The 111777-nt window shown below is 54.1% G+C and carries 111 protein-coding genes and 2 pseudogenes (1 of these 113 only partly in view); 54 read left to right on the forward strand and 59 right to left on the reverse strand.

The genetic code is table 11. The annotated features are described in order from the left end of the window. Positions 1-122: hypothetical protein (locus tag ACRCWW_RS11835; protein ID WP_233432058.1), on the forward strand; the 122-nt coding region annotated here is incomplete at its 5' end. Between the two features lie 161 nt (positions 123-283). Further along, entirely contained in the window at positions 284-2374 is a 2091-nt protein-coding gene (locus tag ACRCWW_RS11840; protein ID WP_438682698.1) for a TonB-dependent receptor, read from the forward strand. A 36-nt stretch (positions 2375-2410) separates the two neighbouring features. Here ACRCWW_RS11840 and ACRCWW_RS11845 read toward each other — a convergent pair whose 3' ends face one another. Beyond that, positions 2411-3670: a sensor histidine kinase gene (locus ACRCWW_RS11845; RefSeq protein WP_438682589.1), complete on the reverse strand. Its 1260-nt coding sequence runs from the start codon at positions 3668-3670 to the stop codon at positions 2411-2413. Then, the gene (locus ACRCWW_RS11850) at positions 3657-4349 is read right to left on the reverse strand and encodes a response regulator (RefSeq protein ID WP_438682590.1); all 693 of its coding nucleotides are present in this window, start codon (positions 4347-4349) and stop codon (positions 3657-3659) included. Before ACRCWW_RS11850 ends, ACRCWW_RS11845 begins: the two co-directional genes overlap by 14 nt. Positions 4350-4491: 142 nt before the next feature. On the opposite strand from ACRCWW_RS11850, the gene ACRCWW_RS11855 reads away from it, so the two are divergent. From ACRCWW_RS11855 to ACRCWW_RS11865, 3 genes are read left to right on the forward strand one after another with little or no spacing between them, the layout of a single operon-like run. Continuing rightward, positions 4492-5403 (forward strand): ABC transporter substrate-binding protein, encoded by a 912-nt coding sequence (locus ACRCWW_RS11855; RefSeq protein ID WP_438682591.1) that lies wholly within the window; start codon positions 4492-4494, stop codon positions 5401-5403. Next, complete coding sequence (locus tag ACRCWW_RS11860) at positions 5400-6440, forward strand: FecCD family ABC transporter permease (RefSeq protein WP_438682592.1); 1041 nt, start codon at positions 5400-5402, stop codon at positions 6438-6440. Before ACRCWW_RS11855 ends, ACRCWW_RS11860 begins: the two co-directional genes overlap by 4 nt. A gap of 14 nt (positions 6441-6454) precedes the next feature. Beyond that, positions 6455-7216 carry a heme ABC transporter ATP-binding protein gene (locus tag ACRCWW_RS11865; protein ID WP_438682593.1) on the forward strand — a complete coding sequence of 254 codons (762 nt, stop codon included), beginning with the start codon at positions 6455-6457 and terminating at the stop codon, positions 7214-7216. A 39-nt stretch (positions 7217-7255) separates the two neighbouring features. On the opposite strand, the gene ACRCWW_RS11870 is transcribed toward ACRCWW_RS11865, so the two are convergent. Continuing rightward, the gene (locus ACRCWW_RS11870; RefSeq protein ID WP_438682594.1) at positions 7256-7972 is read right to left on the reverse strand and encodes an outer membrane protein; all 717 of its coding nucleotides are present in this window, start codon (positions 7970-7972) and stop codon (positions 7256-7258) included. Between the two features lie 358 nt (positions 7973-8330). On the opposite strand from ACRCWW_RS11870, the gene ACRCWW_RS11875 reads away from it, so the two are divergent. From ACRCWW_RS11875 to ACRCWW_RS11900, 6 genes are all read left to right on the forward strand, one after another. Next, a complete protein-coding gene (locus ACRCWW_RS11875; RefSeq protein ID WP_438682595.1) occupies positions 8331-9011 on the forward strand; it encodes a helix-turn-helix domain-containing protein in 681 nt (226 codons plus the stop codon). Between the two features lie 164 nt (positions 9012-9175). After that, positions 9176-9730, forward strand: a complete 555-nt coding sequence (locus ACRCWW_RS11880; RefSeq protein WP_438682596.1) for a fimbrial protein — start codon at positions 9176-9178, stop codon at positions 9728-9730. Between the two features lie 50 nt (positions 9731-9780). Continuing rightward, positions 9781-10464: a fimbria/pilus periplasmic chaperone gene (locus ACRCWW_RS11885; protein ID WP_438682597.1), complete on the forward strand. Its 684-nt coding sequence runs from the start codon at positions 9781-9783 to the stop codon at positions 10462-10464. Positions 10465-10470: 6 nt separating this feature from the next. After that, positions 10471-12930, forward strand: a complete 2460-nt coding sequence (locus ACRCWW_RS11890) for a fimbria/pilus outer membrane usher protein (protein WP_438682598.1) — start codon at positions 10471-10473, stop codon at positions 12928-12930. A gap of 15 nt (positions 12931-12945) precedes the next feature. Further along, the gene (locus ACRCWW_RS11895) at positions 12946-13485 is read left to right on the forward strand and encodes a fimbrial protein (protein WP_438682599.1); all 540 of its coding nucleotides are present in this window, start codon (positions 12946-12948) and stop codon (positions 13483-13485) included. Positions 13486-13503: 18 nt separating this feature from the next. Continuing rightward, positions 13504-14544, forward strand: coding sequence for a type 1 fimbrial protein (locus ACRCWW_RS11900; protein ID WP_438682600.1), 1041 nt, complete (start codon positions 13504-13506; stop codon positions 14542-14544). 73 nt (positions 14545-14617) lie between these two features. Here ACRCWW_RS11900 and cfa read toward each other — a convergent pair whose 3' ends face one another. Next, on the reverse strand, positions 14618-15766 hold the full coding sequence (gene cfa / locus ACRCWW_RS11905) for a cyclopropane fatty acyl phospholipid synthase (protein WP_438682601.1): 1149 nt from the start codon (positions 15764-15766) through the stop codon (positions 14618-14620). Between the two features lie 300 nt (positions 15767-16066). Next, positions 16067-17257, reverse strand: a complete 1191-nt coding sequence (gene punC / locus ACRCWW_RS11910) for a purine nucleoside transporter PunC (protein ID WP_438682602.1) — start codon at positions 17255-17257, stop codon at positions 16067-16069. Between the two features lie 113 nt (positions 17258-17370). Between punC and punR the strand changes: the two genes are divergently transcribed. Continuing rightward, positions 17371-18282, forward strand: a complete 912-nt coding sequence (gene punR, locus ACRCWW_RS11915) for a DNA-binding transcriptional activator PunR (protein ID WP_438682603.1) — start codon at positions 17371-17373, stop codon at positions 18280-18282. Between the two features lie 14 nt (positions 18283-18296). Here punR and purR read toward each other — a convergent pair whose 3' ends face one another. Continuing rightward, positions 18297-19322: an HTH-type transcriptional repressor PurR gene (gene purR / locus ACRCWW_RS11920; RefSeq protein WP_438682604.1), complete on the reverse strand. Its 1026-nt coding sequence runs from the start codon at positions 19320-19322 to the stop codon at positions 18297-18299. Between the two features lie 293 nt (positions 19323-19615). On the opposite strand from purR, the gene ACRCWW_RS11925 reads away from it, so the two are divergent. Next, complete coding sequence (locus tag ACRCWW_RS11925; RefSeq protein ID WP_330982620.1) at positions 19616-19705, forward strand: cytochrome bd-I oxidase subunit CydH; 90 nt, start codon at positions 19616-19618, stop codon at positions 19703-19705. Between the two features lie 170 nt (positions 19706-19875). Continuing rightward, entirely contained in the window at positions 19876-21042 is a 1167-nt protein-coding gene (locus ACRCWW_RS11930; RefSeq protein ID WP_438682605.1) for an MFS transporter, read from the forward strand. Positions 21043-21078: 36 nt separating this feature from the next. On the opposite strand, the gene sodB is transcribed toward ACRCWW_RS11930, so the two are convergent. Together sodB and ACRCWW_RS11940 are read right to left on the reverse strand one after the other, a co-directional pair. Further along, positions 21079-21660, reverse strand: a complete 582-nt coding sequence (gene sodB / locus ACRCWW_RS11935; RefSeq protein ID WP_438682606.1) for a superoxide dismutase [Fe] — start codon at positions 21658-21660, stop codon at positions 21079-21081. A 123-nt stretch (positions 21661-21783) separates the two neighbouring features. Further along, positions 21784-22602 carry a C40 family peptidase gene (locus tag ACRCWW_RS11940; RefSeq protein ID WP_438682607.1) on the reverse strand — a complete coding sequence of 273 codons (819 nt, stop codon included), beginning with the start codon at positions 22600-22602 and terminating at the stop codon, positions 21784-21786. A 342-nt stretch (positions 22603-22944) separates the two neighbouring features. Between ACRCWW_RS11940 and ACRCWW_RS11945 the strand changes: the two genes are divergently transcribed. Then, positions 22945-23292, forward strand: coding sequence for a Grx4 family monothiol glutaredoxin (locus ACRCWW_RS11945; protein WP_438682608.1), 348 nt, complete (start codon positions 22945-22947; stop codon positions 23290-23292). A 41-nt stretch (positions 23293-23333) separates the two neighbouring features. On the opposite strand, the gene rnt is transcribed toward ACRCWW_RS11945, so the two are convergent. The 4 genes from rnt to ACRCWW_RS11965 all read right to left on the reverse strand — a co-directional run bounded on the left by rnt (position 23334) and on the right by ACRCWW_RS11965 (position 26327). Continuing rightward, positions 23334-23984, reverse strand: coding sequence for a ribonuclease T (gene rnt / locus ACRCWW_RS11950; RefSeq protein ID WP_404656436.1), 651 nt, complete (start codon positions 23982-23984; stop codon positions 23334-23336). Between the two features lie 104 nt (positions 23985-24088). Next, on the reverse strand, positions 24089-24496 hold the full coding sequence (gene gloA, locus ACRCWW_RS11955; RefSeq protein WP_330982610.1) for a lactoylglutathione lyase: 408 nt from the start codon (positions 24494-24496) through the stop codon (positions 24089-24091). Positions 24497-24575: 79 nt separating this feature from the next. Beyond that, a complete protein-coding gene (locus ACRCWW_RS11960) occupies positions 24576-25673 on the reverse strand; it encodes an alkene reductase (RefSeq protein ID WP_438682609.1) in 1098 nt (365 codons plus the stop codon). Positions 25674-25727: 54 nt separating this feature from the next. After that, positions 25728-26327, reverse strand: a complete 600-nt coding sequence (locus ACRCWW_RS11965; RefSeq protein ID WP_438682610.1) for a TetR/AcrR family transcriptional regulator — start codon at positions 26325-26327, stop codon at positions 25728-25730. Between the two features lie 109 nt (positions 26328-26436). Here ACRCWW_RS11965 and ACRCWW_RS11970 point away from each other — a divergent pair, with 109 nt between their 5' ends. The 3 genes from ACRCWW_RS11970 to sodC all read left to right on the forward strand — a co-directional run bounded on the left by ACRCWW_RS11970 (position 26437) and on the right by sodC (position 28215). After that, the gene (locus tag ACRCWW_RS11970; protein WP_438682611.1) at positions 26437-26676 is read left to right on the forward strand and encodes a DUF1289 domain-containing protein; all 240 of its coding nucleotides are present in this window, start codon (positions 26437-26439) and stop codon (positions 26674-26676) included. A 49-nt stretch (positions 26677-26725) separates the two neighbouring features. After that, a complete protein-coding gene (locus tag ACRCWW_RS11975) occupies positions 26726-27622 on the forward strand; it encodes an aldo/keto reductase (protein ID WP_438682612.1) in 897 nt (298 codons plus the stop codon). Between the two features lie 71 nt (positions 27623-27693). After that, positions 27694-28215: a superoxide dismutase [Cu-Zn] SodC gene (gene sodC, locus ACRCWW_RS11980; RefSeq protein ID WP_438682613.1), complete on the forward strand. Its 522-nt coding sequence runs from the start codon at positions 27694-27696 to the stop codon at positions 28213-28215. Here the strand turns inward: sodC and ACRCWW_RS11985 are convergent. The 3 genes from ACRCWW_RS11985 to ACRCWW_RS11995 are packed head-to-tail and all read right to left on the reverse strand — an operon-like array spanning position 28208 to position 31416. Continuing rightward, positions 28208-30232, reverse strand: a complete 2025-nt coding sequence (locus tag ACRCWW_RS11985) for an FUSC family protein (RefSeq protein ID WP_438682614.1) — start codon at positions 30230-30232, stop codon at positions 28208-28210. The genes sodC and ACRCWW_RS11985 overlap by 8 nt on opposite strands. Before the next feature lie 2 nt (positions 30233-30234). Beyond that, positions 30235-31170, reverse strand: coding sequence for an efflux RND transporter periplasmic adaptor subunit (locus ACRCWW_RS11990; RefSeq protein WP_438682615.1), 936 nt, complete (start codon positions 31168-31170; stop codon positions 30235-30237). A gap of 9 nt (positions 31171-31179) precedes the next feature. After that, positions 31180-31416, reverse strand: a complete 237-nt coding sequence (locus ACRCWW_RS11995; protein WP_404656430.1) for a DUF1656 domain-containing protein — start codon at positions 31414-31416, stop codon at positions 31180-31182. Positions 31417-31598: 182 nt separating this feature from the next. On the opposite strand from ACRCWW_RS11995, the gene slyA reads away from it, so the two are divergent. Further along, positions 31599-32039: a transcriptional regulator SlyA gene (slyA, locus tag ACRCWW_RS12000; RefSeq protein WP_330982602.1), complete on the forward strand. Its 441-nt coding sequence runs from the start codon at positions 31599-31601 to the stop codon at positions 32037-32039. A 42-nt stretch (positions 32040-32081) separates the two neighbouring features. Here the strand turns inward: slyA and ACRCWW_RS12005 are convergent, their stop codons facing one another. Then, the gene (locus ACRCWW_RS12005; RefSeq protein WP_438682616.1) at positions 32082-33446 is read right to left on the reverse strand and encodes a sensor domain-containing diguanylate cyclase; all 1365 of its coding nucleotides are present in this window, start codon (positions 33444-33446) and stop codon (positions 32082-32084) included. 242 nt (positions 33447-33688) lie between these two features. Then, on the reverse strand, positions 33689-34156 hold the full coding sequence (gene slyB / locus ACRCWW_RS12010; protein WP_404656427.1) for an outer membrane lipoprotein SlyB: 468 nt from the start codon (positions 34154-34156) through the stop codon (positions 33689-33691). A 274-nt stretch (positions 34157-34430) separates the two neighbouring features. Between slyB and anmK the strand changes: the two genes are divergently transcribed. From anmK to tyrS, 4 genes are all read left to right on the forward strand, one after another. Beyond that, positions 34431-35555, forward strand: coding sequence for an anhydro-N-acetylmuramic acid kinase (gene anmK / locus ACRCWW_RS12015; RefSeq protein WP_438682617.1), 1125 nt, complete (start codon positions 34431-34433; stop codon positions 35553-35555). 91 nt (positions 35556-35646) lie between these two features. Then, on the forward strand, positions 35647-35970 hold the full coding sequence (gene mliC, locus ACRCWW_RS12020) for a C-type lysozyme inhibitor (RefSeq protein ID WP_438682618.1): 324 nt from the start codon (positions 35647-35649) through the stop codon (positions 35968-35970). A 57-nt stretch (positions 35971-36027) separates the two neighbouring features. Then, on the forward strand, positions 36028-36684 hold the full coding sequence (gene pdxH / locus ACRCWW_RS12025; protein WP_438682619.1) for a pyridoxamine 5'-phosphate oxidase: 657 nt from the start codon (positions 36028-36030) through the stop codon (positions 36682-36684). Between the two features lie 126 nt (positions 36685-36810). Continuing rightward, positions 36811-38085 carry a tyrosine--tRNA ligase gene (gene tyrS, locus ACRCWW_RS12030; protein WP_438682620.1) on the forward strand — a complete coding sequence of 425 codons (1275 nt, stop codon included), beginning with the start codon at positions 36811-36813 and terminating at the stop codon, positions 38083-38085. Positions 38086-38151: 66 nt separating this feature from the next. Here the strand turns inward: tyrS and gstA are convergent, their stop codons facing one another. The 13 genes from gstA to blr form a co-directional block, all read right to left on the reverse strand. Next, positions 38152-38757 carry a glutathione transferase GstA gene (gstA, locus tag ACRCWW_RS12035; protein ID WP_404656422.1) on the reverse strand — a complete coding sequence of 202 codons (606 nt, stop codon included), beginning with the start codon at positions 38755-38757 and terminating at the stop codon, positions 38152-38154. A 107-nt stretch (positions 38758-38864) separates the two neighbouring features. Beyond that, complete coding sequence (dtpA, locus tag ACRCWW_RS12040; protein WP_438682621.1) at positions 38865-40370, reverse strand: dipeptide/tripeptide permease DtpA; 1506 nt, start codon at positions 40368-40370, stop codon at positions 38865-38867. A 576-nt stretch (positions 40371-40946) separates the two neighbouring features. Next, on the reverse strand, positions 40947-41582 hold the full coding sequence (gene nth, locus ACRCWW_RS12045) for an endonuclease III (RefSeq protein ID WP_404656420.1): 636 nt from the start codon (positions 41580-41582) through the stop codon (positions 40947-40949). Continuing rightward, positions 41582-42286 (reverse strand): electron transport complex subunit E, encoded by a 705-nt coding sequence (locus ACRCWW_RS12050; protein WP_438682622.1) that lies wholly within the window; start codon positions 42284-42286, stop codon positions 41582-41584. Before ACRCWW_RS12050 ends, nth begins: the two co-directional genes overlap by 1 nt. 3 nt (positions 42287-42289) lie before the next feature. After that, complete coding sequence (rsxG, locus tag ACRCWW_RS12055) at positions 42290-42910, reverse strand: electron transport complex subunit RsxG (RefSeq protein ID WP_438682623.1); 621 nt, start codon at positions 42908-42910, stop codon at positions 42290-42292. Positions 42911-42918: 8 nt separating this feature from the next. Beyond that, positions 42919-43971, reverse strand: a complete 1053-nt coding sequence (rsxD, locus tag ACRCWW_RS12060) for an electron transport complex subunit RsxD (RefSeq protein WP_438682624.1) — start codon at positions 43969-43971, stop codon at positions 42919-42921. Beyond that, positions 43972-46107 (reverse strand): electron transport complex subunit RsxC, encoded by a 2136-nt coding sequence (rsxC, locus tag ACRCWW_RS12065; RefSeq protein ID WP_438682625.1) that lies wholly within the window; start codon positions 46105-46107, stop codon positions 43972-43974. Next, a complete protein-coding gene (gene rsxB / locus ACRCWW_RS12070; RefSeq protein ID WP_438682626.1) occupies positions 46100-46678 on the reverse strand; it encodes an electron transport complex subunit RsxB in 579 nt (192 codons plus the stop codon). The genes rsxC and rsxB overlap by 8 nt, the downstream gene beginning before the upstream one ends. Continuing rightward, positions 46678-47259 carry an electron transport complex subunit RsxA gene (gene rsxA, locus ACRCWW_RS12075; RefSeq protein ID WP_110508395.1) on the reverse strand — a complete coding sequence of 194 codons (582 nt, stop codon included), beginning with the start codon at positions 47257-47259 and terminating at the stop codon, positions 46678-46680. The genes rsxB and rsxA overlap by 1 nt, the downstream gene beginning before the upstream one ends. A gap of 77 nt (positions 47260-47336) precedes the next feature. Further along, positions 47337-47777: a DUF2569 domain-containing protein gene (locus ACRCWW_RS12080; protein ID WP_438682627.1), complete on the reverse strand. Its 441-nt coding sequence runs from the start codon at positions 47775-47777 to the stop codon at positions 47337-47339. Between the two features lie 73 nt (positions 47778-47850). Further along, on the reverse strand, positions 47851-48066 hold the full coding sequence (gene ydgT / locus ACRCWW_RS12085) for a transcription modulator YdgT (RefSeq protein ID WP_404656414.1): 216 nt from the start codon (positions 48064-48066) through the stop codon (positions 47851-47853). 223 nt (positions 48067-48289) lie between these two features. After that, the gene (locus ACRCWW_RS12090) at positions 48290-49690 is read right to left on the reverse strand and encodes a GH1 family beta-glucosidase (RefSeq protein ID WP_438682628.1); all 1401 of its coding nucleotides are present in this window, start codon (positions 49688-49690) and stop codon (positions 48290-48292) included. Between the two features lie 113 nt (positions 49691-49803). Beyond that, positions 49804-49944, reverse strand: coding sequence for a division septum protein Blr (gene blr / locus ACRCWW_RS12095; protein ID WP_438682629.1), 141 nt, complete (start codon positions 49942-49944; stop codon positions 49804-49806). Positions 49945-50156: 212 nt separating this feature from the next. Here blr and ACRCWW_RS12100 point away from each other — a divergent pair, with 212 nt between their 5' ends. Further along, the gene (locus tag ACRCWW_RS12100) at positions 50157-51197 is read left to right on the forward strand and encodes an oxidoreductase (RefSeq protein WP_438682630.1); all 1041 of its coding nucleotides are present in this window, start codon (positions 50157-50159) and stop codon (positions 51195-51197) included. Between the two features lie 80 nt (positions 51198-51277). On the opposite strand, the gene add is transcribed toward ACRCWW_RS12100, so the two are convergent. The 3 genes from add to malX form a co-directional block, all read right to left on the reverse strand. Next, positions 51278-52276 carry an adenosine deaminase gene (add, locus tag ACRCWW_RS12105; RefSeq protein WP_438682631.1) on the reverse strand — a complete coding sequence of 333 codons (999 nt, stop codon included), beginning with the start codon at positions 52274-52276 and terminating at the stop codon, positions 51278-51280. A 98-nt stretch (positions 52277-52374) separates the two neighbouring features. Continuing rightward, positions 52375-53547, reverse strand: a complete 1173-nt coding sequence (locus ACRCWW_RS12110; RefSeq protein ID WP_438682632.1) for a MalY/PatB family protein — start codon at positions 53545-53547, stop codon at positions 52375-52377. Positions 53548-53618: 71 nt separating this feature from the next. Further along, positions 53619-55211 (reverse strand): maltose/glucose-specific PTS transporter subunit IIBC, encoded by a 1593-nt coding sequence (gene malX, locus ACRCWW_RS12115; RefSeq protein WP_438682633.1) that lies wholly within the window; start codon positions 55209-55211, stop codon positions 53619-53621. 182 nt (positions 55212-55393) lie between these two features. Between malX and ACRCWW_RS12120 the strand changes: the two genes are divergently transcribed. After that, on the forward strand, positions 55394-56422 hold the full coding sequence (locus ACRCWW_RS12120; protein WP_438682634.1) for a Mal regulon transcriptional regulator MalI: 1029 nt from the start codon (positions 55394-55396) through the stop codon (positions 56420-56422). 30 nt (positions 56423-56452) lie between these two features. Here ACRCWW_RS12120 and ACRCWW_RS12125 read toward each other — a convergent pair whose 3' ends face one another. Then, complete coding sequence (locus tag ACRCWW_RS12125; protein WP_438682635.1) at positions 56453-58051, reverse strand: YdgA family protein; 1599 nt, start codon at positions 58049-58051, stop codon at positions 56453-56455. 111 nt (positions 58052-58162) lie between these two features. Beyond that, the gene (gene manA, locus ACRCWW_RS12130; protein ID WP_438682636.1) at positions 58163-59341 is read right to left on the reverse strand and encodes a mannose-6-phosphate isomerase; all 1179 of its coding nucleotides are present in this window, start codon (positions 59339-59341) and stop codon (positions 58163-58165) included. Positions 59342-59539: 198 nt separating this feature from the next. Between manA and fumA the strand changes: the two genes are divergently transcribed. Both fumA and fumC read left to right on the forward strand, forming a co-directional pair. After that, positions 59540-61186 (forward strand): class I fumarate hydratase FumA, encoded by a 1647-nt coding sequence (fumA, locus tag ACRCWW_RS12135; protein WP_438682637.1) that lies wholly within the window; start codon positions 59540-59542, stop codon positions 61184-61186. A 190-nt stretch (positions 61187-61376) separates the two neighbouring features. Next, positions 61377-62780: a class II fumarate hydratase gene (gene fumC / locus ACRCWW_RS12140; RefSeq protein ID WP_438682638.1), complete on the forward strand. Its 1404-nt coding sequence runs from the start codon at positions 61377-61379 to the stop codon at positions 62778-62780. Here fumC and tus read toward each other — a convergent pair. The 3 genes from tus to rstA form a co-directional block, all read right to left on the reverse strand. After that, entirely contained in the window at positions 62770-63702 is a 933-nt protein-coding gene (gene tus, locus ACRCWW_RS12145; protein WP_438682639.1) for a DNA replication terminus site-binding protein, read from the reverse strand. The genes fumC and tus overlap by 11 nt on opposite strands. A 74-nt stretch (positions 63703-63776) precedes the next feature. Beyond that, entirely contained in the window at positions 63777-65078 is a 1302-nt protein-coding gene (gene rstB / locus ACRCWW_RS12150; protein WP_438682640.1) for a two-component system sensor histidine kinase RstB, read from the reverse strand. Between the two features lie 24 nt (positions 65079-65102). Continuing rightward, entirely contained in the window at positions 65103-65822 is a 720-nt protein-coding gene (gene rstA, locus ACRCWW_RS12155) for a two-component system response regulator RstA (RefSeq protein WP_438682641.1), read from the reverse strand. A gap of 125 nt (positions 65823-65947) precedes the next feature. On the opposite strand from rstA, the gene ACRCWW_RS12160 reads away from it, so the two are divergent. Then, entirely contained in the window at positions 65948-66283 is a 336-nt protein-coding gene (locus ACRCWW_RS12160) for a GlpM family protein (protein WP_438682642.1), read from the forward strand. Here the strand turns inward: ACRCWW_RS12160 and folM are convergent. The 3 genes from folM to ydgH all read right to left on the reverse strand — a co-directional run bounded on the left by folM (position 66280) and on the right by ydgH (position 69548). Further along, positions 66280-67002 (reverse strand): dihydromonapterin reductase, encoded by a 723-nt coding sequence (gene folM, locus ACRCWW_RS12165; RefSeq protein ID WP_438682643.1) that lies wholly within the window; start codon positions 67000-67002, stop codon positions 66280-66282. The genes ACRCWW_RS12160 and folM overlap by 4 nt on opposite strands. Before the next feature lie 35 nt (positions 67003-67037). Beyond that, complete coding sequence (locus tag ACRCWW_RS12170) at positions 67038-68420, reverse strand: amino acid permease (RefSeq protein ID WP_438682644.1); 1383 nt, start codon at positions 68418-68420, stop codon at positions 67038-67040. A gap of 177 nt (positions 68421-68597) precedes the next feature. Further along, on the reverse strand, positions 68598-69548 hold the full coding sequence (gene ydgH / locus ACRCWW_RS12175; RefSeq protein WP_438682645.1) for a DUF1471 family protein YdgH: 951 nt from the start codon (positions 69546-69548) through the stop codon (positions 68598-68600). Positions 69549-70072: 524 nt separating this feature from the next. Here ydgH and pntA point away from each other — a divergent pair. The 6 genes from pntA to ACRCWW_RS12205 all read left to right on the forward strand — a co-directional run bounded on the left by pntA (position 70073) and on the right by ACRCWW_RS12205 (position 77452). Next, the gene (pntA, locus tag ACRCWW_RS12180; protein ID WP_438682646.1) at positions 70073-71602 is read left to right on the forward strand and encodes a Re/Si-specific NAD(P)(+) transhydrogenase subunit alpha; all 1530 of its coding nucleotides are present in this window, start codon (positions 70073-70075) and stop codon (positions 71600-71602) included. Positions 71603-71612: 10 nt separating this feature from the next. Further along, positions 71613-73001, forward strand: coding sequence for a Re/Si-specific NAD(P)(+) transhydrogenase subunit beta (gene pntB, locus ACRCWW_RS12185; RefSeq protein ID WP_438682647.1), 1389 nt, complete (start codon positions 71613-71615; stop codon positions 72999-73001). A 108-nt stretch (positions 73002-73109) separates the two neighbouring features. Then, positions 73110-73748, forward strand: a complete 639-nt coding sequence (leuE, locus tag ACRCWW_RS12190; protein ID WP_438682648.1) for a leucine efflux protein LeuE — start codon at positions 73110-73112, stop codon at positions 73746-73748. A gap of 438 nt (positions 73749-74186) precedes the next feature. Further along, on the forward strand, positions 74187-74462 hold the full coding sequence (locus tag ACRCWW_RS12195; protein WP_438682649.1) for a metal/formaldehyde-sensitive transcriptional repressor: 276 nt from the start codon (positions 74187-74189) through the stop codon (positions 74460-74462). A 25-nt stretch (positions 74463-74487) separates the two neighbouring features. Beyond that, positions 74488-75606: an S-(hydroxymethyl)glutathione dehydrogenase/class III alcohol dehydrogenase gene (locus ACRCWW_RS12200; protein WP_438682650.1), complete on the forward strand. Its 1119-nt coding sequence runs from the start codon at positions 74488-74490 to the stop codon at positions 75604-75606. 154 nt (positions 75607-75760) lie between these two features. Further along, entirely contained in the window at positions 75761-77452 is a 1692-nt protein-coding gene (locus tag ACRCWW_RS12205; protein ID WP_438682651.1) for a methyl-accepting chemotaxis protein, read from the forward strand. Positions 77453-77498: 46 nt separating this feature from the next. Here the strand turns inward: ACRCWW_RS12205 and ACRCWW_RS12210 are convergent, their stop codons facing one another. Next, the gene (locus ACRCWW_RS12210; RefSeq protein WP_438682652.1) at positions 77499-79871 is read right to left on the reverse strand and encodes a glucose/quinate/shikimate family membrane-bound PQQ-dependent dehydrogenase; all 2373 of its coding nucleotides are present in this window, start codon (positions 79869-79871) and stop codon (positions 77499-77501) included. Positions 79872-80254: 383 nt separating this feature from the next. Between ACRCWW_RS12210 and ACRCWW_RS12215 the strand changes: the two genes are divergently transcribed. Together ACRCWW_RS12215 and ACRCWW_RS12220 are read left to right on the forward strand one after the other, a co-directional pair. Continuing rightward, positions 80255-81574, forward strand: coding sequence for an MFS transporter (locus ACRCWW_RS12215; RefSeq protein ID WP_438682653.1), 1320 nt, complete (start codon positions 80255-80257; stop codon positions 81572-81574). A 91-nt stretch (positions 81575-81665) separates the two neighbouring features. Then, positions 81666-81854 carry a YdiH family protein gene (locus ACRCWW_RS12220; protein WP_404656386.1) on the forward strand — a complete coding sequence of 63 codons (189 nt, stop codon included), beginning with the start codon at positions 81666-81668 and terminating at the stop codon, positions 81852-81854. A 63-nt stretch (positions 81855-81917) separates the two neighbouring features. Here the strand turns inward: ACRCWW_RS12220 and uspE are convergent, their stop codons facing one another. The 3 genes from uspE to ogt all read right to left on the reverse strand — a co-directional run bounded on the left by uspE (position 81918) and on the right by ogt (position 84467). Next, entirely contained in the window at positions 81918-82868 is a 951-nt protein-coding gene (gene uspE, locus ACRCWW_RS12225; protein ID WP_438682654.1) for a universal stress protein UspE, read from the reverse strand. 137 nt (positions 82869-83005) lie between these two features. Next, positions 83006-83758 carry a fumarate/nitrate reduction transcriptional regulator Fnr gene (fnr, locus tag ACRCWW_RS12230; protein WP_138097328.1) on the reverse strand — a complete coding sequence of 251 codons (753 nt, stop codon included), beginning with the start codon at positions 83756-83758 and terminating at the stop codon, positions 83006-83008. A gap of 193 nt (positions 83759-83951) precedes the next feature. Continuing rightward, positions 83952-84467, reverse strand: coding sequence for a methylated-DNA--[protein]-cysteine S-methyltransferase (gene ogt, locus ACRCWW_RS12235; RefSeq protein ID WP_438682655.1), 516 nt, complete (start codon positions 84465-84467; stop codon positions 83952-83954). Positions 84468-85358: 891 nt separating this feature from the next. Between ogt and smrA the strand changes: the two genes are divergently transcribed. Beyond that, the gene (gene smrA / locus ACRCWW_RS12240; protein ID WP_438682656.1) at positions 85359-85922 is read left to right on the forward strand and encodes a DNA endonuclease SmrA; all 564 of its coding nucleotides are present in this window, start codon (positions 85359-85361) and stop codon (positions 85920-85922) included. Here the strand turns inward: smrA and ACRCWW_RS12245 are convergent. Continuing rightward, the gene (locus ACRCWW_RS12245; RefSeq protein WP_438682657.1) at positions 85919-86725 is read right to left on the reverse strand and encodes an IclR family transcriptional regulator domain-containing protein; all 807 of its coding nucleotides are present in this window, start codon (positions 86723-86725) and stop codon (positions 85919-85921) included. The genes smrA and ACRCWW_RS12245 overlap by 4 nt on opposite strands. A gap of 157 nt (positions 86726-86882) precedes the next feature. Here ACRCWW_RS12245 and ACRCWW_RS12250 point away from each other — a divergent pair, with 157 nt between their 5' ends. From ACRCWW_RS12250 to pcaC, 6 genes are read left to right on the forward strand one after another with little or no spacing between them, the layout of a single operon-like run. Continuing rightward, positions 86883-87569: a 3-oxoacid CoA-transferase subunit A gene (locus ACRCWW_RS12250; RefSeq protein WP_438682658.1), complete on the forward strand. Its 687-nt coding sequence runs from the start codon at positions 86883-86885 to the stop codon at positions 87567-87569. A 10-nt stretch (positions 87570-87579) separates the two neighbouring features. Beyond that, entirely contained in the window at positions 87580-88236 is a 657-nt protein-coding gene (locus ACRCWW_RS12255; protein ID WP_438682659.1) for a 3-oxoacid CoA-transferase subunit B, read from the forward strand. 9 nt (positions 88237-88245) lie between these two features. Next, positions 88246-89448, forward strand: coding sequence for a 3-oxoadipyl-CoA thiolase (gene pcaF, locus ACRCWW_RS12260; RefSeq protein ID WP_438682660.1), 1203 nt, complete (start codon positions 88246-88248; stop codon positions 89446-89448). A 9-nt stretch (positions 89449-89457) separates the two neighbouring features. Then, a complete protein-coding gene (locus tag ACRCWW_RS12265; RefSeq protein WP_438682661.1) occupies positions 89458-90822 on the forward strand; it encodes a 3-carboxy-cis,cis-muconate cycloisomerase in 1365 nt (454 codons plus the stop codon). After that, complete coding sequence (pcaD, locus tag ACRCWW_RS12270; protein WP_438682662.1) at positions 90800-91555, forward strand: 3-oxoadipate enol-lactonase; 756 nt, start codon at positions 90800-90802, stop codon at positions 91553-91555. Before ACRCWW_RS12265 ends, pcaD begins: the two co-directional genes overlap by 23 nt. After that, on the forward strand, positions 91556-91936 hold the full coding sequence (gene pcaC, locus ACRCWW_RS12275) for a 4-carboxymuconolactone decarboxylase (RefSeq protein ID WP_404656377.1): 381 nt from the start codon (positions 91556-91558) through the stop codon (positions 91934-91936). It abuts the gene before it with no gap. Positions 91937-92016: 80 nt separating this feature from the next. Here the strand turns inward: pcaC and map are convergent, their stop codons facing one another. The 4 genes and pseudogenes from map to ACRCWW_RS12295 all read right to left on the reverse strand — a co-directional run. Then, on the reverse strand, positions 92017-92796 hold the full coding sequence (map, locus tag ACRCWW_RS12280) for a type I methionyl aminopeptidase (RefSeq protein WP_438682663.1): 780 nt from the start codon (positions 92794-92796) through the stop codon (positions 92017-92019). Positions 92797-92862: 66 nt separating this feature from the next. Continuing rightward, positions 92863-94020 (reverse strand): annotated as a pseudogene (gene umuC / locus ACRCWW_RS12285) (translesion error-prone DNA polymerase V subunit UmuC); the annotation flags it as partial. A 340-nt stretch (positions 94021-94360) separates the two neighbouring features. Further along, positions 94361-94612 (reverse strand): DUF1471 domain-containing protein, encoded by a 252-nt coding sequence (locus ACRCWW_RS12290; protein WP_438682664.1) that lies wholly within the window; start codon positions 94610-94612, stop codon positions 94361-94363. Positions 94613-94754: 142 nt separating this feature from the next. After that, positions 94755-94892 (reverse strand): annotated as a pseudogene (locus tag ACRCWW_RS12295) (SDR family oxidoreductase); the annotation flags it as partial. A 224-nt stretch (positions 94893-95116) separates the two neighbouring features. On the opposite strand from ACRCWW_RS12295, the gene ACRCWW_RS12300 reads away from it, so the two are divergent. Next, positions 95117-96010, forward strand: a complete 894-nt coding sequence (locus tag ACRCWW_RS12300) for a LysR family transcriptional regulator (protein ID WP_438682665.1) — start codon at positions 95117-95119, stop codon at positions 96008-96010. Between the two features lie 34 nt (positions 96011-96044). Here ACRCWW_RS12300 and ACRCWW_RS12305 read toward each other — a convergent pair whose 3' ends face one another. The 3 genes from ACRCWW_RS12305 to ACRCWW_RS12315 all read right to left on the reverse strand — a co-directional run bounded on the left by ACRCWW_RS12305 (position 96045) and on the right by ACRCWW_RS12315 (position 98516). Beyond that, positions 96045-97034 (reverse strand): aldo/keto reductase, encoded by a 990-nt coding sequence (locus ACRCWW_RS12305; RefSeq protein WP_438682666.1) that lies wholly within the window; start codon positions 97032-97034, stop codon positions 96045-96047. A gap of 26 nt (positions 97035-97060) precedes the next feature. Further along, the gene (locus tag ACRCWW_RS12310; protein ID WP_438682667.1) at positions 97061-97912 is read right to left on the reverse strand and encodes an aldo/keto reductase; all 852 of its coding nucleotides are present in this window, start codon (positions 97910-97912) and stop codon (positions 97061-97063) included. Positions 97913-98105: 193 nt separating this feature from the next. Further along, the gene (locus ACRCWW_RS12315; RefSeq protein WP_438682668.1) at positions 98106-98516 is read right to left on the reverse strand and encodes a hypothetical protein; all 411 of its coding nucleotides are present in this window, start codon (positions 98514-98516) and stop codon (positions 98106-98108) included. A 130-nt stretch (positions 98517-98646) separates the two neighbouring features. Here ACRCWW_RS12315 and ACRCWW_RS12320 point away from each other — a divergent pair, with 130 nt between their 5' ends. Then, positions 98647-99411, forward strand: coding sequence for a DeoR/GlpR family DNA-binding transcription regulator (locus ACRCWW_RS12320; protein ID WP_438682669.1), 765 nt, complete (start codon positions 98647-98649; stop codon positions 99409-99411). Positions 99412-99459: 48 nt separating this feature from the next. Here ACRCWW_RS12320 and ACRCWW_RS12325 read toward each other — a convergent pair whose 3' ends face one another. Beyond that, positions 99460-100260 (reverse strand): Cof-type HAD-IIB family hydrolase, encoded by an 801-nt coding sequence (locus ACRCWW_RS12325; RefSeq protein WP_438682670.1) that lies wholly within the window; start codon positions 100258-100260, stop codon positions 99460-99462. 252 nt (positions 100261-100512) lie between these two features. Continuing rightward, entirely contained in the window at positions 100513-101424 is a 912-nt protein-coding gene (locus ACRCWW_RS12330; RefSeq protein ID WP_438682671.1) for a LysR family transcriptional regulator, read from the reverse strand. Between the two features lie 178 nt (positions 101425-101602). Between ACRCWW_RS12330 and ACRCWW_RS12335 the strand changes: the two genes are divergently transcribed. The 6 genes from ACRCWW_RS12335 (at position 101603) to ACRCWW_RS12360 (ending at position 106642) form a co-directional block, all read left to right on the forward strand. Then, positions 101603-102061, forward strand: coding sequence for a (R)-mandelonitrile lyase (locus tag ACRCWW_RS12335; RefSeq protein WP_438682672.1), 459 nt, complete (start codon positions 101603-101605; stop codon positions 102059-102061). A 12-nt stretch (positions 102062-102073) separates the two neighbouring features. Continuing rightward, complete coding sequence (locus ACRCWW_RS12340) at positions 102074-102850, forward strand: carboxymuconolactone decarboxylase family protein (protein WP_100730048.1); 777 nt, start codon at positions 102074-102076, stop codon at positions 102848-102850. Between the two features lie 22 nt (positions 102851-102872). Beyond that, on the forward strand, positions 102873-103610 hold the full coding sequence (locus ACRCWW_RS12345; protein WP_136086370.1) for an SDR family oxidoreductase: 738 nt from the start codon (positions 102873-102875) through the stop codon (positions 103608-103610). 198 nt (positions 103611-103808) lie between these two features. Further along, on the forward strand, positions 103809-105017 hold the full coding sequence (locus ACRCWW_RS12350; protein WP_438682673.1) for an MFS transporter: 1209 nt from the start codon (positions 103809-103811) through the stop codon (positions 105015-105017). An 85-nt stretch (positions 105018-105102) separates the two neighbouring features. Continuing rightward, the gene (locus ACRCWW_RS12355; RefSeq protein ID WP_438682674.1) at positions 105103-106146 is read left to right on the forward strand and encodes an alpha/beta hydrolase; all 1044 of its coding nucleotides are present in this window, start codon (positions 105103-105105) and stop codon (positions 106144-106146) included. A gap of 67 nt (positions 106147-106213) precedes the next feature. Beyond that, positions 106214-106642 (forward strand): cyclophilin-like fold protein, encoded by a 429-nt coding sequence (locus ACRCWW_RS12360; RefSeq protein WP_438682675.1) that lies wholly within the window; start codon positions 106214-106216, stop codon positions 106640-106642. Positions 106643-106814: 172 nt separating this feature from the next. Here ACRCWW_RS12360 and ACRCWW_RS12365 read toward each other — a convergent pair whose 3' ends face one another. Further along, the gene (locus tag ACRCWW_RS12365; protein WP_438682699.1) at positions 106815-107357 is read right to left on the reverse strand and encodes an NAD(P)H-dependent oxidoreductase; all 543 of its coding nucleotides are present in this window, start codon (positions 107355-107357) and stop codon (positions 106815-106817) included. Here ACRCWW_RS12365 and ACRCWW_RS12370 point away from each other — a divergent pair. Continuing rightward, positions 107289-107504 (forward strand): hypothetical protein, encoded by a 216-nt coding sequence (locus tag ACRCWW_RS12370; protein WP_438682701.1) that lies wholly within the window; start codon positions 107289-107291, stop codon positions 107502-107504. The two genes, ACRCWW_RS12365 and ACRCWW_RS12370, sit on opposite strands and share 69 nt — an antisense overlap. Positions 107505-107546: 42 nt before the next feature. On the opposite strand, the gene ACRCWW_RS12375 is transcribed toward ACRCWW_RS12370, so the two are convergent. From ACRCWW_RS12375 to ACRCWW_RS12385, 3 genes are read right to left on the reverse strand one after another with little or no spacing between them, the layout of a single operon-like run. Then, on the reverse strand, positions 107547-108566 hold the full coding sequence (locus ACRCWW_RS12375; RefSeq protein WP_438682676.1) for an aldo/keto reductase: 1020 nt from the start codon (positions 108564-108566) through the stop codon (positions 107547-107549). Between the two features lie 18 nt (positions 108567-108584). Further along, positions 108585-109142 carry an NAD(P)H-dependent oxidoreductase gene (locus ACRCWW_RS12380; protein WP_090085111.1) on the reverse strand — a complete coding sequence of 186 codons (558 nt, stop codon included), beginning with the start codon at positions 109140-109142 and terminating at the stop codon, positions 108585-108587. Positions 109143-109144: 2 nt separating this feature from the next. Then, on the reverse strand, positions 109145-109459 hold the full coding sequence (locus ACRCWW_RS12385; RefSeq protein ID WP_438682677.1) for a superoxide dismutase: 315 nt from the start codon (positions 109457-109459) through the stop codon (positions 109145-109147). Positions 109460-109596: 137 nt separating this feature from the next. Here ACRCWW_RS12385 and ACRCWW_RS12390 point away from each other — a divergent pair, with 137 nt between their 5' ends. Both ACRCWW_RS12390 and ACRCWW_RS12395 read left to right on the forward strand, forming a co-directional pair. Next, on the forward strand, positions 109597-110493 hold the full coding sequence (locus ACRCWW_RS12390) for a LysR substrate-binding domain-containing protein (protein WP_438682678.1): 897 nt from the start codon (positions 109597-109599) through the stop codon (positions 110491-110493). A gap of 243 nt (positions 110494-110736) precedes the next feature. Continuing rightward, positions 110737-111777 carry the 5' portion of an NAD(P)-dependent alcohol dehydrogenase gene (locus tag ACRCWW_RS12395; RefSeq protein WP_438682679.1) on the forward strand. 9 nt of this gene lie beyond the right edge of the window, so only the first 1041 of its 1050 coding nucleotides appear in the window; it begins with the start codon at positions 110737-110739; the stop codon falls past the right edge of the window.

A 111777-nucleotide genomic window follows, 5' to 3' on the forward strand; every position in this document is an offset into this window, starting at 1 on the left:
TTGCAAGTATGGGACAACTAGTGAAATTACCGACAAGAAGGGAAAGGGCCTTCCCGAGAGTGGTAAAGGAGAGGCCCTGGAAATACCCCACAGCCCCGAAAAAGAGCCAGTCAGTTGCTTAACTGACTGGCATTAGAGCCCTGGCTCCCGTTTTTTGTCTTTCGGAATTGCACCCGATTTTGGTTATTGTCCTTAAAAGTACATTATAACGATAATCATTCTCATGAGCAGGATCCTCCTTTATCGTAATGCCTTTGCAAATAACGACAAAGGATGTTCGATGATGAAGCGTATTAACCCCACGGTTTCTGTTCTGTTGTCTGCCGCAGGATTTGCCAGCGTGCCGGCCCTGGCTGAGGATGTGATGGTCGTCACGGCCTCCGGCTATGAGAAGAAAATCACCAATGCTGCCGCCAGCATTTCGGTGATTTCGCAGCAGGATCTGCAGGCCAATAAGTACAACGATCTCGGCGAAGCCTTGCGCGCGGTGGAAGGCGTCGATGTGGAGAGCAGCACGGGAAAAACCGGCGGTCTGGAGATCAGCATTCGCGGCATGCCCGCGAGCTATACGCTGATCCTCATTGATGGCGTACGCCAGAACGGCAGCAGCGATGTCACGCCGAACGGTTTTTCGGCGATGAACACCAGCTTTATGCCGCCGCTCTCTGCCATTGACCATATTGAAGTGATCCGCGGGCCGATGTCGACGCTGTACGGCTCCGACGCGATTGGTGGGGTAGTGAACATCATCACCAAAAAAAGCACGGATAAATGGAGCACGGCGATCGATACCGGCGTTAACCTGCAGGAGAGCAACAAGTGGGGCAACAGCACCACCGCGAATTTCTGGTCCAGCGGCCCAGTTATTCCCGGTAGTCTGGATATGCAGGTTCGCGGCAGCACCAACCTGCGTCAGGGCTCCAGCGTGACCTCGCTGAGCGACACGGCCTCCACGCGGGTGCCTTATCCGACGGAAGCGGAAAACTACACTATCGGCACTCGGTTCGACTGGAAAACCAGTGTGGACAATACCCTGTGGCTGGATTTGGACACGGCAAAGCAACGTTATGATAACGCAGACGGGCAACTGGGCAACCTGACAGGAGGCTACGATAAAACGCTGCGCTACGAGCGAACCAAAGCCACGCTGGGTCACGATACCTCGCTGACGATCGGCACCTGGAAATCCACACTGAGCTGGAATGAGACCCAGAACAAGGGCCGTCAGCTGGTCTCTTCCGCGCTTTCTCCGGCTAACGCGGGGCTGGCGGGCAGTCCGCGTGAACTGAAAAACAGCAACGTCATTCTCAATAGCCTCCTGCTGGCGCCGCTCGGTGAGGATCATCTGCTCACCCTCGGTGGCGAATACTGGGATGCCCGTCTGAAGGACGGCGTGGTGATAGCCAGTTCAGGCGAAACGTTCCATCAGCAAACCTGGGCTGCCTGGGCGGAAGACGAATGGCACATTGTCGACTCGCTGGCGCTGACGGCGGGGAGCCGCTATGAGCACAACGACGTGTTCGGCGGTCATCTCAGCCCGCGCGCTTACCTGGTGTGGAACGCCACGGATCAATGGACGCTGAAAGGCGGCGTGACCACAGGCTATAAAGCGCCGTCGCTGAGTCAGTTGCACAACGGCATCAGCGGCGTTTCCGGGCAGGGGACGATCAACACCGTCGGCAATCCTGATCTGAAGCCTGAGGAGAGTACCAGCTATGAAACCGGGCTTTACTATGAGAATGATGAGGGTGTGAACGCCAACATCACCGGCTTTTATACGGAGTACCGCAATAAAATCGTCTCTTACGCCATTGACGATAACACCCGCAGCTTCACCAACAGTGGTAAAGCCAGAACGGATGGGATTGAATTCGCCACGGCCTTCCCACTGTGGACCGATGTGCTGAGCTTATCGCTCAACTACACCTGGACCGAGAGCAAACAAAAAGATGGCGACAACCAGGGGGCGCCGCTGAGCTACACCCCGGAGCACATGGCCAATGCCCGTCTGAACTGGCAGGCGACAGAAAATCTGAGCGCCTGGCTTAGCGCTCGCTACCGTGGAAAAGCGCCGCGCTTCACCCAGAACTATGAGAATCTCAGCGCGGTACAGAAAAAAGTCTACGACGATAAAGGGCCAGATCTGAAAGCCTGGACCGTGCTGGATCTTGGGGTTTCCTATAGTCTGAGCAGTCAATTGAAGCTAAACGCAGCGGTGAATAACGTGCTGAATAAAGATTACAGCGATGTGCGTCTGTATCAGGCCGGTCGCTCGACGACCTATGCCGGTGACTACTATCAGACGGCGCAGTCAACCACCGGCTACGTCAACCCGGATCGTAACTACTGGCTCTCTTTGAATTATCAGTTTTGAGGACAGGTTGCAAAGCGGGAGCCTCGGCTCCCGTTTTTACGCTGAAGCCACCACGGGTAACACGATCTGCAGCGTGCAGGTTGGGGTGGAGAGAAAGCGGATTTCGCCGTGATAGCGTCGGACGATTTCACGTGCAATGGAAAGCCCAAGCCCGCATCCCCGGGTCTGCGCCGAAAGTTTACGAAAGCGGTCAAAAACGATTTCCCGTGCTCCCGGCGGTGGACCACTGCCTTCGTCGCGTATCAGTATCAGCAAGCGTTTTCCACTGAGGGAGACCTTCAGAGTGATCGTCCCTTGCCCATGAAGAAGTGCGTTATCGATTCCAGTTTTCAGCAGTTCACTACAGGCCAGTTCATCGATCTCAGCCTCAATCCCGTCGTCAATCTCCACGTCGAGACGGCGATCCTGGGCTTCGATCAGCGGCAGCATCATGGCAGCTACCTGGCGGCAAACGCGCGAGACTTTTAGCCGTAGCGAGGGCTGATCCTTACTGGCTGCCAGCATATCGCAGCGGGCTAGCAGCAACAGCCTGTCGACCAGATGGCGCAGGTCATGCATCTCTGCTTCAATGCCTTCGACGTCGGGTAACGACTGGCGATGGTGCTGTAGCCGTAGCCACAGTGCCGCCAGCGGTGTTCTGAGCGCATGCGAGGTATCCGCCACAAAACGGCTTTGCGCCAGGTTTGCCTCGGTCAGCCGATCGAGAACGCCATTGATAGCCTGCGCTAAAGGACGGATTTCCGCAGGCAGAGTTTGCACAGCAAGCCGGGGCGTGCTGTGCTCCGGGCCAATGCTTTCCGCCAGCTGCGCGGCGCGCCTGACCGGGATCAGCGCCCAGTGAATGAGCAACCCAATAATGAGAAACGAGAGCACTGAGAGCTGAGCCCACCAGCCGATACCGCGCCACAGACGTTTATCCATCAACCCGTCAATCAGCTGCTGCTCATGGGGATCGGCGCGCAGGGTCAGGGTTCTGCTGCCATCAGGATGGACGGTTTGCACGGCGGCAAACTGCTCATTTGACAGCAGGCGGACTTCCGTCGAGCAACTGATGTTGTCCAACGCGCTTTCAGGCGGTGGTGTACCGAGGGTTTGCAAAAGCTTACCGTCTTTGCTGCAAAGCTGCTGGATTGCGCCTTCCGGCAGGGCAGAGGGCTGGCTGATGGCGGAAGAGAGCATCAGGCTTCTCAGCTCGTCGCGAATATCGTCCAGGTGTGAAGCGAACCCGGCAAAACCCAGCAGAAAAGCCACCCCCATAGCCAGCGCCAGCCGGTTACGCAAACTAAGGTTTCGCATTCACATCACCTTCGCTCAGCTGATAGCCAATCCCACGCAGCGTTCTGATAGTGACGTCTGCCCCGGCTTCCGCCAGATGGCGGCGCAGGCGGGAGACGACCGCTTCCAGCGCATTGGGCGTCACCGGTTCATTGAAGCCATAAATTCGCTCCTCCAGCACTTCCTTAACCGATGCATGCTTTCCGGCCAGCAGCAGGGCTTCCAGCAGCAGCCTCTCCTTACGAGGCAGGGTCAGCGGCCTGTCGTTGACGGTCAGCGTTTTGCGGCTTAAATCGAGGCGCAGAGCGCCCAGCTCGAGCACTTCGCCCAGCAGGCCGCTGGCGTGGCGTCGGGATACGGCACGCAGTCGCGCTTCCAGCTCCTGAGGTTCAAAGGGTTTCACCAGATAGTCATCGGCACCGAGATTCAGGCCGTTCAGACGGTCGCTAAGGGTATCCCTTGCGGTGACGATCAGCACCGGAAGGGCGGACTGGCGCTCCCTCAGTGATTTCAGCAGCGTGAGCCCCTCGCCATCCGGTAGCCCGAGGTCGAGCACCACTGCATCCGGTAGCGTCAGGCGCAGAAGATGCATGGCTTCGGCAAGGGTGGAGGCTTTATCCACCTGATGACCCGAGCGGGTAAGGTGCAGGGCGGTCATCTCCCGCAGCGTGGGGTGATCTTCAACCAGCAGTATTTTCACGACTTTGCCTCCCTGTTTTTTAGCCTATTTAAACCGCCTTTTCTGACATGTTGCTGACAGCACAAATAAAACGTGCGTCAGCACCCTGTCAGGCAGGGCCTTTATTCTTTGCCGTCGTGAACAACAACCGAGGAGACTCATAATGACTTTTTTACATGGACCCTGGCCGCTGGTTGCCGGCACAGCCCTGGCGTTACTGTTGTCTGTCTGTGACGCAAAAGGGAAAACGATTGATCTGAGACAGCGGGCACCCGCCGCAGCGCTCACTCCAGGACAGCATGCTCCCGCTATTCGGCTGGCATTGCTGGATGCCGATTTGCTGGACATCGCCCAGGCAATGGGGCTGTCGTCGCAGATTGTCGTTGCGCCTGACTCAGCCGATTCACCTGTGCAACCTGCACTCATTTTTAAGCAGGGCGTCACGGCAGAGGCGCTGGCGGCGCAGACCCCGGATCTGGTTATCGCCTCTAATCCTGGCGATTCGCGGCGGCTGCTGGAGCGCCTGAAAATCTACAAAATCAATGCTCAGCTGATCGATCGGGCGCTGCCTGCTCCGGAAAAGATCCGCCGCTTTGGGGCGCTGGTTGGGCGGCAAACCGATGCCGAAGTGTTGGCCCGTCGTATTGAGCGTGATTATGCCAGCGTTGCGGCGCGTCCGCCGCTACAGCCTGCGCCGCGTGTGATCTTTATCTCTACGCGAGGCGGCGGGGCCGGGCGAGTGTCCGCCGCCGGGAGCGGGACGCCTGCCAACCAGCTTATTCAGCGTGCCGGTGCAAGCAACGTGATTGCTGATGCCGGGTTGCACAGCTTTCGCTCATTGAGCACCGAGGCGTTGATTGCGGTTGCGCCGGAGGTGGTGATTGTCGCAGACGACGAACTGGCAACGCTTGGCGGTGAAGAGGGGATCTGGCTGCAGGTTTCCGGGCTGGCCCAGACGCCTGCGGCACTGAAGCGCCAGCTGATCGTCATGCGCAGTGAAGATATTCGCCACGATGCCACACAGAGCGGGGTGGCCACGCTTGCGCTGCGTGATGCGCTGGAGAGCCTGCAATGACAAGCGTCATCCGTAACCGTTCAGGGCGGCTGCTGGGGATTTGCGCCATGTTGCTGCTACTGGCTCTGGGGTTGATCGCTGTCAGCCTGCGGGCGGGAGCGCTCACCATACCTTTCAATGAGGTCGTGGATGGACTGCTGTCGCCCTTCAGCGGCCCGGCTGAGTCGTTACACTCGTTGCGCTACCACACCCTGTGGAGCGTGCGTCTGCCGCGGGTCGTGATGGCGATGCTGGTTGGCGCGGTGCTGGCGGCCTGCGGCGCGGTTTTGCAAGGGCTATTCGGTAATCCGCTGGCCGATCCGGGGATCCTGGGCATTTCGGCCGGAGCGTCGCTCGGATCGCTGCTCGCCGTTGTCTCTGGTGCGGCAATAGCGGGAGCCTGGACACTGCCGGTTGGCGCATTTGTTGGCGCTCTGGGTGTGATGCTGCTGATCTACCGGCTGGCGAAGCCGGATGGCGCTACGGCCGGCAGCGTCCGCCTGCTGCTGGTCGGGATTGCCACCAGCGCCGCCGTCAGCGCACTCATGGGCTGGCTTTCCTGGTTTGCCACGGCGCAGCAACGCCAGCAGTTGGCATTTTTCTCCTTTGGTACGCTCTCCGTTGCTGATTGGGGCGTGGTGCTGCTGGTCTTGCCTCTGGCCGTCATCGGCACCGGGTTCCTGATCTGGCGTGCGCCGCTACTGGATCTGTTGGTCACCGGGGAACGCCAGGCGGAGCATATGGGCGTCAATGTAGCCAGGTTGCGCAAGGAGTTGATTGTCATGACTTCCCTGCTGGTTGCTGCGGGCGTCGCCTTTGCAGGGCCGATTGCTTTCGTCGGGCTGATCGTCCCGCACCTGTGCCGACTGCTGATGGGGCCTGCTCATCGACTGCTGGTTGCGTTGTCGTCGGTCTGCGGGGCGTTGCTTCTGCTGGCCGCCGATCTGTTGTCGCGTACGGTCGTCGCCCCGGCGGAGATGTCGATTGGGATCCTGACCGGAACGATTGGTGGCCCATTTTTCCTGTGGCTGGTATGGCGTAGCCGCGAGCTTCGTTGATCTAAGGAAACAGAATGATGTTGCAGGTAAAAGACGTTTCATATCGCCGGGGCAAGGCACTGCTGTTGGCCTCGGTCAGCGTCGGGTTTCCGGCAGGATGCGTTACGGCACTGCTGGGGCCGAATGGCGCAGGTAAGTCAACCCTGCTGTCGGTGATGGCGGGGGATATCAAACCCGATCGGGGGAGCGTGTTCTACGACCAGAGGGAGATCACCGGGATGCCGCTCAGCGAGCGTGCAGCGCGGAGGGCGGTCTTTACTCAGGCGACGACGCTGAATTACGGCTATCCCGTGCAGGACGTTGTGGCGATGAGCCGTCTGCTGAGAAAAGGGACGGCGGAAGAAGACAGGCTAAGTATTGTGCAAGCCATGACCAGAACGGGAACGCTGGCGTTTGCCGGGCGGGATGTCCGCCAGCTCTCCGGCGGGCAGCAGGCCCGGGTGCTGATGGCTCGGGTATTGGCCCAGGATACGCAGGTGTTGCTGCTGGATGAACCCGCAGCTGCACTTGACCTGCATCATCAGGCGGAGCTGCTGCGCATTTGCCGCGAGGAGGCGGCACAGGGCAAAACGGTGGTGATCATTCTGCACGATCTCAATCTCGCCTGCCTGTTTGCCGATCATATAGTGATAATGAAACAGGGCAGGGTAGTCAGTCAGGGGGGCCCGCGGGAGATTGCCACGCCGGAGAAACTCACGGCAATTTACGGCGAGCCGGTGGTGGTCGTGAGCCACCCGCTGAGCGGCATGCCAGCGGTCCTGATGGAGGCAGAGTGAAAAACGGCAGGGCAGGCCCCTGCCGTCAGCCGTCAGCCGTCAGAAGGTGTAGCGTACGCCCGCGCTCCACGTCCATGAATTCTCAAAGCTGGCGTTTAACACCGATTCCAGACCGGGGCCGTTGTTGAGCTTATAGCGGTCGATATCATGGTCGCGGACGGCGAAATACTTCAGGCCAGTCAGCACGCTGAAATCATCATTGATGGCGTAAGAAGCGCCAACCATCAGCTGATAAGCGAACGGGTTAGCGGTGTCGCGGAGGTTAATCTGCGTCGGCACCCGGGCGTTGTTGACCAGATAGTTGATATCGTAATCCAGATGGGCCACCCCGGCGCCGATCCCCGCTGACAGCCGCAGCCTGTCGATAAGCTCCGGCGTTTCATAGACCAGATTCAGCATAAAGCTGTTAATCGCCAGCTCGTTGCCCGCTGAGCCGTTCAGATCCCGGCTAACGTGGTTGAGGCTCAGGCTGTCGGTTTTCAGCTCGCGTGAAGCGTACTCAAATTCCGCGCTGAGCTGACCATACTCGCTCTGATAAAAAGTCGTGCCCAGCGCCAGCCCCCACGCAAAGGCATTTTTGTATTCGACATCAATATCCCGCACCACGCCCGCCGGGTTATGGCCGTAAATATCGCTCTGGCTGGCGAACTCAATGCCGCCGAACGCCGAAACATAGGGGTGAAACTCTGCCGCGCTAAGGCTGGCTGAGCTCAGGACAGTAAAAGCCAGAAGTAGTTGTCTGAATGGATGAGTCATCGAGGTTCCCTCTTCATGTCATAAGAAATAAAGCACACAGGCCCGCTTCGGAAAGGAGCACTAAAAACAGGACGTGGAGGAGGGCAAAGCAGATGCAGGGGGCAGGCGATTTTTTGTCATTTCGCATGCGACGGGCTGTCACCAGGCTGTCATGCTGAGGGTTTAGTTTATCTGTTGATTATTATTACTGTATCTATTTTTTAGCAGAATAAAGTACGAAGCGGGGCCCGAGTGACTAATTTCATTGCAGATGATCATGTTTTTCTCGTATCCGCCTGTGCTAGCATGCGCCGCTTTTTTTTATTTTTACTGTGGTTTTGTTTTTTCTGTTTAACGTCAAAAGAGAGCTGTGAAATAAATGAATGCAGTAAATGTAACATCCGTCGATGAATATTATCATTTTCTTACGGTTTGCAAACCGCTTGCTGCTATAACCCGAATTATTGACCAGCTCTCCGGCAATACCACAACGATGAATTTCCCTTCCGGCAAGAGAATCGATCCGGTGATCGGCGGCGTCAGGCACATTATTTTTTTGATGAGCGGCAATCTCTCGGTCTTTCGCACCAGCGACAATCTGGCGATGGGCTGCACCAGTGCCCCCACGCTGTTAGGCCTGGCTGATGGCTATGCCGAGGAGCAGAGCATGGCGGCGGGCACCGATACCTGGCTTATCAGCGATACCCGCTGCCAGTGCAAATTCATTCCGGTCTCGTTATTTATGCAAAAGAGCGAAGAGCTTGGCCTGTGGCGCGACATTTCGACCGTTCTCGCTCATCGGATTATCGCCATGACCATGCGGGATAAATATATGGTCGGACAGGATGCTTACGGCAAAATCCGGGTGCTGCTGCTGGAGATCTGGAGCCTGCCGCAGGAGGTGCGCTGTGAAATTAATATCCAGCGTTTTATACAACAGCGCACCGGGCTGTCGCGCAGCGGGATCTTAAAAATCCTCACCGAGCTGCGGACCGGCGGCTATATTAAAACGCTGCACGGCAGGCTGATGGCGCTCGGGGAATTACCGCAGCGACGTTAAACTCTCCAATAAAGCAGTCTACAAATAGACTCCGGTACAGTAATGGACTGCTGGCTACTATAAGACCCGGAATATCTGGCGCTTAAAATCAAAGCGCCTTAGGATTATTCCCGATAACTTTTTCGGCTGTCTGCCATCTGATAATAGTGACGGGTTTAACTCCAATGAACGCCAGAAATATTTTATGGGTCTCTTTCCTTTTATTTATCGGGGGCGCCCCGGCGCCTGCCGTATTTGCCACCAGTACCATTAGCTTCAGCGGGAAAATATATGATGAAGCCTGCACTGTGGAGGTCAACGGCGAAACTGACGCCACCGTTGCATTGGGTAATTACAGTAAAGATCGCATCGCCACGACCGGGGCGACGACGGACGCGGTGCCTTTCACCCTCAGCCTGACGAACTGTCCGCAAAGCGGGGAAGATATCCCCACTCAGGCGATGTTTCGCTTTCACGGCGACACTACCGATGCCAACAGCAGCTGGTTTAATAATGCCGATGAAGGGAAGGAAAATGGCGCCAGCGGCGTTGGCGTGGTCATCGAGGATGCCGCTCACAACGCCGTGGTTAACAATGTCGACACCGTGCCAGTGACTTTGCCCGCCAGCGGAGAAAGCGCTGACTTTCTCTATTATGCGGCGATGGTCAATAACGGCTCCGGCAGCGTGACCGGCGGCAATGTCGACACGATCCTCACCTGGACCGTCTCTTACAAATAAGACTTTCTCCTTTCTCTGAACGAAGTTCACCGCAATCACGGATGTAAAACATGACGATCGCCGTCAGGTACTGGCTCGCGCTTTCTTTGGTTTATCTGCCCTGTGCTGCCGCCAGCGTGGTGGTTGGCGGCACCCGGCTGCTGTTTGAGGGAAGCCGTGACGAAGCCACGCTCGCGGTAGTGAACCATGGCCGTCAGCCGACATTGATCCAGTCGTGGCTGTCGCAGGCCGATGCTTACTCCGTCAACCGTCAGACTTTTATCGTAACCCCACCGCTGTTCCGTCTTGATGCCGGGCAAAAGAACAGCATACGGGTGCTGCTGTCTGGCGTGCCGCAGGCAGAGGACCGGGAGTCGATGTACTGGCTGAACATCAAAAGTATTCCGGCGATTGACGACAGCGCGCCTGCCAATCGGGTGGAAATTGCCATCAATACGCAGATTAAGTTTATCTATCGCCCCCGCGCGCTGCTTCAGGCCACGCCGGAAAAGCGCTGCGAGCGGCTGCAATGGCGGCTTGAGGGCCGCAGGCTGACGGTAAAAAATCCCACGCCTTATTACATGAATTTTTCGGTGTTGCAGCTGAATGGCCGGGTGATTGAGGGCGCGACATTTGTGGCCCCCGGGCAGCACGCTGAATGGACGGTTGCCTCAGCGCTCAGCCACGGCACGATCCGCTGGCGGCTGATTAGCGATTACGGTCTGCCGCTGCCGTGGCACAGCCAGCAGCTGTGATGCCCGATGAGCATGATAAAAAGCGGAGCGGAGTTCTGCGCAGGCTTCCTGCTGGCGCTGACGCTGAGTAAACAGGCCGACGCGGGTCAGCACTTTAATCCTCTGGCGCTGCAAAACGATAGCACTAATAAGGATGTTATCGATCTCTCAGCCTTTGATAACGGCGGTCAGCCAGCGGGACGCTACCGGGTCGATGTTTACCTCAACGACAGCAAAGTGGCGACGCAGAACATTGTCTTCCACGCCAGCGCCAGTCAGACCTTACAGCCCTGTCTGAGCGCCGGGCAGCTAAGGGCGTGGGGTATTAAAGCGACGTCATCCGGGGCGCGAGCCGCCTGCCAGGATCTCAGCCTGCTCAGCGCGACGGCAGCGTTTGATTTTTCCCGCAGCAGACTGGATTTGCGTGTGCCGCAGCGCTTTTTGCAAAACAAGCCGCGCGACGAGGTTCCTGAAGCACTATGGGATGAGGGCATTACTGCGTTTCTGCTCAATTACAGCCTGAGCGGCAGCCAGCAGCAGGGCGAGAGCAGGCAGTACGCGAACCTGCGTCCGGGCCTGAACCTTGGCCCGTGGCGTCTGCGCAACTACACGACATGGGACAACGGCGATCGCTGGCGGTCGGTTTACAGCTACGCCTGGCGCGACCTGAAGGCGCTGCGGGGCAGGCTGGTGCTGGGAGACGCCAGTTCAGATGCCGACGTGTTTGAGGCCGTGGCTTTTCGTGGGCTGCGAGTCTCATCGGATGAAGAGATGCAGCCGGACAGCCTGCGTGGCTTCTCACCGACGATCCGTGGCATTGCCCGCAGTAATGCTCAGGTGAGCGTAAAGCAGAATGGTTATCTTATTTATCGCACCGATGTGCCCGCCGGGCCTTTTGAGATCCGCGACCTCTACGCAACCGGCAGCGCAGGCGATCTCGCCGTGACCATCAAAGAGTCAGACGGCAGCGAGCAGCATCTGCTGGTGCCTTATGCCAGCGTCCCGGTGCTTCAGCGGGAAGGGCACCTGAAGTACAGCCTGACCGTCGGGCGCACCCGGCAGGAGCAAGATCATGAGGAAAATATTGCCGAGCTGACGGCTTTATATGGTCTGCCCGGGGGCGTCACCGTCTATGGCGGTCTGCAAACTACGCCGGGCTCTGCGGCTTATCGGGCTTTGCAGCTGGGATCGGGGCTGAATCTGGGCTCGCTGGGTGCGCTGTCGCTGGACGTTACCGATGCCAGGTCTCAGCCGGAAACAAAACCCTATGCGCGAGGGCAGGCATGGCGCGTTCGCTACAGCAAAAGTATCGAGGCCACAGAGACTCAGCTTTCGTTGACCGGCTCCCGCTACATCTCCGGCGGGTATTACACCTTGCAGGATCTACTTGAGGCGGAAAGTGAGGAGGAGGCTACTGCGCGGTTGCGTAGCCAGCTGGATCTCACTCTGGCTCAGAGTACCGCTTACGGTTCGCTGTCGCTGAACCTGTTTCAGGAAACGTACCGGGATGCTCCGCGCACGCTTTCGCTTGGCGTGGGCTACAACAACGTCTGGCATGAGATCAGTTACGGCCTGAGCTACACCTGGACCGTAAATACGGACCCTGGCGCATCGCCGCTGGCAGGAGGGAGGCCAGACCATCAGCAGCAGTTTTCGCTGACGCTCAGCCTGCCGCTTTCCCGCTTTCTGCCCTCGGCGTATGCCACTTATACGCTGAATGCTGCCAGGCCCGGCGAAACGTCACAAATGCTGGGGCTAAACGGCACCGCGCTGGCACAAAACAACCTGAGCTGGAGCGTCCAGCAGGGCTATACCGCGCAGAAGCGGGCCGTCAGCGGCAGCCTCAACGCAGCGCTGAAGAGTCGGCTGGCGGATCTCAACGCTGGTTACAGCTATGACGCCCATCAGCAACGCCTGAGCTATGGCCTGCAGGGTGGGTTATTGCTGCATCAGGATGGCGTGACATTGTCACAGCCTCTCAACGAAACCGTGGTGCTGATTAAAGCGCCCGGTGCCGCCGACGTGCCGATTGAGAACAGCGTCGGTGTCAGCACGGACGTTCGCGGCTATGCGGTTATTCCTTATGCCAGCCCCTGGCACAGGAACGAGATTTCGCTCGGCGAGCGGCGGCAAAGCGACAGCACTATCGAGCTGCTGGAGAACAGCAGGACGGTGATCCCCACAAGGGGCGCCGTTGTGCGGGCGGAATATAAAACCAACATCGGCGCGAAGGCGCTGGTGGTGCTGACCCGCAGCAATCACGCGCCAGTGCCATTCGGGGCCACGGTGTCGCAGCTTTCGGCCCCTGAACGCCACCCTGGGCTCACGGGTGACCAGGGGCAGGTATGGCTGACCGGGCTACAGCAGCAGGGGATCCTGGTCGCAAGATGGGGGCCGGGCAGCGATCAGCGTTGCAGGGCCCAGTACCAGCTCCCCACGGAACATGTGCGGCGCGGGGTGGCGGTACTGCCGCTGCGCTGCCTTTAGAAAAAGGATAACCGCATGACGGCTATTTTCAGGCTGGCACTGCTGATAGGGCTATTTTTCTCCGGTGCCGTCAGCGCGGCATACCGCGACAGCGATACGCTGATGATTTCGGTAAGCGGTACGATTGAGGCGGAGCCTTGTGAAACTGGCGTGCCGGAGAGCATTACGCTTGGGGACTATCCCCGGGAGCTGTTAACGGTGGCAGGGGGCAACTCCACGACCGTCCCCTTTGCCATCACGCTCAGCAACTGTCCGCCTGCCACCACCGAGGTAACGATCACCTTTTCCGGCCCCCCGTGGCCAGATAGCCCTTATGCCACGGTTATCTACGCCAACACGGCCGTAATACCGGCGGCAGATGTTGGCTTACAGTTGATTAATCTGGACGGCAGGCCGCTGGTCAATCTGGGCAACGGCACCCGGTATACCGTGGCGATAGACGCCGCCACGCATGGCGCGAGACTGCCCATCGCCGCCAGAATGTATACCCCCACTGGCCGCGTCAGCGCAGGTGAATTTACCACGGTGGTGACGGTGAATATGACGTGGCAATAGCCGCCAGGAGAGAAGAAGGTGCGCAGAGTATTCACTTTGTTGCTGCTTTGCAGTAGCGCAGCTTTGGCGGATTGCCGCCGTTCGGGTGGGGAAAGTTCGATAACGATAGCGCCGCCGCAGCAGCTGGTGATTGACAGCCATGACTGGCTGCCCGGGGAGGTTATCTGGACTTCCGGCTGGGTAAGCGGGCCGGATGCTGAGATAAAGGATTGCAGTAATGGCTATCAGGTGGGCTTCCTCTATGAGCCGGGTAGTGCGCAGGCGGGGAGTGTGCCGGTTGCCAGCGCGCAGGATGGCTTCAGTACGCCAGCCTTTGCCACCGGCCTTCCTGGCGTGGGGATTGCGATCAGCACCCGGAACAATGCCGGGCCGTATGACAACGTGATGCCTATAGATAACCGCTACCACCCGGGCGACGGCGGCCGCAATCATACCGCGCATTCTCCGGCTTACAATGTTGCAATAGTGGCGCAGGGCGGGCGGATAGCGTCGGGCACGGTAACCTTCAGCTCGCCGATCGCGCGGGTGTCGTTTCGCCACAGCGCCAGCGAGGAAACAAATGGCGATATCCTGAGCCGCCTGTGGCTGGGGCAAACGCAGCTGACGATAAAAGCGCTGGGCTGTGAGCTGGACGACAGCGAGGTGGTACTGACTCTGGGAAAAGTGAATCTGTCACAGTTCAGCGCCAGCCCGACGGCAGGCCAGGCACAACAGAGTCTGCGGCTAAATTGCGAGGCGGGAACGGCGGTCAGCGCAACGCTAATAGCAGCTCCCGCCGCAGGGCATAATCCTGACAATACCGCGGTGGCCCTGAGCTATCCTGACGATCCCGCCAGCGCAACCGGCGTCGGCGTCGAGATTGGCTTAGCGGTGCCGCAGAGTGGCTTTGCCAGCGAGGCGCTGGCTATCAATCAACCCGTTCAACTCTTTACGCATCAACAGGCTACGGGCGAGCAGTCTGCCGCGCTGGTGCTCACGGCCCGCTATCGCAAAACGGCGTCAGCGGTGACGCCTGGACAGGCTAACGCCACTGCCACGCTGAATTTGACCTATCGGTGACACCGGCATATATGCCGGGCAATACACAATAAAAAAGCCCCCGATGTCCGGGGGCCTGAAGCTGTGTACGAGGCTATCGGGCGACGCGTAATCCGCCGTCAGCGCCTCTTGAGAACACCACCTGCCAGAGCTGGATGTCGCGAGCGCGAAACGCCCCGGCGCAGGCATTCAGGTAATACGAGAACATTCTTTTGAAACGCTCTGAATAGTTCTCTGCAATTTCCGGCCAGCTTTGCTGGAAGCGGTTGTGCCAGGCCATCAGCGTGGTGTCGTAGTCTGCGCCAAAGTTGTGCCAGTCTTCCATGATGAAATGGGGCTCGCTGGCGTTGGCAATCTGACGAACTGAGGGCAGGCAGCCGTTCGGGAAGATGTATTTGTTGATCCACGGATCGACGTTATTATCCGTCCTTTTCGAACCTATGGTGTGCAGCAGAAACAGGCCATCTGACTTCAGGTTTCTGTCGACCACCTCGAAATAGGTCGCATAGTTTTTTGGCCCAACGTGTTCGAACATGCCGACGGAAACAATACGGTCGAATTGGTCCTGCAAATCCCGATAGTCCTGCAACAGAATTTGCACGTCCAGCCCCTCGCAGCGTGCCTGAGCCAGCTTTTGCTGCTCGGCGGAGATAGTGACCCCCACCACGCTGACGCCGTAATGTTGCGCCATGTAATAAGCAAGACCGCCCCAGCCGCAGCCGATATCCAGCACGCGCATTCCGGGTTGCAGCTGGAGTTTCTGGCAAATCAAATCCAGTTTGGCTTGCTGCGCCTGCTCAAGGTTTTCTGCTTCTTTCCAGTAACCGCAGGAGTACTGCATAAATGGATCGAGCATGCGGCTGAACAGGTCATTGCCGAGGTCATAGTGCTCTTTGCCCACTATCCAGGCGCGTTTTTTACTTTGCAGGTTAAACAGACGGGCGCCGGCAACTCTCAGCGTGTCTTTAAGATGGTGGGGAAGCTGGCTCTCCAGCCCCGCGCGCAGGACCTTCTGAAAAAAAATATCGAGGCGTTCGCACTCCCACCAGCCATCCATATAGCTTTCACCTAATCCCAGCGAGCCCTCTTGCAGCACGCGTTTAAAAAAATGGGGATTATTGATTCGGATGTCTGAAGGGGCGGTGCCATTAATACCAATACCTGCACGGCTAAGTAACTCGCTGCAAATGCGGGTCCAGTCGTCATCAGGAACGCTAACTTCTTCTATACACGATGTACTCATAGCTTCTCCATCACGCGGCTTGTGATCAGAACCTTAAAACAGCGTAGACGCTTTTTGGGTTATGTGAGAACTCTCACGGAAGTTCCGTGAGCCTGCTATCCGACGTAGAACAGAGGAAGGGAGATAACCCTTGCCGAAAGGTCGTCCATGATGAAACGAAAGCTATCCGTGCCTCCGTTAATCGCTAATATTTATCGTAATTATGTGATACCGAAAACAGTATAGGCCGCAGAAATGGGTGATTCAATAAAAAATTCTTAGCGGCCTAATTACATGACTGTTACATAGTTTCCTCAGACACTATGCGTGAGAACGTTCTGCCGGGCCCGTTTCATCACGTTGCGCGACGTACTGCATCCGATATCCCCAACCGGCTAATACCACGGTGGCGAGCATTACGCTTGTGGTGGTCAGCAGAGGCGTTGCTATCAGCGTAGAGACCACCAGGCTTGCAAGGAAACACAGGCCAAGCTGTAACGTATTTTGCAGCGCGGCGGCACGACCCGTCGCTAGTGGGAAAGGGCGAAGCGCCTGAGCGACAACAATTGGATAGATAGCCCCGTTTGCCATCGCCATCAGGCAGAAGGGAATGAGCAGGGTGCTTAACGAGGTGTCAGTGGCCAGGCCAACGGCGAAGGTGGCCGCAACGCTTATCGCAAACGCGATGAGCAGCCACGGCAACATTTGCTGACCCTGCCATTTCTGCAACGCGGCGCGGCAGCCGTAACCGCCAATCAGGAAGGCGATGGTTTGCGGGACGTAGCTCAGGCCAATGACTGTTGGGCCATAGCCCATGGTATTCAGAATGAACGGCGAACCGGTCAGCCAGGCAAAGAAGCTTGCTGAACAGGCGGCGTAGATAAGCACGTTGCCACGATAGTCACGTGAACGAAGCAAGGTCATGAACGTCAACGCCTGCTCTTCTTTGTGTTCTTGTCTGACTGGCTTTTTAAGGCGCAACGCAGGCAGCATTAACAGTAACGTGATCCCAAACAGCGTGGCGAAAATAGCCTGCCATTCAAAATGGTGCAGGATCCAGCTGCCCAGCAGCGGTGCCAGGGCAGGGGAAAGCCCGACCAGCGGCATAATGGTGGCGAAAATGCGGTTAGTGCGCTGTGCAGGATAGTAGTCCGTCACCATCGCCTGCCAGGTCACCGCAGCGGCACACACCCCCACCGCCTGGATGAAGCGCAGCACAAGCAGCCACGTCGCATCGCGGACCCAGAGCATGCCAATACAGCCCACGGCGAAAATCGCAAGGCCAATGAGCAGAATGGGTTTGCGTCCGTAGCGATCGGACAGCGGCCCCCACAATAATTGTGCGAAAGCAAAACCTGCCAGGAACAGGCTCAGGCTGGCGCTGACGGCAGCTGCCGGTGTTTGTAAATCAGTCTGAATCGCGGCGAAGGCGGGCAGGTACATGTCGGTTGCCAGAAAACCCAGCACGCTTAAGCCTGCCAGCCAGCACAAAAATCCAATTCCTGGTTGCATAGTCATTCTCTTTCTCGTTGCAGGTGGTGATGGCAGCAGAGTGTAGGGAGTGCAACTTCGCTTGTGAAACGCTAATATTTGTCGGGTGGATTCAAAAATTTTGCAGGCAGATTATGTGGTCCGAATACTCTCTTGAAGTGGTGGATGCCGTGGCACGCAATGGCAGCTTCAGCGCAGCAGCGCAGGAACTGCATCGCGTGCCTTCTGCAGTCAGTTATACCGTGCGTCAGCTGGAGGAATGGCTGGCAGTGCCGCTGTTTGAACGTCGCCATCGCGATGTGGAATTAACGCCAGCCGGGGTCTGGTTTCTGAAAGAAGGGCGCTCTGTTATCAAAAAAATGCAGATCACTCGCCAGCAGTGTCAGCAAATTGCCAACGGCTGGCGCGGCAATCTGGCGATTGCTGTCGATAATATTGTCAGGCCGGAGCGAACCCGACAGCTCATTGTCGATTTTTATCGTCACTTTCAGGACGTGGAGCTTTGTGTCTTTCAGGAAGTGTTCAACGGCGTGTGGGATGCGCTCTCCGATGGCCGCGTGGAGCTGGCCATTGGCGCCACTCAGGCGATCCCTGTCGGTGGACGTTATGCGTTTCGCGATATGGGTATGCTCAACTGGAACTGCGTGGTGTCCAGCCGTCACCCTCTGGCGCAAATGCCCGGGCCGCTGAGTGACGATGTGTTGCGCAACTGGCCTTCATTAGTGCGTGAAGATACCTCTCGTTCATTGCCAAAACGCATCACCTGGCTACTGGATAACCAGAAACGGATCGTCGTGCCAGACTGGGAATCGTCAGCAACGTGTCTTTCAGCAGGCTTATGCGTGGGGATGGTGCCGGGGCATTTTGCTCGCCCATGGATCGACAGCGGCGAGTGGGTGGCACTTGAACTGGAAAACCCGTTTCCGGATGCGGCTTGCTGTCTGACCTGGCAACAGAATGATATGTCTCCGGCGTTAACCTGGCTGCTGGAGTATCTGGGTGACAGTGAAACGCTGAATAAAGAGTGGTTGCAGGAGCCGGAATAACCGGCCCCTGAATCTTAACGACGGTAGTCGCGGAACGGACCGTCGGCGACAGAGCGGCGCTCGATCAGGCGAGGATGCACCTCAATGGACTGCGACTCTTCGCGCTTGTTGACGATGCGATCCAGCAGCATATCGAACGCTGCTTCACCCAGTGAATCTTTAGGCTGGTGAATGGTGGTCAGCGCAGGGGTGAAGAAGCGCGCGTTGCGCACGTTATCATAGCCAATCACGGAAATGTCCTGCGGAACGCGCAGGCCCATTTCATCGGCGGCGCACAATGCGCCCATCGCCATGATATCGCCGCCGCAGAAGACGGCAGAAGGGCGTGGCTGTTGCGCAAGGATTTGCTGCATGGCGCGATAGCCGGATTCAGGTTCGAAATCGCCCTGTACAATCCAGTTTTCCGGGATCTTAACCTGCGCTTCTTCCATGGCCTTCATAAAGCCAGCCAGGCGACCAGCGCCAGTATTGCGCTCCAGAGGACCTGGGATCACGCCAATATCACGATGGCCGCGTTCAATCAGATAACGACCGGCGATGTATCCGCCCTGGAAAGCGTTATCGTTAACGGAGTCAGTGAAGTCCGCTTTTGATTCGCCCCAGTCCATCACCACCATCGGAATATGTCGATATTCTTCAAGCATATCGAGTACAGACTGCGGGTATTCGGAGCACATCACCAGCAGGCCATCGACGCGTTTTTGCGCCATCATCGACAGATAGGCACGCTGTTTTTCCAGGTTGTTCCAGGCATTACCTAAAATCAGGGTATAGCCTTTTTCGAAGCAGTTTTTCTCAACGGCTTCGATAATTTCCGCAAAATAGGCGGCTTCGCTGCTGGTCGCCAGCAGGCCAATCGTTTTGGTGTGGTTCACTTTCAGGCTGCGAGCCACGGCGCTTGGGGAGTAGTGCAGCTCTTTAATGGCCGCCCACACCGCATTGCGGGTCTCTTCCGCAACGAAACGCGTCTTGTTAATTACATGTGATACAGTTGTAGTGGAAACGTTTGCGCGCTTCGCTACATCTTTAATTGTTGCCATTCGCTCTCACTCCAGACCCTTTCCTTACGCCTGATTATCGACACGAAAACGTTTGCCTTTACACACCCTTGGTGCAATTCATTTCAATTGCGGTACGCCGGGAAACAACACAGGACGACGGGAGGGGGTCAATGGCTGCTACGCTTTTAAATTAGCGTGGAATTTTGTCTGATTCTGAGGCAAAGGGAAAGAGAAAAATCGTTATGGCCCCAAAACCTGGAAGATTTTTAGGCGTAACTGTGCAAAAATGAGCAAGCTCACTTTTGTTGTGGGGATTAAAAGGAGAAAAATTGATGAGTACCGACCTGAAGCTCTCGTTGATGACGACCGTTTTTGCCCTGGGTGTGATCATCATTGGCGCACTGACCGCAGTCCTGCACTGATTTACGCGGAGGAAGCCTGCGCTTCCTCCGTGACTCCCTCCTTCAGATTGTTATCATTTTCGCAAAAATCTTTTGCCATTTCGTTCACTTTTGTTTTTTTGTGATTGATGTCATGCTTTTGACTTCTGCTGTCGCGCCATCACTTCAGGATGGCTTACCGGAGTTACAACATGAAAATCAACTTTCCCCTGCTGGCACTGGCAATCGGGGCTTTTGGTATTGGCACCACGGAGTTCTCTCCGATGGGGCTGCTGCCCGTGATTGCTAAAGGGGTCGATGTCTCCATTCCTGTCGCGGGGATGCTGATCAGCGCGTATGCCATTGGCGTGATGGTTGGCGCACCGTTGATGACGTTGCTGCTGTCGCACCGTGCTCGCCGCAATGCACTTATCTTCCTGATGGCGATTTTTACCCTCGGCAATGTGCTTTCGGCTATCGCGCCTGATTACACCACGCTGTTACTTTCCCGCATCATTACCAGTCTCAATCATGGCGCTTTCTTTGGCCTTGGGTCGGTGGTGGCGGCAAGCGTGGTGCCGAAGCATAAACAGGCCAGCGCGGTCGCGACCATGTTTATGGGCCTGACGATTGCCAATATCGGCGGCGTGCCTGCTGCCACCTGGCTGGGTGAAACGATCGGCTGGCGTATGTCATTCCTTGCAACGGCGGGGCTGGGTGTTGTGTCGATGGCGAGCCTGTGGGTCTCCTTACCGAAAGGTAGCAGCGGTGAGCGTCCTAATGTGAAGCAGGAACTCTCCGTGTTGGTACGTCCTCAGGTGCTGACGGCTTTACTCACCACGGTGCTTGGGGCAGGGGCGATGTTCACGCTCTATACCTATATCGCGCCAGTGCTGCACACCATTACTTCTGCCTCTCCTCTGTTTGTGACGGCGATGCTGGTGTTGATTGGCGTGGGCTTCTCTATCGGAAACTACCTTGGCGGTAAATTTGCTGACCGTTCCGTCACCGCGACGCTGAAAGGTTTCTTGCTGCTGTTGATTGCCGTTATGGTCGCGATCCCGTGGCTTGCGGAAAGTGAAGTGGGCGCGGCCGTCAGTATGGTGGTTTGGGGGGCGGCGACCTTTGCAGTGGTGCCACCGCTGCAGATGCGAGTAATGCGCGTTGCGCACGAAGCGCCGGGGCTCTCTTCCTCCGTGAACATCGGAGCGTTCAACCTGGGGAATGCGTTGGGTGCAGCGGCGGGCGGTGCGGTCATTTCTGGCGGGTTGGGCTACAGCTTTGTACCTGTAATGGGCGCGATTATCGCCGGACTGGCATTAATGGTGGTGATATTTAGCGGCCGTCGTCAGCCTGAAGAGGCTTGCGCCAGTCAGTAACGAATTGCCCGGCGACCGTCGTCGCCGGGCCAGGCATTACGCCGCCAGATTTTTGGCAACAAATTCCCAGTTTACCAGCGCCCAGAAATGCTCGAGGTAGTTCGGACGGGCGTTGCGGTAGTCAATGTAGTAAGCGTGCTCCCACACATCAACGGTCAGCAGCGGCTTCGCGTCAGTGGTCAGCGGTGTGCCTGCGTTAGACGTAGAGACAATCGCCAGTTTGCCATCTGCTTTTTTCACAAGCCATGTCCAGCCAGAGCCGAAATTCTTGATAGCGGCATCGGTGAACTGTGCTTTGAAGTCAGCAAAACTGCCAAAGCTGGCATTGATAGTGGCAGCGACTTCACCGGTCGGTTCGCCACCGGCATTTGGCGCCAGGCAGTGCCAGTAGAAGGTATGGTTCCACACCTGAGCGGCGTTGTTGAACACGCCAGCTTCAGAAGTGCGCACGATCTCTTCCAGCGTTTTACCTTCAAATGCGGTGCCTTTGATCAGGTTGTTCAGGTTGGTGACATAGGTCTGGTGGTGTTTACCATAATGGTATTCCAGCGTTTCTGCGGAAATGTGTGGTGCCAGTGCGTCTTTCGCATACGGTAATGCAGGTAATTCAAATGACATTGCTTCTCTCCCTATTGTTCTGACTTATGGATCAATAACCTTGTATTGAGTAGGGAGAGGGTAGCAAATTAAAAGAAGTGGCAAAAGAGGAACTTACCCTGTCGGCTGGCGACAGGGCACGGATCAGCGAATGGTTTTAGGCGTCATCACGCGGCGAGCGCCGACGTAGTGGTTTGCCCAGTAATCTTCGCTTAGGGAAGTGATTTGGATGTCCCGACCACTCCGGGGGGACTGAATGAATTTGCCATTGCCAACGTAAACGCCAACATGGTCGGCAGTGCCGCGACCGCGAGTGCGGAAGAACACCAGGTCACCGCTTTGCAATTCACCACGATCAACCGCACGGGCATCACGCAGGTGATACATTTCGTTGGCGGTGCGTGGAATACGGAATTTTACCAGGTCTTTATAGGCGTAATACACCAGACCGCTGCAATCGAACCCAGTGCGAGGGGATGTGCCACCCCAGCGATACGGCTTACCAATCTGACCCATCAGCTTGTTCATTGCAGTTTTCTGCGCTTTCTGCACGCGAACTTTATGCGCATCGGCGATGGTCAGCGGCTTCACTTCTTCCTCCACACACTTCTTCTTATGGCCCTTACGCACGGTGCATTTCTGAACCATTTTCGCTGAGGCGGTTTTTAACGCGGCGCTGTGTGTGCGGCGGGTAGAAGTGGTTTTACTGCTGGAGGAAGTGCGTTTGCTTTGAACCGGGGCTTTAGACTTCAGGCTGCTGGATTTTTTCTTGCTGGTATTCTTTGCGGTGGTTTTGCTTTTATTACTGGTCGTTTTCTTTTTACGGTCTGTGTCTTTCGCCTGATGGGACTTTTGAGATGCAGACGAACGCGCCTGCTCTGACGCATGCGACAAAGGCGTAATAGACAACGATGTAAACAGTAAAGCACAGAGCGTGATCGAGATTTTATTTATCCGCGCCACCCAGCGTTCCTCTGTGAATCAGGCATAAAACAGTCATGCCTGGGTATGATTGACAAAACGCATCGATTCTAATGCATAAAAACCGCGAATGTTAATAGACTTTTTGTATCGGATGCTCTGTTTCGTTAGCGACTGCAAAAAAATGCGTCAAAGTTGACATAAGGTGGCTGGAAAACACTCAGAATTATCGGGGGTTTGCCGATAAAGACACATTTTTAAGGCAACTTCACGGCACCGGATGTAAAATGCATTTGAGTGAACAAAATGTTATTTTCTGACAGTAGCCGTTGGCGTTACACTGACTGACTCCTGTTATAAAAAGAAGTTTAAGGAAGCAAGACAATGAGTACGACTCTTGAGAAAATCCAGGCCCAAATCGCTGAAAACCCAATCCTTCTGTATATGAAGGGTTCTCCAAAGCTGCCAAGCTGTGGTTTCTCTGCTCAGGCGGTTCAGGCGCTGTCTGCTTGCGGCGAGCGCTTTGCTTACGTTGATATCCTGCAAAACCCGGACATCCGTGCCGAGCTGCCAAAATACGCTAACTGGCCAACCTTCCCACAGCTGTGGGTCGACGGTGAGCTGGTAGGCGGCTGTGACATCCTGATTGAGATGTACCAGCGCGGCGAACTGCAGGCGCTGATTAAAGAGACCGCGGCGAAATACAAAGACGACGCGGCACAAGCCGAGTAAGTTGTCTGGCCAATAAAAAAGCGACCCGAGGGTCGCTTTTTTTACGCCTGTTCTTCCGCTATTGGCAGCGGCCAGCCGCCAAGACGCTTCCAGCGATTAACAATCTCACAGAAGAGCTGAGCCGTTTGTTCGGTGTCATACAGCGCGGAGTGCGCTTTAGTGCCGTCAAATTCCATGCCTGCGGCGATGCATGCTTTTGAAAGCACGGTTTGACCCAGTGCGAGCCCGCTCAGTGCGGCAGTATCAAAAGTCACGAAAGGGTGGAACGGATTGCGTTTCAGGCCAGCGCGTTCAGCAGCAGCCATCATAAAGCTGTGATCAAAGGTGGCATTGTGCGCGACCATAATGGCGCGATTGCACTCCTGATCCTTCATGCCTTTACGCACTTCTTTGAAGATGGCGTGCAGCGCGTCGTATTCGCTTACCGCACCGCGTTCAGGATCGTTCGGGTTGATGCCGTTAAAGGCCAACGCTTCAGGCACCAGGTTTGCGCCTTCAAAAGGTTCAACGTGAAAATGCAGCGTGCTGTCCGGCATCAGCCAGCCTTCCTCATCCATTTTTAACGTCACAGCCGCCACTTCGAGTAGTGCATCCGTTTTGGCATTAAAGCCTGCGGTTTCGACATCAATGACTACAGGATAAAAACCACGGAAGCGGTCGCACAGTGCGTTACGTTGAGCGTTGTCGGACATCAGGATCTCTTAGACTGGAAAAAATTAGCGCGCATTATGGCAAATTTTACCGAATCTTGCAGTAAAGGCAGGTGTAAAAAAGGGCGCCTGGGCGCCCTGAGAAGTTATTGACCGAGGCCTTTGCCCGCATCTTTCGCTTCTATCAGTTCGATTTTATAGCCATCTGGATCTTCCACAAAGGCGATGACGGTAGTGCCACCTTTGACCGGACCCGCTTCACGCGTCACGTTGCCGCCGTTATTGCGGATGCGCTCGCAGGCTTCTGCCGCGTTATCGACGCTCAGCGCGATGTGACCATAAGCGGTACCGAGGTCGTAGCTGTCAACGCCCCAGTTATAAGTCAGTTCAATCACCGCTTCTTCGGTTTCCGGGCCGTAGCCAACGAAAGCGAGGGAGTATTTATATTCCGGGTTTTCGCTGGTGCGCAGCAGCTTCATGCCCAGCACGTTGGTGTAAAACTCGATGGAGCGTTGCAGATCGCCAACACGCAGCATGGTGTGAAGTAGGCGCATTCTCTTCCCCTTAAACTATTGTTTGATAAACCAGAACGTAGAGTATAGCGGCGGATTGCCGCCGCTATCAATGCGAGGATCAGAGAGTAGGGTAGTCGGTGTAACCTTCCGCGCCACCGCCGTAGAAGCTCTCCGGACGCTGAGGATTCAGCTCTGCTTTACGCTCCAGGCGTGCGACCAAATCAGGGTTGGCGATGTAAGCACGGCCAAACGCGACGGCGTCAATCAGCCCTTTAGCGATCAGGTCTTCGGCTTTCTCTGGCGTGTAAGCGCCAGCGCCAATGATTGGCCCGTGGAAACGCTCGCGTACTTTACGACGGAACTCTTCGGTATACGGCTGGCCGCCAGCCCAGTCAGGCTCCGACATGTGCAGGTAAGCAATACCGCGTTTGCCCAGTTCTTCAATCAGGTACAGCGCGTCAGCTTCTTCATTCGGACCGTTGTCGGTGTTCTGGAAAGAGCCAATTGGGGATACGCGAATACCGATGCGGTCCGCGCTCCACTCTTTGCTCACCGCATCGACTACTTCCAGCACCAGACGAGCGCGGTTTTCAATGCTGCCGCCGTACTGATCGGTACGATGGTTCGCTGAAGGAGAAAGGAACTGATGTAGCAGGTAACCGTGCGCAGAGTGCAGTTCGACAAGGTCAAAACCAGCTTCGCGAGCATTGGCGACCGCCTGACGGAAATCGTTCACGATGCCAGGGATTTCTTCGAGTTCCAGCGCTCGCGGCGTGGAGGTGTCTTCACGAGTCGCATTGCCATTGCCATCACGCAGGGAAGTACGAGTGCCTGCATTCAGGGCTGACGGCGCAACCGGAGCCTGACCACCAGGTTGCAGGCTGGTGTGAGAGATACGACCGGTGTGCCACAGTTGAACAGCCATGTGGCCGTTTTCAGCGTGAACGCCTTCGGTGATTTTTTTCCATGCGGCGATTTGTTCCGGGCTGTGCAGGCCTGGTGCGCCAGCGTAACCTTTGGCCTGGGCAGAAATTTGCGTGGCCTCAGAGATGATCAGACCAGAGCTTGCGCGCTGGCGATAATATTCACCCATCAGCGGCGTAGGGATATCGCCCGGCTCGATGCTACGCAGACGAGTCAGCGGGGCCATAAAGACACGGTTAGGGACGGTAATGGCACCGACCTTCAGCGGGGTAAACAGTTTCTGTTGAGACATCGATAACTCCTGAATAGACCGGTCGTCAAGTGATTCATGAAATAAAAACGCCTGTTACAGCCCAGGCGCGGCAATCATAGTCTTTGCATGTTCGAGCGCGCTTTCCAGCGGCGTTGAACTGCGGGAAATCTTGGCCTGAAGATTGGCGCCCAGCCATAAGGAGTAGAGCACTTCGGCCTGGTTATGGGCATCGCCCAGGAAGGTCAGACTACCTTCCTTTCGACCATCTTCAAGGGCATGGGTCAGCAGGACGATAATCTGGCTGGCCCCTTTGTTCATTTCTGTGCGCATCACTTCCGAGAGGTCACACACTTCGGCAGATAACTTGACGGTCAGACAGCCGCTGATAATCCCCTGTTGGCAAAACTGGTTCAGCGTGTGCTGATAGTAGGCCAGAAGCCTGTCGCGGCAGTTACCTGCGCCGGATGTAAAATGCTCCACCAGACGGCGATGATAGTCGGCATAGTGCCGCTCCAGCATCGCCACACCAAAGGCTTCTTTAGAGCGGAAATAGTGATAAAACGAACCCTTCGGCACTTCTGCCGTTTTCAGGAGTTCGCTTAATCCCATTCCGGTAAAGCCGCGATGCATACACAGCGTCTCGCCGGTGGCGAGGATATGTTCGCGGGTGTCATGTTCGGTCTGTCTGCTCATACGGCTCACTTTAATAGACCGATCGGTCTAATGCAAGAAGGAAATGATTCCGGTTGCAGGATGGCGATTCTCAGGCTTCAATGAGAAGAAGCAATCAACAGGGGGCGGTGTGGCAGAACAACTGGAGTTTTTCCCGGTACAAAGCCCGTGCCGGGGCATTTGTCAGTCGGATGAACGTGGCTACTGCCGTGGCTGTATGCGCAGCCGCGACGAGCGTTTCCAGTGGCAAACCATGAGTGACGCGCAAAAGCAGGACGTTCTTCGCCTTTGCCGTCAGCGTCTGCTGCGCAAAATCCGCGCAAACAAACCCTCAGAAGCCGAAGATCCACAGCAGCCCTCACTGTTTTGAGCGCAAATGTGCGTATACTCGATGAAATTTTTCTGTTGAGGAAGCTTTGATGGTTCAGCGTATTACTCTCGCGCCTAATGGCCCGGAATTTTCCCGTTTTGTAATGGGTTACTGGCGTCTGATGGACTGGAACATGTCCCCGCGCCAGCTGGTAAGCTTTATTGAAGAGCATCTCGATCTGGGGATCACCACGGTCGATCACGCCGATATTTACGGTGGTTACCTTTGTGAAGCAGCCTTTGGTGAAGCCCTGAAGCTCGCACCACACCTGCGTTCCCGTATGGAAGTGGTCAGCAAATGCGGCATCGCCACCACGGCTCGTCCTGAAAATGCAATCGGGCACTACATCACCGATCGTGACCATATCGTTCGCAGCGCCGAACAGTCACTGGTTAACCTGGCGACCGACCATCTCGATTTGCTGCTGATCCACCGTCCTGATCCGCTGATGGATGCTGACGAAGTGGCGGAAGCCTTCACTGAGCTGCACCAGAGCGGCAAAGTTCGTCATTTCGGTGTGTCTAACTTTACGCCAGCACAATTCTCACTGTTGCAATCCCGCCTGCCGTTTACCCTGGCGACAAATCAGGTTGAACTCTCTCCGGTGCATCAGCCGCTGCTGCTGGATGGCACGCTGGATCAGTTGCAACAGCTGCGAGTGCGCCCAATGGCCTGGTCTTGCCTGGGTGGCGGTAGCCTGTTCAATGATGAGAGCTTCCAGCCGCTGCGTGATGAACTGGCTAAGGTGGCGGAAGAACTGAATGCCCAGAGCATTGAGCAGGTGGTGTATGCGTGGGTGATGCGTCTGCCGTCACAGCCGCTGCCGATTATTGGCTCTGGCAAAATCGAGCGTGTTCGTTCTGCCATTGCCGCCGAATCGCTTGAGATGACCCGTCAGCAGTGGTTCCGCATTCGTAAAGCGGCGCTGGGTTACGACGTACCGTAAATCTGACTTACCGCTCAAAAAAAGTGTCGCTGGTTTAGACTTAACAGCGACACCTTTTTTATGGAGGTCTTATGCAGAAAGTTACATTGGCACTTCTTACCCTCGCTATTTCAACCCGTGCGTTTGCTGCCAGCACAGAGGTTGAAATGAATCTGGTCACTTCGCAGGCCGTGGGTCAATCCATCGGCACAGTAAAAATCACTGAAACGGATAAAGGCCTGGAGTTTGCTCCGGATCTTAAAGCGTTGCCGCCTGGTGAACACGGGTTCCACGTTCACACGAATGGCAGTTGCCAGCCCGCATTGAAGGATGGAAAAGCCACCGCCGCAGAAGCCGCGGGTGGGCATCTCGACCCGGATCACACCGGTAAGCATGAAGGTCCAACCGGTATGGGACACCTGGGCGATTTACCGCTGTTAGTGGTTGCGCAGGATGGCAAAGCGACACAGCCAGTGCTGGCGCCGCGCCTGAAAAAACTGGATGAGGTAGAAGGCAAAGCGCTGATGATCCATGTCGGAGGGGATAACTTGTCCGATCAGCCAAAACCGCTAGGCGGCGGTGGGGCGCGCTTTGCATGTGGTGTGATTAAGTAGCCCGAGTCTCTATTGTGCCAGCCTGTGGCGCCTGCTCTAGCTGCGATAGCGAGCAGTATAACCGCCACACAATCGCCGCCAGTTCTCGCGCCGCAGGCTGGTGGTGATGCCCAAGCGCTTCATAAATCCGCTGCAATTCTTCCAGCGCGGAGGCAAGCGGGCGCTGCTGAACGCCTCGCTCGCTCATCACATCCCGCAGCAGAGAAATACAAAGGTCGCGCACCTGAACCAATGGATCAGAACGTGTTTCCCAATCGCGCAGCTGCCAGACGACATGTGAGCAGTTGAGTAACACCACGCCCCAGCGCAGCAACCAGCGTCTGGCCATCGCGTCCTGGCTGTTACTCAACTGGCTGATGTAATGGTATACCAGCGATTCAAACTCATGTTCGCTTTGCTGAGGGTGGCGGCTGAGCTGGTCGACAAAATGGCGGCGTAACGAACGGATATGACGTCGGCTTTTGCGCGCATCCGAACCGGGCTTCAGTACAGCAAAGGCCAGCCACGCCAGACCGACACCCAGAATTTTCGCCAGATTGTCGTTGAGGAAACTGCCAAAGTCATACACTGGTGGATTGGAAACCGAGATAAATGAGCCCATAAAAACAATCATCTGCCCCCATAACCCGGCGAACTTCGGCATCTGCAACTTCAGCAGTTGCATGGTAATAATGAGCGGGAACAGGAACAGCAGAAACTGCCAGAGGTCGCTTATCTGCACCATCAAACCGAATTTCACCACAAAACTGAACAGCGAGAGCAGCAGCAAGGTGCGCAACAACAGCGTCAACGAATTAAACGGTGAAGGGGAGATGGAATAAAGCACACAGCATATCGCCGCCAGCGTCAGTGCGGCCGGGCCAGACGACCACTGCGCGTTGATAGTCCATGCGCCAACCATGACCAGTGCGATAAAAGTACGCACGCCATTCAGCAGAGCTTCGGCATGGTCGGTCCGACGCGCAAGGGCAGGTGCTTTCGGAACATCAAATTCAGTGATGGCGGAGGCATTTTCCAGCCGGCGAAGCCAGCTGCTGGACGACAAATAAAGTCGGCAGAAATAGCGCAGCCGATGCCAGAAGGCATGGTGACGAAAATCCAGTGGATCGGCGGGGGCCAGAGGGGCAATTATTCGGGCCACGGTACAGGCATCCGCGTTGGGCTTTGCCAGCTCCGCAAACAAACTCTCCAGCACTTCACGGGTGTTTTCAGGCGGCGTTGGCCAGTTCATGAGCATACGGCGCAGGCTGGATATCACACTGGTTAAACGCAGCTGCTGATGCAGGAGATAGTTCAGCAAGCTGTTCTGGCGACGAAAGCGATAGTGGCTCCAGAACGCCTGGATGCGCAGCAAATTCATGGTCAGGATCTGACCGATGACGCTTTCATGGGCGGTACGCACGGCATCGCTGTTTTCAGGTTGCCAGAGCAAACTCGCGTGTTCGAGGATGCGCGCATGCATCTTCTTTAGTGCTGTCAGCAGCGCTGTGCCATCGGAAGTACTCGGCATGATCATCATCATGAGCGCTCCGCTGATGATCCCCACAATGACTTCACAGACGCGTGCCTGGGCTATCTCCCAAAGCTGCGTGGCTTCAACAAGATTAACGAGAGGAAAAGCGATGATGGCGCAGGTATATCCGGCAAGCTGAAAGGCGTAGGCCACATTGTTCATAAACATGGCGCAGGCCCAGGTACAAAAGGCAATCCAGGCCGACATGCTTAACAGGAAGAACCAGGGGTCGGTCATCGTATGCCCGGCAATCAAAATAGCCGCACAGGCGCCGAGCAGGCTGCCGGCAATACGACCGAAGCTTTTGCTGATAACGCCGCCAACGGTCGGGAAGCTGACGACCGCTGCCGACGTCATCGCCCAGTAGGGCTCATCCAGGTTGATGTAATAGGCGAAGCTTAACGCCAGACACATGGCGATGCCGTTTCGCAACGCATATCGCCACTGTGGGCGAGTCGCTTTAATCCAGGGGAGCGTTCGCCAGTTCAGAACCTGAAACGTCATCATTAACCGCCAATCGACACGGTGCAGGTGGTGCCTGACACCAGCACGACATCGTCGGGCAGCTTGTCGAATTCAATGCGAACCGGAACACGTTGCGCCAGGCGAACCCAGGGGATCGTCGGTTTGACGTCTGCCACAAGATTACTTTCACTGCCCACGCTCTGATCGGAAATGGCGCGGCCGATACTGGCGACGTGACCCTGTAACGTATTGCCGTTGCTGTAGAGCACAATGCTGGCTTTATCTCCGGCCTGAATGTGGCGCAATTTGGTTTCTTCAAAGTAGCCCACGACATAAAACGAATGGCTATCTACAAGGGCAAACACAGGGCGGCCTACAGCAGCATAATCACCGGTCCTTGTAGACAGATTCGTGACCCAGCCATCGACAGGGGCTTTGACCTCCGTCTGGCTGAGCTGCCATTTGGCATGCTCCAGCGCCGCGTTAGCCGCATCGGCACTGGCTTTTGCCGCGGCAACATTGGCTTTCGCGGCTTCAGCATCGGCTTTTGCCGTTTGCAGGGCGATATTGACCGTATCCAGGTCTTCGGCGGAGATAAAGTTTTTCGGAAGATCGCGGCGTCTGTCGGCTTCGCGACGCGCTTTCATCATATCCGCATCGGCTTTATCCATATCGGACTGCGCTTTTGCCTTATCGGATTGCGCTTTCGCCAACTGGGCTTCTGCATTCATCACCGCGATACGAAATGGCGTCTGATCCAGACGAAAAAGGGTATCGCCAGCGTTGACTCTCTGATTATCACGAACGGCCAGTTCAATGATGCTCCCTGACACCTGGGGCGTAATGCTGACCTGCTCTGCGCGAATTTTGCCGTCGCGCGTCCAGGGGGACTGCATGTAGTAGTTCCACATCAGCCAGACGGCAATCAGCGCAAGCGCTGCAACCAGCAGCGTGGAGAAATATTTTAGTTTTTTCATCAGGTTTCGTTACCACACCACGATCAGAAGTAAGGACAGGCAGACAGCCAGCGCGAACAAAGAGAGATCCATCAGCAAAGGGTGCCAGACGTCGCCCGCGTACATCCAGTCGCGCAGTTGACGGTGGGCAATGAGCCAGATGAAGAAACCGAGTAACACCGCTTTGAACAGCGGCGGAAAGTAAATGGATGCCCCGATGACCAGGTCCTGGAGGGGAAGTCCGGTGCTGTTTAACGTCAGATTCACGAGCAAAAATCCTTTGCAAATGCGTTATTGCCGGGTGAGTGGGGCACGCGCGAGAGAATGATTATCAGTGTAAATCATTGTGTCAGTCTGCGAGGAAGCGGCAATACATTTGTTTTGAATAGTTAAATGCTGCACACTATTCTAAAATCAGTATAATAACTTAGCAAGCTAATTATAAGGAGATGAAATTGGAATCGCCATTAGGGTCCGATCTGGCACGATTAGTGCGCATATGGCGTGCTCTGATTGACCATCGCCTCAAACCTCTGGAATTAACGCAGACTCACTGGGTCACGCTGCATAACATTCATCAGCTGCCACCAGAACAGTCGCAAATTCAACTGGCTAAAGCGATTGGTATCGAGCAGCCGTCTCTGGTCCGTACGCTGGATCAACTGGAAGAAAAGGGCCTGATTTCGCGTCAGACCTGCGCCAACGATCGTCGTGCTAAACGTATTAAACTGACTGAAAAAGCAGAACCGCTGATTGAAGATATGGAGGCGGTTATCCGCAAAACCCGGGGGGAAATCCTGTCCGGTATTTCACCGGAAGAACTGGATTTGCTGCTTGGGCTCATCCGTAAGCTGGAGCAGAACATTAACGATCTGCAATCCAGAGACTAAGACGAACAATCAAGGCCCTGACTCTCAGGGCCTTTTTCATTGTTATGCCTGCCAGGTCACCACCTGGTTGCGCCCGTTTTCCTTCGCCTTGTACATTGCTTCGTCAGCGCGCTGCACGCAAACTTCCTGTGAGGCCTCTGGCTGGATCGCGGTATAGATGCCCATGCTGATGGTGACGGGCTCCGGTATCCTGTCGGGATCCAGCGCATCCTGCACGGATACGGTTTTGCGGATGCGTTCTGCTATGCTTTGTGCGCTGTCTGCGTCGGTATTGGCAAGCAGCAGAGCAAACTCTTCCCCGCCTATTCGCGCGGCCACATCACCCTGGCGTAGCGAATTTTGCAGAATATCGGCTACGCACTGAATGACTTTATCGCCCTGTAAATGGCCGTACTGGTCGTTGATGCGTTTGAAATGGTCAAGATCGCAGACAATCACCGATACCGGCGTTGAAGCCGATACTGAAGCCATCCGGGTGCCCAGCGAGTCATAGAAGAAACTGCGGTTATACAGGCGGGTCATCGGGTCACGGATCGAGTTCTGGTACGAGTCTTCATACTTGTTGTTGGACTCGCGGTAGAGGGTAAACACGTCACACAACAGTACGAGGATTAAAAATAGCGTAGCGAACGTTTCAAACAGCCGTGACTGATACCAGCCGTATCCCTCGACCGAAAGCGCCGGTTGCAGGAGATAGAGGGTAAAGATATAAAAAACGCAGAAAAAATAACCGCTAAACCAAAATATATTCCTGAGCCGGGTCATCACTAACATCGTGAACAAGGTCAGGCACCAGAGGCCAATTAATCCACCAATAAGATAAGTGTGCCAGAGGGGGGTGAAGTGTCGGCTGAGGTTGTCAATTAATTGTAAATTCATTCCTGCATAATTGCTGGAATACAGCCATGATAAAACAAGCATCACGGCGGTAAACCCAATAACAAAGGTAAGAATAACAATATGGTTGCGGAGTGTATGAATTTGGCTGTGTCGATATTTATACAGGATTATTGATGTCATGAATAAAACTGCCATCATAACGTTACGGAAAAAGTAGTAGATAAAGGCGTCGTTATAATTCACTTTTGCGATAGGCGAGCACAATAGCCAGTCCGTATAGCTGCTCAACGTTCCCAGCATCAGCAGCGCGGAGCCGCCAAAGGCGCAGGCTATGGCCATCAGGTACAGACGACGTTTATCACAAAGATATTTCATCACCATAAAACTGGCGATCAGAAAGTGGAAGACCATTAAAAATATGGTCATTACCGGAAAAAGCGTTGGCATCGTCGCAGGGATACGATAAATGACCTGGCTGGAAAATAGATTCAGCAAGCCAACGACAAACACGGAACCACCAAAAAAACACAGTAGCCGATTAATCGGGTAAGACGATTTTACAAGCATAATAACATCCTGGAAAAATGGCATCGCCATTTGCAAAGCCAATAAACAGGCATAAGCCTAAACGTCCTGAGTTTATTTGTTCATGGCGCAAAAAATATTGCGCATGCGCAAGTATTAATTCTGTTAAATGAGAGAATGTCTGCGGTTATGTAAAGTAAGCAAAGTATTTGTGGGGAAATAACAATAAGCGTGTGGAGACGTAAGCAGCAGCGTGTGTGGCCGGGCGGCCACACACGAGATCTTTAGCGAGGGGACACGGTCACCTGGCTGCCGTTGCTTGCCATTACAACACGCTGGCCAGCAGAGAAACGGGTATCACCCTGTTTCTGAACGACCATGATGGTGTTGCCATCGTCTTTACGGATTTCCAGCTCAACGCCCTGAGTTTTGTTCATCGCGCCCTGGACGCCCTGACCCGCAACGCCGCCAGCTACAGCACCCGCTGCCGTTGCCAGTGAACGGCCTGTGCCGCCACCAACGGTATTGCCCAGGAAGCCACCGAGGACTGCGCCACCGATAGCGCCGATGACATTCGAATCATCACCACCCTGAATCTGGACTGGACGTACGTGAACGATAGTCCCGTAAGTCACATTCTGAACTTGTTTGGCTTCGGATGCGGAATACACGTCGCCGGACAGGCCACTGCTGCTGACGCAACCCGCGAGCGTTAAACCGATCATTGAAACGGCCAATACACGTAACATCATTTATGAATCTCCTGTTCACCAAGTAACGCTCTTGAGAGCATCCTTACCTCGCAATTATATGGCATTTATCCCTGGGCGGTCATATGTTCTGCGCGGATATAATGAAAATTCTAATTGCAGTAATCTTAACCACACGTCAACAGCCGCTTCGCCAGTGAAGAAAGACAGAGTTTGAGGGATTTTGTGGGCGATTGTTAAATTTTATGAGCCGGTCGTGGCATTGAGCAGGACTTTATGTTTCAGTGTGCCTTTCGGGCACAACTAAGGAAGGCGTATGAAATCGGGTCGTTATATCGGCGTAATGTCAGGTACCAGCCTTGATGGGGTTGATGTGGTCCTTGCGGCAATGGATGACAATATGGTGGCGCAGCAAGCCAGCCTTTCTTATCCCATCCCCATTGCGCTGAAAGAGGCCATTCTGGCGATTTGCCAGGGGCAGCAATTAACGCTGTCGCAGTATGGTCAGCTCGATACCCGCCTTGGGCACTTGTTCGCTGATGCGGTTCTGGCGTTGATGGCGCAGGAAAATCTCACCGCCAGTGATGTGGTCGCTATTGGTTGTCACGGCCAGACTGTCTGGCATGAACCTGACAGTGATGCACCTCATACCTTGCAAATTGGTGATAACAATATTGTTGCCGCTCGCACAGGCGTCACTGTGGTGGGGGATTTTCGTCGTCGCGATATGGCGCTGGGCGGGCAGGGGGCGCCGCTGGTTCCTGCCTTTCATCAGGCATTACTGGCAGACCCGCTTGAGCGCCGCGTGGTGCTGAATATCGGTGGCATTGCAAATCTGTCGCTGTTGTGTCCGGGCCTACCGGTAAAAGGCCATGATACCGGGCCTGGAAATATGCTGATGGACGCGTGGATCTGGCGTCAATGCGGTAAGCCTTACGATAAGGATGCCGCGTGGGCGAGTGGTGGAAAAATCAATCTGCCCCTGTTGCAGGAAATGCTCAGCGACCCGTGGTTTGCCCTGCCTGCACCGAAAAGTACGGGCCGTGAGTACTTCAATTACGGTTGGCTCGAACGTCAGCTTGCGAAGCATCCTAATGTGAGCGCGGTGGACGTCATGACCACCCTGACGGAACTGACGGCAGTCACCATCAGCGAACAGGTGCTGCTGAGTGGTGGCTGTGAGCGTCTGCTAGTCTGCGGCGGCGGGAGCCGTAATCCTCTGTTAATGGCTCGTCTTGCTGCGCTGCTGCCAGGTACCGAAGTGTCGACGACTGACGAATCAGGCGTTAGCGGCGATGATATGGAAGGCCTGGCGTTTGCGTGGCTGGCATGGCGTACCCTGGCAGAACTTCCCGGGAACCTACCATCCGTTACGGGAGCCAGTGAGGCAACCGTCTTAGGCGCCATTTTTCCTGCCAACGACCCGCAGAATCAGAGTTAACTGACTGAGTCATGCTGCTAATGCCGATAAACTAGAAGCGTTATGGAGGGCATCTTGCCCTCCTGGACCGGGACAGTCTTAAGGCAAGCTAATGAAAAAACTCCTCCTCGCAATTGTACCCCTGATGCTCTCCGGATGTAGCTATTACAACCAGTTCGTTGAGCGTATGAACACCGACACGCTGCAATACCAGTGTGATGAAAAACCGTTAACGGTTCATCTGAACAATACCCGCCAGCAGGTCGATTTTATTTACGACAACCAGCAGCAGACGCTGACGCAAGGCATTTCAGCTTCAGGCGCGCGCTACACTGACGGGATTTATGTCTTCTGGTCGAAAGGGGACACCGCGACAGTCTACAAACGCGATCGTATCGTCCTGAATAACTGTCAGTTACAAAATCCGAAGCGTTGAGATTTTGCCAAGGGCAGCGCACAATAGCGCTACCCGAAGACAACACTCTCAAACGCCATGTCTGATAACGACGACCTGCAGCAAATCGCGCATCTGCGCCGTGAATATACCCGTGGCGGCCTGCGCCGCCGCGATCTTCCTGCTGAACCTTTGGCTTTATTTGAGCGCTGGCTCGGACAGGCCTGTGAAGCAAAACTCGCCGATCCGACGGCCATGGTCGTTGCGACCGTTGATGAGAACGGCCAGCCGTACCAGCGTATCGTCCTGCTCAAGCATTATGATGAAAAGGGGCTGGTCTTCTACACCAATCTCGGTAGCCGCAAAGCGCATCACCTTGAGAAAAATCCTCGCATCAGTTTGTTGTTCCCATGGCATATGCTCGAGCGCCAGGTAATGGTCACTGGCAAAGCGGAACGTCTTTCCACCCTCGAAGTGGTCAAATATTTCCACAGTCGCCCACGCGACAGCCAGATTGGGGCCTGGGTTTCAAAACAATCCAGCCGTATTTCGGCGCGTGGCATTCTGGAAAGCAAATTCCTCGAACTCAAACAAAAGTTCCAGCAGGGCGAAGTCCCGCTGCCGAGTTTCTGGGGCGGATTCCGTGTCAACATTGAGTCGATGGAGTTCTGGCAGGGGGGCGAACATCGCCTGCACGATCGTTTTCTTTACCAGCGTGAAAGCGACGCCTGGAAAATCGACCGACTCGCGCCGTAATTGCGTATTTTGTTGTTTTAAGCGCTGGCACAACACGGGCTGGCGTTTTATTCTATGAACCTTTCGCATCTGGCGAAACGTCGTGTACCGGCTAAGGTGCAGTCTGTTTTATACATGGAGACTTTGATGGCGAGCAGTAACTTGATTAAACAATTGCAAGAGCGGGGCCTTGTGGCTCAGGTGACGGACGAGGAAGCGTTAGCAGAGCGACTGGCGCAGGGCCCGATCGCGCTCTATTGCGGCTTCGACCCAACCGCTGACAGCTTGCATTTGGGGCATCTCGTTCCCCTGTTATGCCTGAAACGGTTCCAGGAAGCAGGCCACAAGCCTGTGGCTTTGGTTGGCGGAGCAACCGGTCTTATCGGCGATCCGAGTTTCAAAGCGGCCGAGCGTAAACTGAACACCGAAGATACCGTTCAGGAGTGGGTTGAGAAAATCCGTAAGCAGGTCGCGCCGTTCCTCGATTTTGACTGTGGCGATAACTCCGCAATCGCGGCAAACAACTACGACTGGTTTGGCGGCATGAACGTGCTGACCTTCCTGCGTGACATCGGCAAACACTTCTCCGTGAACCAGATGATCAACAAGGAAGCGGTAAAACAGCGTCTGAACCGTGACGACCAGGGTATTTCCTTCACTGAATTCTCCTACAACCTGCTGCAAGGGTATGACTTCGCGTGCCTGAATAACCTGCACGGTGTTGCGCTGCAGATTGGCGGTTCCGATCAGTGGGGCAACATCACCTCTGGTATCGACCTGACGCGTCGCCTGCACCAGAATCAGGTGTTTGGTCTGACCGTTCCGCTGATCACCAAAGCCGACGGCACCAAATTCGGTAAAACCGAAGGTGGCGCAGTGTGGTTGGATCCGAAGAAAACCAGCCCGTACAAATTCTACCAGTTCTGGATTAACACCGCGGACGCGGACGTTTACCGCTTCCTGAAGTTCTTCACCTTCATGGACATTGCTGAAATCAATGCGCTGGAAGAAGAAGACAAAAACAGCGGTAAAGCACCACGCGCACAGTACGTGCTGGCGGAAAACGTCACCCGCCTGGTGCACGGTGAAGAAGGCCTGGTGGCGGCAAAACGCATCACCGAAAGCCTGTTTAACGGTACGCTGAGTGACCTGAGCGAAGCCGATTTCGAACAACTGGCGCAGGATGGCATGCCAATGGTCGAAATGGAGAAGGGCGCTGATCTGATGCAGGCACTGGTGGACTCTGAGCTACAGCCGTCTCGCGGTCAGGCGCGTAAAACCATCGCGTCCAATGCTGTCACCATCAACGGTGAAAAGCAGATTGACCCGGAATACACCTTCGCAGACAGTGACCGCCTGTACGGCCGTTACACGCTGCTGCGTCGCGGTAAGAAAAACTACTGCCTGGTGTGCTGGAAGTAAGTTCTGGCAGCAGGAAAAAGAGAAGGGCGTGCAATGCACGCCCTTTTTTCTTGCGCTGAAAGGAGATTAACTGATCCCTTCCGCAGCCAGGGCTGCCGTCACGCCAGGACGAGCCGCCACGCGAGCCATATAAGCTTCGATATTCTTCAGCCCGCTTAAATCCAGTTTCACCGCGCGTGCCCAGCGCAGAACGGTAAACAGATAGGCGTCAGCAATAGTGAAGCGATTGCCGCTGATCCACTCTCCGTCGCGCAGCGCTTCGTTGATGTAAGCCATCTTTTTCTCAAGCAGTGAGCGCACAGTCGGCTTGTAGTCTTCTGGCGTATCCGGGCGGAACAGCGGCGTGAAGCCTTTGTGCAGCTCGGTGGCGATGTAGTTAAGCCATTCAAGCGTTTTGTAACGCGCGATGCTGCCCGCAGGTGCCAGAAGCTGGCGGTCTGCTTTGTTGTCCGCGATGTACTGCATGATGGCCACGCCTTCGGTCAGCAGCGTATTGTCGTCCAGAAGCAGGGCAGGCACCTGACCTTTCGGATTGACCTGCCAGTAATCTTCACCGTTCTCCAGCTGTTTTTTCGCAAGATCAACGCCGACCAGCGAAAAATCCATTCCGCTTTCACGCAACGTGATGTGTGAAGCAAGGGAACAGGCGCCGGGTTTGTAGAACAATTTCATGACGAACTCCTTTAGACAGAGATGTGCCTCTATCCTAGTGCGCTGACAGATAAAAAAAAAGCCGCTGAACGTGTCAGCGGCTTATTTAATTTTGTTTCCCGAAAGGGTTAAGCAGTGGCTGCTTCGCGAGCTTTCTCGGCAGCATCATCGCTCAGGGTCATACGGTTCAGCTTTGGTGCAGTCAGCAGCATCAGCACAGCGATAACCGCCGTAGCAATACCAATCTGCATGAACACATGGCCGTAGACATTCAGGGACAGCAGTGGGTCAGTCACGTTCTCAGGGACTGCCATCAGGTTTGCAATTTTACCTGCGATGATGGCGGCACCCGCCGTGGTCAGGAACCAGCTACCCATGATGAAGCCCATCAGACGCTGTGGAACCAGCTGCGCCACCATTGCCAGACCCAGACCGGAGATCATCAGCTCACCGATAGACTGCAGCGCATAGCTCAGGATCAGCCAGTTTACGGACACGATACCTGCGTCACTTGCAAACTTGGTACCCAGTGGCAGCACCAGGAAGGCACCGGAGCACAGGACCATACCGATAGCAAACTTGTGCGGCATCGGCATACGGTCGCCCATCTTGTTATAGATAGCGGCCAGAATTGGGCTACCAATCATGATCCAGAATGGGTTCAGGGCCTGGAACTGCTCTGGCTCGAACGCGATACCCAGAATGGAGTGCTCAACGTTACGGATAGCGAAGAAGTTCAGAGAAGTCGGCATCTGGCTGTACAGCACGAAGAACACAATCGCTTCAACCATCAGGATGAACGCTACGATCATTTTACGACGAGCAGCACCCTGCATAGAGAAGGTTTCTTTTGCGAAGACACAAACGATACCCAGAGCGACCACGCCCAGAACCATACGAGCGATGCCCTGGTTATGCAGCAGCCAGGTAGCGATAGCAACCAGAACCACAACCCCTGCGATGGTCGCCAGCAGTTTGCCGTAGTTAACCGGTGCGAAGTCAGGTTTAGAACCGTAGTTTTTCACCCACTTCTGACAGAACGCGAAGTTCACAACGGTAATCAGCATGCCGACAACGCTCAGTGCGAACGCAGTGCTCCAGCCGTATTTCGCGGCGAGCCATGGCGTTGCCAGCATAGAGAAGAAGGAACCGATGTTGATGGACATGTAGTACATGGTGAATGCACCGTCCAGACGCGGATCTTCTTTGTCGTAGCAGGTAGAAAGCAGGGAAGACGGGTTCGCTTTGAACAGGCCATTACCAACAGCAATGGCGGCCATACCCATGTAAACCATACCGGCATCGTGGCCAGAGAAGGCAACCATCGAATAACCGATAGCCAGCACGATAGCACCAAGCATGATAACGCGTTTAGTGCCCAGAACTTTATCACCCAGCCAGCCGCCAACGGCAACCAGGCCATAAACCAGCGCACTGAAGGAAGAGAACAGCGTAATAGAGTCCGCTTCGGACATCCCCAGTTGTTTAACCAAGTAAACAGCCATGATCCCTTGCAGGCCGTAATAACCAAAACGTTCCCAAAGTTCGATAGAGAAGATGAGATAGAACGCTTTAGGTTGTTTGAAAGCGTTCAGACTGACGCTTTCTGTTGGTTTGTTGTTTGCAGTAGACACATATACCTCTTTTTTTAAGTCCCGCAGTAACGGGGGTCATCGGCGTGACGATCGTGGAGTCATCCGCCTTATAGTTATTCTTGGAGGGGAAAACGGCAGGTAATGTTCACTATCCTGGTCGATCACACAAGTGGTTTGTAATACTCTGTTACACATAACGAGGGCGTTATAATCGTCCGTTCATACAAATGTTATTCAGCGTTTAACTTCGCCGTTTCGTTTCTTCCAGATTTTTTCACTGTTGAAGTGGGGGTTTTATCGGCAAATGGCGATATGTTCTGCTGATTTGTCAATATTGCAGTGATATAGGCCAATATTCCGAAAGTTAGTGGTGATATCTCTGGTTAAAAAACGGTTAACCACTGCATCGGCAAAGGCTTAAGCGTTTTCTCGTAACGATAATTTAACGTGGTGTTATCGAAGTGATCTATGTCACATTTGTATAGAAAATTTCGTTGAGAAAAAAACGATTAACCTGCTTGAGCGGTAAACGACCCGATCATCGGTTAGTCTTAGGCATTATATCTGGTCAATAAGACGGCAAAAGCGCCGTGTGGGAACACGGCGTTGGAAGGGTCAGACGTCAGTCTTCTCTTTGAATTCGCAAAGGTCTTCAATCAGGCAGGAGCCGCAGCGGGGTTTGCGGGCAATGCAGGTATAACGTCCGTGCAGAATAAGCCAGTGGTGGCAATCCACTTTAAACTCCGCGGGAACCACTTTGAGCAGCTTTTCTTCGACCTGTTCGACGTTCTTACCCGGCGCAAAGTTAGTGCGGTTACAGACACGAAAAATGTGCGTATCAACAGCAATCGTCGGCCAGCCAAAGGCCGTATTGAGCACGACGTTCGCTGTTTTACGCCCGACACCGGGCAGGGCTTCGAGCGCGGCGCGATCTTCTGGAACAACGCTACCGTGTTGTTCAATCAGGATACGGCAGGTTTTAATCACGTTCTCGGCTTTGCTGTTAAACAGGCCGATGGTTTTGATGTACTCCTTCACACCGTCAACACCCAGCGCCAGCATGGCTTCGGGCGTATTGGCAACAGGGTACAATTTTGCAGTGGCTTTATTGACGCTGACGTCGGTTGCCTGAGCAGAAAGCAGCACGGCAATCAGCAGCTCAAAGGGCGACGTAAAATTGAGTTCGGTCGTTGGGTGCGGATTGTTGTCCCGCAATCGCGTGAGGATCTCCTGACGCTTCTCTTTGTTCATTACGCTTTCCCTGTCGTGGTTTTCACATCCGGCGTCACTTCACAGTGATTTCGCACGGCGCTGGCTTTCTGTTTGGCGCGCTGATCAATCAGGTATTTTAGGGCCAGCAGCATGCCAAGGCCAATAAAAGCGCCGGGTGGCAGCATGGCCAGCAGGAAAGGCGTATCGGTGTGGAAGACTTCAATGCGCAACACTTTCGCCCAGCCGCCTAACAGACCATCCGCACCATCAAAAAGCGTGCCGTTACCCAAAATTTCGCGCAGAGAGCCCAGCACAAACATGGCACAGGTTGCCCCCATACCGATGGAGAACCCATCAAGTGCGGAAAGCATCGGCCCTTTTTTAGCCGCAAAAGCTTCGGCGCGCCCGACCACAATACAGTTAGTCACGATCAGCGGAATAAAAATGCCCAGAGACTGATACAGCCCGAATGCATAGGCGTTGATCAGCATCTGCACACAGCTCACCACCGAGGCGATGATCATCACATAAATCGGGATGCGAATTTCGGACGGCGTCCAGCGGCGAAGCAACGAGATAAACAGGTTGGTCAGCGTCAGCACCAGCGTCGTTGCCAGGCCCAGACCGAGGGCGTTAGTCGCGGTGGAGGTGACAGCCAGCAGCGGGCAAAGGCCCAGCAGCTGCACCAGTGACGAGTTGTTTTTCCATAATCCCTGGACAATAACGTCTTTTATTTCGCTCATGATTTACTCTTCGCAGGGGGTAAGTTCATTGATCTGTGAGGGCAGGGTTTGCGCATACAGCCCGGCACGCTTAACGGCATTCACTACGGCACGAGGGGTGATCGTTGCACCAGTAAACTGATCGAAATCACCACCGTCCTTTTTCACCGCCCAATGGCTGTCGTCTGCACCGTGGATAATTTTTCCGGCAAAGCGGGTTATCCAGTCGGAATGGCGCATCTCGATTTTATCGCCGAGGCCTGGTGTTTCATGATGTTCAGTCACGCGAGAACCCAACACCGTGCCGGTAAAGTCGGCACCGACCAGAAGCTGAATGGCTCCTGAATAGCCGTCCGGGGCGGTTGCTTCCATCACCACGGCGACCGGCGTTTCGTCTTTGCGGGCGATATAAATCTTGTGGCTGCCTTTGCCAAGCGTCGGCTCGGTGACCACATAACAGCTTTTCAGCAAATCGTTATTATAGCGATCTTGCGGTACCACCTGGTCGAACAGGGCCATCTGCTGCTTGGCAGACTGATTATCGATGGTGCTTTTGGTCATCTGGTTGATGACCGCCGTCGCGCCCGTCGCGCCAGCGGCGAAAAGGGCAAGGGTGATGCCGTGTTTGCGAATAGTCGTCAGCATGGTCTGTCTCAGCGATGTCCGTAGACGCGTGGGCGCGTGTAATAGTCAATCAGCGGAACGGTGATGTTCGCCAGCAAAGTGGCGAAAGCCACACCATCGGGATAGCCACCAAAGCTGCGAATCAGCCAGACCAGCACGCCTGCCAGAGCACCGTAGAGCAGTCGACCCCGGTTAGTGGTTGAGGCCGTGACCGGGTCAGTGAGAATAAAGAATGCGCCCAGCATGGTTGCACCTGAGAGCAAGTGCATCTGCGGCGAAGCAAGGCTTTCTGGTGAAAACACCCATCCCAGCGTGGAGCAGACCGCCAGCGTCAACAGGAAGCTGACCGGAATGTGCCAGCGAATGGTGCGCTGCCATAGCAGGAACAGCCCGCCAAGAAGGTATGCTGCATTCACCCACTGCCAGCCGACGCCTGCCAGCGCGCCCTGATAAATGGCCGAATGCATAATCTCGTTCACGCTATGGCCAGCGTGGAGCGACGTTTTAAAGGTATCAAGCGGCGTTGCCTGGCTGATGCCATCCACACCCATGCGTAGTGTGTTGATGTCCGCGCCAGTTGAGGTGTGACTGGCAAAAATAATCTGCACAGTGTCCAGCAGGTCTGGCGTCGTCACCGCAATGTCATGCGGCGGCAGCCAGGAGGTCATTTGCACCGGGAAAGAGATCAGCAGCACGACATAACCAATCATAGCCGGGTTAAACGGGTTATGCCCAAGACCACCGTACAACTGCTTGGCGATAATCACCGCGAAAGCTGTGCCGAGAACAATCATCCACCACGGCGCGAGCGACGGAATACTCACTGCGAGCAACAGACCCGTCAGCAATGCCGAGTTATCAGCCAAAGACTGAGCAATATTTTGTTTACGCAGACGCACGATAGCCGCTTCCGCAGCCCAGGCGGTCAGGCTGGCAATAACGATTTGAACGAGGGTGCCCCAGCCAAAAAACCAGGTCTGAACGGCGATGCCCGGGACCGTCGCCAGCAGGACCAGCAGCATAATGCGCGAGGTCTGGCGATGGTTGTGGGTGTAAGGAGAGCTTGCGATTTTAAAAACCATTTATTCCTCGTTCACTGCCTGTTTTTCTGCTTTGCGTGCTTTCGCACGGGCGATAGCCGCTTCGACGGCGGCTTTACGCGGGTCGACGTTTTCAGCCGTAGGTTCATTTGCTGCCTGCTGTTCAGCTTTACGAGCTTTCGCCCGAGCAATTGCTGCTTCAACAGCGGCTTTGCGCGGGTCGACAGTTTCAACCGCTGGTTCAGCAGGAGCCTGCTGTTCCGCTTTGCGAGCTTTAGCACGCGCGATTGCTGCTTCAACAGCCGCTTTGCGCGGGTCGACAGCTTCAGCCACTGGTTCAGCAGGAGCCTGTTGTTCTGCTTTACGAGCTTTAGCACGTGCGATTGCAGCTTCAACGGCTGCTTTGCGCGGGTCGACAGCTTCAGCCGCTGGTTCAGCAGGAGTCTGTTGTTCGACTTTGCGAGCTTTAGCACGAGCAATTGCAGCTTCCACCGCCGCTTTACGCGGATCGGTAGATTCGCTGGCTGATATTTCGGGGGTAGAAGTCTGCTGTTTTTCAGCCTGAGCCGCACGCGCCTGAGCTTTACGAGCCTCGCGAGCGGCGATAATGGCGCTGTTATCCGGCTTTTCGCCAGCCTGAATCACAATCGGCTCGTTGGCCTGTAGCTGTTTTTCGCGCACGCGGTTCAGGGCTGCATTGATAGCGTCCTGATCCTTTGCGGCAGGTTGCGCGGCAGACTGCTTATGGCGCTCAAGCCGGGCTGCTTTCTCACGTTCAAGGCGTTCCTGACGAGCTTCAAATCGCGCTTTGGCTTCGGCAGCACGTTTCTCTTCCTGACGAATGGCGGAGATCTCTGCTTTCTCCTGGCGGAAATACTGCACCAGAGGAATATTACTTGGGCAAACCCAGGCGCAGGCCCCGCATTCGATGCAATCCGCCAGATTGTGGGCGGTCGCTTTATCGTGCTGCTGGCCTTTACTGAACCAGTAAAGCTGCTGAGGCAGCAGATCGGCAGGGCAGGAATCCGCACAGGCGCTGCAACGAATGCAGCCTTTCTCTTCCTGAGCTTCGCCAATTTCATTAGCGGAAGGTGCCAGCAGACAGTTGGTGATTTTAACGACCGGCACATCCAGCCACGGCAAGGTAAAGCCCATCAGCGGGCCGCCCATGATCACCATTTGGTCAGGCGATGCACAGAAACCGGCGTCTTCAAGCAGATGACGAACAGGTGTGCCGAGGCGTGCCCAGACGTTACCCGGACGAGAAACGGCTTCGCCTGTCAGCGTCACAACACGTTCAGTTAGCGGTTCACCATCGATGACAGCACGTTTGACGGCAAAGGCGGTGCCGACGTTCTGCATCAGCACGCCGATATCGGAAGAACGGCCACCGTGTGGCACCTGCTTACCGGTCAGAATTTGGGTAAGTTGTTTTGCCCCGCCGGAAGGGTATTTGGTTGGGATAACACGCAGGCTGATGCCATGTGTGCCCGCAAGGACGGCACGCATCATGGAAATGGCCTGCGGTTTGTTGTCCTCGATGCCAATCAATACCTGCTTAGGTTGCAGGATATGAGCAAGAATGCGCACCCCTTCGATGGTTTGCGCGGCGCAGTCCTGCATCAGACGATCGTCTGCGGTAATGTACGGTTCGCACTCTGCCGCATTGATGATCAGGGTGTCAATTTTGTCTCCGCCGCCGCGCAGTTTGGTTCCCGTGGGGAAACCTGCGCCACCGAGCCCGGCCACGCCAAAATCGTGAATACGCTCAATCAGCGCTTCATGGCTTTTCTGCTGCCAGTCGCTCCAGCCGTCGCGCTCGATCCAGATATCTTCGCCATCGGCTTCGATAATTACGCTCATTTCCGCCAGTGCGGAAGGGTGAGCAGTGGAGTGGGGCGCAATAGCGACGACGGTGCCAGACGTTGGGGCGTGAACCGGGAGCATGCGGCCCCAGCCGCGCGTCAGCGGTTGACCACGCAGCACGCGATCGCCGACAGCGACGCTCAGTTCGCCTTCGCTGCCAATATGTTGCTTCAGCGGAATGACGTAGCGCTGTGCCAGCGGAACCTGGCGCAGCGGCGTGCCATTGGACTGAGTCTTCATCTCTGGCGGATGAATGCCGCCATTGAAGTCCCAGATTTTGTCCTTTCTGAACGAGGAAAATAACTTAAGCATGGTGTTCCACAGGAATAATACGGACCGGAATGGTTTGCAGATCCCACTTCCAGCTTTCGGTCGTCTCGACGACCGGGCGTAATTCAATGCACTGCGTTGGGCAAGGGGCCACACAGAGATTACAGCCGGTACAAAGATCGCTCACTACGGTGTGCATGGCGCGAGTCGCACCGACAATGGCATCCACCGGGCAAGCCTGAATGCATTTGGTGCAGCCGATGCAGTTAGGTTCGTCAATGACGGCGAGCATACGTACTGGCTCAACGGCCTGCTCATCGCCGTCAATCGGCTGCGGCTCCACATTCAGTAACGTGGCTATTTTGAGCATCACCGCTTCGCCGCCTGGCGCACAGCGGTTAATTTTTTCGCCGTTGCTTCCTACCGCTTCCGCATAAGGTCGGCAGCCGGGATAGCCGCACTGCCCACACTGGCTTTGCGGTAAAATTTCATCAATTTTTTCTACGATCGGGTCATCTTCTACCGCAAAGCGGCGCGAAGCGTACCCGAGAATGCCGCCAAAAATCAGGCCGAGAAGGCTAAGCGCGGCGATGGCAATCCACACTAACGTCATTACAACTTCACCAGTCCACTAAAGCCCATAAAGGCCAGAGACATCAGGCCTGCGGTAATCAGCGCGATGGCGTTACCCCGAAACGGAGCAGGCACATCCGCGACAACGAGGCGTTCACGGATGGCGGCAAACAACACCATCACCAGCGAGAACCCGACAGCGGCGGAAAAACCGTACAGCGCAGATTGCAGGAAGTTATGTCCAAGATTGATGTTGAGCAGCGCTACGCCAAGCACCGCGCAGTTGGTGGTGATGAGCGGCAGGAAGATACCTAACAGACGATACAGCGCCGGGCTGGTTTTACGCACCACCATTTCGGTGAACTGCACCACCACGGCGATAACCAGAATAAAAGCCAGCGTACGCAGGTAAATCAGGTTGAGCGGAATGAGGATCCAGGTGTCTATCAGCCACGCGCAGACCGAGGCCAGCGTCATCACGAAGGTGGTGGCGAGCCCCATTCCCATGGCGGTTTCCAGTTTTTTGGATACACCCATAAACGGGCATAGTCCAAGGAACTTCACCAGGACGAAGTTATTCACCAGAACAGTGCCGATAAAGAGCAGCAGGTAATCAGTCATATTGAGCCTGAAACGAAAAAAAGCCGCCTATTATCGGTCAAACCGCGTCAGGCGACAACAGATTATCTGTAGGGTTATTACGGGTTCACGAAGGTGCGTTTCACGCGCGCTGAACGCTTGAAGTAGGGCACCAGTATCGCTGTCGCTAATAAAGGGAAAATCAGCTGGCGCACGGCGATGGCATCGGAGACGGGCGCAAAAGCAAAGGCTTTCACGGCCAGCAACACGGAGATTAACAACCAGATGATGTAATGCTTAGGCACTAATGACCGGCGCTTAAAGAAAGCCGCGGTCAGCCAAAGGGTATAACACCACATGGCTACGGCGAAGAGCGCTGATACAACCCAAAGGCTCAGGTTGGTTGGGGTCAGTGCTTTCAGGTTTGCCAGCGCCTGAGGGGAAACCACCACACCCACATACAGCAGGATGGCGAGCGAAGCGCTTAACAGCGCCACCAGAAGCCATGCCAGCGGGGCCAGCAGCCAGCCCCCAATACGTTCTGCGGATTGAGTCGTCATCACTACTCCTGAAAGCGTCAGTCAAAAAAGCAGGTCGGGAAGTATAAGCAACTGACGCTACAGAAAACAGTGTTTATTGCACGTAGCGCCAGACTGTTTTGGGGACCTGGCCGATATCGAACAAGCGGCCACCAGACACCAGCTCGGCGCGACGATGATCGGCGGCGCGGTACATATTGACGATTTCGTGGGTATCACTGATTGAGTAATTAAGATGATCAAACAGTTTTTCCAGACTTTCGAGGGAACTTATCTTTCGGAATTTTAATAAATAGTCCTGAACGGTCATTTAGCGCGTTTCCATTTTATCGTATTGTATTTATTGGGTAAGAATTACCATCTTTCAGTATTATCTGACGATTTCACAGCCAAATAAACTCGGATAACTCGAACGGATTATTTCGGCTATAAATACCAAAAACAAGAACAGAAAGTGGTTCTGGCGGTGTAAAATTTAATTTAAGAATTTTCCGGGGCAATAACAGGCGCCGGACGGCGCCTGGGAAGGAAGATTAGCGTTGTTCGCCGCGAGTGGCAATCACGTTTTGATACCAAAAAAAACTCTTCTTACGTTTTCGGGCAAGATTCTGATTATGATCAACATAAACGAAGCCGTACTGCTTTTTGTATCCGTTTAACCAACTGAGTAAATCAATAAACGACCAGGGATAATATCCGCGCACATCTGCGCCTTGCTGCATTGCGTTTTCCATTGCATCAATGTGCATTTTTAAATAATCAATGCGTGGATCATCCACAATCTCACCATTAATTATCGGGTCTTTTGCGCCCAGACCATTTTCGGTGATGTACATCGGGATATTGCCGTAGCGTTCTTTGATCATCATGATGCCGTCGGTCAAACCCTGCGGCCAGATTTCCCAGTCCCAGTCGGTATAAACGCCATTCGGGTTACGCACAAACTTGAACAGATTTTTGAAGCCAAATTCGTTACCGCTGTTCGGCTCACCGTCATGATTGCTGGCCGTTTTGGTTTCATCAGGATTGGCGACTACCGTTTCGCGGCGATAATAATTAAGCCCGATAAAGTCACAAATGTTATTGCGCAGCAGCTCATCGTCGCCAGCATCAAAGTGCGGAACACCCCACAAGGCTTGCGTTTGCGCCAGCAGCGCCTGCGGATATTCCCCTTTTAAAACGGGGTCATACAGCCAGTGGGTATGAATGGCATCGGCAATGTCAGTCGCGATTTTATCTTCGGCGCTGTCAGTCAAGGCGGTATGCGGTTGCAGCACGTTCACAAAACCAATCTGACCGGCTACGTTCATCTCACGAAACGCTTTCACCGCCAGGGCGTGAGCAATAAACACCTGATGACAGGCCTGAACGGCTCTGGCCGGGTCACGCACCGAAGGAGGGTGGCTTCCGGTAATGTAACCGTGACCAATAAACACGATGGTTTCGTTGAACGTTGCCCACAGCTTCACGCGGTCGCCATAACGGGAGTAACACAAGCGTGCGTATTCTTCGAAGGCTGTTGCGGTGGAACGGGCTTCCCAGCCGCCTTCATCCTGTAAGGCCTGCGGTAAATCCCAGTGATACAGAGTGATCATCGGCTCGATGTTATGCGCCAGCAACGTATCAATCAGGTCGCTGTAAAACTTCACGCCGGCTTCATTCACCCTGCCACGTCCCTCAGGCAGCAGGCGAGGCCAGGAAATGGAAAAACGGTAGCTTTGCAGGCCCATTTCGGCCATTAACGCGACATCTTCCTGCATGCGGTGATAGTGATCGACGGCGACATCGCCATTGGTGTTTTGCCAGGTTGTGCCGGGGAGATGAGAGAACACGTCCCAGATGGAAAGACCTTTACCGTCTTCGTTGTGTGCGCCTTCAACCTGATAGGCGGCGGTTGCCGCGCCCCAGAGAAAGTCTTTCGGAAATGCAGCCATGACAAGCTCCTTATCGATGAGATAACGAGAGTTTACGAAGTCAGGCTTTGAATCTGCAACCGGTTTCAGAAACCGGTTACATAGTTGCGATCGCTATCACTTTCTGCGGTGATTTATTTTGGCTGATTCGCCACGGCAGGGGGCTCAGGTGCCTTGTAGTTGTCAATATGATGCGCTGCAATCAGCAGCAAAACGCACACTCCCAGCACAATCCAGCCAACCAACTCGACGATGCGATTAAATACCATAGTCATAACAATCAATGTCCCAAAATATCCAGACTGCAAATGTTACCAGGAACATAAGATCCCTGCCAGGGCAAGAAGTGCACAATGTGTCTCTTTATTGACCTTTTGCCGAAAGATGCGCCGATTGCGCAAATCGGAGGGGGATAATGTTAATAAGGAGTTGTGAGGTGCCTGCAGATGTTGTGAAATGGCAAGCATCCACAGATGAGGGCTACAAGATGAGCGACACTATCCGCGTCGGATTAATAGGGTACGGCTACGCGAGCAAGACATTCCACGCGCCGTTGATTAGCGGCACGCCGGGCATGGAGCTGGCGGCGGTTTCCAGCAGTGATGAAGCGAAAGTTAAAGCAGACTGGCCGGGCGTTAAGGTCGTTTCCGAGCCAAAACATCTGTTCAATGACCCGAGCATTGATCTGATTGTCATCCCAACCCCCAATGACACGCACTTCCCGTTAGCCAAAGCGGCGCTGGAAGCCGGTAAACATGTGGTGGTCGATAAACCGTTCACCGTGACACTGTCACAAGCGCGTGAACTGGATGCCCTCGCGCGCAGTCTTGGGCGACTGCTATCTGTGTTCCACAACCGTCGCTGGGACAGTGATTTCCTGACCGTCAAAGCGCTGATAGCCGAAGGCACGCTGGGCGAAGTGGCTTACTTTGAGTCGCATTTCGACCGCTACCGCCCTGAAGTCCGTAATCGCTGGCGTGAGCAAGGTGGCCCGGGCAGCGGCATCTGGTACGACTTAGGCCCACATCTGCTCGACCAGGCGATTTCACTCTTCGGTTTGCCGGTCAGTCTGAGTGTCGATCTGGCGCAGTTGCGCCCAGGCGCACAATCAACCGACTATTTCCACGCGGTACTGACTTACCCGCAACGTCGCGTTGTGCTGCACGGCACTTTGCTGGCGGCAGCAGAAACGCCACGCTATATCGTGCATGGTTCACGCGCGAGCTACGTGAAATACGGGCTGGATCCGCAGGAAGAGCGTCTGAAAAACGGGGAGCGTCTGCCGCAGGAAGACTGGGGTTATGACATGCGTGATGGCGTGGTGACCCGCGTTGATGGCGAAGAACGTATTGAAGAAACCTGGTTAACCGTTCCAGGTAACTATCCGGCTTACTACGCGGGTATTCGCGATGCGCTGAACGGCAGTGGTGAAAATCCGGTGCCGGCAAGCCAGGCCATTCAGATTATGGAATTGATTGAGTTGGGTATTGAGTCTGCGAAGCATCGTGCGACGCTGAGTTTGACCTGATTCTGTAATGCCGGGTGGCGCTAGCGCTTACCCGGCCTACGTGATCCAGGTCCGGCAAGCTTGTGCCGCCGGGCGGGATGTTAACTTTTCACTTTCTCAATCAACGCCTGCTTTTCCTGAGCGGAGAGGAAAGCAATCTCCAGCCCGTTAATCTGTGCCTGGCGAATTTGCGCCGAAGACAAACCTGCTGCCGGCGCCGCGATTTCATACTCGTGAATGATATCGACACCCTGAACCGCCGGATCATCCGTATTCAGGCTCGCCAGAACGCCGTGTTCGAGGAACGTTTTCAGCGGATGGCGTGCAAGCGCTGGCACAGTGCTGGTCTGAATGTTTGACGTAAGGCAGGATTCAATCCCGATACGCTGTTCCGCCAGGAAGTCCATCAACGCAGGATCTTCAACGGCTTTCACACCATGTCCAATACGTTCCGCGCCGAGTTCACGAATGGCCTGCCAGATACTTTCCGGGCCAGCCGCTTCGCCTGCGTGAACGGTAATACGCCAGCCTGCATCACGAGCACGGTTAAAGTGATTGAGGAACAGGCTTCCCGGAAAACCAAGTTCGTCACCGGCAAGATCAAGGGCAGTAATGCTGTCGCGATGAGCGAGCAGGGCGTTCAGCTCTTGCTCACAGGCGGTCTCGCCAAAAGTGCGGCTCATGATACCAATCAGATTCGCCTTCACCGGGAAATCCTTACAGCCTTGCTGCACGCCCGCAATAACGGCTTCCACCACTCCGGCAACAGGCAGGCCGTGCGTCATGGCCATATAGCCAGGGGAAAAACGCAGTTCGACATAGTGCAGGTCATTACGTGCAGCATCTTCGATGTTTTCGTAAGCGACGCGACGGCAGGCGTCAAGATCGGCCAGCACTTTCACACCCCAGTCGAGTTTGCTGAGGAAGCTGACCAAATCGGGCTCCAGGCTGGTGACCTGAACATGAGGACGTAATGTTTCCACGGTGGTGGCAGGCAGAACAATATTATGCTGGCGACCGAGTTCGAGAATGGTTTGTGCGCGGATGTTGCCGTCAAGGTGGCGGTGAATATCAGTCAGGGGCAGGTCTTTATGAATCATGGTCGCACTCTTTTTTTAGTTAAAGTGCGACCCATTATAAATTCAAATACGTTCAAAAAGCTATTTTGCGCAACCAAAAATAGCGTTGCGCAACGTAATCAGCGAACGGCATGCAGGGCGTTGATTAAACCCTGAACACCTTTCTCGAGCTTGCTTCGTGGGCAACCCGCATTGAGACGCACAAAACCATTGCCTTCTTCACCGTAGGTGTAGCCCGGCATGATGGCGACTTTTTGTTGCTCAATCAGCACCTTTTGCAGCAGCTTGTCGTCAATATGCAGTGGGCGAAGGTCAATCCAGGCCAGATAAGTGGACTCTGGCGGCTGCCAGTTCAGCTCAGGAAAAGCGGCATTCAGCTCACAGGCGATAAAGCGCATGTTGCCTTGCAGGTAATCACGCAGTGCATCCAGCCAGCCTTCGCCTTCGGTATAGGCCGCAATATGTGCCACCAGAGCAGGAACAGAAGGGGAAGACAGCCCATCGCGGCCTTTTAAGGCATTGAGATAAGCATTGCGTGATTGCTCATTGCCGATCAGGCCATAAGCCCCCGTCAGTGCCGGGATATTGAAACTTTTGGAGCCGGAAGTGAACAGCGCCCAGTCGTTGCTCGCCACGTCACACCAGGGAATGTGCTTCCGGCCACTCCAGGTCATGTCCATGTGAATTTCATCGCTGATAACCCGCACGCCGTGCTTTTCGCAAAGTGCCGCCATGGTGGTCAGTTCTTCCCGAGTCCAGACTTTACCCGTGGGATTATGCGGGCTGCACAGCAGCAGGATTTTATTCTCTGGCTGAGAGAGTGCAGTTTCCAGCAGGGTCATATCGCACTGCCAGCCTTCGGCCGCTTGATGCAGAGGCACCGCAGCGACTTTGCGACCGTTGCCTTCGATGGCTTTATAAAACGCATCGTAAGCCGGCGTATGAACCACGACGCCGTCACCGGTATTCGACCACTGGCGGATCAGTTCGGCCACCATATAAATCACGGATGGGCCGTATACCACGTGTTCAGGGTTGATGCTGCTGTTGAAGCGCTGCTTGTACCAGTGCTGGATCGCGCCGAGGAATTCGTCGTTTTTCCAGCGACTGTAGCCCAGCACACCGTGGCTCAGGCGCTTGCTGATAGCATCAATCACGCAAGGAGCTGTGGCGAAGTCCATATCCGAAATGGTAAAGGGCAGAAGATCGGCTGCGCCAAAACGGTCGGCAACGTAGTCCCATTGTGTGCACCAGGTGCCGTGGCGATCGATAACCGTCGAGAAGTCAAACATCGGAAACTCCATTTCAGTCAAACAGGAGGGGAAAACATTGTCCCCCTTCAGGGCGAAGGGGGAAAGGGGAATTACGCTTCTACGCTGTGCATCAGCGTGGCAATTTCATCTTTAACCGACTGCACCTGAGTGCCGATAACGACCTGTAAACTGGTCTGGTTAAGCTTGATAACGCCAATAGCGCGGTTGGCTTTCAGGGCCGCGTCATCAACTTTGCTCATATCGATGACGGACAGACGCAGGCGAGTCAGGCAGTTGTCGAGGCTGGAAATGTTATCTGCCCCGCCCAACGCAGCCAGGATCGCCGGAGAGTTGTAACCCGATTTACCGGCCACACCTGCCACGGCAGTTTCAACCGCACTTGCTGTTTCGGTATCACGACCAGGGGTCTTGATATTGAAGCGAGTAATGGCAAAGCGGAAGATGGCGTAGTAGGCCACAAACCAGATAGCCGCCACAACCGGCACCAGATACCACTTGGTCGCCAGACCGTGCAGGATCCCGAAGACCACGAAGTCGATAATATTACCGTCGGTGTTACCGATAGTCACACCCAGCACCGCCATGATGGTGAAGCCGAGGCCGGTCAGCAGCGCGTGGATAACGTACAGTACTGGCGCCACGAACAGGAACAGGAATTCCAGCGGTTCGGTGGTGCCGCCAACCACACAGGCGATAACGCCGGAGATCAGCAGGCCTTTAATTTTGTGACGGTTTTCAGGGCGAGCACAGTGATACATCGCCAGTGCCGCACCCGGCAGACCGCCGAGGAAGGCAGGCATTTTGCCCTGAGACAGGAAGCGGGTTGCGCTTTCAGAGAAACCGTGTGTGGTTGGGCAGTTCAGCTGTGCCTGGAAGATGGTCAGTGCGCCGCTCACAGAGTGGCCGCAGACGTCCATTGTGCCGCCCGCTTCGGTGAAGCGAATCAGGGCAACCAGAATGTGATGCAGGCCGAAAGGTAACAGCAGACGCTCACCGGTACCGAAAATCATCGGACCAAACTCGCCAGCGCCGTTGATAACATAGCCCAGGCCGTTAATGCCTTTGGCAAAGAAAGGCCAAATCATTGGGATCGCCAGACCGACCAGACCCATCACCAGGGTAGTGATAATCGGGACGAAGCGGGTACCGCCGAAGAACGCCAGCGCGTCCGGCAGACGGATAGCGTGGAAGCGGTCATGCAGCAGCCAGACGATAACGCCGCAAATCACCGCACCCAGGATCCCGGTGTCGATGGACTGAATACCGATGATGTTCTGGATGTTGTTCGCTTTAAGCACCAGCGCATCGGTCGTTGGCAGAATGCCTTTCGCGGTCAGGGAGAAGTTAACCGCCAGGTTCATCACCGCATAGCCAACGAAACCAGCAAAGGCTGCGACGCCTTTGTTGTCACGCGCCAGACCCAGTGGGATGGCGATACAGAACATGACTGGCAGGAAGGTGAAGGCGAAGGAGCCCACTTTTCCCATCCAGATAAACACGGCCTGCAGGAACGGCGTGTCGAGCCACGGAAGCAGAGTGGTGACGTCATGGCTGCTCAGGGAGCTGCCAATGCCCATCATGATCCCGCAGAAAGAAAGAAGGGCTACCGGCAGCATAAAGGTCTTGCCCAGCTGCTGGAAAAACTCCCAGAGAGTAATTTTGGATGCTGCTTTTGTCGTCATATAACGACTCCTTGCTGAAGAGAGAGAGATGCTGTTGTTGGTTTTTAGAACACGGGTGACAAGATAAAACGTTTAACCCAATTTTAGTGCGAGCAAAATCACATAATCGTACGATGATTAGGTTTATAAAGGTAACTCATTGATAAAACGTTTTAGCGCTTGCAGGGAGTGGCTCGCGGGTTATGGCTATCACAAAGAAAATCACCATTAACGATGTGGCACATACAGCGGGCGTTTCTGTTGCAACGGTGTCGCTGGTGTTAAGTGGTAAAGGCCGTATTTCGCAGGCAACCGGGGAAAGGGTCAACCAGGCGATTGAGCAACTGGGGTTCGTGCGTAACCGCCAGGCGGCTTCACTGCGCGGCGGGCAGTCCGGTGTGATTGGGTTGATTGTGGGCGATCTCTCCGCACCCTTTTACGCCGATCTTGCCGCAGGGCTGATTGAGTCACTGGAATCGCAGGGCAAAATCGTATTTCTCACCCAGGGCGGGCGTAAAGGCGAACACATGTTGCAGCGCTTTGACGCGTTGGTTTCCCAGGGCGTCGACGGCGTGGTTATTGCTGGCGCAGTAGATCAGGCTGCGGAGCTGCGTGATAAAGCCGATGAAAACTCGGTACCGCTGGTGTTTGCTTCCCGCGCCAGCTATCTGGAGGATGTTGACCTGATTCGCCCGGATAACATGCAGGCCGCGCAGTTGATAACCGAACATCTTATTCGCCGCGGGCACCAGCGCATTGCGTGGCTGGGCGGTCAAAGTGCATCGTTAACGCGTGCAGAACGGGTCGGCGGTTATTGCGCGACGTTGCTCAAATTCGGCTTGCCGTTTCACAGTGACTGGGTGGTGGAGTGTGAAACCAGTCAGAAACAGGCCTCGCAGGCGTTGTCAAAATTGTTACGTCACAACCCAACGATTACTGCCGTTGTCTGTTACAACAGCGTGGTGGCGATGGGAGCATGGCTTGGTCTGATGCGCTCCGGCTGGCAAAGTGGTGAAGAGGGCGTAGACAGTTACTATGACAAACGCGTGGCATTGGCGGCATTTGCCGAAGTCCCTGAAGAAGATCTTGATGATGCGCCGATGAGCTGGGTGATAACGCCTGCGCGTGAAATGGGGCAGCAAGTGGCGGAGCGAGTCCTGCAAAGGATCAGAGAAGAAAAAAGCGCGGCGCGTAATCAGATTATGCCGCCGCGCCTGGTCAAACAGCAGTAATACCGGCAGGCTGGCTGCCGGTATTCAGCGTTAATCAGGGCTGTCTGATGGGGTTTCCGGGAAATCTGCCGGTGGCTGAGCCGACTGGCCTTGCTGAGCAGGAGCGGCATCACTTTGCGGAGCTGGCGCTGCATCACCCTGCGGCGCAGGAACGGCGATATCCGGCACGCCAAACATGCCGACGAAATCAGCCAGCGGCATTTTGTCACCGTTCAGCGTGACCTGGCCGTTAGCATATTGCAGGCTTGCCTGAATGTTGTTGTCCTGCTGAGTGGTAATGCGGAACATCTGCCCCATTGCCGCCAGGCCTTTTACCTGCTGGCTGGCGAGCTTCTCAGCCTCCGCCTGCTGATAGCCTTCCAGACGCGCAACCTGAGTCATAAACTCCGTCGCCATGTCCATCGGGATAACCAGCTTGCTGTCGAGCGATTTCACGCTGCGATCCACTTCCTGCGCCAGCGTTTGCGGTGCGGTGGTGGCCTGCGACGGATCTTTCAGGAACAGCGACAGGTTAAAGGTGGTTTCACCCTTGCCGTTTTTCCAGCTCAGCGGCGCAATGGTCACGACCGGTTCGCCTTTCAGCAGTAGTGGCAGCGCGCCGAAGAACGCTTCTGTCACTTTCTGCTGATACACTTCCGGGTTCTGCATCACGTCCGGCTGGCCCAGCAGCGCCTGAACCTGACCGTTATACTGCTGGCTGAACTGGTGCCAGGCCTGCCCATCAATCTGACCGACCTTCAGCGCCAGCTTGCCGCTGCCCATCTCCTGACCCTGAAGCTTGAGGCTGTTGAGGGTATAGTTCAGCGTGCTGTCAATGGTTTTGCCGTCTTTCGACAGGTCAGCATTGCCATCGATCGTCGTGCCTTCCATCACCGCCAGTTCTTTGCCTTCAACGGCAATGGAGACTTTATCCAGCGTCATTTTCTGGCTGCCGATGCGCTCATTGAAGCTGGTCAGCTTGCTGTTGCCTTCGGTCTTCAGATTGTTGAAGGTTAACTGCACCTTCTGATTGTACTCATTAACCGCATTCACCAGGCCGCTTTCGGCATTGCCGCTCAGTGAGAAAACGTTACCTTGCTGGTCAGCGTTCAGTTCGAACTCGCCGCCACTGAATGCGACTTTCTCTTCGCCTTTCTCGTAATTCAGGGCTTTAAGGCTGATGTCGGAACGGGTATCGCCGGAGTAGCTGATGCGGGTGCTGATATCGAAAGGCGACTGGCCTTTTGCGATGTCAAACAGGTGCTGGCTGGCTTCATTTTTCACCAGCACCGTGTCGACGGTTGCCATCGCAGGCGCGAGGTTAAAGTGTTTCAGCGACGCTAACGGGAAGGGGCCGTGAGAGACGTTTTCGTCCAGAACGATAGTCTGGCCCGGCTTGAGCCAGCTGCTTTTCGCGCCATCAGCCGGTTTGACGACCATCTGCAGCTGGCTGCTGAATACGCCGCGCTGATAGTTCTGGTACGCCAACTGAAGACCTGCTTCCGGTGCATTGCTTGCGAGCTGCGCATTAGCCTGCGCAACCATGTCGGCGATGCGGCCTTCAAGCTGCTTACCGGTATACCAGGAGCCCCCGGTCCATACCACTCCTAAAGCCACAATGACGCCAACGGCAACCAGCGATTTTTTCATAGTGTTTGTCCATAAATGAAAACAGGCGGAGAGGTCCGCCTGTTGTTTAATCTGGAAATCATGTAATCAGGCAGCCTCAAGCTTAGCAAGAGTTACCTGAATGTTCAGTATTTACTTAAGCTTATTGTAAACGCGGGCTACGCGTCCCACGCCGCTCAGACTGACCGGAGACTCGTTCGCCGCCACAAAAGCAGATTCACCCGCTTTCAGGACCAACTGCTGCTCGCCTTTACGCAGAACGGCTTCACCTTCCACACAGAACAGGATTGCCGCGCTTTGCTGTGCGACGTCTTCGCCAGCGGTGTTGAGGTCGTGCAGGGAGAACGCGAAATCGTCGACCGGGATCGGGAAATCCAGTTCGGCACCGTGTTTTGCCGGTTGAGTCAGCAACTCTGCGGCGGGTTTAGGGGTGAATTTCACATTCGCCACCAGTTCCGGAATATCAATGTATTTCGGCGTCAACCCAGCACGCAGCACGTTATCCGAGTTCGCCATCACTTCCAGCGCCACGCCTTGCAGGTAAGCATGTGGCGTCTCGGCAAACAGGAACATGGCTTCGCTCGGGTTCAGTTTCACCACATTCAGCAGCAGCGGAGAAAACAGGCCGCTGTCATCCGGGTAGAACTGAGCGATAAAGCGAATGGTTTCCCACGGCTCGCCCTGTTGGCTGTTGAGTGCCGCTTTCAGCACGCCCAGCGCACGAGATTTTTCTTCGCCCTGCATGTTGAGCAGGCTGGCAAACAGCTGGCTCAGACGTTCCGCATTTGGCTCCTGCAGGAAATGCGCAATAGAAGTGTGTGCGCCAGACACCGGCTGAAGCAGAGAAACGATATCGGAGAACTCGCGGAAGGCGTTCATCGCCAGGAATGGGGTGAGGGCGAAGACCAGCTCCGGTTTGTGGTTCGGGTCTTTGTAGTTGCGCTCAGCGGCGTCCAGCGGAATGCCCGCTGCATTCTCTTTGGCAAAACCTTCTTCAGAGGCTTTCTTGTTCGGGTGAACCTGAATCGACAGCGGGTTATCAGCGCAAAGCACTTTAAACAGGAACGGCAGCTCGCCAAAACGCTCAGCGACATCGTTGCCCAGCAGGGCGGACTTATCAGCGTCAATCACCTCACGCAGGCTCTGCACCTGACCGGTAGCATCGGTGATTTTTGAGCTGCTCTTCGGGTGCGCGCCCATCCACAATTCAGCCATCGGCAGCTGTTCCGGATTGGCGATACCGTAGAGTTCCGTTAACGCAGTTTTGCTGCCCCAGGCATAGTTCTGCACTGAGTTAATGAGTTTTTGCATTATCAAGCCCTGTATTCAAAGGAATTATCTGCCGTTATTAAACCAATAAACCGCGCGGATGTAACCCACTCCCGGAAAAAGTCGTCCTTGTCTCAGTTTTTGTTAAAAAATTGTGTAGGATAAGCGGACTCGCTTTTCCCAGGGCAGAGCGGAACGTTGCCCGATAAATAATCAGCTAATGTCGTAAGTGAGAGCACAATGTCGAACAAACCTTTTGTCTATCAGGATCCTTTTCCGCTGAAAAAGGATGACACTGAGTACTACCTTCTCAGTAAAGACCATGTCTCCGTGGCCGAATTCGAAGGCCAGCAAATCCTTAAAATTGACCCACAGGCGCTGACGCTGCTGGCGAAACATGCGTTTCACGATGCATCGTTCATGCTGCGCCCGGCGCATCAGCAGCAGGTTGCGGATATTCTCAACGATCCGGAAGCCAGCGAAAACGATAAGTACGTGGCGCTGCAGTTCCTGCGTAACTCCGATATCGCGGCGAAAGGCATTCTGCCGACCTGCCAGGACACCGGCACGGCCATCATCGTTGGCAAAAAAGGCCAGCGAGTCTGGACCGGTGGCGGCGATGAAGCGGCGTTAGCACGTGGGGTCTACGATACGTACATCGAAGACAACCTGCGTTACTCGCAGAACGCGCCGCTGGATATGTACAAAGAAGTGAACACCGGCACCAACCTGCCCGCGCAGATTGACCTCTACAGCGTAGACGGTGAAGAGTACAAATTCCTCTGCATCGCCAAAGGCGGTGGTTCAGCCAACAAAACCTATCTGTACCAGGAAACCAAAGCGCTGATCACCCCGGCGAAACTCAAGAATTACCTGGTTGATAAAATGCGTACCCTGGGCACCGCAGCTTGCCCGCCGTACCACATTGCGTTTGTTATCGGCGGCACGTCCGCAGAAGCGACGCTGAAAACCGTCAAGCTTGCCTCAACCAAGTATTACGACGGTTTGCCAACCGAAGGGAACGAGCACGGTCAGGCATTCCGCGACATCGAGCTGGAAAAAGAACTGCTCCTGGAAGCGCAGAACCTCGGTCTGGGCGCACAGTTCGGCGGCAAGTACTTCGCTCACGATATCCGCGTTGTTCGTCTGCCTCGTCACGGCGCATCCTGTCCGGTGGGCATGGGCGTGTCCTGTTCAGCCGACCGCAACATCAAAGCGAAGATTAACCGCGAAGGCGTGTGGATCGAGAAGCTTGAGCACAATCCGGGGAAATACATTCCGGAAGAGCTGCGCAACGCAGGTGAGGGCGAAGCCGTACGCATCGACCTGAACCGTCCGATGAAAGATATTCTCGCTCAGCTTTCTGATTTCCCTGTGTCCACGCGTTTGTCGCTGAACGGCACCATCATCGTGGCGCGAGATATTGCCCATGCCAAACTCAAAGAGCGCATGGACAACGGCGAAGGGCTGCCGCAGTACGTAAAAGATCACCCAATCTATTACGCTGGCCCGGCGAAAACCCCGGAAGGTTACGCGTCAGGTTCACTCGGCCCAACCACCGCAGGGCGTATGGATTCTTATGTCGATCAGCTTCAGGCGGAAGGCGGCAGTATGATCATGCTCGCCAAAGGCAACCGTAGCCAGCAGGTGACCGACGCCTGCCATAAGCACGGCGGTTTCTATCTGGGCAGCATCGGCGGCCCGGCAGCGGTGCTGGCTCAGGGCAGTATCAAGAGTCTGGAATGCGTGGAATACCCGGAGCTGGGGATGGAAGCCATCTGGAAAATCGAAGTGGAAGATTTCCCGGCGTTTATCCTCGTGGACGACAAAGGCAATGATTTCTTCCAGCAGATCAAACCAGGGCAGTGTTCTGCCTGTGTGAAATAATCCTCTCGCCCGGCGGCGCTCACGCTAGCCGGGCCTACCAGCACAGGTAGGACGGGTAAGGCGCAGCCGCCACCCGGCATTTCAAAGAGCGCACAAAGCGCCATGCAGGCAACCCGAAGTCAACAATACTTATTCTTTGAAGCCATGTGAGCCCGTTTATTCACCTCATTTTGTTATCAAGGAGCAAGTCATGACCACCAATCGCCGCGAAAGCGACTCCATGGGCGCCATCGAAGTCCCGGCGGACAAACTCTGGGGCGCACAAACCCAGCGCTCGCTCGAACACTTCCGCATCTCAACTGAAAAAATGCCTGTGGCACTGATTGCCGCGCTGGCCTTAACAAAACGCGCCGCCGCCAAGGTGAATCAGGATCTTCAACTGCTGCCCGCTGAAAAAGCTAATGCCATTGTTGCCGCCGCCGATGAAGTGCTGGCAGGCAAACATGCAGATGAATTCCCGTTGGCTATCTGGCAAACCGGTTCCGGCACGCAGAGCAACATGAACATGAACGAGGTTCTGGCAAACCGGGCCAGCGAGCTGCTCGGTGGTGTGCGCGGGATGGAACGCAAAATTCATCCGAACGATGATGTGAATAAAAGTCAGAGCTCCAACGACGTTTTCCCCACGGCAATGCACGTGGCGGCGGTGATTGCGCTGCGCGAACATCTCATTCCGCAGCTGCAGGTGCTGAAAAAAACGCTGAATGATAAATCCAATGCCTTTGCCGATATCGTCAAAATCGGGCGTACGCACCTTCAGGATGCCACGCCGCTAACGCTGGGGCAGGAGATCTCCGGCTGGGTTGCGATGCTGGAGCATAATCTGAAGCATATCGATCTGACGTTACCGCATCTGAGCGAGCTGGCACTGGGCGGCACGGCAGTAGGCACGGGCCTCAACACGCATCCTGAATATGCCAAACGCGTTGCCGATGAGCTGGCTGCTATCACCGCGCAACCTTTTGTGACTGCGCCGAATAAGTTCGAAGCATTGGCGACCTGCGATGCACTGGTTCATGCGCATGGTGCATTGAAAGGGCTGGCGGCCTCGCTGATGAAAATCGCCAACGACGTGCGCTGGCTGGCTTCTGGCCCACGCTGCGGGATTGGTGAAATCGCGATACCGGAAAATGAACCGGGTAGTTCCATCATGCCGGGCAAGGTCAACCCGACGCAGTGCGAAGCGATGACTATGTTGTGCTGTCAGGTGATGGGCAATGATGTGGCCGTCAATATGGGCGGGGCTTCCGGTAACTTCGAGCTCAACGTCTATCGCCCGATGGTTATCCATAATTTCCTGCAATCGGTTCGCCTGCTGGCTGACGGCATGGACAGTTTTAATGAACACTGCGCGGTGGGGATTGAGCCGAATCGTGCGCGCATCGATCAGCTGCTGAATGAATCGCTGATGCTGGTGACAGCGCTGAACACACATATCGGTTACGACAAAGCGGCTGAAATTGCCAAAAAGGCCCACAAAGAGGGCCTGACGTTAAAAGCTTCGGCGCTGAAGCTGGGCTATCTCACCGAAGCTGAATTTGATGAGTGGGTGCGTCCTGAAGCGATGGTTGGCAGTATGAAAGTCAGTCGTTAGCCAGATAGAGGTGCAGCCGCGGGATCATCAATTTCAGCGACTGCGCCTGTGGCTTGTAGCGATACTGCACGTTATCCGCATCATAATTAAGCAACTCACCAATATCCGGCACGCTGACACCCTGAGTGCCGGATATCAACGCGATCATCGGGCCAGGGCAGGCGTATTGCACCTGTTTTTGCTGCCCGGCATACCAGACGCGTGAAATAGGCTGCACCTTCACCGGACGTTTGATTTTCAGCCTGGCCTTTTGCGGCAAGGCGGCAATGTCCTGATATTCCCTTTCCAGCTTGTCCTGCCATTGCTCACGCGTGTATGGCGGCACAGAACGCGGTGAACGCAGGCTATTTTCAAGCTGTTTCAGCACCTCATCGCGGGTGAAATTTTTAATGATGTGCTTATTGGCCCAGCCGAAGCGGATGGTTGCCGGATTTCGCAGTAACGTCAGCGAGCGATAAGCCTTAAGCGTCAACAGGCCGGGCAGGTGATGGTGAACCCACTCAAAGCGAGCGCCCGTTGGAAGGTCAGACTCCACGGTAACGATATGTTCAAACGTGGCTTTCAGGGTATTAATGGCAGTGATTCTGCTTTCTAACGCCTGTAGCTGTTCTGCCTCTGCCTGCAAACAAATGACCCCCGGCAAGCGAACCGCAGCTTTGCTGCTGCGATGCTCTGACTGCTGCTGGATAAACAGATGGCGATAGTGATTAAGCGCCATTTGACGCGCTTTCTCGCCCAGATGCTGGACAACAGTAATGGTGGCGAGCGGGGCGTGCTCGTGCTCTTTACGCACTTCCGGCAGTTCAAAAACGCGGGCAGCGAGCAGTCGGCACTCCGCCAGTTGCTGTTCCAGCGCCAGCAGCTCCTGTTCCACCTGACGAAAGGTCGACGTTAAGCGCTCAATTAAATCGTATTCGGCCATCACTCCCCGCATTAGTTACAACATACTATTTGGCTTTAACTGTATACCAGGGTCAGGCATTGTGCAATGTTCGGTCAGGCAGGGGACATGGCACTAAGTTGATGATTCACTGGCCAACTGAAGCTAAACCGTGCGCCACCGAGAGGGCTGGCGTCGCAGATTACGTCTCCGGACATCGCCTGAGCGACGGAATGGACGATAGCCAGCCCCAAACCACATCCGCCCGTAGCGCGATCGCGGCTAGGGTCGAGGCGAACAAACGGCTCGAACACACGCTCACGTTCTTCTGCTGAAATCCCAGGGCCATCATCGTCAACGGTTAACGTCGCACGACCGGCTTGTTGAGTCAGGCTGACCTGAATGTGCTGCTGGCTATAGCGCATGGCGTTATTGACGAGGTTATCCAGAACACGTTCCATCAGGCGCATATCCAGAGCGCCATAGTGACCGTGAGTCAGTTGAACCAGGGTGACATCGCGCTGTGGATTAACGGCCTGAATATCATCGACGTGATGGGTAATCCATTCAGGGAAATCTGGTGTGGTCAGGATCAGTTCATTTTGAGGGCGGTCGAGGCGCGCATAGGTCAGCAGCTCATCAATCAGGCCTTCCAGTTGACCGATATCGCGATTCAGCGCCTGAGATTCCGCTTCTGTCAGATTCTCGCTCATTTCCAGCCGATAGCGCAGGCGAACCAGCGGAGTACGCAGTTCATGCGCGATGCCGTCGGTAAGCTGTTTCTTACTGGCAATCAGCGTGTTGATGTTATCTGCCATTTGGTTGAACACCACGCCAAGCCGTTCGAAGCTCGACATGCTGTCAAAATGAATACGTTCGGCAAGATGGCCTTCGCCGAAACGTTGCGCGGCCGTTTCCAGCCTGAGCATGTCCTGCCAGTGCGGCCTCATCCAGATAAACACCGGGAAGGCCAGCGACACGGCGATAAACGCCAACAGCGCCATATCGAGCAAGCGCATTTCATGCAGATAATAGAGATAGGGCACCGGGCCAACAGCCAGCACATAATGGCTGCGGGGAATGCGCTGGATGAACGTGTATTGATCGTCGAGGGCGACAATATCGCCTTTGCGTAAATGCGCCATCGAGCTTTCAGCCAGATTGAATTTGCTTAGCGGCTCAATGCGTAAATCGAAAGAGAGATTGAGGTCGAGCTCTTTAAGGGTTTTGCTCCAGTCTTTGGGCGGGATTTCACGCAGTTCGCTGCGCATCAGGTACAGCGAACTTTTCATCAGGTCATCCAGGGATTGTCGGCCTGCGCGCTCGGCGGTGAATTTGTACACCAGACCGACCAGCATGGTCATCACCAGAAAGCAGACAAACAGCAGCAAATAGAACTGCACAAACAACTTTTTCATTTCTGGCCCCGGAAGTGGTGCAACTCAGTTATCCCATGCGTGTGGGGCAAACAGATAGCCCTTATTGCGCACAGTTTTAATGCGATAAGGTTCCGTCGCACTGTCGAGCAGCTTTTTGCGCAAGCGGGAAATCGCTACGTCGACGCTGCGATCCATCCCGTCATAGGTCACGCCCCGCAGGTTTTTGAGCAGCGCATCGCGGTCCATAATTTGTCCGGCGTGGGTGGCCAGTTCCCACAGCAAATCAAAATCAGCGGTGGAAAGCGTGACGTTTTCACCGCTGAGAAGCACCTGGCGGTTGATCGGATCGATAGCCAGCGTACCAAAGCGAATGGCTTTGTGGGGTGTCAAACCAGAGGCTGGCTTTTCACTGACTGGCATGGCGACGCGCTGACGTAAATGCAGGCGTAAACGCGCAAGCAAAACAGCCGGTGGGGTGGTTTTGAGAATATAGTCACTGGCGCCCATTTCCAGCGACAAAATATGGTTCATGTCGCTGTCGAGCGAGGTGAGAAGCACGATCGGGCCTTGCCACTGGGCACGCAGATCGCGGCAAATGGTCATCCCGTCTTTTCCGGGGAGCATAATATCCAGCAGAACCAGGTCTGGCTGTTCACGCAGAACAACGTCTTCTGCGCGGTCACCGCGTGGTTCAACGATAACATCAATATCATGCTTGCCGAGGTAGGCGGCGATCAGCGACCCGACTTCCGGATCATCTTCCACAAAAACGATCTTATTCATATCCGCTATGCATATCGAAAAAAAGTAAAATACACCGACAAAATGCGGGGTGCCATTAATCTTTCATAAACAATGTAACTTCCGTTATCCTGCACACATTCATGAAATGAATTTCAGGCTGGAAAATGGCATTACTGATTAAAGCCCTGTTGGGCGCGCTGGTGGTGTTGCTGATTGGCGTGCTGGCGAAAACAAAAAATTACTACATTGCCGGGCTCATCCCGCTGTTTCCCACTTTTGCGTTGATTGCACACTATATCGTCGCCAGCGAGCGCGGCACCGAAGCGCTGCGCACGACGATTGTTTTCGGCATGTGGTCAATCATTCCTTATTTTCTTTATCTGCTGTCGCTGTGGTATTTCACTGGTTTTATGCGCCTGCCATGGGCACTGGCAGGCGCAGTGGCGTGCTGGAGTTTAAGCGCCTGGTTGTTGATCAGCGTCTGGAGTCGTTTTCACTAACGCAGAGGACGGCCGCCATCCACGCCAAATGAGCGTCCGGTGACATAGCAGCTGCTCAGCAGATACTCGACCAGCTCGATAATCTCTCTCTCGCCGGGCTCGATTTTCATCAACGACTTGTTCAGCGCCTGCTGGCGATAGTCTGCGTCATCATGCTCATTGAACAGGATAAGCGCAGGCGCAATGGCGTTAACTTTGACTTCCGGAGCCAGTTTGCGGGCAAACGAACGGGTCATATTATCGAGAGCGGCCTTGCTGGCGGCATAGGCGATGTGCTTATCACTGCCTTTTTCCACCACGTAATCGGTGAAATGGATAATGTCGCCTGCCGCGTGGCCGTGACCGCGCAGAAGGGGCTCCAGAGCGTGGTTCAGCAGATAAGGGGCGTTGACGTGAATTTGCATCATCTGCTGCATCACATCGGATAAAGACAGACCCGGCTTTTCAGGCACCCAGGCGCTGGCATTGTGAATCACCGCGCGGAGCCCGTCGGTCCGAGACTTCACCTGTTCAGCAAAAGCCAGAATCCCTTCGTCGGTCGAAAAATCAGCGGGGAGGCACAGCGCGCCTGCCTTTTCGAGCACGCCGATGGCGTCATAGCGCGTTCGATAGCTCACGATGACGGGCTGTTGCTGATTGATAAAATGATGGGCAAGGGCGAGGCCGATACGGCGGCCTCCACCGGTAATCAGGACTGGGCGGGTTTTACGTTCCCCCATCGTTCTCTCCTTAGCGTCGCGATGGGGGACCGTTGTCACCCCACTAACATCCACGTTGCCGGTACAGCGGCAACCAGTAAAAAGCCAATCAGTGCCATTTCACGGCGCTTGAGCGTTGCATTCAGCTCATGAGTACGTCGTGCATAAATAAACACCAGCAGGCCTGGCGCATACAGCACCACGGACAGCAGCAGATGCATTGGCCCTGAAGCATACAATAACCATAAGCCATAAATGCAGGCCCCGACACCCACGGCTTTATGCAGCGGACGAGTCGCCATCTTCAGCAGGAACGCGCCCACCAGGAAGTAAGGCACCAGGATCATCTCTGAAGCGATGGTCAGCAGCGTATTATAGTCTGAACCGGTAAGCCAAATCAGAATCAGGCACACCTGAACGCTGATATTTGTGAGCCACAGCGAAGAGGAGGGCGCATTGTTTTTGTTCTGGCGGCCAAACACTCGCGGAAACGCTTTATGCGTCGCCGCAAGGTACGGCACTTCTGCTGCCATAATCGTCCAGCTCAGGTAAGCGCCACAGACGGAAACAATCAGTCCGGCAGCAATAATTACCTCGCCCCAGGACCCCATCATGCGCACCATCAGGCCCGCCATCGAAGGGTTACGCATTTCGGCAAGCTCAGGACGGGGCACCACGCCGAGCGACAGCAATGTCACCAGCAGATATACGCTAAGGGCTGAGAGCACCGCCAGCAAGGTTGCGCGTCCAACATCTTTCTTATTACGCGCTCGCGCAGAAACCACCACAGCTCCTTCTACACCAATAAATACCCACAGCGTAATGAGCATGGTGTTTTTGACCTGTTCCCACACCGGCACGCCGAGTGCGAGGCCGCTGAAATCGAGGCTGAAGGTATCGCTACTGAACGCTTTCGCTGCCAGCACAATAAACAAGCCGAGAGGAACCAGCTTCGCCAGCGTCGCAACCAGGTTAATGCTGGCGGCGGTTTGCACACCGCGCAGCACTAAAAAGTGGACGAACCACAGCAGAAATGAGGCGCCGACCATCGCCTGCCAGGTATTGCCATCCCCGAACAGGCGTAACTCTGGCGTATCGGTAAAGAAGCTCAGCGCCGAGAAGACGATAACGAGGTAAGAAACGTTGGCAATCACCGCGCACAGCCAGTAACCCCAGGCGGAACAGAATCCTATTAACTCGCCGAACCCTTCACGCGCATAGGTAAAGATGCCGCCATCCAGGTCCGGGCGGATGCGTGTCAGCAGCAGCATCGCAAACGCCAGGAATAAAATGCCCACACCCGTAATGGCCCAGCCAATGAGCAGTGCAGAAGGGCTGGCCACTTCGGCCATGTTCTGCGGCAAACTGAAAACGCCCGCGCCCAGCATCGAGCTGAGAACCAGGGCCGTCAGGGCACTAAGGCCGAGTTTCTTTTCCATTGGCATCCTGTTGGAAGAAGGGTGAAAGCCAGAATATTTATTTGGTTAAAACGCATAAATAGGGGGAAATGCGCTAAGTCGCGGGATTTTACGGAGTGTGCTGCTGGCATGCAACGCCTGGTGCCAGAAAAAAACAAAAAAGGCAGCCGAAGCTGCCTTTCACTTATCTAAAGAAACTTATTTGTACAGATCTGCGCTGATGGTCATGTTGCCACCACGTTCCTGCCACTGGCGGGTAATGTGGTAGAACTTCGCGCCTTTCTTCGCGGCACGCTTCGCAACCTGATAGGAGATTTCCGTCATGTTGCCGAAGTTACCGGTGAACTGAACGCTGTCAAACGGCACCATCTGTGCCGCGGCAACTTTGTTCAGTTCTTCAATTTTGGTGCCATCCGGCAACGTGACAGCGTAACGTCCGCCTTTAGAGGACTGGGTTTCGAAGAAGCGACCCACGCCTTCGCTGGAGCCCACGGTGGAAGAAGACGCTACGCCTGGGATTTCGACGGTGGCGGCAGTTGCACCACCCGCAGCCAGAGCGGCTTTACCCGCCTGAGAGTTTGCAGGAATGGCATCTGCGCTCTGAACCACACGTTTTTTCGCATCGGCTTTATAAACGTAAGCGGTGATACGCTGGTTACCGCCGCCGTTCGCATCAACCTGGCGCACAATAAAGAAGGATGCAGCGTCTTTCTGTTTTGCGGCTTTGGCGATGGCAGAGTTAACGTCAGGCTGGCTGCGGTAGAAGCCCTGAACGGTTACGGTGTCAAAAGGTTCAAGCTGAGCGGCCTGGTCTTTCGGCAGTTCCATCACGCCGTCAATGATGCGGTTTTTCGGCGCATCGGCTTTCGGGGCATCTTCTTTGTAAAAATCGGCGGTCACACGCCAGTTACCGCTGCCGGAAAAATCGGACGTATCGACAACATAGAAGGACGCTGCGCCTTCTTTATCAGCTTTACGGGAAACGGCCTGAACGGCATCACCAATAGCATTAAAACGACCGGTGATAACCACACGATCGTACGGCTTGAGGGCTGCCGCTTGCTCCGGCGTTAACTCGGTGGCGGCAAAGGCGCTAAATGCCGTTGCAGACAGAAGAGCGGACGCCAGGAGGGTGTTCTTAAGCTTCATAAAAATAATCCTTCGCCTTGCGCAAACCAGGTACTGGTAGTTGTTAGTGACTAAAACGCCGATGATTATTGCATTTAAATAACGTGACTGTCTGCGGGATTTTGTTCATCTTGTGCGACTGCTTTAACAAGGCGCGATAACTTTTCATGATATGTTGCAGAAACAGGCCGTTGACCAGCAAAACCGATAATCAATATGACTTTTATAAGTTAATGTAATGTTAAAATCCTGAAGCACTGCCGAGAATAATCACGTTTTGCCGCTTCGCTTAAGCGATTTATCAGGCCTGCGGGTGAAAATCAGGTAAATATTGCTACCTGAGAGCGGCGCAAGTCAGTTTTCCCTAATAAAATCAAAATTACTTTTTCTGGCTGTGGATCACGGCGGTTATTTTCAGTAGGTTATAGAAAGTTTGTTACCGTTTTATTTTTCCGGGCGCTTCGCCTCTCAGCCACTGCATGCGGCCAGGGACGGAACCCGACGTTTTAACAAACCATCATTACTCTCCGATGGAAGGGAAAACTATGCGTATTGCAGTACCTAAAGAGACGCTGGCCCTTGAAACCCGAGTGGCAGCCACACCGAAAACGGTGGAACAATTGCTGAAGCTCGGTTTCACGGTCGCCATTGAAAGCGGGGCGGGCAAGCTTGCGAGCTTCGAAGATCGCGCCTTTACCGAAGCGGGCGCAGAGGTGGTCAGCGCGGCAGAAATCTGGCAGTCCGAAATTATTCTGAAGGTGAATGCGCCGACTGAAGCAGAAATTGCGCTGCTAAACCCGGGCACCACGCTGATAAGCTTTATCTGGCCAGCCCAGAACCCTGAGCTGATGGCGAAACTGGCCGAGCGTCAAATTAACGTGATGGCGATGGATTCCGTGCCGCGTATTTCCCGTGCGCAGTCGCTGGATGCCCTGAGCTCAATGGCTAACATCGCCGGCTATCGCGCGATAGTGGAAGCCGCTCACGAATTCGGCCGCTTCTTCACCGGGCAAATCACTGCGGCAGGTAAAGTGCCGCCAGCCAAAGTAATGGTCATCGGTGCTGGCGTGGCCGGTCTGGCTGCCATTGGCGCTGCCAACAGCCTCGGCGCCATAGTGCGTGCCTTCGACACTCGTCCGGAAGTCAAAGAGCAAGTGCAAAGTATGGGCGCGGAATTCCTCGAACTGGATTTCGAAGAGGAAGCAGGCAGCGGCGATGGCTATGCCAAAGTGATGTCCGAAGCGTTCATTAAAGCCGAAATGGCGCTCTTTGCTGCCCAGGCGAAAGAGGTCGATATCATCGTCACCACGGCGCTGATCCCAGGGAAACCAGCACCAAAACTGATTACCCGCGAAATGGTCGATTCCATGACGCCGGGCAGTGTGGTTGTTGACCTGGCTGCGCAAAACGGCGGTAACTGCGAATACACCGTGCCGGGCGAAGTCTTTACCACGCCTAATGGTGTGAAAGTGATCGGTTATACCGATCTGGCCGGGCGTCTGCCGACGCAGTCTTCTCAGCTTTACGGCACCAACCTGGTGAACTTGCTGAAACTGCTGTGCAAAGAGAAAGACGGCAACATTACTATCGATTTCGATGATGTGGTTATCCGCGGCGTGACCGTGGTGCGTGAAGGTGAAATCACCTGGCCTGCGCCACCGATTCAGGTTTCTGCCCAGCCGAAAGCCGCTGCAAAAGTTGAGGCTGAACCTGTCGAACCGGCAAAACCGGCTTCTCCATGGCGTAAATATGCGCTGATGGCGCTGGCTATTATTCTGTTCGGTTGGCTGGCTGACGTGGCACCGAAAGAATTCCTCGGTCACTTCACTGTCTTCGCGCTTTCCTGTGTTGTGGGCTATTACGTGGTGTGGAACGTGTCGCATGCGCTGCATACGCCATTGATGTCGGTGACGAACGCCATTTCCGGGATCATCGTGGTCGGTGCTTTGCTGCAAATTGGGCACGGCGGATGGGTGAGCTTCCTGAGCTTCATCGCCGTACTGATTGCCAGCATCAATATTTTCGGTGGCTTCACCGTGACTCAGCGCATGCTGAAAATGTTCCGCAAAGGGTAAGGGGTAACACATGTCTGGAGGATTAGTTACAGCTGCATACATTGTTGCCGCGATCCTGTTTATTTTCAGTCTGGCGGGGCTTTCAAAGCACGAAACCTCGCAGCAAGGGAACTATTTCGGTATCGCCGGGATGGCGATTGCGCTGATTGCCACCATTTTCGGGCCAGAAACCGGCAACGTCGCGTGGATTCTGGTTGCGATGATTATCGGCGGCGCGATTGGTATTCGTCTGGCGAAACGTGTCGAAATGACCGAAATGCCTGAGCTGGTAGCGGTGCTGCACAGCTTCGTCGGTCTGGCGGCGGTGCTGGTGGGCTTTAACAGCTACCTGTATCACGAACCGGGTCTGGAGCCGATTCTGGTCAACATTCACCTGACCGAAGTGTTCCTCGGCATCTTCATTGGTGCAGTGACCTTCACCGGGTCTATCGTGGCGTTCGGCAAACTGCGCGGGAAGATCTCTTCTAAGCCGCTGATGCTGCCAAATCGTCACAAGATGAACCTCGCGGCGTTGGTGGTTTCCTTCCTGCTGATGGTGGTGTTTGTTCGTACTGAAAGCACTGGCCTGCAGGTGATGGCGCTGCTGATCATGACCGTAATTGCCCTGGCGTTTGGCTGGCATCTGGTGGCCTCCATCGGTGGCGCAGATATGCCTGTCGTGGTGTCGATGCTGAACTCCTATTCCGGTTGGGCTGCTGCGGCGGCAGGTTTCATGCTGAGCAACGACCTGCTGATCGTCACTGGTGCGCTGGTCGGTTCTTCGGGTGCCATTCTGTCGTACATCATGTGTAAGGCGATGAACCGTTCGTTCTTCAGCGTTATTGCGGGTGGTTTCGGTACGGATGGATCGTCTACCGGCGCAGATGAAGAAGTCGGCGAGCACCGTGAAATCAGTGCAGAAGATACCGCTGATATGCTGAAAAACTCTCAGTCGGTGATCATCACCCCGGGCTATGGCATGGCAGTGGCGCAGGCACAATATCCGGTAGCTGAAATCACCGAGAAGCTGCGTGCTCGTGGTATCAAAGTGCGCTTTGGTATTCACCCGGTTGCGGGCCGTCTGCCAGGGCACATGAACGTGCTGCTGGCGGAAGCCAAAGTACCTTACGACATCGTGCTGGAAATGGATGAAATCAACGATGATTTCAGCGACACCGACACCGTGCTGGTGATTGGCGCGAACGACACCGTGAACCCGGCGGCGCTCGACGATCCGAAGAGCCCAATTGCCGGCATGCCAGTGCTGGAAGTATGGAAGGCGCAGAACGTTATTGTCTTCAAACGCTCCATGAATACCGGCTACGCAGGCGTCCAGAACCCGCTGTTCTTTAAGGACAACACCCACATGCTGTTTGGCGATGCTAAAGCCAGCGTGGATGCGATTCTGAAAGCGCTGTAATCCGTCATTTTTTGATGCTTAAAGCCGTCTTCCGGTAAAAGGAAGACGGCTTTTTTGTTATGATGGCGGTCACATTTCGAAGCAGGCTGCAGCAAAAGGGAGAGCAGGGTGTTTTCAGATTTTGGTGTACTGAATTACTGGACCTATCTGGTCGGGGCGATTTTTATCATTCTGGTGCCTGGGCCAAACACGTTCTTCGTGCTTAAAACAAGTGCGGCGTATGGCATTCGTACCGGCTATCTCGCGGCGCTGGCCGTGTTTATTGGCGATGCCGTGCTGATGTTTCTCTCTTATGCGGGCGTCGCGACGCTGATTAAAACCACGCCTGTGCTGTTCAATATTGTGCGCTACCTTGGCGCGTTTTATCTGCTGTATCTCGGCGTGAAAATGCTGTGGTCGGTCATCAAACAGCAGGGCGGCCAGCATGAACATTCCACCGATCAGCGCAGCACCATCTTCAAACGCGCGCTAACGCTGAGCCTGACGAATCCGAAAGCCATTCTGTTCTACGTGTCGTTTTTCGTGCAGTTCATCGACGTTCACGCCACCACGCCGGGTCTGGCATTCCTGATCCTCGCGGTCACGCTGGAGATGGTCAGCTTTATCTACCTGAGTTTCCTGATTGTGTCAGGTACGCTTGTGACACGCTTCGTAGGTAGCCGCAAGAAGCTGGTCAAGCTTGGCAACAGTTTGATTGGCTTAGTCTTCGTCGGGTTTGCTGCTCGTCTCGCTTCTCTGCAGTCGTAAAAATAAAAAGATGCTGGTCAGCGACCAGCATCTTCACGTCACCACCCGGGTTTCACCTCAGTCATTCGTTAGCCTTTCCTGTTATCTTTTCTATCAATGCGTTCGCCTCACTCTGCTTTACGCAATAGGTTTTGCCGGTTCGGGTTGCCGAAGCGTTGAGACATCCGCTCTCGCTGCCGTAGGCACCAATCACTGCGGCCTGGTTCATGTCATTGTTCAGCGAAACAATAAGGATGAGATAATAAAGAGAAGTCATAGTAAGAGGACAAACATCCATTCTGTCTATCGAAAGTGGTGAGCGGCAGTGTAGCGCTACCGCTTATCCGGCGTGCAGTCCATATCCGGATACTCCTTCATGAAAATTATCATTGCATATAAACAGATATTCAGAAGTTATTAATGTGATAGTATACCCCCCTACAGTATATGGAGGGCGCAATGCCGCATTCACCTGAAGACAAAAAGCGTGCTTTGACGCGGGTTCGTCGCATTCGCGGGCAGGTTGAAGCACTCGAACGGGCGCTGGAGTCTGGCGAGCCGTGTCTCACCATTTTGCAACAGATCGCCGCTATTCGTGGGGCTACCAATGGCCTGATGGGCGAAATGGTGGAAATGCACCTGAAAGATGAGCTGGTGGCGGGCGAAACCACTGAGGATCAGCGCGCTGTTCGCATGGCGGAAGTCGGCCATCTGCTACGATCGTATTTAAAATAACTGACAACAAGGGAAGAGACGGAAGATGAAATCACGTGCTGCAGTTGCGTTTGGCCCAGGCCAGCCGCTGAAAATTGTTGAAATCGACGTCGCACCGCCGAAAAAGGGCGAAGTGCTGGTGAAAATCACCCACACCGGCGTGTGTCATACCGATGCTTTTACGCTGTCGGGCGATGATCCGGAAGGCGTATTCCCGGCTGTGTTAGGTCATGAAGGGGGTGGCGTGGTGGTTGAAGTCGGTGACGGTGTCACAAGTCTGAAACCTGGCGATCATGTTATCCCGCTGTACACCGCCGAATGCCGCGAATGTAAGTTCTGTAAATCCGGTAAAACCAACCTCTGTCAGGCGGTTCGCGCGACCCAGGGCAAAGGCTTGATGCCAGACGGCACCACGCGTTTCTCCTACAACGGTGAGCCGATTTATCACTACATGGGCACCAGCACCTTCAGCGAATACACCGTGGTGGCAGAGATTTCACTCGCCAAAGTCAACCCACAGGCTCCGCTGGATAAAGTTTGTCTGCTGGGCTGCGGCGTAACGACCGGTATCGGTGCGGTTCACAACACGGCAAAAGTGAAAGAAGGCGATACCGTCGCGGTATTTGGCCTGGGCGGTATCGGTCTGGCGGTGATTCAGGGCGCGGTTCAGGCGAAAGCAGGCCGTATTCTGGCCATCGACACCAACCCGGAAAAATTCAAACTGGCGGGTGAAATGGGCGCGACCGATTTCATCAACCCGAAAGACTACGACAAACCGGTTCAGGACGTGATCGTCGAACTGACCGACGGCGGCGTGGACTTCAGCTTTGAGTGCATCGGTAACGTTAATGTGATGCGTGCGGCGCTGGAATGCTGCCACAAAGGCTGGGGCGAAAGCGTGATTATCGGCGTCGCAGGCGCGGGTCAGGAAATCAAAACCCGTCCGTTCCAGCTGGTGACAGGCCGCGTGTGGCGTGGTTCTGCATTTGGCGGCGTGAAAGGGCGCACCCAGTTGCCGGGCATGGTGGAAGACGCGATGGCGGGCAAAATTAACCTCGATCCGTTTATCACTCACCGTCTGCCGCTCGATCAGATTAACGAAGCCTTTGATCTGATGCATGAAGGCAAATCTATCCGCACCGTTATCCATTTCGGCGATAACTAAGCCTCGGGCCAGCGGGTCATACCGCTGGCTTTAACGCGAATTGTCCAAAGTGTGACCGGTGTAGCGCTTTTACCGGTAAGCAATCTCCCAATCAGGCCGATGACAATCTTACGGGCGTGTGAGTACGCCTCTTACAATAAGAGAGTCGAGAGCCATGGAAAAATCAGCCGCAGGGCTTAAGCCGCAAACTGTCAGTTTCTTACATCACATTCGTCTGGTTCCGCTGTTCACCTCCATTCTTGGCGGTATCCTGCTGCTGTTCGCGTTAAGTTCAGGTCTTGCGGGCTACTTCCTGCTGCAGGCGGACAGGGATCAGCGCGACGTCACCAAAGAGCTGGAAGTCCGTATGGGGCTTTCCAACAGTTCGAACCATCTTCGTACTGCACGTATCAACATGATCCACGCCGGGGCCGCCAGCCGTATTGCCGAAATGGATGACATGAAGCGCAATATCGCCGAAGCCGAACAGCGGATTAAAGAGTCTCAGGAAGGCTTTAAGCAGTATGTGAATCGTGACGTGAAAACCCCGGCTGATGAAGCCCTGGAGGGTGAAATCAATAAGCGCTTCAACGATTACGTCGCCGGTTTGCAGCCAATGCTGAAATACGCCAAAAACGGCATGTTTGAAGCCATTATCAACCACGAAAACGAACATGCGCGTCAGCTGGATTCGGCCTATAACGACGTGCTGACTAAGGTCATTCAGATCCGCAGCGATCGTGCTCGTCATCTGACCGAAACCGCGCACAGCCGCACGCAAATGGGGTTAGCCTTTATGGTTGGCGCGTTTGCCTTTGCGCTGGTCTTAACGCTGTTAACTTTCGTCGCCCTGCGCCGCACGGTGATTAATCCACTGAAACGCGCCTTGCACCGCATCGAACAAATTGCCGATGGCGATTTAACCCTCGCTGATGAACCTACCGGACGCAGTGAAATCGGCAAACTGAGCTTCGACTTGCAAAAAATGCAGCACGCACTGGCCGACACCGTGGGAACGGTACGTCAAGGCACCGAAGAAATTTACCGTGGCACCAGTGAAATTTCCGCAGGTAACACCGATCTCTCTTCACGCACAGAACAGCAAGCAGCCGCCATCGAAGAAACGGCCGCCAGCATGGAACAGCTCACCGCGACGGTGAAACAGAACGCTGATAACGCACACCATGCCAGCAAACTGGCGGAAGATGCTTCCGGCAAAGCGACGCGCGGCGGGCAGATTGTCTCTGGCGTGGTCTCTACCATGGGCAACATTTCAGCCAGCTCGAAGAAAATCTCTGAGATCACTGCGGTGATTAACAGCATCGCCTTCCAGACCAACATTCTGGCGCTGAATGCCGCGGTTGAAGCGGCACGTGCGGGTGAGCAAGGCCGTGGCTTTGCGGTGGTCGCCAGTGAAGTTCGCACGCTGGCAAGCCGTAGTGCTCAGGCCGCGAAAGAGATTGAAGGGCTGATCAGTGAGTCCGTCACGCTGATTGAGCGCGGCTCTGGTGAAGTGGTCGCGGCGGGCAGCACCATGAGTGAAATCGTCGATGCCGTAAAACGTGTCACCGACATCATGCTGGAAATTGCGGCGGCCTCCGACGAACAGAGCCGTGGCATTTTGCAGGTGAGCCAGGCGATCACTGAAATGGACAATGTCACCCAACAGAACGCCTCGCTGGTGGAAGAGGCTTCAGCCGCAGCCGGTTCGCTGGAAGAGCAGGCGGCACGCCTGACCGAAGCGGTGGGGGCGTTTCGTCTTCAGCACGCAAGCAAAGTGAACGCCTCGCCGGTTCAGCATACCAGTACTACCTATGTGCCTCAGCGCCCGGCGCTGGCTGAAGGGGATAACTGGGAAACGTTCTGATTAGAACGAGTAAGGCTGAAAAAGGGACCGCAAGGTCCCTTTGTTTTTACTGCTTATCAGGCAACGCGTAAGCGATGATGTAATCGCCCCGGTCTGGCGACTGACGTGCGCCACCTGCGTTGATGATGATGTACTGCTTACCGGTTTTCGGTGACACATAAGTCATCGGGCCGGACTGGCTTCCCACCGGCAGGCGGGATTTCCAGATTTCCTTACCGTTCGCGGTATCGAACGCGCGCAGATAGAAATCCTGCGTGCCCGCAAAGAACAGCAGGCCAGACTGCGTGGAGAGCGATGCCCCAAGCGTTGGCATCCCGATTGGGATTGGCATATGCATCCGAATACCCAGTGGGCCCGTATCTTCTACGGTGCCTACCGGAACCTGCCACACCAGCTTCCCTGATTTCAGATCAACGGCAGACATCGTACCAAACGGCGGCTTCTGGCAAGGAATGCCCAGCGGTGACAGGAAGCGTTCGCGCATCGCACCAAACGGCGTACCGTCCATCGGCACGATACCCATCTCAATGCCGCTGGCGTTTTTCGCTACGTTTTCACGCGGGACCATATAGTTCGCCAGCCCCAGACGCATGTCGTTGACGAACATCAGGCTGTTGTTCGGGTCAATCGATACGCTGCCCCAGTTCATGCCACCCAACGATCCCGGGAATTGCAGGGAGCGGTCGAGACTTGGCGGAGTGAAGATCCCCTGATGGCGCATCTCTTTAAACTGGATGCGGCACAGCAGCAGGTCAATCGGCGTCGCGCCCCACATATCAGACTCTTTCAGTGTTTGGTTGCCAATCATCGGCATCCCTACGGAATAGGGCTGAGTGGGGGAGTAGCGCTCACCCTTGATGTTTCCGGCCGGAACAGGGCGCTCTTCCACTTTTGCGACCGGTTTACCCGTTTCGCGGTTGAGCATGAAAATCATGCCCTGTTTCGAGGTCTGCACCAGCACTGGCGTGGTGCCGCCTTTGCCGTCAGGCAAGTCGTACAGCAGCGGCTGAGAAGGCAGATCGAAATCCCACAAATCGTGGTGAGTGGTCTGGAAATGCCAGCGAACCTGGCCGCTGGTGGCGTCTACGGCCACAATCGATGAGCTGTATTTATCATCCAGCGCAGTACGTTCCCCGGCAAAGAAATCTGGCGTGGCGTTACCGGTTGGCAGATAAATCAGATTCAGCTTCGCGTCGTAGGACATCGCCGACCAGACGTTTGGCGTACCGCGGGTGTAGGTGGAGCCTGCGGGTGGCTCACCGGTCAATGCCGGATTGCCCGGGTCCCAGGCCCACGCCAGTTTCCCGGTATGAACATCGTAAGCGCGAACCACGCCAGGAGGCTCGCCAGTGGAGAAGTTATCTGCCACGCGCCCACCAACAACCACGAGGTTACCCGCGACCAGCGGGGTCGAGGTTTGCTGGTAGTAACCCGGTTTGATATCCCCCATGCCGACGCTGAGATCGACCACTCCGTTGGTGCCGAAATCCGCACACGGTTTACCGGTCTCAGCATCAATCGCAATCAGGCGCGCATCTGTGGTTGGCAGGAACAGACGGCGAGCGCACATCGTAGGTTGTGCCGAAGAGGTAGGTGCTACGGCGGTCTGGTTATCTTCGAAATAACCGAGCCCACGGCAACGCTGCCAGTTTGGCGCGGTGGCTTTAGAGTCATAGCGCCATTTTTCTTTGCCGGAGTCGACATCCAGCGCCAGCACTTTACTGTAAGGCGTGCAGACGAACAGCGTATCGCCAACCTGAAGCGGGGTATTCTGATCTTCCGCGCCTGAGCCATTGCTCTGCGGAATATCTCCGGTGTGCGCGGTCCAGGCGACCTGAAGCTGATTCACATTCTGCTTATTGATCTGATCCAGTGCCGCAAAACGATCGCCATGGGTGGTGTTCCCCCAGTGCTCCCAGTTTTTCTGCGCTTCACCCGGAGCGACGGGTTTCACCGGCACGGGTTCGTCGGCACTGACCAGCGTTTGGGTATGGAACATGCCACCAGCGCTAACCAGCAACACCACGGCAATCACCGCCGCCAGGCTAAAAGCAGGGGCTTTACGCGTGTTTTGTGCAGAAAGGAAGGGCCAGACGAGGGCCGAAAGGAAAGCCAGCACGCCGAAGGTGAACAAACGAGAAAACAGCGGCCAGAAATCCCAGCCTGCATCGCTGATGGCCCAGATGATGGACGCCACAAACGCGATGGCATACAGCAAGATCCCGCCACGACGATTTCTGCCGATAAGCCAGGCGCTGATCAGCATCACCAGACCCATCATGCCGAAGTACCAACTGCCACCGACGCTTGCGAGCTTAACGCCCAGCCCGCCGACTGCCAGCCCGATGAGTGCCATCAATATCACTAAAAGCCACTTGAGGATCCCTGGGAATCCTTGTGGCGTACTGCCCGTTACCATGTCTGTCTCCTTAACGCGGCCTTTGTCCGAAATGAACCAGATGAATCATTTATTCTGAGAAAGGCCAATGGATCGCGTTTTTTTAAGCTTTAAATCGCTTTAAAGATACGCAACGAAATATTGTGTGAACCATTTGGTTAATTGGCAGCATGATAGAACTGTTAAATTGCATTGCGCAATTGTTAATAAATAATTTCGCATTATTTGTTTACTCAATAGATGAACGTCGTATCCCTCAGACTGACGCGGACTAAACTGTGATCGGGCGGGAGTAATTCAGTGTCGACACGGATCGAGCTCACATTTTGCCGTAGGAAAAGTGGGCGTAATTTCCTCATCGTGATTAATACTATATCTATAATAGAAACGCAGAAGGGGCGGCGATGAATAAGGCACAAACTCTGGAGAGCGTGTCGGCTCCGGCTGACATCCCTGTGGCGCGAAAGTTGCGCAAAGTATTGCTGGCTACCGGCGTAGGGCATTTTGTTGAGTGGTTTGACTTCGGTCTGTACGGCACGCTGGCGGCGATTATCGGTTTGCAGTTCTTTCATGCCGACAGCCCGGGCGTGGCGTTGCTATCTTCGTTTGCTGTCTTTGGCGCGGGTTTTATTATGCGTCCTCTGGGTGGGCTGTACTTTGGGTCGCTCGGGGATCGGGTTGGGCGGCAAAAAGTGCTGGCAACCGTCATACTGCTGACTTCAGGCGCCACGTTTGTGATGGGGTTGCTGCCGACCTATTCGCAAATTGGCGTCACGGCGACTGTGTTGCTGGTGGTGACTCGTCTGGTTCAGGGTTTTGCCGCAGGGGGTGAAAGCTCCGGGGCGACAACTTATCTGGCGGAATATGCCCCCAATGATAAGCGCGGCTATTTTACCTGCTGGATTGATAACTTCGGCTTTATGGCGTTTGTCGCCGGGTCAGGGCTGGTTTTTCTGCTAACGGCTTCACTCGGTGAAACGGCAATGAATGACTGGGGCTGGCGCATTCCGTTTCTCATTGCCGGGCCGCTGGGTTGGGTAGGATTGTATCTTCGCCAGCACCTTGAAGATTCCCCCGAATACAAAGCGGTAGCGCAAAGCGGCAAAACTGAAAGTGCGCCTTTGCGTGCAGCCGTCACCAAAGCGTGGCCTGCATTATTGTTTTGCGTCGGATTTGTTGTCCTGAAAGCCGTGGGGCACTGGACGCTGCAAACTTTCATGCCCGGTTATCTCTCCACCGAACTGCATTTTTCGAAGCTGGATTCCTACGCGATAACGACGGTTGGGCTGTTTGGCATTGCGGTGCTGGTGCCTTTTATGGGGTATCTGTCCGATCGCTTTGGCCGTAAGCCGCTGATGCTGGCAGGTTGTGCAGGATTTATACTTTTCAGCTATCCGGCGATGATGGTCATGGCCCAGGGTAATTTTCTCTCCGCAGTGCTGGCAATGTTGTTACTGGGCGCTTTTATTGCAGCATTCGATGGCGCATGCAGCGCAGCGATGGCTGAACTGTTCCCAACCAGCGTGCGTTACGGTGGATTGTCTATTGCTTATAATTTTGCCGTCGCTTTCTTTGGCGGGATCACGCCGTGGTTCTCGGTATGGCTAATCGGCGCGACGGGCGACAAATTTTCACCGGCTTACTACGTGATGGGAGCGGCGCTGGTCACCTTCCTGACCGTGCTGAAAGCGAAAGAGACGGCGGGCAAACCGCTACGGCGATAATGCTCAAATTTACGCCACTGTTGTTTTTGGTCAAAAAACAAACAGGGTTGGCTGCTATACTTATCGGGTTATCAACGTAAATGAGGATGCTATGGATACCGAGTTAACCCCCGCGCAGCTTGCCGTCGAATTTCTCCGCCGCGATGCGACCGCTTTAACCCCCGCACAATACCTGAAACGCGTTAAACAGTTAGAGCTGGAATTTGCCGATCTGATGGCGCTCTCCTCGCTGGAACTGAAAGAAGAGATCGACTACGCCTGGCGCATGGGTATCCACTGATCCTTGTAGCCATAAAAAAGCCCGCCGGGTTTCCTCGGCGGGCTTTGTTGTTTTACAGGCTAATCAATCATCTTCTTCGTCATCCAGCTCAACCGGCGTCTGGTACTGATCGGGTTTGAGCGCCAGCAGGTCGCAGCGCAGGTGATCGATAACCTGTTCCGCAGTATTGCCGAGAAACGCCGCCGACAGCCCGGTACGTCCCACGGTGCCCAGCACCACAATCCCCGCTTGCAGATGTTCGGCGATATCCGGAATGACTTCTTCTGGCAGGCCTTTTTCCACATGGGTCATGTTTTCGCTGATGCTGTATTTCTGACGCAGCGCTTTCATCGCCAGCAGGTGCTGGCCGCGAATGGCGTCGTTGTAGACACTCGGGTCGAAATCAGGGAGCTCAATCGCAATGTTGATGGGGGTGACCGGATAAGCGCCGACCAGATGCACTTCGGTATGGTTAATTTGGTCTGCTAACTGGAGCGTTTCACGAACCAGTTTATCGTTGAGGGCATTGTGATACTCCTCTTCGCTGGCAAGATTCACGGCCACTATCGCTTTGCCGCCTTCCGGCCACGGCTGGTCTTTGACCATCCACACCGGGCAAGGGCATTTACGCAGCAGATGCCAGTCGGTGGGAGTGAAAATCACGGCTTCCAGTTTGTCGTGCTGGTGGGCCATCTTCAGCAGCAAGTCGTGCCCGCCGCTCATCACTTCCTGGATAATCGCTTCGAAGGGACGGTTATGCCACACGACTTTAATGTCAATCGGCACACCCGCTTCAATATAAAACCTGGCCTGCTCGCGGATCCATGCGGTCCGCTGGCTAATGACGCCCTGACGCATCGCAGTGCGTTCGTCAGGCGACAGAAGAGTGGTCATCTCATAGGAAAAATCATAGATCGGCAAAAAGGCTTTAATGGATCCACCAATCCTTTGATGAAGGTAAACTGCTCGCCGCAATGCGGGTTGATCGTCCTGGTTAGGATCGATGGCTACCAGCATATTTTGATACTTTGCCATACAGGGTCTCCTTACAACTGTCACCACAGTCTGTAAATAAAAGATAACCCATCCGGAGTGATTGAAACAGGGAATAACCTTCGCCAGATCAATAAATCACAAAAATTTAGCGACCTGGCGGAAGGAAAAAGCAGGGGTCAGGCGACGTTACGGGCCTGACCGGCGAGAACAGACAGCGCATCGCTGTTTTCGATAGTGATGTATTTGCCTTTTACCGCCAGCATGCCGCTTTTCTGGAAACGACCCAGCAGACGGCTGATGGTTTCTACGGTCAGGCCGAGGTAGTTACCGATATCACCACGCGTCATGGTCAGACGGAATTCACGAGGCGAGAAACCGCGCTGTGCAAAACGGCGGGAGAGGTTATAGATAAACGCCGCCAGGCGCTCTTCCGCATTTTTCTTGGACAGCAGCAGGATCATGTCCTGGTCGCCTTTAATTTCGCCGCTCATCAGACGCATCATCTGCTGACGCAGATTGGGCATCTTGCCGGAGAGGTCATCCAGCGTTTCGAACGGGATTTCACAGACCATGGAGGTTTCCAGCGCTTGCGCGAAGCTCGGGTGATGACCCGTGCCGATGGCATCAAAGCCGACTAAATCGCCCGCCAGATGGAAGCCGGTGATCTGCTCGTCGCCTTGTTCTGTGATGGTATAGCTCTTGATCGTCCCGGAGCGAATGGCATACAGAGATTTTAGCTCATCGCCTGCTTTGAACAGGGTCTGGCCTTTCTGAATCGGCTTTTTACGTTCGATAATATTATCAAGCTGATCAAGCTCATGCTCATTCAGCGTGAACGGGATACAGAGCTGGCTGATGCTGCAATCCTGGCAGTGGATAGCACAACCGCCAGACTGAATGCGTCGTATAATTCGCTTTTCCGGGATCATAGATATGCTCGAGCTTTAATTGATATTGGTCAATTTTAACATCTTTTTGGTGAGCAAGTAAGTCTCGAAAACTCGAATCACGCAATATTAGCAAGGGAAATGAAGAGGTACATCTATCTGACTGATATCCCTAAGGTAAATTGACGGAGTTCGAGCGTAAAACTGTCTAATATTTCCAATATGGCACGGATCATCAAAGCAAAAGGTAGCCTTCGTGGCGCAGCAGCCACTCTTTTCGCTGCACGCCTCCGGCATAACCGGTCATGGTGCCATTGCTGCCGATAACACGGTGGCAGGGAACCACCACGCTGACCGGATTCGAACCATTTGCCGCACCAACGGCACGGGCGGCACCAGGACGACCAAGCGCCTGGGCAAGCTGGCCATAGTGCATCACCTGTCCGCAGGGAATAGAACGCAGTGCCTTCCACACTTCACGCTGAAAAGGCGTGCCGGCGGTTTCACTCGGCAAGGTATCAATCACGCTGAGATCGCCTTCAAAGTAGGCTTTCATCTTATCGCTCAGGCCGTCCGGATTGCTGGCCGCGACGCGCTGATAACCTTCGCTGCGATAATGAAGATCCAGCAATTGCACCATTCTGTCGCTGTGTTCTTCCCACTCGACGGCACGCAGACGGAATTGTTCGTCGCACAGAAGCCACAAGGGGCCGAGTGGGGTGATAATTTTGTCTTCCAGCAGTGTCAGCATCACGCTTCCTTTATTACGGGGGAAAGCCTACAACATACCACGCCGTCTCTTTTCGCTTAACTCGTATCTTGCTGTCGTGTTAGCGCTTTGCGTTGAGGGTGGGGCTGTTACAAACGTGTAAAGTTAGAGTGATGAAAGCGGCGGTAATAGTGGACTGAACACAAAGCAATACTTTTTAATCTTTGCTGTTTTTTCTCATTATTCCCGCTCCATCAAGAGCGGCATGGCATTTCCAATAATGAGAGGCTGGCACCTGGAATGATATATTTTCTGGGAAGACCATTGGCCAATAACGTGTGGCGGCTGATTATATTCTTAGTGAATATATTTCATGAAAGTAATGCAATTATGCGCAGTGATGTTTACGTTCCGTACTCCCATTGCTCGCTAACTGGAGGGCGAGCACACCTGAGCTTCAGCGTATACCATGTATTTCAAAGTCATCCATTAGAAGCGTTGCAGTATTGAAAGTAGCAAAACGGGGAATGAACATGGGCGGGTAATTATTTCAAAGGCAATTATTTTTTACGGATAAAAAACAGGATCTGTCGACATCCGCCAGATCCCGCAGTATACACAGCAATATTTCCGTAACGTCGTCCCACATTTTACTCCCCCATGCAGGTAATACAGTTATAGCGAATTTATATTTAATTACCAGCACTTTTCAGTGATGGATTTCACGATTTTTTAACATTGATGTTTCATGTTATCTGCCATTAATTCTAGTTAAGTAACGGTTAACTCTTTTTAATTTCCCGCCAGGTTAAAAAACAGTCAATGATATATTCTTTCAGCAAACAGTTTCCAATAAACCAAAACGCATTGAGCGCGAGGCAGGGCGCGGCTATAGTACGTTTTCAGTAGACGCCGTAGCGGGAGGAGGTAAAGATGAACCCTGACGACAAATCGCTGTTTCTTGACGCCATGGAGGATGTCCAGCCCCTCAAACAGCCTGTGAATGTGCACTGGCAGCCCCATCGTAATACCAAAGCGCCAAAGCCTGTCGATACGCTGCAACTCGACAACTTCCTCACAACGGGTTTTCTCGATATCGTGCCGCTGGGCACACCGCTTGACTATAAGCGGGAAGGCTTGCAAAACGGGGTACTTGATAAGCTGCGGCTTGGCAAATACAGCCAGCAAGCGAGTCTGACGCTGATTGGTCAATCTGTTGAGCAAAGTCGTCAGATGCTGTTTGCCTTCATTCACCAGGCGCACCAGGACGGGCTGCGAAATGTGCTGATCATTCATGGCAAGGGCAAAGCCGATAATTCTCACGCGAACATTATTCGTAGCTATCTGGCGCGTTGGCTGACTGAATTTGATGACGTGCAGGCGTTCTGTAGCGCGCTACCGCACCATGGCGGCAGCGGCGCTTGTTACGTGGCGCTGAAAAAATCGGAGCAGGCCAAACTGGAAAACTGGGAACGCCACGCCAAACGCAGCCGCTAGCGCAGCAGTAACGTCAGCTCTTTTGCCGCTTTTTGCAGTTCCGGCAGCACGCGCTCAACCATTTCCTGGGCCGACATCTGCCCCGCATGTACGCCAACGTTCAGCGCCGCAACATTATGCCCCTGTGGGTTGAACAGCGGCACGGCAAGCGATCGTAAGCCCATCTCCAGTTCCTGATCGTTAAGCGCGTAGCCTTGTTGACGCACGCGCTTCAGCTCTGTACGCAGCTTGCTCACCGAATCTACTGTCTGCGGCGTATAGCGAATCATCGTTACTCGCGCCAGCATATCGTTCAGTTTCTCTTCCGGTTGATGGCTCAACAAAACCCGCCCCATCGATGTCGCCCAGGCGGGCAGGCGGCTGCCGATATCCAGATCGATAGTCATGATCCGCGAACTGGAGGCGCGGGCGATATAGAGAATATCGTCGCCGTCGAGCGTCGCAATCGAGCAGGACTCATTGAGCATTTCGCTCAGATGCTTCAGTACCGGCTGCGCCGAGCGGGCGAGCGGCGTGGACGCCAGCCAGGCGTGACCCAGCGACAAAATGCGTGGCCGCAACTGGAAGTTTTTCCCGTCCTCCGCATAGACGAACCCGAGCTTGCCCAGCGTATACAGGCAGCGACGAACAGCCGCGCGCGGGATACCGGTTTTCTGGCTGATTTGTGAAATCGACAGCACCGGGCGCTGTGGGGTAAAGGCCTGAATCACCTCCAGCCCTCGTGCAAGCGAAGCCATAAAGTTGGGATCGCCCTTAAACGGATCGCTCTCTCCGCTCAGGAGATCGTCGGGATGTTTGGTCATGTTTTTGCCTCCGATCACAGTTTGAAAGCAAAGATACAGGATGTTCGATAATCGCACCATATTTCGATTATCGCCCTTGACCGACACCGTTAAGCGGGTCACATTTTGTGCGAACAACGCATAAAAGTGCGATAACCGCACAACAAGGAGCGACCTGATGATCGACAAAAGCGTCCCGACGCTGGAACGGGCCATCGCCGGGATCCCCGACGGTGCCACCATTATGATTGGCGGCTTTGGCCCGGCCGGACAACCCACTTTTCTGATTGATGCCCTGATCGCTCAGGGCGCACGCGACCTCACCATCATCAATAACAATGCGGGAAACGGCGAAGTGGGGCTGGCGGCGCTGCTGAAAGCCGGGCGGGTGCGCAAAATGATTTGCTCGTTCCCGCGTCAGGTGGACTCGCAGATTTTTGATGACCTCTACCGCCGTGGAAAAGTGGAGCTGGAGCTGGTGCCGCAGGGCAATCTGGCGGCGCGTATTCAGGCAGCCGGGTCAGGGCTTGGTGCGGTCTTCACACCGACGGGCTACGGCACGCCGCTGGCGGAAGGGAAAGAAACGCGTGAAATCGACGGTCGTCACTATGTGCTGGAATACCCGATTCATGCCGACTATGCGCTGATCAAAGCGCACCAGGCTGACCGCTGGGGCAACCTGGTGTATCGCAAGGCGGCGCGTAACTTTGGCCCGATTATGGCGACGGCCGCCAAAACCACCATCGCAGAAGTCTCGGACATCGTGCCGCTTGGCGGCCTTGACCCGGAAAACGTGGTCACACCGGGGATTTTCGTTCAGCGCGTGTTTTCGCTGTCAACCCTGAATGCCGTCCAAAGCGCCTGAGGAGAACATCATGCAAAAATTGACTCGCGACGACATGGCAAAACGCGTGGCGCAGGACATTCCCGAAGGCGCGTACGTGAATCTGGGCATCGGCTTGCCGACCCGCATCGCGAACTACCTGCCTGCCGATAAGGAAATTTTCCTGCACAGCGAAAACGGCCTGCTGGGCATGGGGCCCAAACCGCAGCCGGGAGAAGAAGATCCCGAACTGATTAACGCCGGGAAAGAGTATGTGACGTTGCTGGAAGGCGGTTGCTTTTTCCATCACGGTGATTCGTTCACCATGATGCGCGGCGGCCATCTTGATATCTGCGTGCTGGGGGCCTATCAGGTTTCCGCCAGCGGTGACCTGGCGAACTGGAGCACGGGAGCACCAGACGCGATCCCGGCGGTAGGTGGGGCGATGGATTTAGCGATTGGTGCCCGTCAGGTGTTCGTGATGATGGACCATTTAACCCGCGACGGCGAATGCAAACTGGTGGAGCACTGCTCTTATCCGCTCACTGGCGTGGGCTGCGTAAGCCGTATCTATACCGACCTGGCGGTGATCGACATCACGCCAGACGGCCCGGTCGTGCGGGAAATGTTCAACGGTCTCTCTTTTGAAGAGTTACAGCGCATCACGCCCGTGAAGCTGACCTTCAACCAACTGGCGGAAAGCGCATAAGGAATTATGATGAATCAGGCCTTTATCTGCGATGCGGTGCGCACACCGTTCGGTCGGTTCGGTGGTACGCTTTCCAGCGTTCGTGCCGATGATTTAGCGGCGCTGCCGCTGAAAGCGCTGCTGGAGCGTAACCCAGGTCTTGATCCGGCGCGCATCGACGATGTGATTTACGGCTGTGCGAATCAGGCGGGCGAGGATAATCGCAACGTGGCTCGCATGGCGCTGCTGCTGGCAGGCTTGCCGGACACCGTGCCGGGCAGCACCGTCAACCGTTTGTGCGGCTCAAGCCTTGATGCCATTGGCATTGCGGCTCGGGCGATTAAAAGCGGTGAAACACAGCTGATGATTGCAGGCGGCGTTGAAAGCATGTCGCGAGCGCCTTTCGTGATGGGCAAAGCGGAAAGCGCGTTTAGCCGCAGCATGAAAATGGAAGACACCACCATCGGCTGGCGCTTCATCAACCCGCTGATGAAAGCTCTGTATGGCGTCGATTCGATGCCTGAAACGGCGGAAAACGTGGCCGGGGAATTTGGGATTTCCCGTGCCGATCAGGATGCGTTTGCACTTCGCAGCCAGCAGCGTACCGCGGTAGCGCAGGAGAAAGGGCTGTTTGACGATGAACTTATCGCCGTCAGTGTCCCGCAGCGAAAAGGTGAAGCCCTGGCTTTCACTCGCGATGAGCATCCTCGCGCTACGTCGCTGGAAGCGCTGACTAAACTGAAAGGGGTGGTGCGAGCAGACGGCAGCGTAACGGCCGGGAATGCCTCTGGCGTGAACGATGGCGCGTGTGCCTTGCTGCTAGCCAGCGAGCAGGCGTTAATCTCAAACGATTTGCAGCCGCTGGCGCGTGTTGTCGGCATTGCCACGGCAGGCGTTGCGCCTCGCATTATGGGATTTGGCCCGTCGCCTGCGGTACGCAAAGTGTTAGCGCAAACCGGGCTGACGCTGGATCAGATGGACGTGATTGAACTGAATGAAGCGTTTGCGGCGCAGGCGCTGGCCGTCACGCGTTCACTGGGGTTGCCGGATGACGCGCCGCATGTGAATCCTAACGGCGGGGCGATCGCGCTGGGGCATCCGCTTGGTGCATCAGGTGGTCGGCTGGCGATGACGGCAGCTTACCAACTCAAACGCACGGGCGGACGCTATGCGCTCTGTACCATGTGTATCGGCGTGGGTCAGGGGATCGCGTTGATTATCGAAAGAGTCTAAGGAGCCAGGATGGATCTCTTAACGCCGTTGCTGCGCGAGAGCGCACTGACGGCTATTTTCAGCGACGAGCAAACCGTTCAGAGAATGCTCGATTTTGAAGCCGCGTTAGCGCGTGCTCAGGCCCGGTGCGACATTATCCCGGCATCGGCTGTGACGGCAATTGAGCAGGCCTGCAAAGTACAAAATATCAATCTTGCGGCATTAGCAGAAAGCGCCGCGAATGCCGGGAATCTGGCTATCCCACTGGTCAAACAGCTCACCGCGAAGGTCAAAGAACAAGATCCTCAGGCAGCAAAATATGTTCACTGGGGAGCAACCAGCCAGGATGTTATCGACACGGGTTTTGTGCTGCAACTGCGCGAGGCGCTGGATCAAACCGATAAGCTTTTGAGCAGCTTGTTATCCGCGCTGGCAAAGCAGGCGGCGCAACATTGCGATACGGTGATGCCGGGCCGTACCTGGATGCAACATGCGCTCCCCGTGACTTTTGGCCTTAAGCTGGCGGGCACGCTGGATGCTTTATTGCGCTGGCAGCAGCGCTTGCATGAACTGCGTACGCGAGTGCTGGTTTTACAATTTGGCGGTGCGGCGGGAACGCTGGCCTCGCTACATGAAGAGGGCCCGGACGTTGCTCAACAGCTGGCGCATGAACTGAATCTGACGCTGGCGGATACGCCATGGCACAGCCAGCGCGACAGATTGCTGGAAGCGGGGCACTGGTATGCGGGGGTCAGCGCAACGCTGGGCAAATTCGCCAATGATTTCTCGCTGCTAATGCAAACGGAAGTCGCCGAAGTCAGCGAACCCGTTGCGGCGGGGCGCGGTGGCTCATCGGCGATGCCGCACAAGCGCAATCCTGTAAGCTGCGCGGTGATCCTGACCGCCGTACAGCGTATGCCTGGACTCATGGCAACGCTGTATGCCAGCCAGATCCAACAGCATGAAAGGGCGCTGGGCGGCTGGCAGGCTGAGTGGGAAGTGCTGCCGGAATTGCTGACGTTAGCGGGTGGTGTGCTGACCCAAAGCGAATACCTGATCCGTGGCATGCAGGTGGACAGCCAGAAAATGCGGGCAAACCTCGATATCACTCACGGCCTCATTATGGCGGAAGCGGTCACTCTGGCGCTGGCTGAAACGCTCGGCAAACAGGACGCGCATCATCTGGTCGAAACGCTCTGTCATCAGGCGCTGGATCAGAAGCGCCCGCTTCTTGAATTACTGGAAAACGACCCTCGCGTCAGTCCCCATTTCACCTCAACCGAACTCAGAACGTTGCTGGATCCTTCACGGGCCACCGGCAGCGCCACTCACTTTGTGCGTCAGGTTCTGGCGCGCTATAAGGAGCAAAATCATGATGCTTCACTATCAGCTTGATGGCCCTGAAGATGCGCCGGTGCTGGTGCTCTCCAACTCCATGGGCACCAGGCTCTCGCTGTGGGAGCCACAGCTTAAGGCGCTGACGGCGCACTTTCGCGTGCTGCGCTATGACATGCACGGTCACGGACAAACCCGTAAACGGGGCAAAGTGACGCTCGCCCAACTGGGTGAAGATGTGATTGCGCTGCTCGATCACCTGAATATCGACAAAGCCTGTTTTTGCGGGATTTCAGTCGGTGGCCTGATTGGACTGTGGCTGGCGCGCTTTGCCCCGGAGCGGTTTTACGGTCTGGTGGTGGCGAACACCGCCGCAAGAATTGGCGATCAGGCAAGCTGGCTTTCACGTGCGCGTGCCGTGCGTCAGGAAGGCATGGACGTTGTTGCCGCCGGAACCGCAGACCGCTGGTTTACACACAGCTTCCGTCAACATTACCCGGAAGTGGTGGAGCCGCTGGTGCATCAACTCGCGCAGATGGACCCGGAAGGCTATGCGGAAGGGTGTGAAGCGCTGGCCGGGGCAGACCTGCGTACTGAAGTGAGCGCGATCGCCGCGTCGGTGATGATTATCGCCGGGGAACACGATCCGGTGACGACCGTTGCTGATGCTGATTTTCTGCATCAGCAAATTGCTGGCAGCCAGCGCGTGACGTTGTCGGCCTCACACCTTTCCAATGTCGAAGCCGCAGAAGCGTTTACCGCCGCGGTGCTGACGTATTTTCGGGGGCAGTAAATGAACGACGAGGACCGTTATCAGCAAGGTATGGCGGTGCGCCGCAAAGTGCTGGGTGATGCGCACGTTGACCGCACCTTAGACAATTTATCGCCGCTCAATGAAGAGTTTCAGAACTTCATCACCCGCTACGCGTGGGGCGAAACCTGGACCCGTCCGGGGCTGGATCACCACACCCGCAGCCTGATCACCATCTCAATGCTGATAGCCCTGAACCGCGAGGCCGAGCTGAAAATGCATTTGCGGGCCGCGTTCAATAACGGCGTTACGCGCGATGAACTCAAAGAGCTGATTATGCACTCCGCGCTCTATTGCGGCCTGCCGGCCGCTAATGCCACGCTGCATCTGGCGCAGCAGGTTTTTGACGAGATGGATGCGTGAGGTTATTGCCCGGCGGCGGCCATACAGGTTTTCCTTTGTAGGCCTGCGCAAGCGCAGCGCCGCCAAGCAATCTTGCGACATTACTCTGGAATAATCTCGCCTTTACGTAACGTCAGCACTTCAAAACCGTCTGCAGTCACGGCGATGGTGTGCTCCCACTGCGCCGACAATTTTTTGTCGCGAGTGACCACCGTCCAGCCGTCTTTTTTGGTTTTGATTTTGCTGTCGCCCTGATTGACCATCGGTTCAATCGTGAACACCATGCCTTCGCGCAGCACTTCGCCTGTGCCGGGTTTGCCGTAATGGAGGATCTGCGGCTCTTCGTGCATCTCGGTGCCTATCCCGTGTCCGCAATATTCCCGCACCACGCTGTAGCCATTGCTCTCGACATAAGACTGTATGGCATGGCCGATATCCCCCAGCGTCGCGCCGGGTTTCACAGCTTTAATGCCTTTCCACATGGCTTCATAGGTTTTTTTCACCAGCCGGCGAGCCAGAGGTGAGACGTCGCCAATCAGGTACATTTTGCTGGAATCCGCAATCAGGCCGTTCTTTTCCAGCGTAATGTCGACGTTCACTATCGCGCCGCTACGCAGATGCTCAGTTTCTTTGGGAATGCCGTGACACACCACCTCATTCACCGACGTATTCAGCACGTACGGGAAATCATATTGCCCTTTACTGGCGGGGCGGGATTGCAGCTCATTGACGATAAACGCTTCCGCCAGGTTATTGATTTCCATGGTGGTGATACCCGGCTGGATTTTCTCATCCAGCATGGTAAACACAGAGGCCAGCAGCTCCCCGGCATGACGCTGGCGAGCAAGTTCGTCTGCTGTTTTAATGTGAATTGATGGCATGCATCGCTCCTTAGTTATTCATAAACAGAGCGTATGTGTTTAACTCGCGGATGTCACGCCTGCGGCTTAGTCAATCGTGCGGGGAACATCGCTCAGCCGGGTGGTCCAGGCCGAGGAGAGCATTGAGCGCTTCATGGTCCAGCCCGGGGAAATGCCCTGGCTGACAAACCACAATTTATTGCCTTTCTTGTTTTGCTTATCGATAACGTCCATCAGCTGTTCGCTGTTGGCTCGCGGGGCAAAGTCGTCGAACAAATTGAGCTGGGCCACGCCCTGGCTGTAAAAATCGCCTAGCATTACGCCTGCTTTCTGATAACGCGGCCCTTGTTTCCAGATAACGTTGAGACAATGGGTGGCTGCGGTAATGATATCCCGGGTGTCCTGCGTGGGTGTCAGCAGGCGAATGCCGCTGCTGTTGCTGTAATAGGGTTCGTGTTCATCGTGAGGGCTGCTTTTAATAAAAGCGGACACATAGCGGCAGAACTGATGCTCCAGACGCATTTTTTCGGCGGCACGCGCCGCCCAGGTGCAGATCCCTTCGCGCACGTCGAGATAATCGCTGGTGCGTTTGCCAAACGAGCGAGAGCTGATAATTTCCTGTTTTGTTGGCGGATACTCTTCAAATTCCAGACAGGATTCACCCCGCAACTCGCGCACGGTTCGCTCCAGCACGACGCTGAAGTTTTTGCGAATAAACCACAGGTCGCAATCTGCCAGTTTTAGCGCGTTATCCACGCCCATCGCCGTCAATCTTTTGCTGAGCCGCCGCCCGACACCCCAGACTTCATCCACTGGGACATGTTCCATTAATTTACGCTGGCGAATGGGCGAGGAGAGATCAACCACGCCTTTGGTTCCGGGATATTTTTTGGCCGCATAGTTGGCCAGCTTGGCAAGCGTTTTGGTGGGCGCAATGCCGACGCCGACCGTCAGTAAAGTGCGATTGAAGATCAGTTCGCGGATCTCACGCCCGGTTTTTTCCAGCTCGCGAATGCCCGTTAAATCGACAAACGCTTCGTCGATGCTGTAGATATCCACTCGCGGGCAATACTCCTCCAGCGCGCTCATCACCCGATGGCTCATATCGCCATACAGCGCATAGTTGCTGCTGAAGGTCATGACGCCCATTCTCTCCAGCTGTGCTTTTTGCTTAAACCACGGTTCGCCCATTTTGATATCGAGCTTTTTGGCCTCCGCCGAGCGGGAAATAATGCAGCCGTCATTGTATCTGAATGATACTAATAGTTAGTTATTGGTAATATCATGATTTTAAATGGAATTTAATTACTAACTTTTTTCAGGTTTTTTGTTCTTGATAGCATACTCAAATGAACAGGTTTAGAGGTTAATGTTGGCGAAGCTCTGAATATGGATGGACCGGTTAGCCGTGATACTAATAATACCAGTTATGATCCATAGTCCACCCACCTCTTCAGCGAAAATACGATATGCCACTTTCAATCAATCCATTGAGTTATCTCATCGATGATGTCTTCTGTTCTTAACATAGAACGACGCTCACTATAAGAGGGCTGTAACACATCCTGTCCGGAATGCTAATGATTTACTTATAGATTTCCGCAACCCCATGCAGTCGGTTATTCCCTGTGGTTGACAGAATTTTGAACGATGTTGCTCCTTGTTCCTCAGCCTTACGAGAGAGCGCATTCGATAAATCATCAAGCGTATAGGCATTGCTGGATGAGACTACGCCGATCTTTTCTTTCCCGTCTGCATGGTTAATTTCCTGAGCAGCAGAGGCGGCATTCACTGAAATAAACCCCATGACAAATGTAGTAATAAGTAGTGTTTTCATATATGGAACCTCTTTTGGACTATACGTTCGGAACTGGATTTGTATCAGGCGGAACGCTCCCCGTCTGTATATTCAAATCTACAGACCTAAGCTGTCATAAGACTGACCGTTATATGACAATGCTGTCAGGGATGTAGATTGTTTATTTTTTTGAATACACATTCAATTCGTTAATAATGCACTCAGGTTCTTCACGCAAAGGCATATTGTCTATGTCTAATACCCCGCCATTTCTTTGTGGATCATCAGTCTGCAGGTCTGCAAACAGTGGGGTAGGATCAATGACCCATTTTAATAGCGGTATTCACGACATGAAGGCCAATGCTTCCTGTCGCCCCTGCAATGAGTATTTTCATGATAAACCTTCTGATAATTCGGACTTATTTTCGATATGGTCAGAATATCAATTATCATTATTGTCAGTAATAAGGCTAAAATGATTGTGTCTATGAACACCCTTCATGAGTGCGTGATGAAGGGAATGCCTCCATAAGGAAATCGCCGATGCTCAAAGAAAACTTCAACGAACTGCAAATCTTTCTTGTGGTGGCAAGGGAGCGAAGTTTTACCAAAGCGGCGGGTAAACTGGGCGTTTCTCAGTCTGCACTCAGCCACGCGATGAAAGCCCTGGAAGAAAGGCTGAATATCCGCCTTTTGACCCGTACGACCCGAAGTGTTGCCCCTACAGAGGCCGGTGAGCGAATTATTGCCTGCCTTGAACCGCGTATTGCCGATCTTGAGCAGGAGCTGGAATCGCTGGTTCAACTCAACGGCACCGCCTCCGGCAATATTCGTTTAACTGCTGGGGAGCATGCCGCGCGAAGTGTGGTATGGCCGAAGTTAAAACCCTTCCTCAGGGAATACCCGGAAATTAATCTCGAACTGGTGGTGGATAACGGCTTTGTTGATATTGTTGAGGGGCGTTTTGATGCCGGGATCCGCCTGGGCGAAAGCGTGGATAAGGACATGATTGCGGTAAGAATTGGCCCGGACATGAGAATGGCTGTGGTGGGAGCGCCGTCTTATTTCGCTGCAAACCCGGCGCCCGAAACGCCGCACGAGCTACAAAATCACCGTTGTATCAATATGCGCCTGCCGACAGCCGGTGGGCTTTACCACTGGGAGTTTGAGAAGGATGGGAAACCGTTACGGGTCAGAGTGGAAGGGCAGGTAACGTTTAATTTGCAGGCAGAAAGGATTGATGCGGCTTTATCCGGCTTTGGTATCGCCTGTATACCTGAAGACAGAGTGCGGGATTATATAAAGTCAGGAGAGCTTATCCAGGTTCTGCAGGACTGGTGTCCATCATTCCCAGGATATTACCTCTACTACCCGAGCCGTAAGCAGCATCCGCCCGCTTTTGCGCTGATGATCGATGCACTTCGCTATCAGGAATAACGGTTCCGTCAATTGCAGAGGACCCGTCCGGGTATTAACGGCCTACGCGAGCCTGGTGCTCAGGAGAGTAACGTTCGCCGACGATTTTAATCGTTTCAAGCGCCTGGGTTATCTGTCGCGAGTCATCCTGAGAAAGGATGATGTCGGCGGCCCCCAGGTTTTCCTCCAGCCGGTGCAGTTTCGTAGTTCCAGGGATAGGCACAATCCACGGCTTTTGTGCCAGCAGCCACGCCAGCGCGATTTGTGCAGACGTCACACCTTTCTCTGCCGCCAGTTCACCCAGCAATGAAACCATCTTTTCATTGGCTTCAATCGCCTGCTCGGCGAAACGCGGCACTGTACTGCGGTAATCATCCTTCCCAAAAGTGGTTCCTGGCTTAATCGAGCCCGTCAGGAAGCCTTTGCCTAAGGGGCTGAAGGGCACAAAACCAATACCCAGTTCTTCCAGTAACGGCAGGATCTCCTGCTCAGGCTCGCGCCACCACATTGAGTATTCGCTTTGCAGGGCAGTGACAGGTTGTACGGCATGTGCACGACGAATGGTTTGCGCACCCGCTTCGGACAGACCGAAATGTTTGACTTTGCCTTCAGCTATCAGGTCTTTCACCGTTCCCGCAACATCTTCAATTGGGACATCCGGATCGACACGATGTTGATACAGCAGATCAATAACATCAGTCTTGAGACGGCGTAATGATCCTTCCACCGCTTCACGGATATGCTCCGGACGGCTGTTTAAAATCTGCTGCTTGTTGTCGTCGCCAAAAGTAAAACCAAACTTGGTGGCGATGACCACACGGTCACGAAACGGTTTTAAGGCTTCGCCGACCACCTCTTCATTAAGGAAAGGGCCATACACTTCAGCGGTATCGAAGAAGGTGACGCCACGTTCAACCGCTGCGCGAATGAGCTCGATAGCCTGACGAGTATCGGTCGCCGGGCCATAACCGTGGCTTAAGCCCATACAGCCGAGCCCAAGTGCGGAGACTTCGAGTCGGGATTGACCCAGATAACGTTTTTGCATTGAATGAATACCTCTTTTATCGCGACTTAAACATCAAGTTTACGGCCTGCCAACCATTCAACTCTGGCTGGATCGCGGTGGGAGAAGAAAGCGCTGGTTGCGGTATCAATAGCTGTAATTTGCAGCATATCGTCAGAGCTGAGTTCAAAATCGAGAATGTTGATGTTCTCTTCCATACGTTCTTTTCGCACCGATTTCGCCAGTGAAACGATGCCTCGCTGGAAGATCCAACGCAGCACAACCTGGCCCACGCTTTTGCCGTATTTCTGCCCAATTTCCGTTAACACGGGATGCTGGAAGAGGCCATTTTTACCCTCTGCAAACGGTGCCCAGGCTTCCGGCTGAATGCCACGGCTTTGATTCCATGGAACGGCATGCAACTGCTGGTTGAAGGGGTTAACTTCAATCTGGTTCACCGCAGGAGCCACTTTGTTGAAGGCGATAAGGTCGGCCAGTCGGTCAGGATGGAAATTGCTGACACCAATGGCGCGAATTTTGCCTGTCTGATGCAGTTCTTCCATAGCACGCCAGGCCCCATGGACATCACCGTAAGGCTGGTGAATCAGATACAGGTCAACGTAATCAAGTTGCAGCCGATTCAGGGAACGTTCGAATTGGGCTTTAGCGCCTTCGTAATTGGTATCCTGTAGCCAAAGTTTGGTCGTTACAAAGAGCTCGTTACGGGCGATACCGCTTTGTTTCAGTGCGTTCCCCACTTGGGTTTCATTCTGATAAGACGCGGCGGTATCGATCAGGCGGTATCCCGTATCGATGGCATCAATAACCGCTCTTTCGCATTCAGCGGCATCAGACATCTGAAACACACCAAAGCCCAGCAGGGGCATTTCAATACCGTTGTTCAGTTTTACAGTTTGCATGACGTTATCCTTCAGCTGTTGTGTAGGAAAAGCATAACGCAAAGTGATTTATTCGATTAGATGGGGTAATTAGCTAGGGTTTATTAGATGTGTTCATTAATTTGGAGGGAGGTTGATGGTCAGCTTTGTGCCAGAAGCGGACATAAGCAACTCGCGTCTGGCAATTCTAATGGCCTATTCGTAGCAAGCAGACTCACATTTTTTTTAATGCCAAAAACCTTACAGAAAGAATGCCGCTAAGGATATCAAACATCTGTTCCCTGTCTGGCATCGCGCTCTTCTTATCCGTATGAGCCAGAATTAACCAATAGATAATTAAGCCTAATGCCGGGCGAATTTGTTGTTGCGGAACAGCTATTGCTTGACCGATTTCAACCGCGAGGCGGTTCGCAATGACAGGAAGAATGCTTATCAGGCATTCCAGTGAATCATCAAGAAGACAGGCATATTGTTTCTTCAGACAACCTGATTGAGATTCGGCAACATAACGCACGAAATTCATTGGCATATCGATATGCTGATGCCTCCTGAACCAGGCTGAACTCTGATTAGCCAGGTCAGACATTCTTTGTTCTAAGTCCGTTCGGTCCATAATCTCACACATTTTCTCTTCTCCTGATGAAGACTGTTAAATGGTGCATAATCTGTTTCGTCATCTGTGTATGATAAAAATAAGTTTAATATGCTCGATTGTGTATAATTGTGCAATGTTATGTTCACTTTAAGGTCTGGAAATGATTGACTACGACGCGTTGCCTGAACAAAGACAGGAAGTGATTTATCAGATGCTGCAACAGACAGGGAGAGTTATTGGCGCAGACATTGCCCGACAACTGGGCGTGTCTGAACATACAATACGAAGGGATCTGCAGGCTATGGTGCGTAAGGGAATGTGTAAGAAGGTTTACGGAGGGGCCGTCAGTCAGTTCAAACAATCAGCCAGCTTTGAAACGCGGGTGACGCACAGTATTGAAGAAAAGACGAGTGTTGCAAAAAGTTGTGCAGAGCTCATCAAACCCGGAACCTGCATCTTTATAGATGGAGGATCAACTTACCTGGCGATGGTGGAGTTTATTCCCCTCGAGTATGAGCTGACAATTGTCACCAACTCTCCGCAAATAGCTGCTGCACTGAGTGGACGCCTGCAGGGTGAAGTCATTATGCTCGGCGGGAAACTTAATGCGCAGACTGGCAGTGTGCTGGGTTCACAGCCACTGGAGGGCGTCAGAGAAATGTTGTTCGACCAGATGTTTATCGGGGTCTGCGGGTTAGATATTCAGACAGGTCTGACGGCGGTTTACTATGAAGATGCATGCTTCAAGAAAGAGGTGATGCGCCAGAGCAATGAGATTATTGCCGCAGTGATTGCCGACAAGATGCCTCAGGTCGCGCGATATAAGGTCGCGTCCTGTGAGGACATAGATATCGTTGTGGCCAGCAGTCTGACTGAAACCGACTCACTGGCCCACACAAGTGTCAGGCTGGTCGTTGCAGGCTGACCAGCAGTCTGGCTGACAGGAAGATAATTCAGTCTTCCTGTCCCCCCATCATGACTGCAATGCCACTATGCGGTTAATAGTTTCCATCACCGCGCTCTCATCGTTAGTTCCGGTGACGAAACGCGCCGCCGCTTTTACTTCCTCAAAAGCATTACGCATAGCAAAGCTATAATCAGCCTGCGCCAGTAACTCCAGGTCGTTGTATCCGTCACCGAATGCCATCGTTTCCTCTGGTGTTACCCCGAGGATCTGCTGGAGTTTCTGAACCGTACTGCCCTTATGCACGCCATACCCTGCAATGTCTATCCATGAGGCTTCGGACACCACGATATAGACTTCATCCTCAAAAGGACTGAGATGTGGACGAGTCTGCGGACAATTTCCCTGCTCATCGAAAACCGTGATTTTTACAAAGTCACTTTTTACAGTACTGAAATCCTCAGTCTCAATCATACGCGTGTAGGAGCGTCTGACTTTATCCTTGAGGTGTGGGGAAATGTCGGAGCGAACCACTGCCCCCTCTGGTGTACAGGCGATAATCACATGCGATGAACTCACTTCCTGAAGCGTGTTGATGATTGCCATACCTGAAGCGTTTTCAATCAATGACTGAAAGGCAAATTCACCGTTATGTTTAATTCGCGTGGCGCTGTCGCCAACAATCCATATGTCTTTGCTGAATTCCCCAAAAAGCTCTTCAACACGCTCACACTGCTTTCCTGTGCATGCCGCGAAATGAATACCGCAGGCCGACATATTTGCCCATGTCTTCGCAAAAAGCTCACGGTCATAGTCGCCATGGCTGTTTAAAAATGTTCCATCAAGATCAGAGATAATCAGCTTTATCATGTTTTTCACCTTGCATGCGCTGTAGTAATTGTCGGTTTTAAGAAGAAGGTCTTCAGTCTTCAGACTGGAGCCAGCCCAAACTAACACCGCACGCTTTATCGTGCAATATTGTGTACATTTTGTTTTATGAATTGTACGAAATAGTGCAAAAGGTAACTATGCGTGGAAAAAGTCGTCGGCCTGAAGGAGGGTCTCATAGTTCAAGTAGCGTCCGCTTTTCGCTCATAGCTGACCGTCATTTATCAGGAAAGATTAACTCTGATGCTTCTCGCGTGTTGAATAGCGAAGTTCATCAACTAGAAGGCTAAATGCTGGAGTGGGTTGTCGGTGGCCTGGATAGTAAAGATGATATCCAGAGTAAGGTTCACACCAATCCTCAAGTACGCGAACAAGAGCCCCGGATGCTATATAGGGTTCAAGCTGCCCTTCTGGTAGATAGGCTAGCCCTCGACCCTCAAGCGCCGCTTTCAGTATCATGCTTCCCGTATTAAAAACCAGTTGACCATCAACTCGCACATTCAGCTCTCGCCCGTCCTTTTCAAACTCCCATGCATAGAGTCCTCCATGCCCGGAAAGGCGCAGGTTTATACAACAGTGTTCTGTCAATTCCTGTGGAGTAATGGGCACATGCCTGTTACTGAAATAATCTGGAGATCCCGCCACTGTCATCCGCATATCTGGCGCAATACGAACGGCAATCATGTCTTTGGCAATAGTTTCTCCGGGACGTACACCGGCATCAAAACGATCTTTTACGATGTCAGTCAGCCCATAATCTGTAAGAATTTCGACTTTAATATCGGGGTATTTTTTTACGAGACGCGACACTGCTGGCCAGAGTATTGACTCTGCTGCGTATTCTGTTGCGGTAAGTCGTATTGTACCGGCTGGCTTATCACGTAATTCACTCAGCACCATTAACTGCCGCTGAATATCCTCTATCTGAGGTCCAACTGAAGCGAGTAAACGTTCCCCAGCTTCAGTTGGGACAACTCTTCTGGTCGTTCGGTTAAGCAACCGGATCCCGAGCTGTGCTTCCAGAACACGAACAGTCTGACTGAGCGCTGACTGTGAAACACCCAGACGTTTTGCCGCTCGTGTGAAATTCTGTTCCTTAGCCACCACCATAAATGCGGCAAGGGCATTCAGATTGTCATCAGCCACTTAGAGGTTCTCCTTATAATTTCAATCTCATTTTACCATCTAATCACTTAATGCGTCCTCAGATATACGTTCTTCGTTCACTAAATAACCATTCCTCCCGACAAAAGGCATTTTCATTTGCAGGGAATTTATGTAATCCGCTACGCCATTTAGCCGAAAGTAACCAGCGAGGTGAAAGATGAAAGCGATTATTGCAGCAGCAGCCATGTCCGTACTGGGGGCCGCCCAGCTTTCTGCCGAAGGCATTGAGATCCGTCGTAACGGGCAGACCCCTTCTGTCGTCGGCAAGGCCGATAACTTCTCAGGTCATGCGGTTGTCAGCCCGTTATTACCGCCAAACGAGTCCACGCGCGCCAATCTGGGCCAGGTGGATTTCGCCCCGGGTGCGCGTACGACCTGGCATACTCATCCTGCCGGACAGTTGCTGATCGTTACGGCCGGAAAAGGCTGGGTTCAGGAAGAAGGTAAAGCGCGCCAGGATATCGCCCCGGGTGACGTTGTCTGGATCCCTGCCACCGTACGCCACTGGCATGGTGCCACGGCGACATCCCCCATGAGCCACCTGGCCATGACGTACATGATGGACGGCAAGAATGTGGACTGGCAGGAGCCCGTCTCCGACGAACAGTACCAATAATCCGGAGGTCAGATGAAAACTTCAACGGCAGTTGCGCTGGCGCTTTCTCTCGGATCGGCTGGCACCCTTGCAGAAACGGGGGCGCAGCGGGGCCCGCTGTCAGACACCGACATAGAGGCAGTATCCCCCGCGCTCGGACGCTATGCCAGCACCAGGATGGCAGGAGACCTCTGGAAAAGAAACGATTTGTCGCCACGCGATCGCAGCCTCGTTACCGTTGCAGCGGTTATTGCCCGGAATCAGACCGTACTTTTACCGGAGCAGCTGGAGCTGGCGCTGAAAAACGGTGTCAAGCCGGCGGAGCTTTCTGAGACCATCACGCAGCTGGCGTTCTATGCCGGCTGGGGCAATGCCATTACGGCCGCAGCAGTTACGAAAGAGATATTCCTGCAAAAAGGAATTAACGCTGAACAGCTTCCTCGCGCGGAGGAGACGCTTCTGCCGATCGATGAAAAAGCAGAAGCAGAGCGCGCTGCCCGTGTGGAACAGAGTATCGGTAGCGCGGCGCCGGGGCTTGTCAGTGATACCACCGATGTGCTTTTCCAGGAATTGTGGCTTCGCCCTGGGCTTGCACCACGGGATAGAAGTCTGGTGACCGTGTCTGCCCTTATCGCAAACGGGCAGATACAGCAAATACCGCCGCACCTTAACCGGGCAATGGATAACGGCCTGACCCGGCAGCAGGCTTCAGGCGCACTGAGTCAGCTTGCGTATTATGCCGGGTGGCCTAATGCTTTCTCAGCAGCGCCGGTTTTCAAAACGGTGTTTGAGCAGCGTGAATCGAAATAACCATTCCTTACAGGAGGACAGTATGTCTCAGGGTATCGAAAACAAAATCATCGTCATCACTGGTGCCAGCAGCGGTCTGGGGGCAGAAACAGCCCGACACCTGACGAGGCTGGGCGCAAAAGTTGTTCTGGGCGCACGCCGTATGGAGAAACTCGAGCAACTTGCCGGCGAACTGGGGCTGGATACCAAAGCAGTACTGCGCACCGACGTGACGGACCGCGCACAGGTCCAGTCCCTTGTTGACCGGGCGGTAGAGTTGCACGGCCGTATTGACGTCATCATCAATAACGCCGGCTTAATGCCGAGTTCCATGCTCGACAAGCTGAAGGTGGATGAATGGGACCGGATGATCGACGTGAACATTAAGGGCGTACTTTACGGTATTGCCGCCGCTCTGCCGTATATGAAAGCCCAGAAGTCCGGACAATTTATCAACGTGTCATCAGTAGCCGGACACAAAGTTGGGCCCGGCGGTGCTGTCTATGCCGGTACCAAATGGGCCGTACGGGCTATTTCAGAAGGCCTGCGTCAGGAAGTGAAGCCCTGGAATATCCGCACAACTATTGTTTCTCCCGGCGCGGTAGATACCGAACTGACTAAAACCATCACCGACGAAGATATTGCGAAAGGTATGTCGAAAACCTACGAGAATGCGATCCCGGCAGAGGCTTTTGCGCGGGTCGTTGCATTTGCCATCAGCCAGCCTGACGACGTGGATGTTAACGAAATACTTTTCCGGCCAACCGTGCAGGTTTATTAAACCATCAACAGGCGGGTAGCTGACGCCTGCATTATTTCCGGATGGTTTATATCATCTGGAAATAAAAAGAGTAGGACCAAATAACACATCTTTGAACTCAGGAAATTCAAACCCGAATTTTCTGCGGGCCACATCGTGCCCTAAAAACGAAATACGTAAACGACATTCTGTTCATTAAAAGGTAAGAGGCTGCATTAAATGCCTGTAAAACATTCTCACACTAAGTCCGGTGTCGGTGTTGTCTCAGCGCTGATGCCGGTAATGGCTGCGGTACTGGTCGGCTTTATTATTATCGGTGTGGCACTGCCCGTCCTGCCGCTGCATGTCAAAAATGACCTGGGCTTCGGGACGTTTATCGTGGGCCTGGTCGCCGGGGCACAGTTTGCGGCATCGCTGATTTCCCGGGTGTGGTCCGGGAGTTATTCAGACAGGCGCGGCCCCAAAAAGGGGGTGGTGGCCGGGCTCATCGCTGCTGCCGTTTCAGGACTACTGTACCAGGTGTCGCTCTGGCTCGTCGGCATGCCGGTACTGTCTGTGGGTGTATTGCTTGCCGGGCGCGCGATCCTTGGCGGGGCGGAAAGCTTCATCATTACCGGCGCAGTGGCATGGGGTCTGGCCCTCGTGGATAAGGAGCATGCAGGTAAGGTTATCGCCTGGGTGGGTACCGCGATGTTTGCCGCTATGGCTCTGGGCGGGCCGGTAGGCACAATGTTATTTGATGCTTTCGGCTTTGAGGCGATCGCACTGCTGACGTTCCTGCTTCCGCTGCTGGTACTGGCGTATCTTGCACGCATGCCCGCGGTTGCGCCCCATCCGCATGCCGCGCAGGCAAATTTTGGCTCAGCCATGCACGCCGTCTGGTTACCGGGGCTGGGCGCTGCGTTGGCCAGCACGGGGTACTGCACCATTCTGGCCTTCAGCTCACTGTATTACAGCGCCATGAACTGGCAGCCCGTCTGGATGGCATTCACTGCCTTTGGCGTTGCGCTGATTGTTGCCCGAACCGTTGCTGGCCATCTGCCAGATCGCTTTGGTGGCGCACGTATTGCGTTGATTTTTGTGCTCGTTCAGGCCGCCGGGCTGTTCCTGATATGGCTTGCAGGTACGTCCCTGATTGCGACGATAGGTGCTGCCTTAGCCGGTTTTGGCTACTCACTGGTTTACCCGGGCCTCGGTATTGAAGCCATCAGTGGTTCAATACCCCAGAACCGCGGCATGGTGATGGGCATCTACACAGCATTTCTTGACGTAGCGATGGCGATCGGCAGTCCTGCGCTCGGCTGGATAGGGAGCCACCTGGGACTGAACGCGATATTCCTGGCTGGCGCGCTGACAGTGCTGTCAACCGCTGTGGTGGCATTCCTGCTGTTAAAACGCCCGGACCAGAGTCAACAAAATCCGGCCTGAATAGGTCCTGCTGTCCGGAGGTTTATTGTTCTCCGGATTTTTCACTCCGTTTGTCTAAACACCGTTATTTAATTCAGGAGGTAATATGAAATTGCATTCAAAAGGGAAATTGAAAACCCTGGCCGCACTGACGATACTCAGCGTCGCTCTGGGTATGGGGGCAAACACTGCCGTCGCGGCGGATATGTCTCACGGTGCGGATAATTTCTATCAAAGCGATAAGGTGAAAACTGAAATCGTAAAATTCAAAAATATTTACGGTATGGAAGTTACCGGCACGTTATTTACTCCCCGCACTATGGAAGCCGGTAAAAAATATGACGCCCTTATTGTCGGCCATCCTTTTGCAGCAGTTAGACAGCAGGCAGCTAACCTCTACGCAACCAAAATGGCGGAAGCCGGTTTTGTTGCGCTGTCCTTCGACCAGTCTTTCTGGGGGGAGAGTGCAGGTACGCCGCGAGGGGCTGTGCTGCCTGATGTCTATGCAGAAAACTTCAGCGCTGCAGTTGATTTCCTCGGAACGCGCGCATTTGTGGATCGTGAAAAAATTGGCGTGATAGGTATCTGCGGTAGCGGCGGCTTTGCCATCGCCGCGACAAAAATGGATCCCCGCATCAAGGCGCTCGCCACCGTCAGCATGTACGACATGGGTGAATATTTCCGTACCGGTCTGAACCATGAGCGGACCGTGGAGATGAGAAACAAGGACCTGGCGATTGCCGCAGAACAACGCTACAAAACCGCTGAAACCGGCCAACCCGTTTATGGTCCGGGGCAAAACGATCCGGTGTTCATCGAAGGTAAAGAGTCTAATGACTTTTATCAGACGGAGCGCGGCAAGGTGACATCCAACGATCGCCGCTCAACGCCAGCAACCTATGCTAAATTCATGAACTTCCATCCGTTTATCGATATCGAGTCTATTTCGCCGCGACCAATACTCTTTGTCGTGGGTGATGCTGCACCATCCCGCACCTATACCGATACCGCTTACAAAATGGCCGCAGAGCCGAAAGAGCTGGTGGAGATTAAGGGGGCTAACCGTATCGACCTGTATGACCGCACTGAACTCATCCCGTGGGACAAGCTGGTCTCATTCTTTAACACCCATCTGAAAACAGATAAATAATGCGCTATTTGAACGGCACTGTTGCAGTGCCGTTATTCCTGAAAAGATAAAAATAACGGAGAGTTTTATGTTCAAACCAGTCATGTTTGCTCTGGCCTCCCTGACGGCTGTGTCATTCTCATCTGTGGGGGCCGAGGCTGAAGGCATCCGGGTCAAGATCACGGCGGGTGACCAGGTAATGACGGCAACGTTTTATGACAATGCCACCACTCGGGCGCTGGTCTCTCGTTTCCCGCTGACGCTGCCCATGGAAGATTTATACGGACGTGAAATGTGCTACCGGTTCCCGGATGCGCTGCCGGCAAACGAAACGAAAACCAGCGGTTATAAAGTGGGCGATATTGTTTACTGGGCACCACGCCACAGCTTCGTCATCATGTACGAACAGAACAATGAACGGATCGGTAATCTTCAGAAGGTGGGCCGTATCCACTCTGGAGTGGGGATTTTCAGACATACGGGTAATATTGATGTGACATTTGAAATGGCACATTGATCCGTTATTCAATTAGGGCCTGACGCTAATCTCAAAGATATTCATCACTGTCTTATCCTGCATGTCAGGATTTTTTGCAAAGACAGGACTGCTTATTAGCATGCAAATTAAAAGCATGAGACTCTTTTTCACGATAATCCTGATACTGAAATTAATGTTTACGTTCGGTCCATTACTGTTTAAGACGCTCGATCAGTTGACTTTGGTAAGATGGCAGTCGGTCATTACTGGCGCTCTCAAAGACCAATGGCGAAAGCCACGTCATGCCCGCATGCAGAGCGCTGGCCTTCATGGGTAAAAATACATCCGCAAGCGTCACCCCAATCCTACCATCAGGACCGTACGTGGAGGCGCCGCCCGCCGCCGTACTGACCATCAACATCTCTTTTCCCTGCCACAGACCGGGCCCTACGCTACCCCAGGTTTCATTCAGCCAGGCTTTCATCATCGGCGTAATATTGAACCAGTGAGTGGGGAACAGAAAGACAACACGTGTGTGTTCACGCATCAATTGCCGCTCTGTATCGCCATTGATGCGACGAGTGTCAAAACCATACAGGCTCTCCAGATTGCGGACCGTCACGCCTTCCACGCTTTCTGCTGCCTCTTGCAGTCCTTTCGTCAACACCGAACGCTCAGGATACGGGTGAGAAACAATAACAAGCGTTTTAATTGTGGTCTTATCGCGATTCTGCGCGTGACTGATGGGTATCAAGCAGCTAATGGTAAACAGAGCGCATGCCGCTGCCCTGCGAAAGTTTATCCACTTCATAAAACCTCTTCTGGCTATATATGGGCTGATGTTGACGCTGATGATGCGATCCCCGAGAATGTGGCCGGACACTTTGCCGCTGGGTTATAAATCATCCTTCCTCCCATTGGGTTTCACCAAACTGATTAATTTCTACCTCGTCCATACCTGTTTAATGTCTTTGGTCTGCGGGGTGTTTTGTGCCATGATTCCTGTCAGGAAGTGCGGTTGGTAGGACTCCTCCAGATACCCAATTTCCTCAGGTTTCAACTGAAGATTTACGGCGTTTACCGCACCGTCAACATGATGTTTTTTCGTCGCGCCGACGACAGGAGAAGTAACTTTTGTAAGCAGCCATGCGAGAGAGATTTCAGTCATTGAAACGTGATATTGCTCTGCAAGCTCAGCCACCCTCTCTATAATTTTCCAATCCTGATCGACCGTGTTGTCGTACTTCCCACGCGCATAATCATCCTCAGCGGCTCGCAGCGTGTGGCCTTCAAGACGCGCCAGTCGCCCACTGGCCAGAGCGCTATAAGGTGTTAACGCGATACCGTCTTCAGCGCATAGCCCGAAGAGTTCTCGTTCATCTTCACGCATAATCAGGTTGTAGTGACTTTGTACAGAAACAAAGGGGGTTAGCCCTTCGCGTGCGGCGAGTGCGTTTGCCTTTGCCAACTGCCATGCATAGCAATTAGAAATACCAATAGCGCGTACTTTGCCCGCAGTGACAGCGGCATGCAGAGCTTCAAGCACTTCGACAATTGGGGTGTTGTAATCCCAGATGTGATTGATATAGAGGTCTATGTAGTCCATACCGAGATTCTGCAGGCTCTGATCAAGCGAGCGCATTATCGCCTGCTTTCCGGTGATACCCTGGTCAATTTGCTCTGGTGTTCGCGGCAGAAACTTAGTTGCAAGCACAATATCTTCGCGTTTTGCCATATCACGCAGCGCGCGGCCTACGTAACGTTCGCTCGATCCGTTCTGATAAGCGATGGCGGTATCGTAAAAATTGATGCCCTTCTCAAGCGCATAGCGGATGATTTTCCTGCTTTCAGTTTCGTCCAGTGTCCAGCGATGCTGGCCTGTGGAAGGATCGCCAAACCCCATACACCCCATGCAAATGCGGGAGACCATTAAGTCACTTTGACCGAGCTGGGTATACAGCATCTTCATTTCCCCTTTTGTTTATTCATGAATAGCGTTAAGCAGTGCGATAAGTCTGGAGGCATGCTCACGGGCCAGAGTTTTTTGTTGGGCTATCTTATCGTCATCCCGGTCAGCGTAGCTGATACCGCAGGTGTAAAGCGGAGGTAGCATCTTAAGCTGGCACAGCCTGGCCGTGGTGGCGAACGGGATGAGGTAATCTTCGACGGTGTGGCCAAAGAAACCGTCAGGGGTATACGCTGCCTGCGGAGCTCCGGTGGTGAAGGATAGAAGCAGCTTTTTACCTCCCAGTTTAGCCGTTGAGCCGTGTGCGAAGCCGTGAACAAAAACCTCATCCAGCCACTGTTTCATCAGCCCTGGTAGTCCATACCACGAAAAAGGAAACTGCCAGACAATCACATCGGCCTTTAGCAGGCTTTTCTGTTCTTCGTCGAGGTTGATTTTTCCGTCTGGATAGAGCCAGTCCAGACGACGGATTTCAGCAGCAGGCAGGGCGGTCGCAACCTCATCGAGGATGGTGGCGTTAGCGATGGAATGGTTGAGATTCGGATGCCCGGAAACGATAAGGATATTAGGTATTCTCATTCTTTCTCCTGATTTTTAAATTCTGTAGAGAAGAGATTTTCCCAGCTAATGAACGATCCAAGTGGAATACATTCGAAGGTTAATAATCCCGCCATCGCCAGCGGAAATTTGGCCATAACCCGATTGGCCTCATCAACAGTGTCGCACTCAAGGAAAATGGCGACGCCTGGTCTGTCCTGACGGAAATAGATGTCGCGAATGAAGCCAGATTTGTACAGCTCCCATGCATGCAAGGCTTCCGCGGTAAGGTGGGGTGCATAACGTTCCAGCGTTACGTCAGGCGCGGGGATATCGAGACATAAAATTCGCATGATTGTCTCCAGAAACAGTTATCAGCAGGAAGAGACAAAAGTATACGTGCCTGTGATGGCAAAGATTAGGCGGTCATTGACTTAAGAATATTTAGCCTGTACTTAATAATCAGGCGTACTTTGCTTAAGGATATGCTATGAATAACGCTCTTTATAATCAGATACGCATCTTTCAGAGCATTGCGCGCGAAGGCAATATTTCGGCAGCCGCGAGGAAGCTTGAAATCACGCCGCCGTCTGTCAGCAATGCGCTCAGGCTGCTGGAGGTGCACATTGGTCATCCGCTTTTTGTACGCACCACCCGGCGAATTGAGCTGACTGAAACCGGACAACAGTTGCTAGAGCAAACCGTCGCAGCGGTGGATACGCTGGAAAGGTCACTGGAAAGTATCCGCGACCAGAATCAACAACCTTCCGGGACGCTGAGAATTACGCTCTCGCGCTTTGCCTACCTGCTCATTCTTAAACCGGTGATGGCGGCATTCTGTCAGCAATATCCGAGGATTCAGTTGGAAATTTCGGTCAACGATGGCACCGTAAATATCATTGAGGAACGTTTTGACCTGGGGATTCGCTTTGGCGATATTCTGGAAGGCGGGGTGGTGGCTCGCCCATTGATGAAACCATTTCGTGAAGGATTATATGCTTCTTCAGCTTATCTCTCCGAGTATGGAAGGCCTGAGGAGCCAGCCGATCTCATCCATCACCGGCTTATTGGCTATCGTTTTATTACCAACAACCGTATCCTCCCGTTGATCCTGAATGATAACGGGGAGCAGTTGACTATTGAGATGCCAGGGCAGTTAATCAGCAATGATATTGACGTCATGGCAGATGGTATTCGTAACGGGTTGGGGATTGGACGCTTGTTTGAACCTGTATATCAGTTACAGCCCGATCAGGAGCAATTTATACCGGTAATGGAAAACTATTGGAAAACATATCCGCCCGTTTATCTCTATTATCCGAAAAATGCTGGCAACATCAAAAGAGTCAAAACCCTGATCGATTTTCTGATAGCCACAACAGCCTGATAAAAACCAGAAACTCACTGCTAATTACAGTGCTGTTAATGTAGTAGACGTTTATGGTCCCCTGTGGGATTCATTAATTTTGTTCATTACTGATATCAGAACTGCGTTGTTGTCCAGAGAAAGTCGTTGTTGTTACCGTTATGTACGTTTTGACAAATACTCTTCGCATCGCTTGCTGGTTAATTGCACGCGCTAATCGGGGGCTTTTCTGATTCTGAAATTGAAAAAGAACATGAGGTATTAATGAAAACGGTTGGTTATGCAGCGCACGCTGCCGACGCGAAACTGGTTCCTTATCATTTTGAACGTCGCGATTTACGTGAAAACGATGTCGCCATTGAAATTCTTTATTGCGGCGTTTGCCACTCAGATCTGCATACGGTCAACGGAGACTGGGGCCCGCAGCCTTACCCGTTGATCCCGGGCCACGAAATTGTGGGGGTCGTCACGTCCGTGGGGCAGAATGTCAAAAAATATCATCCAGGCGATCATGTCGCCGTTGGCTGCATGGTGGATAGCTGTCTGCACTGCGATCAGTGTGAGCATGGCGAAGAGCAATTCTGTCGTAACGGGATGACGCCTACCTATGGCGCACCTGATCGCTTGAGCGGCGAAATCACTCAGGGCGGATACGCCAAACATATTGTCGTACGCGAAGAGTTTGTCCTGCGCGTGCCGGAAAATATGGATCTGGCAAAGACCGCGCCGATCCTTTGTGCTGGTATCACCACCTTCTCTCCGTTGCGTACCTGGAATGTGGGCTCGGGAAGTCGCGTTGGCGTGATCGGATTAGGTGGCCTGGGCCATATGGCGGTTAAGCTGGCCGTGGCGATGGGGGCCGAGGTGACCGTCATCAGCCGCAATCAGAACAAAGAGGAAGAGGCAAGGGCGCTGGGTGCGAAAGGCATTTTACCTTCTTCCGATCCGCAGGCATTGCAGGATTCAGCCTGTGCATTCGATTTAATTATTGATACAGCATCCGTTAAGCATGACCTGAATATCTATACCCCGTTATTGGATATTGATGGCTCGTTAGTCATTGTCGGCCAGGTTGGTCTGATGGATGAACCGCTCACGGTTCCTTTGATCATGGGTCGCCGTCGCGTTGCGGGTTCGCTGATCGGCGGCATTGCGGAAACCCAGGAAGTCCTGGATTTCTGCGCGAAGCACGATGTCTATCCTGAGTGCGAAATGATTAATATCGATCAGATCAACGATGCTTTCGCTCGCCTTGCACAGGGAGACATGGCCCACCGCTTCGTCATTGATATGGCCTCGCTGAGC

Origin of the sequence: Scandinavium sp. (genome assembly GCF_051650185.1) — a bacterium.
Taxonomy (GTDB): Bacteria; Pseudomonadota; Gammaproteobacteria; order Enterobacterales; family Enterobacteriaceae; genus Scandinavium.

Excerpts from the sequence above, each read along its gene's own strand:
- ACRCWW_RS11840 (WP_438682698.1), top strand. The coding sequence starts at position 284 with ATGAAGCGTATTAACCCCACGGTTTCTGTTCTGTTGTCTGCCGCAGGA.
- ACRCWW_RS11845 (WP_438682589.1), bottom strand. The coding sequence starts at position 3,670 with ATGCGAAACCTTAGTTTGCGTAACCGGCTGGCGCTGGCTATGGGGGTG.
- ACRCWW_RS11855 (WP_438682591.1), top strand. The coding sequence starts at position 4,492 with ATGACTTTTTTACATGGACCCTGGCCGCTGGTTGCCGGCACAGCCCTG.
- ACRCWW_RS11860 (WP_438682592.1), top strand. The coding sequence starts at position 5,400 with ATGACAAGCGTCATCCGTAACCGTTCAGGGCGGCTGCTGGGGATTTGC.
- ACRCWW_RS11865 (WP_438682593.1), top strand. The coding sequence starts at position 6,455 with ATGATGTTGCAGGTAAAAGACGTTTCATATCGCCGGGGCAAGGCACTG.
- ACRCWW_RS11870 (WP_438682594.1), bottom strand. The coding sequence starts at position 7,972 with ATGACTCATCCATTCAGACAACTACTTCTGGCTTTTACTGTCCTGAGC.
- ACRCWW_RS11875 (WP_438682595.1), top strand. The coding sequence starts at position 8,331 with ATGAATGCAGTAAATGTAACATCCGTCGATGAATATTATCATTTTCTT.
- ACRCWW_RS11880 (WP_438682596.1), top strand. The coding sequence starts at position 9,176 with ATGAACGCCAGAAATATTTTATGGGTCTCTTTCCTTTTATTTATCGGG.
- ACRCWW_RS11885 (WP_438682597.1), top strand. The coding sequence starts at position 9,781 with ATGACGATCGCCGTCAGGTACTGGCTCGCGCTTTCTTTGGTTTATCTG.
- ACRCWW_RS11890 (WP_438682598.1), top strand. The coding sequence starts at position 10,471 with ATGAGCATGATAAAAAGCGGAGCGGAGTTCTGCGCAGGCTTCCTGCTG.
- ACRCWW_RS11895 (WP_438682599.1), top strand. The coding sequence starts at position 12,946 with ATGACGGCTATTTTCAGGCTGGCACTGCTGATAGGGCTATTTTTCTCC.
- cfa (WP_438682601.1), bottom strand. The coding sequence starts at position 15,766 with ATGAGTACATCGTGTATAGAAGAAGTTAGCGTTCCTGATGACGACTGG.
- punC (WP_438682602.1), bottom strand. The coding sequence starts at position 17,257 with ATGCAACCAGGAATTGGATTTTTGTGCTGGCTGGCAGGCTTAAGCGTG.
- punR (WP_438682603.1), top strand. The coding sequence starts at position 17,371 with ATGTGGTCCGAATACTCTCTTGAAGTGGTGGATGCCGTGGCACGCAAT.
- purR (WP_438682604.1), bottom strand. The coding sequence starts at position 19,322 with ATGGCAACAATTAAAGATGTAGCGAAGCGCGCAAACGTTTCCACTACA.
- ACRCWW_RS11925 (WP_330982620.1), top strand. The coding sequence starts at position 19,616 with ATGAGTACCGACCTGAAGCTCTCGTTGATGACGACCGTTTTTGCCCTG.
- ACRCWW_RS11930 (WP_438682605.1), top strand. The coding sequence starts at position 19,876 with ATGAAAATCAACTTTCCCCTGCTGGCACTGGCAATCGGGGCTTTTGGT.
- sodB (WP_438682606.1), bottom strand. The coding sequence starts at position 21,660 with ATGTCATTTGAATTACCTGCATTACCGTATGCGAAAGACGCACTGGCA.
- ACRCWW_RS11945 (WP_438682608.1), top strand. The coding sequence starts at position 22,945 with ATGAGTACGACTCTTGAGAAAATCCAGGCCCAAATCGCTGAAAACCCA.
- rnt (WP_404656436.1), bottom strand. The coding sequence starts at position 23,984 with ATGTCCGACAACGCTCAACGTAACGCACTGTGCGACCGCTTCCGTGGT.
- gloA (WP_330982610.1), bottom strand. The coding sequence starts at position 24,496 with ATGCGCCTACTTCACACCATGCTGCGTGTTGGCGATCTGCAACGCTCC.
- ACRCWW_RS11960 (WP_438682609.1), bottom strand. The coding sequence starts at position 25,673 with ATGTCTCAACAGAAACTGTTTACCCCGCTGAAGGTCGGTGCCATTACC.
- ACRCWW_RS11965 (WP_438682610.1), bottom strand. The coding sequence starts at position 26,327 with ATGAGCAGACAGACCGAACATGACACCCGCGAACATATCCTCGCCACC.
- ACRCWW_RS11975 (WP_438682612.1), top strand. The coding sequence starts at position 26,726 with ATGGTTCAGCGTATTACTCTCGCGCCTAATGGCCCGGAATTTTCCCGT.
- sodC (WP_438682613.1), top strand. The coding sequence starts at position 27,694 with ATGCAGAAAGTTACATTGGCACTTCTTACCCTCGCTATTTCAACCCGT.
- ACRCWW_RS11985 (WP_438682614.1), bottom strand. The coding sequence starts at position 30,232 with ATGACGTTTCAGGTTCTGAACTGGCGAACGCTCCCCTGGATTAAAGCG.
- ACRCWW_RS11990 (WP_438682615.1), bottom strand. The coding sequence starts at position 31,170 with ATGAAAAAACTAAAATATTTCTCCACGCTGCTGGTTGCAGCGCTTGCG.
- slyA (WP_330982602.1), top strand. The coding sequence starts at position 31,599 with ATGAAATTGGAATCGCCATTAGGGTCCGATCTGGCACGATTAGTGCGC.
- ACRCWW_RS12005 (WP_438682616.1), bottom strand. The coding sequence starts at position 33,446 with ATGCTTGTAAAATCGTCTTACCCGATTAATCGGCTACTGTGTTTTTTT.
- slyB (WP_404656427.1), bottom strand. The coding sequence starts at position 34,156 with ATGATGTTACGTGTATTGGCCGTTTCAATGATCGGTTTAACGCTCGCG.
- anmK (WP_438682617.1), top strand. The coding sequence starts at position 34,431 with ATGAAATCGGGTCGTTATATCGGCGTAATGTCAGGTACCAGCCTTGAT.
- mliC (WP_438682618.1), top strand. The coding sequence starts at position 35,647 with ATGAAAAAACTCCTCCTCGCAATTGTACCCCTGATGCTCTCCGGATGT.
- pdxH (WP_438682619.1), top strand. The coding sequence starts at position 36,028 with ATGTCTGATAACGACGACCTGCAGCAAATCGCGCATCTGCGCCGTGAA.
- tyrS (WP_438682620.1), top strand. The coding sequence starts at position 36,811 with ATGGCGAGCAGTAACTTGATTAAACAATTGCAAGAGCGGGGCCTTGTG.
- gstA (WP_404656422.1), bottom strand. The coding sequence starts at position 38,757 with ATGAAATTGTTCTACAAACCCGGCGCCTGTTCCCTTGCTTCACACATC.
- nth (WP_404656420.1), bottom strand. The coding sequence starts at position 41,582 with ATGAACAAAGAGAAGCGTCAGGAGATCCTCACGCGATTGCGGGACAAC.
- ACRCWW_RS12050 (WP_438682622.1), bottom strand. The coding sequence starts at position 42,286 with ATGAGCGAAATAAAAGACGTTATTGTCCAGGGATTATGGAAAAACAAC.
- rsxG (WP_438682623.1), bottom strand. The coding sequence starts at position 42,910 with ATGCTGACGACTATTCGCAAACACGGCATCACCCTTGCCCTTTTCGCC.
- rsxD (WP_438682624.1), bottom strand. The coding sequence starts at position 43,971 with ATGGTTTTTAAAATCGCAAGCTCTCCTTACACCCACAACCATCGCCAG.
- rsxC (WP_438682625.1), bottom strand. The coding sequence starts at position 46,107 with ATGCTTAAGTTATTTTCCTCGTTCAGAAAGGACAAAATCTGGGACTTC.
- rsxB (WP_438682626.1), bottom strand. The coding sequence starts at position 46,678 with ATGACGTTAGTGTGGATTGCCATCGCCGCGCTTAGCCTTCTCGGCCTG.
- rsxA (WP_110508395.1), bottom strand. The coding sequence starts at position 47,259 with ATGACTGATTACCTGCTGCTCTTTATCGGCACTGTTCTGGTGAATAAC.
- ACRCWW_RS12080 (WP_438682627.1), bottom strand. The coding sequence starts at position 47,777 with ATGACGACTCAATCCGCAGAACGTATTGGGGGCTGGCTGCTGGCCCCG.
- ydgT (WP_404656414.1), bottom strand. The coding sequence starts at position 48,066 with ATGACCGTTCAGGACTATTTATTAAAATTCCGAAAGATAAGTTCCCTC.
- ACRCWW_RS12090 (WP_438682628.1), bottom strand. The coding sequence starts at position 49,690 with ATGGCTGCATTTCCGAAAGACTTTCTCTGGGGCGCGGCAACCGCCGCC.
- blr (WP_438682629.1), bottom strand. The coding sequence starts at position 49,944 with ATGACTATGGTATTTAATCGCATCGTCGAGTTGGTTGGCTGGATTGTG.
- ACRCWW_RS12100 (WP_438682630.1), top strand. The coding sequence starts at position 50,157 with ATGAGCGACACTATCCGCGTCGGATTAATAGGGTACGGCTACGCGAGC.
- add (WP_438682631.1), bottom strand. The coding sequence starts at position 52,276 with ATGATTCATAAAGACCTGCCCCTGACTGATATTCACCGCCACCTTGAC.
- ACRCWW_RS12110 (WP_438682632.1), bottom strand. The coding sequence starts at position 53,547 with ATGTTTGACTTCTCGACGGTTATCGATCGCCACGGCACCTGGTGCACA.
- malX (WP_438682633.1), bottom strand. The coding sequence starts at position 55,211 with ATGACGACAAAAGCAGCATCCAAAATTACTCTCTGGGAGTTTTTCCAG.
- ACRCWW_RS12120 (WP_438682634.1), top strand. The coding sequence starts at position 55,394 with ATGGCTATCACAAAGAAAATCACCATTAACGATGTGGCACATACAGCG.
- ACRCWW_RS12125 (WP_438682635.1), bottom strand. The coding sequence starts at position 58,051 with ATGAAAAAATCGCTGGTTGCCGTTGGCGTCATTGTGGCTTTAGGAGTG.
- manA (WP_438682636.1), bottom strand. The coding sequence starts at position 59,341 with ATGCAAAAACTCATTAACTCAGTGCAGAACTATGCCTGGGGCAGCAAA.
- fumA (WP_438682637.1), top strand. The coding sequence starts at position 59,540 with ATGTCGAACAAACCTTTTGTCTATCAGGATCCTTTTCCGCTGAAAAAG.
- fumC (WP_438682638.1), top strand. The coding sequence starts at position 61,377 with ATGACCACCAATCGCCGCGAAAGCGACTCCATGGGCGCCATCGAAGTC.
- tus (WP_438682639.1), bottom strand. The coding sequence starts at position 63,702 with ATGGCCGAATACGATTTAATTGAGCGCTTAACGTCGACCTTTCGTCAG.
- rstB (WP_438682640.1), bottom strand. The coding sequence starts at position 65,078 with ATGAAAAAGTTGTTTGTGCAGTTCTATTTGCTGCTGTTTGTCTGCTTT.
- rstA (WP_438682641.1), bottom strand. The coding sequence starts at position 65,822 with ATGAATAAGATCGTTTTTGTGGAAGATGATCCGGAAGTCGGGTCGCTG.
- ACRCWW_RS12160 (WP_438682642.1), top strand. The coding sequence starts at position 65,948 with ATGGCATTACTGATTAAAGCCCTGTTGGGCGCGCTGGTGGTGTTGCTG.
- folM (WP_438682643.1), bottom strand. The coding sequence starts at position 67,002 with ATGGGGGAACGTAAAACCCGCCCAGTCCTGATTACCGGTGGAGGCCGC.
- ACRCWW_RS12170 (WP_438682644.1), bottom strand. The coding sequence starts at position 68,420 with ATGGAAAAGAAACTCGGCCTTAGTGCCCTGACGGCCCTGGTTCTCAGC.
- ydgH (WP_438682645.1), bottom strand. The coding sequence starts at position 69,548 with ATGAAGCTTAAGAACACCCTCCTGGCGTCCGCTCTTCTGTCTGCAACG.
- pntA (WP_438682646.1), top strand. The coding sequence starts at position 70,073 with ATGCGTATTGCAGTACCTAAAGAGACGCTGGCCCTTGAAACCCGAGTG.
- pntB (WP_438682647.1), top strand. The coding sequence starts at position 71,613 with ATGTCTGGAGGATTAGTTACAGCTGCATACATTGTTGCCGCGATCCTG.
- ACRCWW_RS12195 (WP_438682649.1), top strand. The coding sequence starts at position 74,187 with ATGCCGCATTCACCTGAAGACAAAAAGCGTGCTTTGACGCGGGTTCGT.
- ACRCWW_RS12200 (WP_438682650.1), top strand. The coding sequence starts at position 74,488 with ATGAAATCACGTGCTGCAGTTGCGTTTGGCCCAGGCCAGCCGCTGAAA.
- ACRCWW_RS12205 (WP_438682651.1), top strand. The coding sequence starts at position 75,761 with ATGGAAAAATCAGCCGCAGGGCTTAAGCCGCAAACTGTCAGTTTCTTA.
- ACRCWW_RS12210 (WP_438682652.1), bottom strand. The coding sequence starts at position 79,871 with ATGGTAACGGGCAGTACGCCACAAGGATTCCCAGGGATCCTCAAGTGG.
- ACRCWW_RS12215 (WP_438682653.1), top strand. The coding sequence starts at position 80,255 with ATGAATAAGGCACAAACTCTGGAGAGCGTGTCGGCTCCGGCTGACATC.
- ACRCWW_RS12220 (WP_404656386.1), top strand. The coding sequence starts at position 81,666 with ATGGATACCGAGTTAACCCCCGCGCAGCTTGCCGTCGAATTTCTCCGC.
- uspE (WP_438682654.1), bottom strand. The coding sequence starts at position 82,868 with ATGGCAAAGTATCAAAATATGCTGGTAGCCATCGATCCTAACCAGGAC.
- fnr (WP_138097328.1), bottom strand. The coding sequence starts at position 83,758 with ATGATCCCGGAAAAGCGAATTATACGACGCATTCAGTCTGGCGGTTGT.
- ogt (WP_438682655.1), bottom strand. The coding sequence starts at position 84,467 with ATGCTGACACTGCTGGAAGACAAAATTATCACCCCACTCGGCCCCTTG.
- smrA (WP_438682656.1), top strand. The coding sequence starts at position 85,359 with ATGAACCCTGACGACAAATCGCTGTTTCTTGACGCCATGGAGGATGTC.
- ACRCWW_RS12245 (WP_438682657.1), bottom strand. The coding sequence starts at position 86,725 with ATGACCAAACATCCCGACGATCTCCTGAGCGGAGAGAGCGATCCGTTT.
- ACRCWW_RS12250 (WP_438682658.1), top strand. The coding sequence starts at position 86,883 with ATGATCGACAAAAGCGTCCCGACGCTGGAACGGGCCATCGCCGGGATC.
- ACRCWW_RS12255 (WP_438682659.1), top strand. The coding sequence starts at position 87,580 with ATGCAAAAATTGACTCGCGACGACATGGCAAAACGCGTGGCGCAGGAC.
- pcaF (WP_438682660.1), top strand. The coding sequence starts at position 88,246 with ATGAATCAGGCCTTTATCTGCGATGCGGTGCGCACACCGTTCGGTCGG.
- ACRCWW_RS12265 (WP_438682661.1), top strand. The coding sequence starts at position 89,458 with ATGGATCTCTTAACGCCGTTGCTGCGCGAGAGCGCACTGACGGCTATT.
- pcaD (WP_438682662.1), top strand. The coding sequence starts at position 90,800 with ATGATGCTTCACTATCAGCTTGATGGCCCTGAAGATGCGCCGGTGCTG.
- pcaC (WP_404656377.1), top strand. The coding sequence starts at position 91,556 with ATGAACGACGAGGACCGTTATCAGCAAGGTATGGCGGTGCGCCGCAAA.
- map (WP_438682663.1), bottom strand. The coding sequence starts at position 92,796 with ATGCCATCAATTCACATTAAAACAGCAGACGAACTTGCTCGCCAGCGT.
- ACRCWW_RS12290 (WP_438682664.1), bottom strand. The coding sequence starts at position 94,612 with ATGAAAACACTACTTATTACTACATTTGTCATGGGGTTTATTTCAGTG.
- ACRCWW_RS12300 (WP_438682665.1), top strand. The coding sequence starts at position 95,117 with ATGCTCAAAGAAAACTTCAACGAACTGCAAATCTTTCTTGTGGTGGCA.
- ACRCWW_RS12305 (WP_438682666.1), bottom strand. The coding sequence starts at position 97,034 with ATGCAAAAACGTTATCTGGGTCAATCCCGACTCGAAGTCTCCGCACTT.
- ACRCWW_RS12310 (WP_438682667.1), bottom strand. The coding sequence starts at position 97,912 with ATGCAAACTGTAAAACTGAACAACGGTATTGAAATGCCCCTGCTGGGC.
- ACRCWW_RS12315 (WP_438682668.1), bottom strand. The coding sequence starts at position 98,516 with ATGTGTGAGATTATGGACCGAACGGACTTAGAACAAAGAATGTCTGAC.
- ACRCWW_RS12320 (WP_438682669.1), top strand. The coding sequence starts at position 98,647 with ATGATTGACTACGACGCGTTGCCTGAACAAAGACAGGAAGTGATTTAT.
- ACRCWW_RS12325 (WP_438682670.1), bottom strand. The coding sequence starts at position 100,260 with ATGATAAAGCTGATTATCTCTGATCTTGATGGAACATTTTTAAACAGC.
- ACRCWW_RS12335 (WP_438682672.1), top strand. The coding sequence starts at position 101,603 with ATGAAAGCGATTATTGCAGCAGCAGCCATGTCCGTACTGGGGGCCGCC.
- ACRCWW_RS12340 (WP_100730048.1), top strand. The coding sequence starts at position 102,074 with ATGAAAACTTCAACGGCAGTTGCGCTGGCGCTTTCTCTCGGATCGGCT.
- ACRCWW_RS12345 (WP_136086370.1), top strand. The coding sequence starts at position 102,873 with ATGTCTCAGGGTATCGAAAACAAAATCATCGTCATCACTGGTGCCAGC.
- ACRCWW_RS12350 (WP_438682673.1), top strand. The coding sequence starts at position 103,809 with ATGCCTGTAAAACATTCTCACACTAAGTCCGGTGTCGGTGTTGTCTCA.
- ACRCWW_RS12355 (WP_438682674.1), top strand. The coding sequence starts at position 105,103 with ATGAAATTGCATTCAAAAGGGAAATTGAAAACCCTGGCCGCACTGACG.
- ACRCWW_RS12360 (WP_438682675.1), top strand. The coding sequence starts at position 106,214 with ATGTTCAAACCAGTCATGTTTGCTCTGGCCTCCCTGACGGCTGTGTCA.
- ACRCWW_RS12375 (WP_438682676.1), bottom strand. The coding sequence starts at position 108,566 with ATGCTGTATACCCAGCTCGGTCAAAGTGACTTAATGGTCTCCCGCATT.
- ACRCWW_RS12385 (WP_438682677.1), bottom strand. The coding sequence starts at position 109,459 with ATGCGAATTTTATGTCTCGATATCCCCGCGCCTGACGTAACGCTGGAA.
- ACRCWW_RS12390 (WP_438682678.1), top strand. The coding sequence starts at position 109,597 with ATGAATAACGCTCTTTATAATCAGATACGCATCTTTCAGAGCATTGCG.